Annotated in this window: 74 protein-coding genes and 23 pseudogenes; 37 read left to right on the top strand and 60 right to left on the bottom strand. The window is 25.1% G+C overall.

From position 1 onward, the window contains the following. Positions 1-190 precede the first annotated feature (190 nt). Together BVAVS116_RS06500 and BVAVS116_RS06725 are read left to right on the top strand one after the other, a co-directional pair. The gene (locus BVAVS116_RS06500; RefSeq protein WP_015899213.1) at positions 191-1375 is read left to right on the top strand and encodes a variable large family protein; all 1185 of its coding nucleotides are present in this window, start codon (positions 191-193) and stop codon (positions 1373-1375) included. A 384-nt stretch (positions 1376-1759) separates the two neighbouring features. Next, positions 1760-1840: pseudogene (locus BVAVS116_RS06725) on the top strand (transposase); the annotation flags it as partial. Between the two features lie 1296 nt (positions 1841-3136). On the opposite strand, the gene BVAVS116_RS06730 reads toward BVAVS116_RS06725, so the two are convergent. Together BVAVS116_RS06730 and BVAVS116_RS06925 are read right to left on the bottom strand one after the other, a co-directional pair. Beyond that, positions 3137-3295, bottom strand: a complete 159-nt coding sequence (locus BVAVS116_RS06730) for a CobQ/CobB/MinD/ParA nucleotide binding domain-containing protein (protein WP_015899214.1) — start codon at positions 3293-3295, stop codon at positions 3137-3139. A 324-nt stretch (positions 3296-3619) separates the two neighbouring features. Continuing rightward, positions 3620-3724, bottom strand: a complete 105-nt coding sequence (locus BVAVS116_RS06925; protein ID WP_158309992.1) for a hypothetical protein — start codon at positions 3722-3724, stop codon at positions 3620-3622. 622 nt (positions 3725-4346) lie between these two features. Between BVAVS116_RS06925 and BVAVS116_RS05500 the strand changes: the two genes are divergently transcribed. Next, entirely contained in the window at positions 4347-4610 is a 264-nt protein-coding gene (locus BVAVS116_RS05500; protein ID WP_148271175.1) for a hypothetical protein, read from the top strand. Positions 4611-5021: 411 nt separating this feature from the next. Here the strand turns inward: BVAVS116_RS05500 and BVAVS116_RS06550 are convergent, their stop codons facing one another. Next, positions 5022-5186 carry a hypothetical protein gene (locus BVAVS116_RS06550; protein WP_015899216.1) on the bottom strand — a complete coding sequence of 55 codons (165 nt, stop codon included), beginning with the start codon at positions 5184-5186 and terminating at the stop codon, positions 5022-5024. A 672-nt stretch (positions 5187-5858) separates the two neighbouring features. On the opposite strand from BVAVS116_RS06550, the gene BVAVS116_RS05505 reads away from it, so the two are divergent. Next, a complete protein-coding gene (locus tag BVAVS116_RS05505) occupies positions 5859-6677 on the top strand; it encodes a virulence associated lipoprotein (protein ID WP_015899218.1) in 819 nt (272 codons plus the stop codon). 691 nt (positions 6678-7368) lie between these two features. Here the strand turns inward: BVAVS116_RS05505 and bdr (BVAVS116_RS06930) are convergent. From bdr (BVAVS116_RS06930) to BVAVS116_RS05525, 5 genes are read right to left on the bottom strand one after another with little or no spacing between them, the layout of a single operon-like run. After that, positions 7369-7500 (bottom strand): Bdr family repetitive protein, encoded by a 132-nt coding sequence (gene bdr, locus BVAVS116_RS06930; RefSeq protein WP_407637029.1) that lies wholly within the window; start codon positions 7498-7500, stop codon positions 7369-7371. 38 nt (positions 7501-7538) lie between these two features. Further along, entirely contained in the window at positions 7539-8108 is a 570-nt protein-coding gene (locus BVAVS116_RS05510; RefSeq protein WP_015899219.1) for a chromosome replication/partitioning protein, read from the bottom strand. 58 nt (positions 8109-8166) lie between these two features. Beyond that, a complete protein-coding gene (locus BVAVS116_RS05515) occupies positions 8167-8898 on the bottom strand; it encodes a ParA family protein (protein ID WP_040351405.1) in 732 nt (243 codons plus the stop codon). Next, a complete protein-coding gene (locus tag BVAVS116_RS05520) occupies positions 8861-9448 on the bottom strand; it encodes a DUF226 domain-containing protein (RefSeq protein WP_015899221.1) in 588 nt (195 codons plus the stop codon). The genes BVAVS116_RS05515 and BVAVS116_RS05520 overlap by 38 nt, the downstream gene beginning before the upstream one ends. Before the next feature lie 9 nt (positions 9449-9457). Further along, positions 9458-9730 (bottom strand): hypothetical protein, encoded by a 273-nt coding sequence (locus BVAVS116_RS05525; RefSeq protein ID WP_015899222.1) that lies wholly within the window; start codon positions 9728-9730, stop codon positions 9458-9460. A gap of 2318 nt (positions 9731-12048) precedes the next feature. On the opposite strand from BVAVS116_RS05525, the gene BVAVS116_RS06880 reads away from it, so the two are divergent. Next, positions 12049-12261, top strand: a complete 213-nt coding sequence (locus BVAVS116_RS06880) for a hypothetical protein (RefSeq protein WP_015899225.1) — start codon at positions 12049-12051, stop codon at positions 12259-12261. Positions 12262-12446: 185 nt separating this feature from the next. Then, positions 12447-12689, top strand: a complete 243-nt coding sequence (locus BVAVS116_RS06885) for a virulence associated lipoprotein (RefSeq protein WP_234925303.1) — start codon at positions 12447-12449, stop codon at positions 12687-12689. A 113-nt stretch (positions 12690-12802) separates the two neighbouring features. On the opposite strand, the gene BVAVS116_RS05535 is transcribed toward BVAVS116_RS06885, so the two are convergent. Further along, the gene (locus tag BVAVS116_RS05535; protein ID WP_015899227.1) at positions 12803-13597 is read right to left on the bottom strand and encodes a 5'-methylthioadenosine/adenosylhomocysteine nucleosidase; all 795 of its coding nucleotides are present in this window, start codon (positions 13595-13597) and stop codon (positions 12803-12805) included. Positions 13598-14060: 463 nt separating this feature from the next. On the opposite strand from BVAVS116_RS05535, the pseudogene bdr (BVAVS116_RS05540) reads away from it, so the two are divergent. Then, a pseudogene (gene bdr, locus BVAVS116_RS05540) lies at positions 14061-14488 on the top strand (Bdr family repetitive protein). Positions 14489-15549: 1061 nt separating this feature from the next. Here bdr (BVAVS116_RS05540) and BVAVS116_RS06170 read toward each other — a convergent pair. Further along, positions 15550-15855, bottom strand: coding sequence for a hypothetical protein (locus BVAVS116_RS06170; RefSeq protein ID WP_015899232.1), 306 nt, complete (start codon positions 15853-15855; stop codon positions 15550-15552). 779 nt (positions 15856-16634) lie between these two features. Beyond that, the gene (locus BVAVS116_RS05550) at positions 16635-17090 is read right to left on the bottom strand and encodes a hypothetical protein (RefSeq protein ID WP_015899234.1); all 456 of its coding nucleotides are present in this window, start codon (positions 17088-17090) and stop codon (positions 16635-16637) included. Between the two features lie 402 nt (positions 17091-17492). Here BVAVS116_RS05550 and BVAVS116_RS05555 point away from each other — a divergent pair, with 402 nt between their 5' ends. Beyond that, positions 17493-18671, top strand: a complete 1179-nt coding sequence (locus BVAVS116_RS05555; protein ID WP_040351413.1) for an MFS transporter — start codon at positions 17493-17495, stop codon at positions 18669-18671. A gap of 1298 nt (positions 18672-19969) precedes the next feature. Here BVAVS116_RS05555 and BVAVS116_RS06735 read toward each other — a convergent pair. Then, positions 19970-22565 (bottom strand): annotated as a pseudogene (locus tag BVAVS116_RS06735) (hypothetical protein). A gap of 617 nt (positions 22566-23182) precedes the next feature. Here BVAVS116_RS06735 and BVAVS116_RS05565 point away from each other — a divergent pair. The 4 genes from BVAVS116_RS05565 to BVAVS116_RS05580 all read left to right on the top strand — a co-directional run bounded on the left by BVAVS116_RS05565 (position 23183) and on the right by BVAVS116_RS05580 (position 26100). Continuing rightward, positions 23183-24100, top strand: coding sequence for a plasmid maintenance protein (locus BVAVS116_RS05565; protein ID WP_015899244.1), 918 nt, complete (start codon positions 23183-23185; stop codon positions 24098-24100). Further along, entirely contained in the window at positions 24093-24653 is a 561-nt protein-coding gene (locus BVAVS116_RS05570) for a DUF226 domain-containing protein (RefSeq protein ID WP_015899245.1), read from the top strand. The genes BVAVS116_RS05565 and BVAVS116_RS05570 overlap by 8 nt, the downstream gene beginning before the upstream one ends. Next, on the top strand, positions 24629-25384 hold the full coding sequence (locus tag BVAVS116_RS05575; RefSeq protein ID WP_015899246.1) for a ParA family protein: 756 nt from the start codon (positions 24629-24631) through the stop codon (positions 25382-25384). Before BVAVS116_RS05570 ends, BVAVS116_RS05575 begins: the two co-directional genes overlap by 25 nt. Positions 25385-25470: 86 nt before the next feature. Continuing rightward, complete coding sequence (locus BVAVS116_RS05580) at positions 25471-26100, top strand: chromosome replication/partitioning protein (RefSeq protein ID WP_015899247.1); 630 nt, start codon at positions 25471-25473, stop codon at positions 26098-26100. A gap of 2487 nt (positions 26101-28587) precedes the next feature. Here BVAVS116_RS05580 and BVAVS116_RS05590 read toward each other — a convergent pair. The 6 genes and pseudogenes from BVAVS116_RS05590 to BVAVS116_RS05610 all read right to left on the bottom strand — a co-directional run bounded on the left by BVAVS116_RS05590 (position 28588) and on the right by BVAVS116_RS05610 (position 31311). After that, positions 28588-29106: pseudogene (locus tag BVAVS116_RS05590) on the bottom strand (DUF603 domain-containing protein). A 242-nt stretch (positions 29107-29348) separates the two neighbouring features. Further along, positions 29349-29498 (bottom strand): exported protein A EppA, encoded by a 150-nt coding sequence (gene eppA / locus BVAVS116_RS06935; RefSeq protein ID WP_210365599.1) that lies wholly within the window; start codon positions 29496-29498, stop codon positions 29349-29351. Positions 29499-29587: 89 nt separating this feature from the next. After that, the gene (gene eppA / locus BVAVS116_RS06940; RefSeq protein WP_234929948.1) at positions 29588-29830 is read right to left on the bottom strand and encodes an exported protein A EppA; all 243 of its coding nucleotides are present in this window, start codon (positions 29828-29830) and stop codon (positions 29588-29590) included. A 108-nt stretch (positions 29831-29938) separates the two neighbouring features. Continuing rightward, positions 29939-30505 (bottom strand): hypothetical protein, encoded by a 567-nt coding sequence (locus tag BVAVS116_RS06175; protein ID WP_015899256.1) that lies wholly within the window; start codon positions 30503-30505, stop codon positions 29939-29941. Continuing rightward, positions 30469-30717 (bottom strand): hypothetical protein, encoded by a 249-nt coding sequence (locus BVAVS116_RS06945; protein WP_015899257.1) that lies wholly within the window; start codon positions 30715-30717, stop codon positions 30469-30471. The genes BVAVS116_RS06175 and BVAVS116_RS06945 overlap by 37 nt, the downstream gene beginning before the upstream one ends. Before the next feature lie 27 nt (positions 30718-30744). After that, complete coding sequence (locus BVAVS116_RS05610) at positions 30745-31311, bottom strand: Erp family outer-surface lipoprotein (RefSeq protein WP_015899258.1); 567 nt, start codon at positions 31309-31311, stop codon at positions 30745-30747. Positions 31312-31738: 427 nt separating this feature from the next. Here BVAVS116_RS05610 and BVAVS116_RS05615 point away from each other — a divergent pair. Further along, positions 31739-32517, top strand: a pseudogene (locus BVAVS116_RS05615) (site-specific integrase). A gap of 6 nt (positions 32518-32523) precedes the next feature. On the opposite strand, the gene BVAVS116_RS05620 reads toward BVAVS116_RS05615, so the two are convergent. The 9 genes and pseudogenes from BVAVS116_RS05620 to BVAVS116_RS05650 all read right to left on the bottom strand — a co-directional run bounded on the left by BVAVS116_RS05620 (position 32524) and on the right by BVAVS116_RS05650 (position 38039). Further along, on the bottom strand, positions 32524-32949 hold the full coding sequence (locus BVAVS116_RS05620; RefSeq protein ID WP_015899260.1) for a DUF261 domain-containing protein: 426 nt from the start codon (positions 32947-32949) through the stop codon (positions 32524-32526). A 46-nt stretch (positions 32950-32995) separates the two neighbouring features. Then, positions 32996-34325: pseudogene (locus BVAVS116_RS05625) on the bottom strand (DUF244 domain-containing protein). Between the two features lie 403 nt (positions 34326-34728). Further along, positions 34729-35004, bottom strand: coding sequence for a Bdr family repetitive protein (gene bdr, locus BVAVS116_RS05630; RefSeq protein WP_015899265.1), 276 nt, complete (start codon positions 35002-35004; stop codon positions 34729-34731). Between the two features lie 12 nt (positions 35005-35016). Next, positions 35017-35595 carry a chromosome replication/partitioning protein gene (locus tag BVAVS116_RS05635; RefSeq protein ID WP_015899266.1) on the bottom strand — a complete coding sequence of 193 codons (579 nt, stop codon included), beginning with the start codon at positions 35593-35595 and terminating at the stop codon, positions 35017-35019. A gap of 48 nt (positions 35596-35643) precedes the next feature. Continuing rightward, positions 35644-36390, bottom strand: a pseudogene (locus BVAVS116_RS05640) (ParA family protein). Further along, positions 36383-36496, bottom strand: coding sequence for a hypothetical protein (locus BVAVS116_RS06950; protein WP_407637030.1), 114 nt, complete (start codon positions 36494-36496; stop codon positions 36383-36385). Before BVAVS116_RS06950 ends, BVAVS116_RS05640 begins: the two are co-directional and overlap by 8 nt. 128 nt (positions 36497-36624) lie before the next feature. Next, entirely contained in the window at positions 36625-36756 is a 132-nt protein-coding gene (locus tag BVAVS116_RS06955; RefSeq protein ID WP_015899271.1) for a DUF226 domain-containing protein, read from the bottom strand. Beyond that, positions 36757-36918 (bottom strand): hypothetical protein, encoded by a 162-nt coding sequence (locus BVAVS116_RS06960; RefSeq protein ID WP_015899272.1) that lies wholly within the window; start codon positions 36916-36918, stop codon positions 36757-36759. A gap of 9 nt (positions 36919-36927) precedes the next feature. Then, positions 36928-38039 (bottom strand): annotated as a pseudogene (locus BVAVS116_RS05650) (plasmid maintenance protein). 534 nt (positions 38040-38573) lie between these two features. Between BVAVS116_RS05650 and BVAVS116_RS06965 the strand changes: the two are divergent. The 4 genes from BVAVS116_RS06965 (at position 38574) to BVAVS116_RS06980 (ending at position 39432) form a co-directional block, all read left to right on the top strand. After that, positions 38574-38633 carry a hypothetical protein gene (locus BVAVS116_RS06965; RefSeq protein ID WP_407637031.1) on the top strand — a complete coding sequence of 20 codons (60 nt, stop codon included), beginning with the start codon at positions 38574-38576 and terminating at the stop codon, positions 38631-38633. Between the two features lie 25 nt (positions 38634-38658). Further along, on the top strand, positions 38659-38802 hold the full coding sequence (locus BVAVS116_RS06970; RefSeq protein WP_015899278.1) for a hypothetical protein: 144 nt from the start codon (positions 38659-38661) through the stop codon (positions 38800-38802). A 15-nt stretch (positions 38803-38817) separates the two neighbouring features. Next, complete coding sequence (locus tag BVAVS116_RS06975) at positions 38818-38973, top strand: ERF family protein (RefSeq protein ID WP_210753536.1); 156 nt, start codon at positions 38818-38820, stop codon at positions 38971-38973. Positions 38974-39285: 312 nt separating this feature from the next. Further along, positions 39286-39432, top strand: coding sequence for a hypothetical protein (locus BVAVS116_RS06980; RefSeq protein WP_015899279.1), 147 nt, complete (start codon positions 39286-39288; stop codon positions 39430-39432). A gap of 283 nt (positions 39433-39715) precedes the next feature. Here the strand turns inward: BVAVS116_RS06980 and BVAVS116_RS06890 are convergent, their stop codons facing one another. The 24 genes and pseudogenes from BVAVS116_RS06890 to BVAVS116_RS05760 all read right to left on the bottom strand — a co-directional run bounded on the left by BVAVS116_RS06890 (position 39716) and on the right by BVAVS116_RS05760 (position 54765). Beyond that, positions 39716-39910, bottom strand: a complete 195-nt coding sequence (locus BVAVS116_RS06890) for an Mlp family lipoprotein (RefSeq protein WP_015899282.1) — start codon at positions 39908-39910, stop codon at positions 39716-39718. Positions 39911-40328: 418 nt separating this feature from the next. After that, positions 40329-40801 (bottom strand): annotated as a pseudogene (gene bdr, locus BVAVS116_RS06740) (Bdr family repetitive protein). 112 nt (positions 40802-40913) lie between these two features. Continuing rightward, positions 40914-41255: pseudogene (locus BVAVS116_RS06325) on the bottom strand (BBA14 family lipoprotein). Then, positions 41248-41583, bottom strand: coding sequence for a BlyB family putative holin accessory protein (locus BVAVS116_RS05670; protein ID WP_040351406.1), 336 nt, complete (start codon positions 41581-41583; stop codon positions 41248-41250). The pseudogene BVAVS116_RS06325 and the gene BVAVS116_RS05670 overlap by 8 nt, the downstream one beginning before the upstream one ends. Continuing rightward, positions 41573-41919 (bottom strand): annotated as a pseudogene (locus BVAVS116_RS05675) (BlyB family putative holin accessory protein). Before BVAVS116_RS05675 ends, BVAVS116_RS05670 begins: the two are co-directional and overlap by 11 nt. Before the next feature lie 3 nt (positions 41920-41922). Continuing rightward, a complete protein-coding gene (locus BVAVS116_RS05680) occupies positions 41923-42123 on the bottom strand; it encodes a BlyA family holin (RefSeq protein ID WP_040351407.1) in 201 nt (66 codons plus the stop codon). A gap of 72 nt (positions 42124-42195) precedes the next feature. Continuing rightward, a pseudogene (locus tag BVAVS116_RS05685) lies at positions 42196-43019 on the bottom strand (DUF685 domain-containing protein). Between the two features lie 9 nt (positions 43020-43028). After that, positions 43029-43631 carry a DUF735 family protein gene (locus BVAVS116_RS05690; RefSeq protein ID WP_015899291.1) on the bottom strand — a complete coding sequence of 201 codons (603 nt, stop codon included), beginning with the start codon at positions 43629-43631 and terminating at the stop codon, positions 43029-43031. A 2-nt stretch (positions 43632-43633) separates the two neighbouring features. After that, a pseudogene (locus tag BVAVS116_RS06895) lies at positions 43634-44566 on the bottom strand (DUF276 domain-containing protein). A 3-nt stretch (positions 44567-44569) separates the two neighbouring features. Beyond that, positions 44570-45186: pseudogene (locus BVAVS116_RS05705) on the bottom strand (DUF792 family protein). Positions 45187-45238: 52 nt separating this feature from the next. After that, a pseudogene (locus tag BVAVS116_RS05710) lies at positions 45239-46489 on the bottom strand (DUF759 family protein). 40 nt (positions 46490-46529) lie between these two features. After that, positions 46530-46733, bottom strand: a complete 204-nt coding sequence (locus BVAVS116_RS05715) for a DUF1322 family protein (protein ID WP_015899299.1) — start codon at positions 46731-46733, stop codon at positions 46530-46532. After that, positions 46730-47176, bottom strand: coding sequence for a DUF1473 family protein (locus tag BVAVS116_RS05720; RefSeq protein WP_015899300.1), 447 nt, complete (start codon positions 47174-47176; stop codon positions 46730-46732). The genes BVAVS116_RS05715 and BVAVS116_RS05720 overlap by 4 nt, the downstream gene beginning before the upstream one ends. 15 nt (positions 47177-47191) lie before the next feature. Next, a pseudogene (locus BVAVS116_RS05725) lies at positions 47192-47624 on the bottom strand (DUF1463 family protein). Between the two features lie 12 nt (positions 47625-47636). After that, complete coding sequence (locus BVAVS116_RS05730) at positions 47637-48749, bottom strand: DUF787 family protein (protein WP_015899303.1); 1113 nt, start codon at positions 48747-48749, stop codon at positions 47637-47639. Next, positions 48730-49304, bottom strand: a pseudogene (locus BVAVS116_RS05735) (DUF764 family protein). Before BVAVS116_RS05735 ends, BVAVS116_RS05730 begins: the two are co-directional and overlap by 20 nt. Further along, positions 49301-49618: pseudogene (locus tag BVAVS116_RS05740) on the bottom strand (hypothetical protein). The pseudogenes BVAVS116_RS05735 and BVAVS116_RS05740 overlap by 4 nt, the downstream one beginning before the upstream one ends. 60 nt (positions 49619-49678) lie before the next feature. Continuing rightward, on the bottom strand, positions 49679-49777 hold the full coding sequence (locus BVAVS116_RS06985; RefSeq protein WP_081581236.1) for a DUF1506 family protein: 99 nt from the start codon (positions 49775-49777) through the stop codon (positions 49679-49681). Between the two features lie 529 nt (positions 49778-50306). Beyond that, positions 50307-50863: pseudogene (locus tag BVAVS116_RS05745) on the bottom strand (chromosome replication/partitioning protein). 85 nt (positions 50864-50948) lie between these two features. After that, positions 50949-51656 (bottom strand): annotated as a pseudogene (locus BVAVS116_RS05750) (ParA family protein). A gap of 36 nt (positions 51657-51692) precedes the next feature. Beyond that, on the bottom strand, positions 51693-51881 hold the full coding sequence (locus BVAVS116_RS06830; protein WP_322786709.1) for a DUF226 domain-containing protein: 189 nt from the start codon (positions 51879-51881) through the stop codon (positions 51693-51695). Positions 51882-51960: 79 nt separating this feature from the next. Next, entirely contained in the window at positions 51961-52089 is a 129-nt protein-coding gene (locus BVAVS116_RS06835) for a DUF226 domain-containing protein (protein WP_322786710.1), read from the bottom strand. A 201-nt stretch (positions 52090-52290) separates the two neighbouring features. After that, entirely contained in the window at positions 52291-52494 is a 204-nt protein-coding gene (locus BVAVS116_RS05755; RefSeq protein WP_015899309.1) for a hypothetical protein, read from the bottom strand. Positions 52495-53610: 1116 nt separating this feature from the next. After that, entirely contained in the window at positions 53611-54765 is a 1155-nt protein-coding gene (locus BVAVS116_RS05760) for a type I restriction endonuclease (RefSeq protein WP_015899312.1), read from the bottom strand. Between the two features lie 390 nt (positions 54766-55155). On the opposite strand from BVAVS116_RS05760, the gene BVAVS116_RS05765 reads away from it, so the two are divergent. From BVAVS116_RS05765 to BVAVS116_RS05795, 7 genes are all read left to right on the top strand, one after another. Then, positions 55156-55968: a hypothetical protein gene (locus BVAVS116_RS05765; RefSeq protein WP_015899313.1), complete on the top strand. Its 813-nt coding sequence runs from the start codon at positions 55156-55158 to the stop codon at positions 55966-55968. Between the two features lie 51 nt (positions 55969-56019). Then, on the top strand, positions 56020-56796 hold the full coding sequence (locus tag BVAVS116_RS05770) for a hypothetical protein (RefSeq protein ID WP_015899314.1): 777 nt from the start codon (positions 56020-56022) through the stop codon (positions 56794-56796). Positions 56797-56838: 42 nt separating this feature from the next. After that, a complete protein-coding gene (locus tag BVAVS116_RS05775) occupies positions 56839-57879 on the top strand; it encodes a hypothetical protein (protein ID WP_015899315.1) in 1041 nt (346 codons plus the stop codon). Between the two features lie 57 nt (positions 57880-57936). After that, positions 57937-58632, top strand: a complete 696-nt coding sequence (locus tag BVAVS116_RS05780) for an ABC transporter ATP-binding protein (RefSeq protein WP_040351408.1) — start codon at positions 57937-57939, stop codon at positions 58630-58632. Then, a complete protein-coding gene (locus BVAVS116_RS05785; protein WP_040351409.1) occupies positions 58625-59854 on the top strand; it encodes an ABC transporter permease in 1230 nt (409 codons plus the stop codon). The genes BVAVS116_RS05780 and BVAVS116_RS05785 overlap by 8 nt, the downstream gene beginning before the upstream one ends. Further along, positions 59847-60572 (top strand): hypothetical protein, encoded by a 726-nt coding sequence (locus BVAVS116_RS05790; RefSeq protein ID WP_015899318.1) that lies wholly within the window; start codon positions 59847-59849, stop codon positions 60570-60572. The genes BVAVS116_RS05785 and BVAVS116_RS05790 overlap by 8 nt, the downstream gene beginning before the upstream one ends. 95 nt (positions 60573-60667) lie before the next feature. Then, positions 60668-61633 (top strand): hypothetical protein, encoded by a 966-nt coding sequence (locus tag BVAVS116_RS05795; RefSeq protein WP_095456348.1) that lies wholly within the window; start codon positions 60668-60670, stop codon positions 61631-61633. A gap of 332 nt (positions 61634-61965) precedes the next feature. On the opposite strand, the gene BVAVS116_RS05800 is transcribed toward BVAVS116_RS05795, so the two are convergent. Beyond that, positions 61966-62532: a P52 family lipoprotein gene (locus BVAVS116_RS05800; protein ID WP_015899321.1), complete on the bottom strand. Its 567-nt coding sequence runs from the start codon at positions 62530-62532 to the stop codon at positions 61966-61968. 730 nt (positions 62533-63262) lie between these two features. Between BVAVS116_RS05800 and BVAVS116_RS06840 the strand changes: the two are divergent. From BVAVS116_RS06840 to BVAVS116_RS07005, 8 genes and pseudogenes are all read left to right on the top strand, one after another. After that, positions 63263-63439 (top strand): annotated as a pseudogene (locus tag BVAVS116_RS06840) (hypothetical protein). Positions 63440-63494: 55 nt separating this feature from the next. Further along, a complete protein-coding gene (locus BVAVS116_RS06845; protein ID WP_280109772.1) occupies positions 63495-63569 on the top strand; it encodes a hypothetical protein in 75 nt (24 codons plus the stop codon). A gap of 645 nt (positions 63570-64214) precedes the next feature. Next, on the top strand, positions 64215-64364 hold the full coding sequence (locus BVAVS116_RS06565) for a hypothetical protein (RefSeq protein ID WP_015899323.1): 150 nt from the start codon (positions 64215-64217) through the stop codon (positions 64362-64364). 100 nt (positions 64365-64464) lie between these two features. Next, positions 64465-64650: a hypothetical protein gene (locus BVAVS116_RS05805; RefSeq protein ID WP_015899324.1), complete on the top strand. Its 186-nt coding sequence runs from the start codon at positions 64465-64467 to the stop codon at positions 64648-64650. A 249-nt stretch (positions 64651-64899) separates the two neighbouring features. Beyond that, complete coding sequence (locus tag BVAVS116_RS06990) at positions 64900-65070, top strand: hypothetical protein (protein WP_015899325.1); 171 nt, start codon at positions 64900-64902, stop codon at positions 65068-65070. A 289-nt stretch (positions 65071-65359) separates the two neighbouring features. Then, positions 65360-65701, top strand: a complete 342-nt coding sequence (locus BVAVS116_RS06995; protein ID WP_015899326.1) for a hypothetical protein — start codon at positions 65360-65362, stop codon at positions 65699-65701. Continuing rightward, complete coding sequence (locus BVAVS116_RS07000) at positions 65679-65855, top strand: hypothetical protein (RefSeq protein WP_407637028.1); 177 nt, start codon at positions 65679-65681, stop codon at positions 65853-65855. Before BVAVS116_RS06995 ends, BVAVS116_RS07000 begins: the two co-directional genes overlap by 23 nt. A 1350-nt stretch (positions 65856-67205) precedes the next feature. Further along, a pseudogene (locus tag BVAVS116_RS07005) lies at positions 67206-68678 on the top strand (Eco57I restriction-modification methylase domain-containing protein); the annotation flags it as partial. A 1074-nt stretch (positions 68679-69752) separates the two neighbouring features. On the opposite strand, the gene BVAVS116_RS05825 reads toward BVAVS116_RS07005, so the two are convergent. After that, positions 69753-70580: a complement regulator-acquiring protein gene (locus BVAVS116_RS05825; RefSeq protein ID WP_015899333.1), complete on the bottom strand. Its 828-nt coding sequence runs from the start codon at positions 70578-70580 to the stop codon at positions 69753-69755. A 720-nt stretch (positions 70581-71300) separates the two neighbouring features. Here BVAVS116_RS05825 and bdr (BVAVS116_RS05830) point away from each other — a divergent pair. After that, complete coding sequence (bdr, locus tag BVAVS116_RS05830; protein ID WP_268827879.1) at positions 71301-71837, top strand: Bdr family repetitive protein; 537 nt, start codon at positions 71301-71303, stop codon at positions 71835-71837. A 224-nt stretch (positions 71838-72061) separates the two neighbouring features. On the opposite strand, the gene BVAVS116_RS06765 is transcribed toward bdr (BVAVS116_RS05830), so the two are convergent. Then, entirely contained in the window at positions 72062-72484 is a 423-nt protein-coding gene (locus tag BVAVS116_RS06765) for a hypothetical protein (protein WP_015899338.1), read from the bottom strand. A gap of 1940 nt (positions 72485-74424) precedes the next feature. Between BVAVS116_RS06765 and BVAVS116_RS05840 the strand changes: the two genes are divergently transcribed. Continuing rightward, positions 74425-75504 carry a hypothetical protein gene (locus BVAVS116_RS05840; RefSeq protein WP_015899341.1) on the top strand — a complete coding sequence of 360 codons (1080 nt, stop codon included), beginning with the start codon at positions 74425-74427 and terminating at the stop codon, positions 75502-75504. Positions 75505-75886: 382 nt separating this feature from the next. Beyond that, entirely contained in the window at positions 75887-76081 is a 195-nt protein-coding gene (locus BVAVS116_RS05845) for a hypothetical protein (protein WP_015899342.1), read from the top strand. A gap of 734 nt (positions 76082-76815) precedes the next feature. Here BVAVS116_RS05845 and BVAVS116_RS07010 read toward each other — a convergent pair. From BVAVS116_RS07010 to BVAVS116_RS06770, 4 genes and pseudogenes are all read right to left on the bottom strand, one after another. Next, positions 76816-77022 carry a hypothetical protein gene (locus BVAVS116_RS07010; protein ID WP_015899345.1) on the bottom strand — a complete coding sequence of 69 codons (207 nt, stop codon included), beginning with the start codon at positions 77020-77022 and terminating at the stop codon, positions 76816-76818. A gap of 29 nt (positions 77023-77051) precedes the next feature. After that, complete coding sequence (locus BVAVS116_RS05865) at positions 77052-77360, bottom strand: hypothetical protein (RefSeq protein WP_040351412.1); 309 nt, start codon at positions 77358-77360, stop codon at positions 77052-77054. A gap of 50 nt (positions 77361-77410) precedes the next feature. Next, positions 77411-78202 carry a YcaO-like family protein gene (locus tag BVAVS116_RS05870; protein WP_158309993.1) on the bottom strand — a complete coding sequence of 264 codons (792 nt, stop codon included), beginning with the start codon at positions 78200-78202 and terminating at the stop codon, positions 77411-77413. 283 nt (positions 78203-78485) lie between these two features. After that, a pseudogene (locus tag BVAVS116_RS06770) lies at positions 78486-78816 on the bottom strand (zinc ribbon domain-containing protein); the annotation flags it as partial. A 763-nt stretch (positions 78817-79579) separates the two neighbouring features. Between BVAVS116_RS06770 and BVAVS116_RS05875 the strand changes: the two are divergent. Beyond that, the gene (locus BVAVS116_RS05875; protein WP_015899350.1) at positions 79580-80365 is read left to right on the top strand and encodes a complement regulator-acquiring protein; all 786 of its coding nucleotides are present in this window, start codon (positions 79580-79582) and stop codon (positions 80363-80365) included. 491 nt (positions 80366-80856) lie between these two features. On the opposite strand, the gene BVAVS116_RS06775 is transcribed toward BVAVS116_RS05875, so the two are convergent. Both BVAVS116_RS06775 and BVAVS116_RS06780 read right to left on the bottom strand, forming a co-directional pair. Next, entirely contained in the window at positions 80857-81015 is a 159-nt protein-coding gene (locus BVAVS116_RS06775) for a hypothetical protein (RefSeq protein ID WP_015899351.1), read from the bottom strand. Between the two features lie 82 nt (positions 81016-81097). Beyond that, the gene (locus BVAVS116_RS06780) at positions 81098-81334 is read right to left on the bottom strand and encodes a hypothetical protein (RefSeq protein ID WP_015899352.1); all 237 of its coding nucleotides are present in this window, start codon (positions 81332-81334) and stop codon (positions 81098-81100) included. 196 nt (positions 81335-81530) lie between these two features. Here BVAVS116_RS06780 and BVAVS116_RS06785 point away from each other — a divergent pair, with 196 nt between their 5' ends. Next, positions 81531-81695 carry a hypothetical protein gene (locus BVAVS116_RS06785; protein ID WP_015899354.1) on the top strand — a complete coding sequence of 55 codons (165 nt, stop codon included), beginning with the start codon at positions 81531-81533 and terminating at the stop codon, positions 81693-81695. The last annotated feature ends 300 nt before the right edge of the window (positions 81696-81995 follow it).

Here is an 81995-nt window from a genome sequence, read left to right on the forward strand (position 1 = left end):
CTAAAAAGGAGAAATAAAAAAATATACTTTTCTAAAGTAAGCGTTTACATGTGTAACTTGTTTATTTATATTCTTTTCTCTTAAAGAGTTCTTAAATTATTATGTATGTCTTTTATATAGCCAATAAACTTGCTAAATCACCAATTTTAAGTTAAGATGATATTCTCATACTTTTTATTAAGGAGACTATATGAAAAAAATATCAAGTGCAATTTTTACAATAGTTTTTCTTGTTTTTATCAATTGTAAAAGCGATACTAGAAAAGCTATTAATTCAATCCAAACCCCAAAATTTACCTCCTTTGATGGGTTGATTGATGGCTTTCCAAGCCTTAACCCAAACCCAAAAAAATCTGAGGTAAAAAATTATTTTAATAGCATGGCTAAAACATTAAATAAAGCCAAAGATAAATTTGCTAAATTAATTAGTGAAGAAAGTGTTAAGACAACAGAAGGAAAGAATACTAATACAGCCAAAGAAGATAATAGCACAGTAAACCCTGTTGATGATGAAATAAGTAAAATTAACGATATGATAGGGAAAATGATAAATGCTGCTAATACTATTGTGGAGACTGTAGCCGAAACTGCAACTGAAGCTATGGGAGAAGTTGTCGAGGTTAAGAGTAGTGGTAATGTAGCAACCAAAGCCGATGTAAAAAGTGTTGTCGAGATTGCTAAAGGAATAAAGAAAATTGTTGAGGCGGCCGGTATTGCTGATGAATTAAAAGCTGAAGGCGATAAAGCTACAAAGTCAAGCATCGACAGTAACAATAAGGAAGCGGGTAAGATGTTCTCTGGAAAACAGGGTGATCCGGGTGGTAAAGTTTTTGATGACAATGTTCCACCTGGTGAGATTGGAGGTGGAGCTAATCCAGAGGATATTAAGAAGGCTGCTGAGGCTGTTAAAAATGCTAGTGGGGAGCAGATATTAGGAGCCATTATTGCTGCTGCTAAGGCTATTGAAAGTGGTGGTGAGGCGCCAGAGGGAAAGAATGCTGATAACGCTACAAATCCGATTGAAGCTGCCATTGGGGGAGATGACAATTCAGATGCTACTGCATTCACGGGCAATATGGAAAAAGATACTCAGATTGCTGCTGCTATTGTTTTAAGGGGAATGGCTAAAGACGGAAAGTTTGCTGTGAAAATGGGTCGAAAACCAAGTGGTGATGGTGATACTATCAGAGCTCTTGTTAAAAATGCTGCCAATAAAACTGTTGATGCTTTATCTCAGTTGGTACTAAAAGCTATTAATGAAAGCTTAACAAAAATAGCTAAGACTATTAAGGCTAAAGGAGAAGCAGTAAACTCGGCAGTCAATTTTAATTCTCCTAGTGTTAAATTTGCAGAAAAGCATCTTGAGAACAAGTAAACTTTTGGTTTTGTAAGTAAATTGAAATTTAGGTTTATTATTGGATCAAGATTTAGGCAGTTTATTATTACTAACTTTTGTGTATAGTTTAGGACTATCAACTATGCTTTTCATAATTAATTATTATATATATAGTGCTATATAAAATAGCACTATATCTCCTTCTTTTAAATTAGCAACGCTTTATTAGATCTTTTCGATTAACAGTTAAATACCTTATTAACATTTACTATATTTCTAGTCTAGAAGGTAAGGTGACACTATAAATAAAAGTCTAACATTAAATAATTATAAATTAATAATATTTATCAAAAAATATTCCACCTATAATTTCTATTAAATTTGGGTGAGGATGAATTTATAAAATAAATTAAAATATAATACAATAGGGCTAAATTTAGATTAATAGTTGCTAAGCTACATAAAAAAATCTCAAATCAAAGAAAATACTTTTTGCATAAATTAGATGTGGCTAAACTTTTATATATTTAAATAACAACTAGTAAAACATTTTATTAATTGTTATTTTTTGCAAATTATTATGAATACAAAAACGTTAACTGCTAGAATTTGTTATTGAAAAAGTAAAATAATTCTCCACTCACAATTTAATTATAATCGCTTCTAAATTTAGATAGAAATGATTTTACACGACAATAATGTTAATAAATTAAAACACCTTCGGCCACTTTCTACATTAGTAGATCATTTATCTTAATCTTATAATTAATTAGTACTACATATATCAAAAATATCAAATGGCAATACTCACAACAATTGCATGTTCCTTGTATTTATGCTTGCAAATAATGTTTGAAAAAGACTTGCTATAATAAAAATAAACATTTTTATTATAGTCTGCAACATCACTATTTATATAATTAAAATCACTATTCTTAATCTCTAAAAGCTTTACAATCACACCACTATTAACAAATTATCTATCAATTATTAAGCTCTACTAAAGTTTATGACTTTACCCATTTTTTTAAAAAAACTATATTTGTCAACATCATTGGCATTATTGATTTTTATGTAAAACAGCAATATTATCACCTAATTCTTTAATAAACTCTCTAAATCATAAACTTCTTAAATCTTTGATCTTAAGTATATATAAAATTCCTTTAAAGGACATGCTCACTTTAAAATATTAAGCGCTCGTCTAGCTATTAACTCTTCAAACACATTAAACCAATCAAAATATTGTCCACCTTGCTGCACCATATTTATTAAGCTTGTTGATTTACAAACTAAAATCTATTACAATCAAACTTAAAAACATTTTATATTACTTATTTTTGACAATCTCTTTTCTATTTTATTAAATTTACTTTTTTCTTTGATAATATTGAATCACATCCAATAAAATTTTATTACTTGATAAACAACATTTTAGGATCCCTATTTAATTTTTTATTTTTATCTATATTTTCAATTTGATATTATTTTTTAATTGCGTAATTAATTGTTCAAATTCTGTTTTGATTTGATTCTTATTACTTTGATCAAGAATATAATTTAAATTATTTTCTGAAATTCTTTTGCTAATTTTTAAAATTAATGCTTTTTTGACCCATATCCTCCCCTATTTCCAATAAGTCCGGTGTGCCGAACTTATTAAAGTTGTCAATTCTTACAATTTTCCTAAAAAAGTTTCAAATGGTTTTTAATTTTTTTTAAAAAGATTGTATTAAAAAAAATTAAATTTTTCGTCGCTCCTTATTCTTTTATTTAAATCTTTCCTTTCGCTTATAAATCCTAAAACTCATTTTTAATACTTATTATTTCCATTAATTTTACTTGTGGATAGTATTTTTTAAACCTTGTTATAAAAATAAACACTGGTATTCCAGCTACTTCTTTTATAAATCTTTTTAATGTTTCAAATCCTTCAACAACCCATTTTTCTGCCGTCATTAAAAATATTACATAATGACTACTAATTACTAAGTATCAATTCTATATTATTGTCAACACTGATAATGCTTTTATTAAAATCTATACTATCTTTTATAACATTTCCTATATTTATGAGAAATATTAAAATTTTGTGTTTCTAATTCATTATAATAATAACTTTTAGTAGCGACCTAATCATCTGTATAGATTAAAAGTAACTTGCGCTTTTATGACAAATAAATTTAGAAGTATTATTGGTTATACTTTGACCAACGCCACCTTTAAGAATTGCAATTGTTATTATTTGGGATTTTTATATTCATCTTATAAGCATTCTTTATGCTAGATGTTTTTATCATAAAATTCGAATACATGTTTTTCTAATTTTGTAATTATATCAATATATGTTATTTTATAAGAAACACTTGTTTTCCCCTTTTTAAACAAACTAAATAGCCCCTTAAAGTATGAGAAAGTCTCTCTTTCTTTTAAAATCTAAATTCAATGTAATATACTTATAATAATCTATATGATTTTGTAGCTCAATTCATTTTTTCATAAAGTATAAAAAAATGAATTGATTTTAATTCTAAGTTAAGCTATACTACAATTAGTGTAGGAAAATATTTTCATATTGACTACCTATTTATTTTTGATCATCTTATGAGAGGCAAGCAGGGCTTATATAAGTTCTTTAATAAAAAAATTTATATAAGCCCTGAGCTTTTTATAAAAAAAATAAATTAAGGAATAAAAATATGAAAAATGTGTTTATTAAAACAAATATCAATTTGTATCTAAAAACCATCCAACAAAGCAAATTTGAAATTTTAAAATCTTTTATGAGTTTATAAAAAAAATAAAGGGTATTGGAAAAAATTCTAAAGGATATGGATATAAGTATTATAATTTTAATGGAATGGCAATTGAAGTTAAAAATGTTTATTGATAAGTAAAATTCAGATATTAAATTTACTTAATCTATAACTTTTACTATTATTCAGGGTTAAACAATTTACGTTATTATAACCCAATCTTTATAAACGGTGTTTATTGTACGGCAGTTGTTGTGTTAATGCTTACAAAAAACAACAAAAATAATTCTAAAAATGTAGATTTATTAGATCAATTATTTAGTTATAGGGCTACTTACATAAAAAGGGAAGCTTTAATTGTATACCTTAACATAAAAAGTAAAGTGAATATGATGAATCACTTATTTATAATGAATTATGCAAAGTTAGATCCTTTATTTAGTCGCGCAATACCTGTTAATAAAGATCTAAAAAAAGACTATAATAAAAATCAAAAAAAGATAGGATTTTTATTATAGTGCTTAAAGAGACCATTTAATATAAATTAAATAAACGACCTTAGTAACTAAAGGCAGTATAAATTTAATTATTTAAGCAATAGAGTCTACAATGGAATAGATTTAAGGAAACATTTTTATTCTCTATAAAAATATATTTTTTTAGCTAAGCTAATTTGTTAAACCTATTATTTAAAATTTTTATAATTTATTATTCTGTAAAGAATAGGATGTTATTAATAAGAAAGCTCTTATTTAAAGAATAATATCATAAAAAAACAATACTTGATACTTTTATACTTCTGCTTTGAATTTTCTATTTTCTTTTAACGTTTTTTCAAAACTATTATTTAATTTATTACTTTTACTTATTCATCGAATATAATTTTTTTCTCCACCAAAAACAACATTACTCCTACAAATAAAATCAACTTACAAAACTAAAGAATGATGGGTTTTAAAAAATATGTATTTTATTTCTTTCTTCATTTCGGCATATTGTTGATCAATATTGGTTCCAAACATATCAGCATTATTCTCAATTCTTCTTTCCCTTAGAATACCTAAATATTTGGAGAATATAATTCCACGATACATTAATACAACCAATAAACTTTACCTTTAATTGATTATTCTGCCTATTTGTTATCTTATTAAAGAACTTAAAGTTTAATAAGTTTTATTTAAAAAATCGTTCTAGAACAAATAAACATAATACACAAATGTATAGATCCTTTATCCTTTCTTTAAGAAGTGTATAATAATAAATTATTATATTAATTTATGAAAATTAAATCTTCAAAGAAATTATTTATAAAACTAATTTATAAATAATTTCATCTGCTATTCTTAATTTTTTTGCAATATTACAATTAAAAGAAAAATAACAAAAAGAAGTATAGATAATAAAAATCACTGTGTGATCAATCTTTTTTACTTCATAAAAACCTACTATAAATACTTTAAATACTTTAAAAAAATCCTTTACAACTTTAAAGTTTTTAAATCTTCAAAACAACACATATTAATAATCTATTCATAAATGAAACATACTATTTTTGAAATAAGCAAATTTGGCAAAAATCAATCAAGAATATATAAAATAGATTTTTAAAAGAGCTCAACATGCTATAAAACTTTTGTCAATAAAAATATTATTATGATATTTTCAATAATTAATATTTAATTTTATTAATTAAATATTAATTATTGAAAATAATTGAATATTTAATTATACTAAAGATTAAATGACATTCAAGGAGAATATTTATGAAATATCTTGTAATTATAAATGTATTCTTTTTGCTATTTTTAGCTTGCAACCCAGATTTTGACATTAATAAAAAAAATATCAAGCCTCCATCTAGTAAAAAGACATTAAAACCTAAAACAGAAATGAACTCTAAAAAAGAAGAGGACCTCCCAATTAAAGACACATTAAAGCCTAGCAAAGAAGTAGACCCTAAACAAGAAGAAGACCCAGATAAAAAAATAAAAAATACGCTACTTAATAGTTTAAGAAGCTTGATAGAAGTAGCGAATGCACATAAAGAAAAGTATAAAAAAGTAATGGAAGAAGAGCCTGATGATCAATATGGAATGGATTTCAAATCAATGAGGTGGAGCTCTGGCGATCCAGAACCGATATCCGGCAATTCTAAAAAAGCTAAAATGTATAGAAGACATACTTATACTCTTTTAAGTGCTATTGATACGAAGGACTTAAAAGAATTTTCAGATATTATAACGCTGGCGGGCTTCAAGGTAAATACGTTCAACATCTTTGGCTCTATTGGATATGTTCTTGACATAGTTACTGATCATTTATACCCCAAAAAAGATACTCTAGATAAACTAGATACTTCAGATTTAGAAAAGCTTAAACAATCACTGGAAAAAGTATTATCTATCATAAAAATAGTCTCAGAAGAATCAAAACAACTTTTATTAGATTATCAAAGTGATAAGAATTCTATAAAAACAGATGAGTCTAAGCTTAAATCTTATTTAAATACACTTAACAGTCAAACTAGAAAAAAAGTTACAGAAGCAGAAAATCTACAAAATGTCATATTATCAATACGCTGATCATCAGTCTACATGAATTCATAATAATATTTAAAATTTACATTCACCTAAATTTAAAAGTTTTTGCAATTAAATTATAAATAAAGTATTATTTTATTTATTCGATAAAAATTATTTTTTTAATTAAACTAACATGTTTTTATCTTTTTGACATAATGATTAATAAAGAAAAAAACAAATCTAAAATTTTGTCTTGTGTTTTATAATTAACACATTGAAATACTTAGCCGCCAATTGTTTGTTTTTTTAGTTTGATCTCTATTAGTCCTCAATAGTTATTGTGACTTTTTTTCCTTAAACTCCTTTAACCTCTCTTAAATCTTTTCTAATTTCTTTTTTCTTTTATCTAATATGTCAAATAACTAAAAACCCGATATCCAATGTCTAACTGATTTGTATATCCTCTTTTTATAAGTGAATGCAGAAGCTCTTAGCTGCAAAAAGTTAAAATGTAAAACACAATCTCTGTGGTAATAGACTTTCAAATAGTAAATTTTATGTTATTTTAATATTTTATTCTACACAAAAGCTACTTATCAAATAGCATATAAATGCTTTAAGAATTTTTGATTCTATTATCATAGAGTATATTATTTTATTTTCTATACTAAGTTTTTTTTAAATTATCTCATTTAACATTAAAAACCCCCATATCCTTTTTAAAAATCTTTTCTACATTAATTATTTTTTTTCAATTCTTCATTTTCTTTTTCTTTTTTAAAACTTTAAAGTTGGAATTGCCATTATGAAGTAGAATAAGATCTATTTGCTGCTCACTAAATTCTTTATCTATGAACTCAAATTTTATATTTTCTATTTTGATAAAAAATCAAAGATCAAATTGTTTATAAAACCTTCTTATTATTCTTTTAATTCTTTATATCTTTTTAAAAGTTTATTAAGAAAATCTTTTTGATTTTTAAAAATCTCATCCATCATAAAACTTGTGAACCTAGTATTACTTTTATAAAAGTCATAACTTTCTTGACTTTTAAGCTGAAATCTTAATGGTTTTATTGGATTTTGTTTTGATTTTTTTATTGCTCCGTTTGTTTTACTCTTAATATATCTTATAGAGGCTCTTATTCCATTATTGGTGATAAAGTTTTCTTCTAATAATCCTGTCTCAATCGCATTAGCTAACTTTATATATTCATAAGATTGGGTTTTTGCTAATTTAAAATCTGACAAAAAATTTTTAAAAGATTTATATCCTCCCTCTAAATAGAGTTTTTTGTCGCTTATTTTCTTAAGGATCTTCATAGTATCAATAATATTATATATTTCTGATTTGATATTATTTTTTAATTGCGTAATTAATTGTTCAAATTCTTCTTTTCTTTGATTTTCATTTCTGTGGTCAAGAATATAATTTAAATTATTTTCCGAAATTCTTTTATTAATTTTTAAAGTAATATTTTTTTTATCCATATTTTCTCCTTTATTTTTAATAAGTTCGGCATGCCGAACTTATTAGGTTCATTGATTCTTACGATTTCTCTAAAAAAGTTTCTAATATTTTTTTATATTCAACAATATAATCTTTTGTAAGATCAAATTTTTCATTACAGCCTATTCTTTTATTTAAATCTTCCCTTTCGCTTATATATCCTAAAAATCCATTTTTCATACTTACTATTTCCATTAATTGTTTATGTGTAACATTTTTTTTAAACCTTGTTATAACAATAAACACTGGTATTCCAGCTACTTCTTTTATAAATTTTCTTAATGTTTCAAATCCTTCAACAGCCCATTTTTCTGCCGTCATTGGAGATATTACATAATGACTACTAATTAGGGAACTTTTTAATGTAAAATTTCTTTTAGGATTGGTATCAATTATTACATAATCATATTTTTCTATTATAGAATTTAATTTTGTCTTTAATGAAAATTCAATAGATAGGTGTTTATTTTCATAATAATAATCTCCATTTAATTCATCAACTGTTATATAACTGGGTATCAAGTCTATATTATTATCAACGCTAATAATGCTTTTATTGATATCCATACTATCTTTTATAACATTCCCTATATTGATTTTAGAAACATCAAAATTTTGTGTTTCTAATTCATTATAATAATAACTTGTAGTAGCAGCCTGATCATCCGTATCGATTAAAAGTACTTTATACTTTTGTGATAATAAATTTGTAAGTATTATTGATGTTGTACTTTTACCAACACCGCCTTTTAGACTTGCAATTGTTATTATTTTTGGTTTTTTTTATCCATTTTACAAGTATTCCTTTTTCCGGGTATTTTTTACCATAAAATTCGTATACATGCTTTTCTAATTTTGTGAACATATTAATACATGCTATATTATAACTTGTGTTTGATTTTTCTTTTTTCAATAAACGAAATAATCCCTTAAAGTAGCAAAAAACACTTCCTTTTTTAAATCTAAATTCTATATAGTGTGCTTTTGACAATCCATATGATTTTGTAATTCCGTTTATTTCATATTTTACAAAAATGTTTTTTATTGGCTTTCTATATCCATAGTAAATACCTAAGAATTTATCCCCTTCTTTTATAGAATAAAGTCTAACTTCTTCGACTTTCATTTGATTGAATAAAGTTCTTAATGATATACGACATTCATTTCTTTTTTTATCAATTCCAAGTTTGTAAATATCCATCATTATTTTTGTATGATACATTGTTTTATCATTGTCTTTTTCAATCTTAATAAAACGATTTTTGTTTTTGCATTTAATTCTTGCTTTTTCTATTTGTATAGAGTTAAGAACACTTTTCATGTTTAATCCTTATATAACATCTTTGTTTAATGCTTTTTCGTTTAGAAGATTTTTTTCTTTTTTTATTGTTTCTAATAATTCATAGTAATAAGTACTAAATACATTATTGTATTTTAAGTTTTTTAAATCCCCTCTAATTAATGAAGCATAAGCAAAAAAGCCTTTATTTTCATCTTTAAAATTATAATTATCTAACCTTTTTCTAAATAAGATTTTATTTAGAAAAAGATTTTTAGATTTTGTATAACTTTCTTTTATCCTTGCTTCTGTATATTTATCCACGTACGAGTTTAAACTAAAACCCAATACAAAATAAAAAATAACAATAAACTTATTTTTTTCACATCACACTCCTTAGCTTTATTATTTGCCACTCAATCTTCACTGCTTGCATAATTTTTGCAAAAACTTATAAGTGCAAAACATCACAAATAATAAACATTTTTTTATTGATGATTATTCTCTCCTAGACTTCAAACATAAATCAAAGTCCTATATTTATAATTTCAAATAAGGAGAGAACCCGGTTTCACAAATTTAAGAAAATAAGGATGTTAAAGCAAGATGCCGACATTATATTTTTACAACAAGAGAGTGAGGAATATAAAGAAAATAATAATACTTAAGTGATGGTGCGGCCAAATTAAATGCGATAGTTACTAAAAATAAAAATGGGGCTACTGGTACTACAACTATAGATTTTATCCCTAAATTTACTAAATTAATATATATATATCTGGATTTAAGTTAATAAACTTTTATAAGACATTAATAGAAAGTGTATCTGATTTACTTTAAAAAATATAAATTTTAAAATATGCTTAAATTGGTTTGTGCTTTGCTATGTAATTAAAATGCAGCAAAACTATTTTTTATACTTCTAGCAACTTGTTATAAAACTATTATTAGAATTTCAAGTGTTCAAGAGCAAGTATACTATAGTACGACTCAAAAATGCAACTTACTAAAAATAAAAGGAATCTTATTCCGCAACATAGTAATCAAGCAAATATAGTCAACAAAAATAATCTCAGCATTGCCATTTTTTTTCATTCTCCTAGCTTGAGCTTTTAATTAACATATATCTGTGCTGAATGTCTTGCGTGTGTTTCGTAAATAGACAAATTATTAAGCTTAGAAAGTGATTCAATGTAAGTAACAAGCTAATTTTCATCTATCAAGCAGGGAAGCTATTAAGCCATGATATTTAAACATCGACATTAAGTAATATAAGTCTCTTTGTAATAGACTTGCTTAAAATTTTAAGTGTAAAAGATACAACACTTCGATATTTTGTTTTAAGGCATAGGTTATTTGCTATAGAGAGCGAAAGAATTTTTACTAACACTGGGCCACGTTCCGATTATATTACATATATTACAAAAAAATCTAATTTATTAAACTCTTGTATAATCCTATCAAGCCCCCTTAACCTACTTTTTATACAATCATTTTTTTTATAAAATTTTCATTTTAAATCTAATGATCAATATCTTTTAAAATATCACCTAAATGTACTAAATTTTTATTGTTACAATTTAATTCATATGATTCAACGTGGTGCAAATCTTAGTAAAAATACTTCTTTATAAATAGATAAAAATGATCCTGAAAATTTTTCTAATTCGCTTTGTTTAAATATTTCTAGCTTAGCAAAGCAAAAAGCTAATAAAAGCTAAAACTAGATGTAGAAGATGAATTTTTAAAAGAAAAAAATAAAAATAATCTTATTTTAGCTAGTCTTTATTCATTACCTAAAGAGATTGTGATATTTTACTTATTAACTTTAAGGCATTAAAAAACAAAAAGAAAAAAATTCTATTTCCAATTTAGTAAAAGAATATGAAAATTATTTAAGAGCAAATTTGAATTAATAATTTAAGTTTAATTTATTAAGTTAACAACTAAGTCAATAAATTAATTATTTTCAATCTATTTTCCAAATAATCTTATCCTTATTTAAAACCTTAAAAATAATAAAATGCGGCTTTAACTATTGCTCATTTAATGTTGCCATACCTTTTAAGGCCAAAACTCACTTCTTTTTCAACAAATCTATATCTAAACAACGACTACAAAAAAGTATTCTTAGCCAATCAAAGTATTTAACAAATAAATCAAAAGACAACTACCGGGTTCATGTAATATTAATTTATTTATAGAATGATTTTTATTTAGCTATTACTTAACAGAACAATTCTATAGTGCCTTAAAATGCTCTATAAATCATCTACAACTTCAAAGTTTTTAAATCTTTAAGACAATAATCATTAAAAATCCATTCATAAATAACATATACTGTTATTTATATAAATTTGATAAAAAATACATAAAAATAAATTTTAAAAAAAGCTTAAAATACTACAAAACTTATCACAATAAAAATATTATGATTATTCCAATAATTCAACATTGAACATAATATAATATAATGTAATGTAATGTAATGTAATGTAATGTAATGTAATGTAATGTAATGTAATGTAATATAATATAATATAATATAATATAATATAATATAATATAATATAATTGCAAGCATATTCGTTTTTCTATTTTTAACTGCTTGCAATCTAGATTTTAAAACCAATCAAAAAGATGTGAAGTCTTACTATAGTAAAAAGGGAGTAAAATCCAATAAAAAGAGATTAAAACCTAAAACAGAAGCAAACCAAAATCAAGAAGAAGACCAAACTCAAAAAATAAAAAACACGCTGCTTGATGATTTAAGAAATTTAATAGAAACAGCTAGCGCGAATAGAGAAAATCTATACAAAAAGCGAAAGAAGAACCTGCAGACCAATATGGAATAGCAGCTTTTAAAGAATTGTTTTGAGAACCAGACTCATCAAAAGAAACGGTATCAGATAATACCGAAAGATCTAAAAACTATAGAAAATCAACTTATTATACCTTAAATGATATTAATATTAGCAAATTAAAGACATTATAATGCTGTTTAGACAAACACAAGGCCTATTCAACACTCTTAGAGGATTTGGAGGGAGGAACCCTCTCTCTAGCGAGGATGTGGGCGTCCACTTATATCCTAAAAAAAGATACTTTAGACAAACTAGAGATTTCAAATTTAGAGAAGCTTAAAAATTCGTTTAAAGAATTACTATCTACAAAGGCAACCATCTCAGAAACGTTAAACAAACTTTTATTAGATTATCAAAATGATGAAAATTCTATAAAAACAGATAGCACTAAGCTTGAATCTCATGTAACCACACTTTAAAATCAAATTCTATAAAAAAACAAGAGAACAAAAAAGCTGAAAAGTGACATATTTTAAATACATAACCTTTAAGTTATGTATTTAAATTGTCATAATACAAAAAATTTTATTTATTAAAGAATTCTTAAAATTTCTTGTACAATTTTGGCTGAATTAATAGCGGCTAATTCATAAAATTTGTTATATTCAACTTCATTTTTTTCTTTATTTACAATGTCACATATAGACCTAATAACTATAAAGGGTACATTAAACATATGAGCAATATGCGCTACTGCTGCACCTTCCATTTCAACAGCTATAACATCGTTAAAGTTTCTTATAATTTTGTTTATATAAGTTGAGTCAATAAACTGATCTCCTGTTAATATCAGTCCTGAATATGCATTAAAACCTTCAAGCTTCAATTTAATGACTTTTGCAGCTTTATCAACCAAATTTTTGTTGGCACTAAATTTTTGGGGAAAGTCCATAATTTGCCCAACCTTGTGTCCAAATTTAGTCAAATCAACATCATGATATGCAATCTCCGAAGATATTACTATATCTCCTATTTTAATATCTTTATATTTATCACTAACAACACCCCCAGCAACTCCAGAATTAATTATATGGCTTATTTTGTATTTTGACAAAATATAGCTAGTCCATGAACCCGCATTAACTTTGCCAACCCCACAATTAATAGCTATAACATTTTGATTAGACAACTTTCCTTTTATAATCTTTTTATTAAGGCCATATTCTTTAAACACTATTTCTCGCTTATTAGAAATAAGCTTATTTATCTGTTCGAGCTCGTAGTCCATAGCAGTTACTATCAAAACATTATTGTTTTTAGAAAAAGCAATATGGCTATTTGAAAAAAACAATAAAAAAATAAAAAATTTTGTTAAAAATTTGTTCACAAAATCACACTCCTTATAGTAAAAAAATATTTACAATAAAATTATACAAGATTGACCATTAAATCTAAGCTACTTTAAGCAGAATTTACTAAAAAACAATACTTGAATTAACATTATTGGCATATTTTCTAAATTTGGATCCGAATTGATCCTATCCAGATTTATCAATATTAGAATAGTAACATCCTATAAATTCAATAAAACATAATACTAAACTACTTTTAGTTTATATCAAAAAAATATAAAACCCATAGCAAAAATATATATAATCGGCATTTGAAGTTAAAAATGTAAATTATAATAAGGTTTTACTTGTAAAAACTTATCCTTTATATGTAAAAATATTTAAAATCAACTAAAATAGTATTATAGGTTATAAAGGGAACTTATTATGAAACCATAGCTATCAAATATCTCAAATATAAGTGAAAAATAAATATATGACGAGTTCATTATATTAGGAATGGATCAAATAATCGCAAATGATTTATCCAAAAGATATTATCACAATGAATTTACATATAAAGATTTAGAAAATTTTAAAAAGCAATTTGGTATAAAGTTTGATAATCTTAGATTAAGATTGACGGTGTAGAGAAAAATTTACAAAAGTATATATTCAATTTAAATACTAAGATAGATAATGTAGAGAAAAATTTAAATACTAATACAGATACTGAAGAAAAGAATTTTAAAAAAGATATGTTTAATTTGGCACAAGATATAAAACAAAATCTTAATGAAAAACTAGAAATTCATGGAAAATTTTTATTAGAAAAGCTCAATATGGGCAATAAAATAATAACTATTGTGACAACAGTAGTAGCCCCCATTGCTATATCTAGCATAACAACCATTGTTCTATCACTAATTACTGAGTTCTTAAAATAGAGATCATAAAGAATCCTCGAAATATAATTTATCATTTGCCAATAACACCCTTAAAAACAAAAATTCACTAATAATTATTTATCCAATATTTAGTAGTATTAATTAGTTAATTAAACATTAATAATAAAAAAAGAGAGAAAAATGAGGATTATCAATATATTATTTTGTCTGTTTTTACTCATACTAAGCACCTTAAATTTTTAGGATAATAATACTTTTAAAAACAAAAATATTCAACACGCAAAAAGCAGAAAAGCGGTGTTTTTTAAGCTTATCAATTAATTATTTTAACAGAAATATAAATTAACGAATATAGTCCCCATACTATATCCTACACCACAATTCAATAGATTTTGTTACAAACAATAATATCTCATAATCTTACCAAACTGTTAATCGACAATGGACCTAAAAAATATTTTACACAAAAACACCAAAATCCTCTAATTTAGAAACTAATACTCTCTTTATATTTTAAAATTGTTGATAAACAGTAGACACAAAATCATCAAAATAATTGCACTTCCCACCACAAAAATAAAAAAGACCAAATAAAAATTAGAAAGTGTATCTTTTCTAAAAAAAATTATTACCACTCATTTTATATACCCCCCAAACGTCTTTTAAAAAACTAGCCATTGACATCAATTTACAAACTCAAACACAATAAAGCTAACTCTTTTCATTAAAGCAAAAAAGTTACAAATATATAATGTATAGGTTATTATTTGCACGCAAAACTAAATGTGGCTTGAGCTACTCATAGTAGCTCAAGCTTAACACAAAAGAAAACCCCATTGGATCGGCCGCCGGCTTAAAAAATTTTTTCATCACAACAATACTAAAAATACCGCACCACCAATAAAAAAACAAAAGTTAATAAAACTTTCCATTCATCTCAATAAAACAAACCAATTAAACTGAATTTGAAATTCAACCTAAAATTCAAAAAATTTCGCTAAACTTAACGCCTTGATAAAGCATTAAAAAATTAATAAAAAGTTAATATATTAAAATTGTAAATTCAGCTAGAGCTACTTATAGTAGGTACATTTTTTATATTACAAGCTGCTCGACTTAATGTGTCTAATATATTGATATTCAACTTCACTATTACTAATAATACTATTATTTTTAATAAGCTCACCACGCAAACCATTAAAATATGTCTCTACATTATTCATAAAAGTTTTAATACATTTTTCAACTTCAATTTTATTGATTAAATTCTTTAATGATACTTTTATTGAAGAGTTTTCACTATTAAATTTATCTACTGTCAATTTAAGATTATTAAAATTGGCCTGATTATTGTCATTACCATCATCTACTGATATATTTAACGACTCATCCAATAAATTTATCATTTGTAATCCATTTTCTAAATTAATCTTACCTTTATTATTCGCAAGCTCTTCAATACTTTTTATTTTTTCAAAATGTAAATTAAATAATTTAGATAAAATATTTATAACTTCGGTTAATTTATTTTTTATTAAGCTTAGTATTTTGTTTATTTAGCTCTTTTATGGCAATCAAAGATTCTCTTAATTTAGTCTATTTGTCTTTAATCAATATAAACTCAATGTACTTTGTAAGAGCATACTTTAGTATTATGTTTTCCAATCTGATCACTTTTAAATGTTTAATCTAAATTTTGTTCAATTTTCTTAACTTCAATATAACCCACTATATTTACATTATTTTTAACTAAATAGTCAGGGAATCTAAACCCTTCTTTACTTAGCTTGGATTCGTGCCGAATGCTGATACTTGAATTTTAATTAATTTTATTTAAAGCCATTAAGTAAATTTCTAAATTAGGTCTATCGGCACGCTCAGTTTTTACATCTTTTAAGGATTTTTTAAGATTATCTATATATTCTTTAAATATAGGATCTTTATTATTTTATTTATTTTTATAAGATAAAAGATATATGGCTTAACATTAAGTAAACTATACTTTAATTTTTAAGTACATTTCGTATAAAATAAATCATTTTGGGTTTTACTATTGAAATTTTAATACTTAATCTCACCAATCTGTGTTTAAAATTTCTAGCATTGCTTTTTTAAAAAAATATTCTTTACTACTAATATCATCACTGTAAAAATAAAATTCAACGTATAATTGACTCTTTATATGTTATAGTACTCGTTCTTGTTTTTGATTTAAATTAGAGAGATCTTTAAAATTTAATGATGAAAAGCTTACAAGTGTACCGTAATTAATAGCTTTGAGCATGATATGTAATTGTTGAAGGAATTTTTTCATTTTGTCATTTCCAAGTTGAGCAAATGACTCTTCTACTATACTGTCATCATAATCACAGCTAAGTCCTTGATTAAGCTTATTTTGCAGGTTAAGATCTTTGTTATTTTTCTTTAAATCTTCTAAAAAACTTTTACTTGCTTGCTCTAAATCTTTTGAATATTGCTTATTTTGAACCAAGTCCTTAAAGAATGCGAGAGCTTGTTTTTGATTACTGTCAAGATTACTAATAATATTGTTTTTCTGATCTGAATTTTTGTTTTTATTGAATAAATTGCAGATTACAAGGTTCAATAATAAAAAAATTAGATATTTTTTAATATAACACAATTTTATCTCCTTTTAAATTTCAATAAAAACCGAAATTTATTTCTCTTTATAATAAATACTAAATCAAGTATTTATATAACACATACTTTTAAAGTATTTTGCGTGTTGAGACATTATATAAAAAAGTAAAAATTAAATTAACTGCTTTGTATAAGCTGTATAAGCTGGTTATGCTTTAATAACCTAGAATTTTGTAACTAAATTTACCAAATTTATAAAATAATAATTCCATAGAAGCAATTTTTACTTATTAATTAACTTAAAATATGGGGTTTGTTTTAGAAATAAAAATTTCTATATTTAGAAGACAGAAATGAAAAAATAACGAATTGATATTAGTAATCATAATTATTCATTTTATTGATATTTAAAAAAACAAATTCTTTAAATATAATAAGACTTGTGATAGAAAGGAAACATCAAAGATATTATTTTTATTCGTTATTTTTGTCAGAACTTGCAAGAACATTGCCCCATGCGGTACTAACTATTATTTTAATAAACAAAGGCTTATCACTAAAAAATATTGCTATAGTACAAATTTGCTATATGGCAGCAATTATTATTTTTGAATTTCCATCAGGTATAATATCAGATATTTTTGATAGAAAAACTGTTTACTTAGTATCAATTTTTCTACTAATGATTTCTTATTTTATTATTTTTAAAACTTCTTCATTCGTGCTTCTTTGTATTTCATGGTTTATATATGGGATGTCAGCTGCCATTAACACCGGTACAATCGATATAAGTTTTACTAAACTATACCAAAATAATTCAAAAAAGCTAAAAGCTTTTATATCATTTGTAAAAATACTACTAAGCATTAGCGCTATTTTAGGTGGGTACATTGGAAGTGTACTATATTCGTATATCAATATCAGATTGTATCTTATTTCATTATTAATATATTTAATATCTTCTTTAATTACAATTTTTTTTATACCAAATGATAAAAATATTGATCACAAGCTCAATAAAGAAGATTTAATCTTATATCTTATAAAGTTTAAGAAAAAAATAATAAAATTATTAAAATCTAAAGAACTTTTAGAGTTATTTATTTTAAATAGCGCTATTCAATTTTTTTATCAACCTTTTTATTTATACTGGCAAGCAATTTTTATTGATAAAAATATATCTATTAGTATATTTGGATTCGTATATGTACTATTTCGCTTATCAGATATTGTAGGGGTATGGACATTTAAAAAAATTAAACATTCAAAATATGATATTTATGTTATTTTAACTATAATATTTTTATTATCAAGTTCTATAAAAATAGTTTCACATATTTACATATTTATTACTATCATGATATTTTTAGTAATTTTAATTTCTATTTATTCTAATAATTTGGAATTCTTTTTAAGAAAAAATATAGATTCAAAGGTTTTAGGAACTATAACTTCTATTAATAGTACAATATCTCGTATATTTTCATTTTTAGCGTTAGCTATATGTTCAGTTTTAACTAATTTTACAAGTGCTATAAATACATTTGTTTTATTAATACTTATTTTTTGTACATTATCTATTGCTGTGACATATAAATTTAAAAATAATAGAAAAAGCTGATATATATAATCTAAAAAACCTCAAAAGATGTAAAAACTGAACATATCGATAGGCCTAATTTAGAAATTTACTTAATGGCTTTAAATAAAATTAATTAAAATTCAAGTATCAGCATTCGGCACGAATCCAAGCTAAGTAAAGAAGGGTTTAGATTCCCTGACTATTTAGTTAAAACTAATGGAAGTATAGTAGGTTATATTGAAGTTAAGAAAATTGAAAAAACTTAGTTAAATCTGATCTTGAAAAACTAAAATTTACTGTTAATGATACTAAAATAAATAATGCTATGGATGTTTTTATAAATTTTTTAGTGTTATGCCTCAGCAAATTAAAAACATAAAAGAGATTGCTGGTTTTCCTTTATATAGAACAAGGGTAATAAAAGAATTGATAAAAAGAAATTAGAGCTAAGTGCATCTTATTAAAAAAGATGTACTTTGACTGCAACTTATAACGTACTCTAAAAAAATAAGTACAATAATAACTTTTACATCAATGAGTATTCTAACTTAATTGCTCAAACTATTACTTATGGGACTATTCATTGTTAGCTTTAATAATAAAAGTGAGAGGGGGAATAAAAGTCACGGGTTTTATTACTTCCTTTTACCTTCTAAATAGAAACACTTTAAGAAGAAAAATAAAGATGGGAATGTAAAAATAAAATACTGTAGAAGTTAGTGATATTAGGAATGATTTAGAAAAGAAAGATTAAAAAGTTATTTAAAAGAAATTAAAAAATATCTTAAAAATCTTGAAAAGAAAGAGATAATTTTTAAAGCTATAAAACATGGGTTATTGGGTGTAAATTATCCTAAATAATACTTAATTAATTTTTCAATATAAAAAAATCAAGGGGATATTATTAAAACATGCTATAAAAACAACTGCTGCTTTTTAAAAAATACATTTCTGGGTAATTAACATAAAAAAACTATAAAAACTCTTTTTATAAATGCCAATAATTTTTATCAAATCATCTTTTTTACTATATATGTAGTATAAAAGAATTACAAAATGTTACTAATATATACTCTCTATGTTTTTACATTAAAAATAAAAGCTCTTTATTTTTAATGTCTTTATCTTTAAAAAAACACCTACCATGATACATTTTTAAATCTATATATATTATTCTATTCAATTTCTAAAAGTTTTTAGGTTCTCTCTTGCTTTCTTTGAAAATCGCTTCATTAACAATTTGAGTTTGGGCTCTTATTTTAAAGAGATTTGTATTCATTTAATAAAATATATGTTTTTACCAAAAACATTGCTATAAAATGATACAAAAGTTATTGTTAGGTTTGGTTAAGTTTATTTGCCCTTAAATAATTCTCATATCCTTTTATTAAGGACAAAATATAATCTTCTCCTTTTTTATTTTTAATGCCTCAAAATCACTAAGCAAAGTGATATAATCTTCTTTGGTTAATGAATAAAGACTCGCTACAATAAAGTTATTTTCATTTTCTTTTTCTTTTAAAGAATTCATCTTCCGCATCTAAATTTAGTCTTTTATTAACTTATTCTTTATCAAACTCAAAACATTCTAAGTAAAGTAAATGTTTAAAGTTCTCGGGCTCATTTTTAGCTATCAGCAAAGAAGTATTTTTTGAAATATTTAATATTGAATTCACACAATAACAATTTTTAGGAGACAAAGTACTAGTCATAGTTCTCTCATTAATATTGCTTGCAATATCTCTATAGAATATTCTTTCAGTCTGATATTGATTGTCCTTGGTTAATACTTTTTTCAAGTCTTCTTTATCTATCCATAAAAATTTAGAGCTTTCTTTTGCATCTTTATTTTCAAAAAATCTTAAATTAAATTAATAGATATTTGATCCTTAGTAAAGGAATATAAAGTTTTCACTACTATGCTCTTCGAATAATGCCTTATATTTTGCTAACTGTAATCCTTCTTTAAAATAAATATATGCTTCATGTTTAATTCAATTTATTTGTAAACATTGTCTTTATTGTCTTTTAAATCTTTAGTTATTTTTTTACAATATTATCACTACTCTGGATCATAAATTTTGCTTTAAAGCTGGATGTATGGGTTTTTGGTCTTACTAAGTTGGAATATTGCAAATTTAAAACTTGAGTGTACATCTTTAAATCTTTTTTTTGTTTTCAAATTGGTAATGTAATTAAGTTTACAATTACTAAATATATGTTTTCTTAACACCCTAAAACTAAATTCAATCCAAAGACTATACGGAGTTAGATAAGTCAAGTTACCCTCTCATTTTATTAGTTTGAAATTAAACGTAACAAAATATCTGAAAAGATTTGGGTCACCACCACTAAAAAAATCTTTAAAATCATTTTTATAAATGTTGTTAATAGGAATTATACTATTTTTTTCTTCATTGTATTCAATATTTAAAGGATGATTATATTTGCCAAGTATTTCTTGTTTTATTTTATTTTGCTCTTTTATACTTAGTTTTCTGTAACTAGGAATATGTTTTGAAAAAAATTCCGCTTCATTAAACTTGGTTTTCTCCCATGGAGAATTTCCAATTATAATATCAAATCTTCTTGAATATCTGGAAACTCAATTCCATAGTGAAAAAATTTATAGTAGCTACTTAATCTTCTAATTTTCTCTATTTTTTTCTTTATTTTCACTAGAAGTTTTATTGCCCAAAATATTTTCAATTAAACTAATTACAGCTGTAATATCATTACATTATATATTTAAAGATTTGTCAAAAGATAATGAATAAAGTTTAATTAAAGAGAATATTATTCTTAAATTATCTGTATCTTCACTTTTTTCATATTCTTTGTATATGTTTTTAGATTTTTCTATATCTTCTTTATTAACATCCTTTTAAGTACCAATTCTTTACTTATACTATCCTGAACATCATATTCTTCACTTTCTTTAAGAATAGCTCTATATTCTTTATCAAGTTCTTTTTTTACCTCTTTGAATTTATCTAGCTCGTACTATACTTTTTCTGTTAAGTAATCTAGACAAGAAATTAAAAAATGCCCTGACCCACAAGAATTATCAATTATTTTTATATTTAAAGATAAATAGTAGTATCTGCAATTCTTAGATCATATTCAAGTAGAGTTTCGTACAATTTTCCAAAACTTTTAGGGTCTGGCTTTGAATACTCTACAAATTTTTCATCTTTAACATTTTTTTCTTCTAAGAAAAGTATTTTAATTAGTATTTCTTCAAGTTCACTGATACTTAATAAAATTTCATCATTTAAATATTTAACCTTAGCTTCTGTAAAGAATCCTCCATTGAATATGGGAAGCTTTATTGCATCACTTCCTTTGTCAAGTAAACTGAAAATTGTTATTATTTTTTTATATCCTAATTTCTTTTTTGCATTTTCATCATAAAAAAATATATAAAAGATATTGAAAATCTGTATAGCCTGTTTTCTTCTAATATTTTCTTAAATATGTCATTATCTTCAATATATGCAATAAAAAATATTCTCGAAATAAAAAAAATCGATTCTTCAAGTATGATAGCTAAAATATGCTTATTAATTTCTCTCCCCGATACTTTAAATTTTTTGTCATACGATCTCCATACTTTTCCATTTGGAAGTATGCCGTAATGTTTTTGATATTGATTTAGATATCTATATAGCTGATCTTCTGCTGCTTTTGCTTTGTCTTTAGTAAGTATCAAAACTAAATGATGGACACTCAACTTCTACTACAAGTAAGATATCTTCGGACGGAAGCAGTATATTACTTCTGTTGAATTATTATATATTGAAGAAAGTTTATTTTTTACAAGAATAAAAAAGTCTTTTAGCTTATTAATATTTTCTTTTTTTATAAAATCTTTTGATAAGACTTTATAAAGAGATATTTGGATCATTTTTTTATAATGTCATTAATTTTCATTATTTATGCTTACAAAAATCATTTATATTGTTTACAAATCTTTTTTTAGCCCTTCTTAATAATCAGAATGCATTAGCAATATATTTTTCATAATCATGCAAGCAGTAAAGATGTAAAAAATTTTTGTAAAAACTTATAATAGATACAAAAACAACACAAACAATAAACATTTTTTTGTTCATAATTATCATTTCCCAAAATTAAAAAATAAATTAAAGTTCTTCATTTACAATTTTTAGTAGGTGGTAAAGGCAAAAAAACCAATAATCCTAAATATTTGCTAAAACATAAAAATAAACTAAAAAACTATCAAAAAAACAAAAAGATTATATTAATATAATTAATTTAAGAGATATAATAAAACTCTAAATCCTAAGGCTTATTTTTATAAAGAAATAAAAACTAATATAGGAACTATCTAAAGCAAGACCCATAGATTCTGCTCTAATAAATGCCCATTTTTGTAAAACCTAAAAAGCCATCATGAAAAAAAGTAAAAACTATTTCTACAATCATCTTTAATTTAGAAATCATAGTTCATGGGTTGAAATTAATTAAATATTTTGATTATAATAAAGTTATTATTAATAAAAATACACTGAAAATGGAGATTAAAAATGAAATCGGTTATATCTAACAAGAGATACCAAACCTATAAAAACAAACCACTTAGCAAAATCTGCAGACTGAAAAAAATTATTTCAGTTATTATCTACTTAAATAAAGAGTTTGAAAAAAAATGCAGTACTTCAATTAATAAAGAACGCTTTACTTTCGAAAAAGTAAAAGAACTTCAGGTTCATTTTCAAGGAGATATACTTCGCGTACTAAACTCAAATATACATAAAGAAAATAAAAAAGAAACTACAATTAATACTCTAAGACCGGATTTAAGATTTTTAGTTGGACTAAAAGCATTAGAAAGAAGAATATTAACATTTTCAAATAACTTTGGAGGATTTAAAGGAAAGCTTTGTATATACAAAGTGTCACCTATTGCACATAAATTGATTGATGCATATTTTAATAGCACCAAAGCAAACTTAATTAAGAAAGTAAAGGAAGAAAAAGATGCTTTAAAGGAAAAAAAAGGATATTTAAAACCTCAAAATACTACTGAAAATATCACTGTATATAATAAACAATATATAAATATTTATAATAAGAATTCTATAGAAAATTCTTTCAAAGAAAAAATTAAATCAATAATTTACAACACTAAAAAACCAATTAAAACACTAAAAAATACTATATTAAACTATAAGGATTTTAAAAATTATCTAAAATACGATTATGAGGTAAAAGATATTAAAGAATTTTTCTTATCTAAGCTAAAATTTTATAAACATAAAATCCACTTTATGAGAAAAACCGCACCTTATAAAACTGATTTTTACACTCTTGCAGGAGAATTTAAAGATATTTATAATACTAAATGGAAAGCAAATAAAATAAATAGCTTTTCAGGACATGCTGGCATAATAGCCAATAATATTTTAGCCAACATTTTGACAAAAGGATTAAAATTTGAGTAGATTACTTGAAAAACTAAAACAAAAAAAAGCTTCAATAAAGATTGACAATATTTCAATTAAAAAAGACACTTTTAATAAAATAGAAAAACTAGACAGCAAGAAAGTATACTACACAAGAATATTTAAACATTTGGTTAATTTTAAAGTTACTAACAAGAAACAAAGATTTAGGCTTGTCTTTCAAGAATATAATAATAATAAAGATTATTACTTTTTTAATCTTTTTGCATTAGAAGAAAATGATAAATTTTTAGGAATAAAATATGGATGGGATCGCCTTGAAAAACCTTTTTTTCTTAAAAAAGAAGATAATAAAATTTATGTAATAAAAAAACTATATCACATAGAGTTTAGGTTTAAAAAAGGATCTATTAAATCTTACATATTATCTTTGAGGACTTTATTGAGAAAAAAAGAAAAAGAAACAACCGAGTACTATCGATTCACATTAAATCATTTAGAAAAAATGGAGAGCAAAGTATACAAATTTTACAATAAAAAATTACCAGATGGAGGAATTTTAAAAAAATGGATATTAAAAAATCAGATATAATAACAATGGCTTCAATTAAGGGAGGAGTCGGGAAAAGTGCACTTTCTATACTTTTTTCTTATGTATTAAAAGAATTAGGTAAAAAAGTATTATTAATTGACTTAGATCCACAAAATTCTTTAACCTCTTATTTTAATAGGTATATTTCAAATATTGAAAAATATAACTCTTACAGTCTGTTAAAAGGAGATTTCCATTTTAATGAATGTATTTACAAAATTAATGATCATATATCTATAATTCCCTCTCATCCAATTTTAGGAAAATTTAATTCAGAGGCCATTGATTATAAAGAAATTATTTTAGAACACCATTTAAATGAGAATATTCAAAATTATGATTTTGATTATGTTTTATTAGATACTCCCCCTAGTTTAGATTTTCTTTTAAAGAATGCCCTAAATGTTACGGATTATATTGTAATTCCAGTTCAATTAGAAATATGGTCAATAGAAAGTTTTACTATTTTGATTAATGCAGTTAATGATGTTACAAAATTTAGGAAGAAAATATACAATATTTCCATTGTAGAAAACCAGTTTATAAAAAATAGAAAAACGATAAAAGAAGTAGAGGATTTGCTTTATACAGAATATAAAGAATACATTAAAGGCAAGGTTCATTTTTCAAATAGCATAAAGGTTCTTATAAACGAACGAGCAGAACCTTCTGCAAAAGCAATGTATCATAAAGAAATAAAAGATACTTTAAAAAATATTTTTTACTTATAGCTAACAAAAATGTTAGCTATAATATTACTTGTCTGGAGTTGTCCGATATCGGACAGGTAGTTTTTGGTTAAAGATAGGAGAGAAGAATGGAAAAAAAAGAAAATAAAAATCAAGTAACGTTATATAAAAGGATTGAAATCCCTACAGGCAAAGAATTAGATTTAGATAATAATCAAGATGAAGAATTGAAAAATTATAATAAACTAAAAGAACAGTTGAAATTAAATTTGAAGTCCGATATTAATAATAAAATTCAAAGAATGAAAATTCTATATGAAATTAAGCAAAAAGAACTTTATAAATATGATGGTTTCAAAAGTTTTAAACAGTTTATAAAGTCTTATATAATTGCTAGAAGCCAAGCATATATGTATTTGAAAATTTATGAGAAAGTTTTAGAAGGGGCTATTTCTATTGAAAAAGTTAAAGAAATAGGTTTTGTAGCTACATATAAAAACATACTAAAGAACAACTCGTTATATGTATATAAAGAAAAAATGATTGAAGAAAATGTAGGAAAATATGATGATAGTCAAAATATATCTATTAGAATTTTAATAAAAGATAAAGAAGTTTATGATTTTTGTAAAAAAGATACCAAAAGAATATATTTTATTCTAGAGAGGCTAATTAAAGATAAAAAAAATATCTTATCAAGTCTTATTATTGATTATGAAAATCATAGAAAAAATAAAAAGAAAAAAGTGAGCTCTTGATTATTATTATATAATATATTATTATCAAGTTAGGTTAGAGAACTTTTCTCTCTCCGTTTTCAGTAGTAAAATATTTGCCCGTAGGGGCTTTTTTTGTGTCTACTAAATTCAAATGGAACGTTATTTCTAAATTTTCTTTCTAAATAGGAGTATAATAAAAACATTTTAGAAACAAAAGTGAATTAAAATGATATCATAATAAAATGATAATAAAAGATTTAGAGATTGTTAAACTAGAGCCCTAAGGTTTTGCAAGAGATTAAATTAGTATTGTAAAAGACGAAACCAATACTGTAAAAGGAGAAATTAAAAGCTTGAAGACCAAATTCTATAGTAAATTCAAATTTCATAATTGGATGATCGAAATTGTGTTGACCCCTTAAGGTGGAATAGTAAGTATTTTAGTTAATCTATTCTTTTATGTGGTGAATAAATTGGCAAAATAAATAAATAAAGTAAATTACTACTTTTATAATTTTTTTTAAAAAATAGCACCAATATATTTTTATGGATAATTGATATAAATCTTAAGTTATTAATAAATAGTCTTAAGAAGTATTAAATATTTATTTTTCTAGATTTAATTTCTTTTAGAAAATAGCAAATTAATTTTTACTAAAATTTTATGGGAATTGCAGATAGAAAATTTTTAACATAAAAATTGCTGTTTATTATTTTAAATAAGCACAATGAATCGTTTTAATTTTAAGTTTTTGTTTTTACTTATATTATTTGGTTATGGTTTACATCCTTTAGGAGCTGTTGATAAATTTTTAGTGGACATAGAGCATTCGGTTGATTAATTTTGAACATTCTAATAAAAAAAAGATTAGAAATAGAAAAAAAGCAATTAGTAAATGAAGCTAAAGATAGATATTTTACATAAAAATTTGGGGGCAAGTTTAACATTATGCAAAAGAATTCTAGGATAAAATTAAAAGATTACAAAAAATTAGGAAATCCTTAAACCCTATCTCATCAGTATAAGTTTTAGGGTGATTAATATTACTATCTTTTGGTTAACGATAATATTTTGGATCACTTTTTTGATTTATTAATCTTTAAATTATTAAGATGAAATTTATAATTATTCATCTTATACTATTTTGACAATCGTTTTCAACAAAAAATTTTAAATTTATAGTTTCTTTTCCAATAATGTTAAGGATTGATTGAGAAAAATCTAATATCAAAGGACATAAGAATAATATTGAAAGGTATAAAAATGAAATAAAAATATTATATGAAGCCTTAAAGAAAGATTTAACTAATGAAACCGCTATCTCTAAATTTAGGTTTTGAATTCAATAAATTAGAATATAATAATATAATTAAAGAGAATAAAAATTCAGTTGAAATTTGGAAAAAAAGATATTGATGGTTATCATGTAGCATAATGTGTGATGAAATTAAATACAACGAATACAACAAACAAAAATTTAAAGGTTAAATTGATTCATCAGGGGCTCTAAACTTAGTACTTCAAGATATGAAGAATTCAATTTAAGAAAAGAGATTGGAAAATATGTTTATAAAAAAAGAATGAAGAAATAAAGAATTAGTAGAAGAGCTCAAGTTATATAAATATTTTTAAGGAGATATCAAATATTTGTTTTTAAAAAATATTTGATATCTATATTAAATGCATTATAATAATTTTTTTCTAAAAAAGTTGCGCTTTCTAATTTGAAATTGAGTGTGGCTAAACATTGTGTCTTGAGCGACATTAAAAGGGCTTTTATTAATAATTTTAAAAAGTTGGGAAATGGAGTTGATCCGAATTCTTTATTGCCACTATTTTAAAACTATGATGAAAAAGATTTTAAGGGGGGCTTTTTGAGTTTAGGTTCTAATAGATCTAAAGAATTAATTAACTTATTAGGTGAGATTAAAACAAGGCTGGATTATGATTTATTTGAAATTGATTAACAGTTTCAAAAGATAAAGAAATCTCTAGAATTATAATCTAGTTTAAATTTTAGGCAATTCTTTTGTTTTTAGTGTTTCCTTTTGAGGGCAACTTTTTTCTAAATATATATATATAGGTTGCACTATTATTTTATATTAAAAATAATAAAACAATATCAATAATTTTATTATTTCATCGCAATGGTGTTTATTGAATGCTTTTTATATTTTAAGGTTTCAGAGATTTCTTTATCGTATATTTTATATTTTTCGTTAACCTTAAAACTTTATTGATATAGGGTATGCTATATATTATTTATTAATAGTTTTTCTACCTCTTTTAAGATTGATGTTTTGTTAGTATTTATATTCTTTCCATAATATTTTTACAGCCGTTGTAGTTATTATGGATTTATCTAAAGTTAGGTTTGTCTTTATATTTTTTTGTTATAATTGATTTTGATTAGTATATTTTTATATTGTATACTATTTATAGTAATATTTTTTTTGAGGAATAATTTTATTTTTAAAATTGTATTTTTCTTTATTTATAAGTTTGAAAAGTTTTATGTTTGTTTTTTAGCAAGTGAAGATACTTTTATTCTCAACTTCATGAGCAGTAACAAGTCTTTTAATACATTCATAGTAAAGCTTCAGTTCTCTTATTGAACACCCCTTTATTAGATCATTAAGCTCATCCTTTAAAGAACTAATTTTTTCATTAATACCTTTTTCATTTTTTTGTTGCATTGTTTATTTAAAGAGTCAATTTTAAATCTTAAATCGTCTATTTTTGAAAGCATACTAGCAAGCTCAATACTATAATATTGCTTAAGCACGTATAAATTCTAATTCTAAATTGAAGCGCTCTAAATCTAATTCTCCCTTAACTTTTTTTAGCTTTAAATTCAGATTCAAAAGTTTGTGCTACAAGGTGCTCAAAAGTATCTTCACTAATTGTTACTCCAGAATCCTTGTTAACAGACTCTTTACATTTACTCTAGAAACTCCGAGTTTGGCTGCTATTTCTCCATCATTTAAGGATCTTTATCTAAAATATGCAACATAATAATCAAAAGATCGTTTATCTCTTTTCAAAAGAATTCTCCTAAAGTAACGAATTTAACAAATTATTACTCTAAATAGCAAAGCAATTTGATAAATTGTTAACATAAACTGACAACTTCTTTATACATATTAATTAATCACTGATCTGTACTTACAATGTTTAGTAAATGTGAACAAATAAAAAAATAAGACTGGTTATTAGTCTTATTTTTCATAATTTACGCTTATAAAGACTATTAATTTTATTTCGAAATCTTTTTTTAATTAAAACCCTAATCTTTAGGTAAATCAACCAAAATTTGTTTAACTGCACTCACTTTATCTTTAAAATAAGATTCTTTAAACTTATTTCTAGCTTTCTCTCCATATTTCTCAGCACAGTCAATTTTATCGGAATCTAGTTGTATTAAATAATCAAAAATTGAATTTGGAACACCTTATATAAGGTTAGCTATTGGCCATAAACTTATAGTCATAATGTTAGTTATTAATTTAATTTAAATAAGATATACTATAACATCAAGAGCATCCAAAAAAACACTTTTTTCTTTAATTCTAATTTTTTTAACTCCCCTCTAATTTCAATAGCAGCAGCAAAAACATGATTATCTAGTTTTTTATTTATCAAATTAAAATCTTCTTCAGAAAAAGCTCTTTTGGATTTTGCATAATTTTTTTCCATCTCTTTGCTCATAAAAGCATTTAAACTAATACTTAATACAAATAAAACTGTTAATAAACTAATTTTTCTCATATTCCCTACAGATTTATTGTCCAAATTTAAGCAAAATCAACTTAAATAAGAAACTAAGACTAATAACTAGTCTTAGTTTTCATAATTTATGCTTTTAAAAACCATTTTTCATTCTTTTTTAACTTCTCTAGCATCTTCTATGCTATTGTTAAGCTCTTCTTCAATCTTTTTAAGCGAATCATCTATTATTCCTTTAGTCATATCGCTAGTATCAGCACTACCAGAAAAATTTACACTTAAACCTAATTCTTTGGCCTTATTCCAGGCTTGTTGCCCAACTTGTCCCTGACTTTTAACTTGCTGCCCACTAGTTTTTCCAGCTGTAGAATCAACTTTGCCTTTAAGATCTTGAAACTCCTGTTTAGCCTTCTCTAGTTCTTTTTTTCTTTCATCTTTTTTCTTTTTCAAGCTCTCTTTGAGTTCTTTTAATTCTTTTTCAAGTTTTTCTTTCTCTTCTTTTTTATCTTTTAATTTATCCTCTAATTCTTCTCTTATTTTTTTTATTTCCTTTTCATACTCAAGATATGTTTTAATAGGAGTTTTTTTAGAATCCGATTTTTCTACTTTATCCTTTAATTTTTTTATTTTTTTTTCAATCTCTTCTTTTCCTTCTTTTTGACCACCACTTTGTGCCGTTTTTAATATAGGCGTGTTATTGTGGCGACTTGCCGGCAATGTGTTGAGGATGGATCAAATAGCCTGTTATTAGGATCATCACCCTGCATTAATTGCTTTTTAAGCTCCCCAACCAACTCTTCTTTGTTTGTATCTAAAAATCCCTCAACTTGTTCTTTTACGTTTTGTTTTAAATCTTTACCACTTACATAATTCTTGCAAGAAATTATCAGTGCAAAAACAACACAAACAATAAACATTTTTTTATTCATAATTGTTCTCTCCTATACTTTGAACTTCTATTTTAAATTTTTCTTAAGTTCTTCTAATGATATTGCATATATTACATATTCAGTAGTCCTATCTCCTGAGTCTTTAATTCTATCTCCTGAAAATGTAATATATTCAGAACCATTAATTTTTTCTATCTTTGTTATTATCTGTTTATTTTGGATACCCTTTTCAGTACTTTGTTCCCTATATCCATAATACAAATTAGTTTTAAATGTTCCACCTTCAGTCATTGCTTTTACAAAGTTATTAACTTCTGACTCTTCTAATGAAAAGAATTTAGCCGTGTGTCCTCCTCCTTGATCATCATTGTTTAAACCCGTTGCAATGCCATCTTTTTCTTTTTCTATAACCAAAGTTCCTAAATTTATCCAATTACTGCTATTATCTTTATTTTTAATTTTTACAGTAAATTTAGAGAATTTTATTGTATCATCACTTACTTGCTCACTTACCAAACCTTGCTCACTTAGACTACCCTGCTTACTTAACCTACTTGTAAAATTTGCACAAGAGCTTATCAGTACATAAACAACACAAATAATAAACATTTTTTTATTTATATCTTTATTCATAAGTTACTCCATAAATTTCAAAGATAATGCAACATCTAATAATTACAATTTTTTATAACATTTAAATAAATAGTTTTGTTACATTTCAAATTACATAGTAATAAAATTCAAATGTAATTTTAATTAACTCCTAAAAATCTCACCATTACAAATAGCAAACTCATTAAATAAGACTACAAAATGTATACAATTAAATTTCATAGTTTTTGCTATATATCAGCTAAAGTATCATATCTTTCTTAAGTGCCCCCCTTAAAAATCAACACTTCTACTTACTAAGGCCACTCTAAAGCCCATATTTTGCACAATGAGAAAGCCAAAAATTTGACTAAAATTTTTTGTTTTTGGTAAAATACAAAATGTGATTTTTATCTATTTTTATTACTTTTACTTAATTTAAAAGTAACACTTATAAGGAGTTGTTTTTATGGACAATAATAATTATCTTAATTTAAATAAAGGTGTTACAGGTTTATTCTTCAAACTGGTAAAAGATTATCAAAATCTACTAGATGAAAATAAAATTCTTAAAACTACTCTAAAAAATTTATCTAAAAATAAAAAAGAAAATTTAAAAACTAGTCCTAAATTTTACTTAACTCCAAAAACTAGCAAACTAATTGTAAAGTGTATCAAACAACTAAAACAAACTGTGATTCAATATCCGGCTGGTTCGTATATTTACTTTTAATAAGTGGTGGTAGGGGGCACTGAAATTCAAAAAGTAAAAATGCAAGATATTACCCCTTTATCAAGCAAAACTGGTGAAATTTATTACAATATAAAAGTAAATGTAGCAAAAAAAAGAAATGTTACTTGTGTTAGAGAAATTGTCATTAACTCTAAGGAATATAACGCTATTCAAACAGCACATAAAAAATCATTTCGAAGAAAAAATCTTGATACAAAAAGAATTTATCTTTTCCCAAAAACCAAACATAAGTTTAAAGATAATCAAATTGACATTATCAACATTTTTAGAAAATTCAAAAATCTACTTAAAAATCGGGCTTTAGGGCAAATAACTCGCTTCATTTATGTAAAAATTTGTTTATTTTAAATTTAAAATCTAATGGCTATAATTCTTTTCAAATTAAAGAACTTATGAATTATTACTCAACATTTGAAATTGATAATATCTAAGGAATCTCTTCTGTAAACAAAATTCAAGCTTATAAATGTACTAAAAATAGTTTAAAGCTATAGTACAAACTATCTAAACTTAAAGATGCGCTTTAAAGTTACCCTAAATTCTTTTCCACGTGGTTTTAAATCAAGTGAATTATATAGTATCTCTTGTTCTTTTGTAGCAATAAAGTGAAATCCATTAACCCCCTTAATTTTTACTTCACTTATTTCAAACTCATTTGAAGCTCCAAAATAACTAGAAGTTTCATATCTTGCGATACTCCTAATTCTATAGTAATTAAGTATCAGACAAAGATTCTTAATAAAACAATTGCTCCTAATATAATCAAGTCCTAAAAATCTGTAATACGCTGCATTTATATCAAAAGCATTAAAATCGAGCTTCTTAAATAAGCTTGTATAGTAATGCAAACACAAGAAATAGCAGCCCCACTTTTGTATCTCTACAAGTAAACCCTTATTACTTTGTTTTATTTTACTAATAATCATTGATCAACCTCCGATGTTAGTTTTTTTAGCTCTTTAGTATCCCCATTCAAAAGGGGATACTATTTGCATACGTGATATTACTCATATTGCTCGGCAATAACACTTTGCTACTTATTGGTATAAGCCCTTTTAATCTATCTGATATTGTCCTTTTCTCAGGATCATAGTTAAACACAAATTATTTAAATCTGTAATTTACATGAATAATTAGTGTATATTTATTCAAAATTTCATCAATTTTAATTTTGAGCAGTTCTTTTATAGGTTTTTCTCTTTTTTTGTTTTCATTTTGAATTTTATTTAATTCTGCTTTTAGATTGTCAATCTTAATAAGATTTTCCTCAAGATTTATAGTAGACTGCTCGGTTTTAATCTCAAGATCTATAAACTCAACATACTCTACAAATTCTTTTACCCAATGAAACTCAACTCCAGATTGGTAAAAAATTGCTATTTACTATTAAATCTTCAACAAGCTTAATAAACGTATTATTATCAATATTATTTGATATTAGTAAATTAACATCATTTTCTTTGAAAATTTTGTTTCTTAAATTGAAAACTTCTTGTTCACATTTCCTAACAAATTCAAGCACTTTTGATATTAAAGAATCATTTCTTTTTATCTTACAATTGATCGATGCAGCGTTTATTAAAAAGAATAAATTGCAATGCTCAAGCCCAGTACATGCTAGTTGCATTTGTGCCTGCAATAGTATTTGAAAAAATACTTACTGCTTAAAAAATTCCCATTTTTATTGTACTCTTAAATGGCGCTACTCATATAATTAGAGTCATTACTCTTAATCTCTAAGAGCTCTATATCGTTATAAATATTTATAAACCATCCATTAATTGTTGATCTTACTAAAGTTTCCATACTGCCCATTTTTTAAAAATAATTATATTTATCAACACCATTGGCATATTTGTTTTTGTACAAAACAGCAATATTATCACCGTGTGCCTTAGCAGACTCTCTAAATCCTAAATTTTCTAACTCTTTACCTTTTAACATATATAAATTCTCTTCAAAAGACATACTCATTCCAAAATATTTAAGAACTTTATTTACTATTAAGTCTTTAAGACCAGCATCACCAATTAAAACAGTATCTATTTCACTAGGACCGTATTTATAAGCTTATTTCTCTGCTCGCTAAAATCAAGATTTTGTTAAAACTAAAACATTCTTTACTGCTTATTCCTGGTAATTTTTTGCCTATCTTGCTCAATTTTCTTTTTTCTTTAATTGGAAAAGATTTTTCCTCAAATACTTCGCATCCAATAAAACTTTGTTGATTAACATATATCATTTTGGAATCCCCATTTATGCTTTTATTTTCTTGATTATTATCGTTTGAAACATTGTTCATGTTTTTCTCCTTTTATGATTAATAATCATTATTAATTAAAAACTATTTTTGCCAAGTTTTTAACAAAAATTTTTGAAAAAAAGATAGGATTTAACCGAATTCTCTACTTAAAGAATCTAGTTAAGTCCCAGCATAATTGAATTAATTTTGATAAAAAAATTTTTTAGCTATACATAGCTATCTCTAATATTATTTTTGTCAAGTTTTTAAAAAAATTAAATATGGTTCAATTTAGAATTAAAATCAATTTGTATTTTTATAAAACGAAAACTCATTTAAATTCTTTTGTTAAAAAGTTTAAATAAACTCTAATTTAGAATAGAGAAAAAATAAAATGTTACTTTTTACAATATTAATCAGCATCATAATATGCTATTTAAAAAGTAAATTGTGCATTATTTAATTATTTAATGAATTGTAAATATCTCATAAATAAAGCATTTAAAATTGGGCCAAGAATTGCTGCTGTTAATGTCATAAAATGAATTAGTCTGTTCCCCATATTGAGATCTTTACGTAAATTTCTTTCTACATCAATCAATCTCTCTTTTAAAAATTCAAAGTTATAATTATTATTATGAATAAAAACAAAGTCTATTTCCTCTTTATTAAGCCCGATTTTTAAAAATTCATTTTTTATACTTTCTATATTGTATGCCTTATATGCTAAATTGCTCATACAATCTCCTTATTATCCTTTTAATTGTTTATATTCTTTCATAATTTTTTTAATTATTTCTCTTTCATCACTAAATAATTTATCCAATAAAAATCCTGTAAATTTAGCATTACTTTTATAAAAATCATAGCTTTCTTGCTTTTTAAGCTGGAATCTCAGTGGTTTTATCGGGTTTTGTTTAGATTTTTTTAAAGTTGGACTTTCCTTGTTTTTAAATACACTTAATATTAGTCTAAATCCATTATCTAATACATATTGTTCCTCAATAACACCCGATTCTATTGCATTAGCAATTTTTAAATAATTATAAGCTTGAGTTTTTGCAACATCATAATCCTTTATAAAAGCATCAAAACTTTTGTATCCATCAAGTTTATAATATTTATTATCTTTAATTTCTTTTAAGATTTTCATACATTCTATTCTATTAGAAATTCCTTCTCTAAGGTTTACATATAATTTCTTTTTCAAAATATTATAACGATCTATTTCAACACCATCTTTATTGACATTAGAAAAATCTACAAGTAATGCATTTCCTTTAGAATCAATATTTCTTCTATTGATTCTAAACTTTGTATTAGTTTTCATAACAATCCTACTACTTATTTGTTCAATGCGTTGAACAAATAAGTAGGATTATTTTAATTTTGTATAAAAATTCATTAATGAATTTTTATATTCTTTTATATAATCCATTTGAAAATCAATAGAAGAATTGCAAGTAATTCTTCTATTTAAGTCTTCTCTTCCCGATATCATTCCTAAAAAGTTTTCTTTAGCGTTAAACATTTCCAATAATTGTTTATGTGTATTATTTTTCTTGAATCTCGTTATCATAAAATAAGTAGGCAATTCTAAACCTATTTTTTCCATAAAAAATTTTAAAAGATCAAAACTTTCAATTTTCCATTTTTCTGCCAGTAAAGGTACAATAACATAATTATAAAAAATTAAGGCATTGGTTAAAGCAAAATCCAAACTTGTAGGAGTATCAATTATAACAAAATCATACAAACATTTAAGCGTTTAAGCTCATTTTTTAATCTAAATTCATTAAAAGTATGCTTATAGCTAAAAGCATTTATACTATGTAAAGTTAAATAACTGGGAATTAAATCTAAATTATTCGCAACATTAACAATTGATTGATTAATATCTAATTTTTCTATCAAAATTTTATATATTGTTTTTTCTTAAGCCTACACCAGATTTTTGTATATCATCATAATGATAACTAGTAGTAGATGCTTGAGTGTCTATATCTATTAATAATATCTTATATTTTTGAGCCAAAAAAGTTGCAAACATAATTGAACTTGTGCTTTTACCAACATCGCTTTTAATTGATGCGATTGTTATTATTTTAGATTTTTTATTACCCATTTTGTAAGTGGTCCTTGTTCTGGGTATTTTTTCCCATAAAATTCATATACTTGTTTTTTAGATCTGTAAATATACTAAATAACACCTTGTTGTAGTGATTATTCATTCTATCTTTATATAGCAAGCGGTATAATCCCTTAAGGTATCAAAAAACACTGCTCGCTTTAAATCTAAATTACATGTAATATACTCTTGCAAATCCATAAGATTTTTTAATTTCTTTTACTTGGTACTTTACAAAAGTCTTTTTATTGGCTTTCTAAATACGTAAAAAATTCCCAAAAAATTTGTATCCCCCTTTAATAGGGGGTATAAATGTATTTTTTCAGCAACTCTTTCTCTATTATGCAATGCCCTTAATGACACTCAAAATTCATTTTTTATAAACTCCGAATTTATAAACTTCACCATTATTTTTGTATGGTATATTTCTTTATCATTTTCTTTTTCAATTTTAATGAACCTTTCTTTATTTTGACATTCAACTTTAAATTTACCCCTTTTTGTAGGTTCAACTGCATTTTCCATATTCAATCCTTATATAACCTTTTTGCTAAGTTCTTTTAACTTTAAAGAAGTGTTTTCATTCTCTATTATTTCTAATAATTCATAATAATATGCATCAAATACTTTATTATATTATAATTTCTTTTTGACATTTAAATAGTCTTTTATAATTGGTTTTAAAACTTCAATTTCTACTGCATTTTTTAGTCGCTCAATAAGAATATTAAAAATGTTTATCTTTATATGCTCACAATTTTTTTGCGAACTTTCTTTTTTAAATTCAATTAATTTTTCTAATTTACATTTTATGTTTCTTAGATCTTTATATTTTTGACTTTCAATGATAAAATGCGGGTTATTTTTATAGTATGCATATATTTTTTGAACATTTGTTTTCAGTTGTTCGGTATTGTATCCATTTTTTTTCTAATTCTTTTTGGGTATTACTCAAAATTTCTCTTAATTTGTTTTGCTTTTCTTTAAAGAAGAATTGATTTAAATGTATATTTTTGCCTTTCATTAGGGCAATTTCTGTTCTTTTTGCGATTTTAAATATTTTAATCAATGTATCTTTATTAATATCTAAATATAATAAAATTGAGAGGGTTTTTTTAGAGGAAAAGTTACATTTATTGAAATATTTTCTTACTTGAAAATTTTCTATTTGATTTTTTCTTTTTTTCTTCTTATATATTATTATTTCTATTACTTAAACACTCCTTAAAATCTACACTTCCCTTTTTAGTAAATTTGTCTTTAAAGTAGTTTTTAGCTCTATTTTGGAATCTTGAAAGTTTTTTTTCTTTAAAGTATTGGTTTATTTTAAGATAGCATTCTTTTTTGGGATAATTAAGGTGATAGTAAATTTCAGTCCCACAATTTATCCCCATGTGTTTATAGTAGTTAGTTGTGACTTTTATTTCTTTTTCTAATTTGTAAAGATAATTTTGCATTGTTTTTAGTTTAGTGGTGGTTTGACCATTTCTTTTTAGATTTTCATTAAAATAATAGAGTATGTTTTTTTGAGTATATTTCTGGCACTTGTTGTTTATGTACTTTAGTGTTGCGATAAGAACTATTAATTTATGTTGTAATTTGTTGTGATAATTTGTACTTTTTGTGTTATTTGGAAAATCTCCCATTTTTTACTCCTTTTATGATTAATAATAATTTTATTATAATGCAAAATTTTGATTTAAAAGTAAATACTTTTTTAAAAAAATATTAAATTCTAATTATTAATTTCATTAATTTAATACACTTTTTATAATTTTGTAAAAGAAAATTGATTTTAATTCTAAATTGAGATACACTACAAATAGCGTAGGAAAATATCTTTATGTTTTTACCTACCTTTTATGATAATTTGCAAAAACAATGATTTAGTGGGATCTTAACGAAATTCTTTTTAAAGGGGGTTTGGTTAAGGCCCACTTCTTTTTTTGCAAAAATTTTTAACAAAAATTTTTGCAAAAATAGTTTTTGATATTTAATTATTATTAATCATAAAAGGAGTAAAACATGAACAATGTTTCAAACAATAATAATCAAGATATACAAAATAATATGTAAGCAAAAATAGACTTTTTAAACGATATGGATACTCTAATTATGTTATTGGGTATTGATATAAAAATCTTAAAGGACATGGCTATAGGTATCAAAATTTCAATGAAATAGTTAAAGAAATTAAAAACGTTATTAAAAAGCATAATTTAATGCTTAATTTTTTTTAAGATCCAATTTCTGTAGAGGGGAAAAATGGGTCAAGTTATAGATTATATTAGAACTACATTGTACAGTACAATTACTGGGTATGAATGTTCATTTGATATGCAAATTTATACAGATAGATTACAATGGAGCAATGAAAATGGGTCTAAAAATATGAATACAATGTCATAATTTGTTGGTTAAGCTATTAATTATTTCAAAAGGTACGCATTAGTTGTATATCTTAACACAGAAAGTGAATTGGATACTGTTGTAGCATCTATTTATAATACTTATGAAAGCGAAAATCCTATGCTTAGCAAGCAAGTTAGCGTCAATCAAAATCAAAAAAAAAGAGATTAATCAAGAACAAAAAAAGACAATAATTTAGAACAAAAAAACGAGGTTAATCAAAAGCAAAGAAAAGATAGTTTTTTTATTATAATATCTTTAAAGATGCGCTATCTAGCATAAAAAACTGGGTAAATTAATTTTGCAATAAAAGATAATATAAACGCCATTGTTCAAACAATATGTGCCAATAATGAGGCTGATTTACTCAAGTATTTCATGTAAAACCCCAAACTTAAAAGCATAGACTATTGGGCAAGTCTTATAAAAGAATATTTCAAGAAAAACAACAAACTAGATGATCTAAATAATTTTGAAGTGTTTATGTCGCTTAAGCAGCCCGTTTACGGAATTAGTCCATTAAAATTCTTTAGTGCGTTAAAAGAAGAAAAACAATTTGATTATATTTTTGCAGCGTGGCAATATATTAAAACAGCAAGGCACCCAAATAAGGGAGGTTGCTATAGGTAAAAATATTAGGTAATAAATAAGTTTATTTTTGTAATTATAGATCCTATTTTATGGATACTACAATTTAAGTTAGTTTCAGTTGTTTGTGAGACCAGCATAATGGCTATTGGTCTTTGAAAGTTCATCTTTAAAAAGCTTTTAAATCTCATCATTAGAATTTTTACCAAATATATCTCCAGCGATGCCCCTAAAATATTATTCTATTTCGTTATCACCATCACCGCTATATTTATTATTATGATTTTGATCATTACAGTTTTTGTTTTGATTAGCAACTTTACAATCAATAGCCCCCCAGCCCCCCAGCCCCCCCCCCTTTAATATAACTATCAAAATCTTCATTATTTGCTTTTGATTTCCTTTTATTTTCTAAAAAGTCATAAACTTTGGTAAAGTCTCCGGCCAATTCTTTTTGTTTTTCAATCTCTTTAGAGAGCCAATCAAAGAAGTTATTACACTTACTCCTGTTCCCATTCATGCGTCCTTGTATCTGATTGTTTAATTTTTCAGTTGTGTATTTAAGTGCAGTTACTAAGGAATTAAATATTTTTTTTACCGGGTGTTAGAGTAATTTTTTTTCTACTTTTTCTTCTTTTTCTTCTTAAGGTTCCTGTTTATCTAAATCACATTTTTTTCTACCTTTGTATTGCTGTGTATTATTTTTATTTAAAGGGTCATTATTGTTAGAATTATAACTGTTTAATACGAGTAAAAATAGGCAAAATAATATATTATTGATAATTTTCATTTTTATCCCCTTTTTTCTCTTCAGTACAATACATTAAGTAACAAAAAAGTTTATTTTTCTGTAACTATAGATCCTATTTTTAAATATTGATGTTATAAGGGTGTTATTTAAAAATGATAAATTATGCGTCGAAGATTTTTTGTAATTTCTATTTGAAAAATCTAGTAATTAGCGATAGAACACCGGTTGTTATGATAGATATAGCAATGGGGACTACTACTATTGCGGAAATAGTTATTATTCTGTTGCTCACTTTTAGTTTTTCCGATAATAATTTATTATTAGTTTTTATTTTTTTCAATAATAATTGATTATTAGTTTTTCGTCAAGATTTTGTTTAAGATCTTGTGCTAAATTAGACATATCTTATTTTAAATTCTTTTCTACATTAGCTATCTTAGCGGTAAGTTCACTTTTTACATTATCTATCTTAAAAACAAGATTATCAAACTTTATCTCAAATTGTTTTTCTAAATTTTCTAAATCTCTATAGGTAAGTTCATTGTGATAATATTTTTTTGATAAATCTTGTACTATTAATTGTTCCATCCCTAGTCTAATAAATTCGTTATACATTTGTTCTTCACTTACACTTGCAGTATTTGATAGTGCTGGTTTCATAATAATTTCCCTTTACTGCCATATTATACACTATTTTAGTTAGCTTTAAATATTTTTATATATAAATTATAAATTATCGCAAGAAAAACCTTTTTGTAATTTTCATTTGTAATTAGAAATACGTATTATAGACTTTTTTTGCTATGGGTTTTGTTTTTTTAATGTACTCTAGAAGTAGTTTGATATTGTGTTTTATTGAAGTTATTGAATGTTCGTCTTTTAGTGTTGATAAATCCGGATAAGTATATTCCTGGATAATTCGGATCATTAACTTTAGATTTTGTTTTAGATAAAAATGTTACTGGATACATAGCGTAATCTGATAGTTGTTCCTCATATTTAGCTAAAGATTCTAGTGTTTGAATAATTGGGGGTGAAGTTCTCCCGGTAGGCTAGCAATGATAGTACAGCATAGTAGCAAAATAAGTAAAAAGTAGTTTGCTAACTTAAGCATTTTCACCTCCCTTAAGAAGGTTGATATACTCATGCATGATTTTGTTGCGTTTTGCTTTTAATGAAGAAATAATTCTTTTGCTTTTATTAGTAAAAATAGCCTCTATTATTTTAATATTGCATTTTAATATGTCTTGTATTTTTGCAAATATTCTCATTGATTCAGCCGTTTCCATAGATTTTAGTGTTTCAATATATGTTTTGTAGAAAAAATCTATTACTTTATTGAAAATATTAATGTAGTTATCATCTATGTTGGTAGTATTTTTAGCTATGTTAGTTAAATTAGATAGTAAATTAAGCCCTAAACCAACAGTATTATTTTGTATTATTTATCCCTTCCTGGTAGATAGGTTTTCCTTCTTTATTGAATTTGAGCTTATTAGATATTTTTAGATTTTTTTAATCAGAATTAACTAGATCAATACATTTATTGATTTTCTCATTTATTGGAGCGAGTGTTTTATTTATTGTTGGTGTTAATGCATTCTCAAGTTTTTCCATATTTGATTTATAAATTAATTTGTAATGAGTATACAGCTCATAAACTAAAAAAATCCTTTATGTGCAATCTCATCAAATTCACCTTCAAATTTAGAAAATATTTCAATAAGGGTTGATATAGACGTAAGTCCACTATCATGATTATCTTTAGATAATTTCATAAATTAATCCCGTTTTTTAATATGATTGTTGCCATTGTCATTGCCATTTCTAAAAATCTTACCTATTACTATTGACAATATGTCTTTTAGTAAAGGTTTTAGAAAAATTAACACTCCTAGAACTAGTACAGTGACAAAAATCATTACGGCTATAAGTTTAATTTCATTTAAATTTATAAGAAGTTCAGTTATTTTAATATCCATTTTTAATTCTTCATTTTAACTTTTTTATTTATACATATATTATATACCAAAATTGTAATTTTTGCTAAAAATTTACATCTTTAAAAGAACTGGGACAGGATTTCCTGATTCACGGCCTTGCTTTTGGACATACCACCCTTTGTATACAGGAGTTCTGCTAGATAGTGCTTTAGGTGCGTTCGATTGCTCATAAGCCATACTCGTTTCACTTCCATCGGAATACTTTAAATATAGTATTTTATCGCTCACATCTGAATAATGTTTTATGTCAAGCTCAATATCAAGGTAAATAGGGTCATGATCATAACTTTTGGAAAAAAATAAGAATTATACTACGATTTTCATCGTATTTCAAAGAAACAGGTACTGATTTATTTTCGTAGTCAGAAGGATAAAGCGTAGTTCAGGAAGTTGTGCTGTCATAAGTAAAATTAGATGGTACTCCGAGTAATTGTTTGGGAACGCGTATTTTTTTGAATAGTGCTTGAAGAGGGCATTATCAGAAGATCATTACTTCTCGATAGAGTAGCTAATGATATGCTATCTGTAAGGCGAGATTTAATTTTACTGAAAAGGTTAGAAAGCTTATCAGAATCATTGCCAATTAGTTTGTCTAATGTTTTAGCATAAATTTTTTCTACAAAATCTTTATCAGCTGCAAGTTCTTCAGCGATTGTAGACTTTATTATCTCTTTAAAATAGTCTAGTCCTTTCCCTTTTAAATATTTTGTCTTTAGCGAGTTTAAAAAATCTTTAAAAGTAATAGCGTTACAACTTACAACTTCATCATCAAGTAATAAAAAATCATCGTTTTTAACGCTTGTTACCTTATTTAAATCTTTTGTTTGAACAGTTTCTTGTTCATCAATTAATAATTTTTCTTTATCATCAGCCATTAAGTCTCCTTAATTGTTAAAAGTAATAATATTTTCACTATCTTTATTATTAATTTTAAGAACTTTATCTATAGGAATAATCCTTTTTATGAAAGCATAAATTGAATGATCATATCCTTTAGGAATAGAGTTGAATATTAAAGCCTTTTTAGATGCAGCGTATCCAACTTTTTTTCTAGTTATTATCTTTCTAAGCGGTTTTCCTGGTGCAGTGCTAGGAGAAATAAATGTAATAAAATTTGTTTTTATTGTTCCTTTTAGTGAGATATCAATAACACTAGTTTTTGGTGTAGTGACTGTAATATCTATATTTAAAAACGCCTTGAAAATTAGTTTAAACAATTCATTAGTGTCAATATGGCGTAAAGTCAAAATAACACTCTTGATATTAGTTGTAATACTTTGTAAAGCTTGAGTTTTTGTATAGAAAATTGATAAAATTTGAGATAGCCATATGGCAATGTATTTCGATTTTATATTTTCTTTTGCCCTAATATATATGAAGTTAAAATTCATGAATTTAAGCTCATTAAGCAGTGTTTGTGCATACTCCATTTCTGTACGTATAAATTTGTGAGCTTCAGTGTTTTTAAAAAAATTAGATATTTTCATATTTATGAGTTGTCAATACCAATAATTAATCGTTCAGTTGTATTGAAAATTAGCATTGTATCATCATCAATGGCGATATCTTGATTTTTTTGAAAATCGCTATTACTAATTTTTGAGATACTATCAGTATCTTTAACACAAGTGCTTATTTCCATAAACTTAATTCCTTTTACTTCATTAACAGGAGCAAAAAAATCTTGATATTCAAAACTAATTCCCATATCAGAATAGTTATTTGAAATAATCCTAGAGTATATGTTTCTAATTTGAGAGTCTATGTTTAAGTAGGGATAGTTTTTAAGGTCAAGCTTGTATTTTGCTTTCATATAAACATATTTTCTTTTTTTTAAGTGATCTTTTATAAGATTTTAATTGTCCAGTTGGATTGAGTTCATCAATTTCTATATCTCCTTCAAGTAAAGTGTCACTAGGAGTTGTAAGATACAACGTTTCCCAAAGTTTTGCTATAAATTATGGATTATTAATACTTGTTTTACCTGCGTCTAGTAAATCTTTTTTCAAAATTAGATATATATTGGCTTTATCAGCAGAACTTTTAATATATTTGCGTACTCTACACTAAAGTCTCCATCGGTATAATCAGTGCTCATAGGAGTCCCTAAAGTGTTCGCCATTATGAAATCAAATTTTTTTTCATGAGCAAATTTCTTATAATGTATTTTTACTATATCTCCGAATTTGATGTGGTCGGTGAAGTCTAGAGGCAAGTTTCAAAGTACAATTTTTGATTGTTTAGAACTTACAGTACTTAATTCTTATGCAAACCTATTAAATATGGAAATATCAACATGAATTCCATCTTGTGTATTGATTATAATTTTAGGAATCCTTTTCGGAAAAGGAGTTTCATCAATTGATTCTTTTGATTCATATACATCGTAGAACTCAATTTTAAAATCATGAGTTACTAACATATGCTATCCTTTATATTTTTCTAATTTAAATGTTTTCACTACTTTCATTGATAGACTAACACCAACTTCATAGATAAAGGGAGTGTCCTTAAACGAAAGACTTGTAATTATAGCCAATTATTTTAGCCTAAAAGTTGGACTTTAGACAGTAAAAGGAACTTGAGCTTGTAGTCTGTTTACTAGAGTTGTTCTTTTACAAGGTGTGAGTCAAAGTAGAGCAAGCAATTGCCAAAAATAGTTGTTTTGAATATTAAAAACATATGTTTGTACATATAGGTTAATACCCTACCACTTAATGAGATATGTTCTCCCACCATTATGGGGTTGTAGCTTACATATTCTGCTTTTCTATTATAATAGTTGATAACCGGGCGTTTAGAGCAATTAGTATTGTAAGTTCGTGATATTAGCTGGGTTTTTGGTTTTATAAAAAACAATTGTGGTACATATCCAAGACCTTTTAAATCTGGTCGTGGGTATAGCAATAAGAAGTTATCTGTTCTAAAAAGAGCAAATAGTTGGGTTGATATATCTTTTATTAATTGTCTAATTTCTTCACACGACATTTCCCTTTCTTTTTTATTTTCGAAATTGTCGATATTTTTATTTTTTATGTCCATAGAATTACCTTTTTTCCCCTTCATTTTCCTATAATAAAATCTATAAGCCATCTTAATCCCGTGACCCCCCCATAACTTTATTGAATAAGCTCGTGATTGAATCAAATATGGGATTGAGAAAGCTATCAATTATGCGTTTTACAATCCCGGACATGCCTTCTCTTTATAGGTTTTCATTATGTTTTTGACCTATTCAATTACTTCTGAAGCATCCTCAAGCACTGGTTGCATACCCGCAGCAGTTATATCCATAAGAGATTGCTCAAGTCTGGTTAAATTACTATCAATCTTTTCTTTTCTTATCAACATGCTTTGTAAGGCCGAAACTTGCATAGTCACTGCCTATTTCTACAAGTTTCTTAAACCTAAAGTCAAAATTATGATACAGAGCGTCTCTTTCATAGTTATCTTTGGCTTATACTGTATATTTTTCGCCTATTTTTGTGCCCGACATCATTTTATAAAGGTACCTATGTCCTCTAATATGCGTGTTAACAAGTGCTGCAGCCTCTTGCATGCTAGCTTGACCGCTATATACAAGATCAGCCATAATTTCTCCCGCAAATTTTAATCTCTCATAAGCTAACTGTTTCATGCTTGTTAGATTGCCCCCCTTAATAAGAGAAAATTGCTTTAAAAACTCTTCTTTTTTTAAGCTGCGCTCAAATCCTTTCCTAGTATTAAGAATTCCCCCGGTAATATTCCCTTCCTTATCCTTAGTCCCCATAAATAATGCTCGTTATTTTTCTATATAAAATGCGCTATTGAGGTGTTGCACTTTTTTCTATTGAGAAACTGCTTCAATTGATTTTTTAATCCAGCCAAATGCAAAGCCAAAATCCCATCACTTGCTCTACTAACAGCGTTACCAATAACAGTTCCTAGGGTGCTATCTATAGCAATTTTGGCAACAAGGCCTTTTCCTTGGGAGTTTACTTTTTGCTTTTGATTCTTTTGCAAGTTCTTTATACTCAAGGCACCTTTTGTTTCTATCTGACATTAAAGATCTTTGAAAAGCCTCTTTTCTAGCTTTTTCAAAGCCCACGCCTTGTTTCATAAGCTTTTTAGTTTCTGTAAGTCTATATTTCTCAACACGCTCTCTTAAGCTTTCAAATTTAGATTGTTTGCTTAATTCTTTTTTCTTATCTGACAAATTACTTTTTACAATATCTTTAGTACTACCCAAACTAGATTTTTTAGGTTTAAGATATTTTTCCATTTTGGTAATGTTTTGTTCGATGGCCTTTTTTGTTGCTGCATGATCAAGAACACCTTTAAATTTAATGGTGAATTTGTCGCGCATTAAGCCCTCATTTACTCAAAATTAATTCATATAATTCTTTTTATAATTTTAGATCAGCTATACGGTTAACTTCTAAAAGCTCATCATAAGGCAATTTCTTAGCATCATCGTACGAGCAAATATTCATAATTATTGGAAAATAGTATTTATCGTTTTTTATTTTATCAATTAATTTAAAATACTTTTTTCTGCTTTCATTAAGACTTGCAATAGTTTTGCCAATCTCTTTATTTATTTTGCTCATTTAGCAACTAGTTCAGTAGAATTTGATGTAAGTGAAGAAGTTGCTTTTGCATAATCAAAATTATCATTGATGTAGTCAAAAGTAACAAAATCACCAATATTATTTTCGTATTCACTCAAATATACTAAAGCGGGGTTTTTAAGATCATTATCTGCATGAAAAGTATTAAATTGTGCAGTGTAAATAATAGCAATAAGATAGTCCTTATAATAAGAGATAAATTTTCTATTTGCATCTAAAATTACATAGAATTCATCTAAAAATTTCGGACTTATCATTAAACTTGTAATTTCTCTTAAATATTTCACCTCATTAAGCTTATAAATAGCGTCGCTTTGATTAAATCCAAGCACTCTATCCCATTCATAGACCGGTAATACTCTAAGTGGATATTCATAGGTTTTATTTTTGGTTAAAATTTTCATTTTATATCTCATTATCATAGAAAAAATCTCCTTTTAATTTTTGTTTGGGTGTGTTTTTTGGCAATTAATAGCCCTAATTTCAAAAGTCACTTTTTCAGCTTTAGCTGAATAACTTCTTGATGGTTCTTCAGTGAAAATTGCATGGTTGGAAATAATTTTGGTAGCAATTCTATCATTGAACGCTAAATCAAGCATTTTATCATATTTGCTAACATCCATGTTATAAAACTGATCGTCTGCAATTTCAGTTAACGCAATATAATCGTGACTACCTAGATTAACTTCAATGTTAAAAATATAAGTTATCGTTTTAGGGTCTTGTAAGCTTATTACTGGGAAATCCTTTATCTTCAGTACTAACAACTGCTCTTGTTGTAGGCTCACTTGTAAGCTCAAGTTTGCCACTATGCAGCTGTATATACCACCCTATTGAAAAGTAAACTTCTCTTAAATCGTAAAATTGCATAATATTAACTCCTTATACGTTTAAACTATTTTGATAATCAACTATATCTTGAGAAGTAATTACTAAAGTAACAGCATTAATACTAAAGTTGTAAGTAATATTCACACTAAGTTCTAATTTAAGCTGTTTAGTACCCGAAAGGGTAAGATTTAAGTCTTTATATTCTACAATCAGTCTCCTATCAATAAACCGTTTTAGTAGGCATTCAATAGCAGAAGTGTACGCATTATCTCTAGCGCCACTAAGTTGGAGTGCAGATAATTTACTGTTTTGTCTATTGTTTTTATTCCAAATTCGAATAAGCTCAACAATAGCCTCGTTTTTTATATAAAGGTAAGTAAAAAGCTCGTCTATGGATTTTCCAGATAGATCAACTCCTTCTTTAAAAGCAGATATACCATCAAGACCAGTTTCATTAAGAAGTGAGTAAAAGTTAATTTTTGTATCCCTTAACTCTTTAATTACAGCGTCGTCAAGAAGTGGTTTAGCAGCTAGTGGCATACCATAAAGATTAACAGAATGAAAAATACTTGCTTGATGCAAATACGCACTTATAAATTTAAGATGTAAATTGTCCTTGTTATTACTATAAACAACAATATTCCTTTCTTTTTCAATATTGCCTTTATCCTTAAACAGTTCTTTTATTTCTTGTTCTTTAGTTGAGAATACAAAAAAAGTTGAAGACATTTTGAACTTATCATAGTCGTCTTTGTAAATTTTTAGTCCATCATCTGAATTATCACCTTCAGTATTAATAAGCATAACAAAAGAGTGTCTATGTACTTTTAGATAATTTTTTAATTCTTCGGGTTTATCCTTATATATGAAAATAACAGCGGATTTTGTAGATTCTTCAGTCGAATTGAAAAAATCTTTCATTGCGGTTGTTAACAGTGTTTTTTCTTTTCCAAACTGGTCTTCTCCATTGCCATTTTCTTTTTCTAAAGTTTGAATTTCTTTTTCATAATTATTAACAGTTAGATCTAATGTTTTATGGTTAACAGAATTTTTTTTAACCTTGATTTTGGCTGTTTTGTAGACCAAAAGTGGCTTGTAATAATTGGGCGTGTTAGCTTGAATGCTAGCTTTAACCAAGCTTACGCTAATTGTATCTTCCGGCAATTTTGTATTCCTCCTTTAAAATTTCGGTTATTTTTATACTAGCATTGAATGCTACAGATACATTGTATGCATGGTTGCTATATTTTGTACCTAAATTTATCAGTCCAACTGTTTGCATGTTAGATGTTGGATAAATATAAAAGTTAATTTTGCTTATATATTCGTGTTGAGATTGACTTTCTAACGTGTATTTATGGACTCTATTATGTAAAAATTTGCTAAGCATGTCGTAAAGCATTAGCATTCGAGAATTAGCATCAAAATCTTTAGCATTTAACACTACCGCAATAATATATATTTGAAAATCTAAACTAAATTCCAAAGCATTTTCGTAAAATGCACCGGGTTTACAGTCGTGATTAAATAGATGTTGTGTACCATCAAATTTCAATGCTACTATACTATATTAGGACTAGCAGTTGTAATTTTTGAAAGATATGGGTGATTGTAAGTATTCATAATCTCGCATTCAAAATTATTTTCAGTTGCATAGGTCTTAAACCCTTTAAATATTTTGATTAAATGATTTAAAATCACATCTAGAGTTACAATCATTCAAGTACCTTATAAGCAAGTTCTGATAACATTTTGAACGTATCCACAAGCGGAATTGATGCAGTATTACTACCTTTTTTTGATTTACTTTCGATTGTGCCAGCCTTTAAACCCGGTTTAACTTGCCCTGATAGCACATAATTTTGGTAATATCTTATAAAAGCTTATCCAATAGCATTCATTACCAATTTAGGATCAGTACGAAACTTAGAATTCACATAACTATTACTGATATATTCTCTAAATTCAGAACTACCAGCAATTTTAGTTAAGTGTTTTCGTACTGGTAAATTAGAGCTCCCTTTTTCATGCATTCTAGCAACACTAGAACGGCCCCCGAACCAGCCAATTTCTAACTCAATTGTAAATTTCTTCTATGCCCACATAAATTCCTTTAAAACTAAAGTAAAGTAGCCAATTGAAGAGTCAATGCTAATATCAGATATTGCGGGGGCATGGGCATTTGAAAAAATTAAACATTAAAAATATGATATTTATGTTATTTTAACTATAATATTTTTATTATCAATTTTAATAAAAAGGTTTCACATATTTACGTGTTAATTGTTATAATCATATTTTTAGTAATTTTAATTTCTATTTATTCTAATAATTTAGAATATTTTTTTTAAAAAAATGTAGATTCAAAAGTTTTAGGAACTATAACTTCTATTAAGAGCTCAATATCTCTTATATTTTCATTTTTGGCATTAACTATATGTTCAGTTTTAACCAATTTTATAAGCGCTATAAATGATCAAATGATATTTTTAAAAAATTTTCTTGAAGTCATCTCCTCGAGATTAAATTAGAAAAAAACTTAAATCTATTATAAACAACAAATTATCATTACATTAGGTATAGTGATTGGTTATTAGTTACTTTGGATTGAAATTGCATATAACAAAAAGACCTGTATTGGCAGTTCCATTTACAACGAACAAATAGTATGGGAAATTAAATTTTAACTCGAATGAGCGCTCTCATAATATTCATTCTGAATCAATAGGTTAATTTTTTATTTTTTTCATACTCAATTATAAGCTCAGGTAAAACATCTTTTTTTATCTTTATAAATTTTTTCAATAATAAAATACAACCTTTTGGTATCTTGTTTACAAAAATTATATATTTCCTTATCCCTTATTAAAATTCTAATGGGAATACTTTCATTGTTATCTTTAAATTCTCTGTGGGTATCTTTGTTTTAAAAATTTTTGTTTTCTATATATCTTAATGCAGATTTAAAGTTCACTTTTTTATTTTATCAATGGATACTTTGCCTTCTAAAACTTTTTATAAATTTTTAAGTATCTATACGCTTGACTTTTTGCAACTTCAAAAGATTTTATAAAATCATTAAATCGTTTAAAACCATCGTATTTATATAATTCTTTTTCTTTTATTTCATATAATATTTTCATTCTTTGAATTTTGTTGTTAATATCACCTTTTAGGTTATATTTAAGTTGTTCTTTTAGATTGTTATAATTTATTAATTCTTTGTCTTGATCATCATTTAAATTTGTTCCTTCTTTATAATTTCCAAAACGATTGATAAATAGTTTTTATTTTTCTTTCTTGGTTTTTATTTTCATTTCAAGCTCCCCGATTTATATTCCCCGGGGGAAAATACAAAAAATGTTATAAATCTAAGGTATTTTTTAATACATTGTTTGCTTCTTTATAATATTTACTCTTTAAATCTGGTTTCAAACGATTAATTCTAAAAACTTTTATACTGTTATAATAATGAATTTTGCCCTTTATATAATTACTATATTTCCTATACAGGGCATCTTCAACTTCCTTAAGGATATTTCTGTTTTTAATAAATTGATTTACAACAATTGAAATATTATAGCTTTTGTCTATAATATTTTGTATCAATATTTCTAAGCTCCCTATTGACCATGTTTCCGGTTGGACTGGAATAACAATGTGATTTGTAGTATTTAATGCATTTTTTAAAATAAAACCAAAACTGGGTGGTGTGTCAAGTAAAATGTAGTCAAAATTACAGCTTGGAAAATTTTTATCTAAACAAAAATCCAATAAATTTCCCTTAGTATCTATATTTTCATAATTAAATTCATAGAGAAAGGGGTGTAATGGGATTATAGAAATATGATCATTAATTTTGTTTACACATTAATCAAAATAAGCATTTCCCATTAATAAATTATAAATATTATTTTTATCAAAATTAAAAACGTATTTCCCAAAATAGGAGGTTATGGCGTTTTGTGAATCCATATCAATAAGTAACACTTTTTTACCCAAACCTTTTAATATATAAGAAAATAGTATTGATAATGTACTTTTTCCTACACTTCCCTTAAGGTTCGCCATTGTTATAATATTTGACTTTTTCTATCCATTTATATATTATTTCTTTAGCTTTTTACTGTAAAATTCATATGTAGTGTTTTCCATTCTTTTTATATGTTCTATATTAAACCTATAATATTTAGTATTTTCTTTATCTTTTTTCCTTAATAATGTTCTAAGATATTGAATATAACACTTGATAGAACATTTAATAAATTTAAATTCTAAGTAATAAAGTTTCTTTATTACTTAAGATCTATTTTTTTTTCTTTTAAAAAAAAGGGGGGCTTTTCTATTTGTCCCATTCATATTTTATTTTAGAAATTTATTTAACCTCTTTTATGGGAAAGAGGTTAAATAAATAATAATTTTTTTTATTATTAAGTTTTTGAAAAGTTAAACTTAATTTGTTAGCTTTATCAGCAATTCTAAATTTTACTAAATGTTTAAATATTTTTGTATATTTATAGCTATTAACAACCTATAAAAACCTTTATAAGTTGTTAATAGTTTAACAACTTATAAAGGTTTGTTGTGTGTTCAGCATAAAAAAACACTAACAATACTATTCCTACGGTAGTAGTATTTAGGAGGCATAATTATAGGCATTCCTAAGTTGATATATTCTTTAAAGCCAGTTTTGTTAATATTAAAATCATTTTATTTTTTGGTTTTTAATATTTTTAGTTATAAAAACTTTTCCGTATTGAGTTGCATCTTTAAAATTATAAACATTTTTTCTTTCAATTTCTAAAAAGTTTTTAGATTTTTTACTTATTTCGTTAATTGCCTTGCTAAAAATAACTTTTCTATTATCTAGTTTTACTATTTTAAGTATAGTTTTAACAAAAGATGTCACAATAAAAAAATTTTTTAGTTATTCTAATAACGATTTTTGTTTTCATCTTTGAAGACTTGAATTTTATTTTAAGACTTGAATATCTATTTGAGATTTGTATTTTTGGAATTTTTATATTTTATTAATATGTCTCATACAAAAGCTAAAATGTATAAAAATACCCAAAAAGCAATAAAAAGGAAAATAGAGCGCTATGAAAAGTATTAACCAAAGAATAGGTAAAGTTATTGCTTAGTTCATTTAATAAAAGGTATAAAATTCTTATAGAAACAGGTATTTAATTGAATTTGCTTTTAATACTGGCATGCATGAGGATATTTGAACTCGATAACTGGACCGATATAAAAGGTAGTGCTGGTAGAGGTCATATAAAAAAGCAAAATTAGTAAAGATAGAATATTATTTTTAAAATAAAGACTTATTAAAATAGATATAGGTGAAATAAAATTTAAATTTAGTTTAGAAAATAATAGTCAATAGTTATATTTTCTAAACTATAAATAATAATACGGTTAATAAAATTTGACCAACTGAAATGATGGCTAAAAAGCTAAAAAATTAGGATTTTTTTAAAAAAAGTAATCTTTATTTGCCTTAGCACAGCCGCTTAGCATATGTTTGTCAAAAAAAACAAAGATATTCGTTTTTACAACAAGAAATTGCAGAGTATTCAGATATTTTAACTACCATGATTTATGCCCATATATTATCCAATTTGATAAAAAAATTCTGCTTAAAAAGAATAGGATTTTGTATTAATAGAAATACTTAAAATAAGTTTGCTAGATTATAAAATGCCATGTGCCACATGAAAGAGATACTTTATACTAAGATTTATATACAAAAATATAATATTGTATATCATAAAAATAAAAAATATGACCCTGAAAAGAAACAAAGTAAATACCTACTTTCTTGTACTATAAACCAAGAATATAAAAAAAAATACTTTTTAAATTAGAGTAATCAAATTATTTGGGTTTTTAGTAATTTAAAATAAATAAATAGCTAGAAAAAAAATATAAAAAAAATAGATAGCAATGAATGTTGGGTATGGATAAAAATTTAATTAATTAATTTATATACATATATATATGTATATAAATTAATTATTATTCAATGCATTTTTCTATATTTTGAAACAATATTGTTGTAACTTTGTTTAATAAGATCTTTGATTTCTTCAATTTTGGAATTTTCTGTACAAAAAATCTGAATATCCCCATTACCAAGCTTTCCAATATTGCTAACATCTCTAGTAAAATCCTCTTTTAAAGTTACTTGACTTGGAGTAACGGTAATATTTATTTTATTTACTTTAAAACTAAAATCTGCAAAACACCTATTATACACTCTAAATACTGTGTACCACTTTGTTTCAACTTTTTCAATTTCATTGGGACTTAAATCAAAAATAAACCTTTCTAATTTCTGATATATTAATTTCATACCAGAACTTAACCTTTCAAAGCGTTTTAAATTTTCAGTTTTAATATTGTTACTATTTCTACCATCTCTAATAAATTCTTTATTGTTTTTTTTATTGTTTACTAACATATCACTTTTTTCATTAAGCATGTTAAAAATATTTTTAATAATGTTTTTACATATCTCATCTGAATGTGTTTTATTAAAATCAATTTTAGTTTTAATAAAATTAAGAAGATCATCACTTATATTTTTAATTTCTTTTTTTAAATAAGCCAAAAGTTTGTCTGTATATTTTTTTTCTAATGCAAAAGATCTAGCCTCTTCAATATTTAAAGAATTTTTAGTAAACTTTTCAAGATATTCAAAATCTTTAGATGTTAATTTTTCTAAATTAACAATTAAAAAGGGTTCTTTGTCCAGTAAATTATCTTTGTCTAAATCAGTATAGAATCTATATTCTATACCATTTGTTAATATAGCAAATGCAATTTTATATTTAGAACGAAGATTATAAAAATACTTTAATAATTGATCAAAATGATTTTCAAGATTTTCTTTATAACGCTTAGCTTCTAGTAAAATAGTGGGCTTTTTGTCTTTAGCACAAAGAACATAGTCTGCTTTTGTTTCATCTTTTTTAACAAAACCGGTTGCAACCTCAACCCGAACAAATGAAGGGTCAGTGTGGCAATAACCCATTGCATCTAAAAATGGATTAATAAAAAATTGTTTTGTTTCAGCTTCGTTTGTAATGCTATCTTTATGAGTTTGTATTTTTACACTTACATTTTTTAATTTTTTTACAAAATTTATATTTACAGTTTGATCTTTATTTGACATATATAAATTATATTAGCAATAAATTTTAAAATATTGATTTTTTATAAAAAAAGTTAATGTATGTATTAATTAATAACTTTTTTAATTTTTAAAATTTAAAAATATTTACTCATAAATATTCTTCTTAAAGTTTCAATGTTGAATTACTTAGATGGTATGGGTCAATTATTTATTTATGTATAGCTGTTTTTATGTTAGATATATCGGTTTTGTAAAATATATTTTCCCAATAATCAAAGAAATGAATGTTTCATAAAATTACTGTTTATGAGGATGTTTTAACCAATGTTTAAGAGTGAATTTTAGAAATGAATGCGCAGTATTGAATTTATTTTTTTATTATTTCCTTAAAAGTATAATTTATTGAGCTAAAGTTTGAATGGAGTGATTATGAAAGGAATTATTAGTCGTTGTTTTTTATTATTGTCTGTTAGTGTTGGTTATGTATATTCATTTGATGTTTCAAATAGAGAATTTTATAGCATATTAGAGGGCTATTATTCGGGTAAAATTGAAGAATTGTCAAAAAAAAATGATGAAGGTTCCTATATATATATGTTTAATGAATTTAAAGAGAAATTGGGTGAAATGAGTCCCGGTATCAAGCAATATTTTAATAATCTTGTTGATTATCAAATTGCCAGACTTCTTCAGAATAAAGAAGGAAGAAAGAATTCTTCTAAAAGCTATTCTGTTTTAAAAGCCACTAAAAAATCTCTTTTAGAGTTAATTGCATCAATAGATTTTAAAGGTTTAGAAAGAGTGATTCAAAGTGATATTTATAGGGTCTTAGGAGATGTTAATTTAATGCTCTTGAGGTATGCAGGTGGTGCAGCTTTAAGTAAGCTTGCAAATGAGACTAGAAAGTATTTTGAAAAGTCCTTAAAAATTAATAGTAAAAACTCATTTGCTAATACTTCTATTGCAAGTTGGTATTTGTATGCCCCAAGGATTGCAGGAGGAGATCCAAATAAAACTTTATCATTTGCTCAGTTGGGACTTAAACATGGTCAAACAGATGTAGAAAAATATTTCGCATATATATGGATAAGTCAGGCATATTTTCTTCTTAAAAATGAAAAAGAAAGCCTTAAATATATACTTAGGGCCGGAGAAATATTTCCTAACGGAGCTTTCCACAAGATGGTTCTAGAGCAAAACAAGGGTGGAAATTTGTTTATGGATTTTCCTATAAAAAATTAGTTGAATAGGGGGTTAATATAACTTATTTAAGATTTATAAGTTAATTTTTGTATGTTAAGGGTATGTTTAATTTTTTTAGTAAATGTTGGTTTATACTCTTTTGAAAAAGGCATAGAAGAATACATAAATAAAATAGAAAGCATTCATACTAAATATTGTTCTGGCAATTTTGAGTTTGATTTTTTTGCACCCGATAAAATTTTTAGAAATGAGCTTCAAAGTATAGAAAATAATATTTTAATGAAATATAGAAGGGAAAGCATTCAATATAATTATTTGAATTTACTTATGTCCTTAGTTTTGTGTGACGTTTCTTATTTAATTAATGATCCACATAAATACAATGAGTTGATTCAAAAATTAATTTGTAATTATAATTTTGCTTCTAAAATTTCTTTAGAAAAGAATGTTCCAGCGGATTATTTTAGGGCATTGGGAGAGCTTGCTATAAATTTAATACCTCATGACAGAAATAGATTATATTTTTATTTTGTTAATGCCAAGAGGCATTTAGAAGAGGCTTTAAAAATAGATGTCAATAACGTTAAAGTTTTTATTCCTTTGTCTATTTTTTATACAGTTAGAGTGTCAAATAGGGATTTTTATAAAATTTTATTGGCAAAAAGCTATATTGATAAAGCAGAAGGTATTAATCTTGGTAATAGGCAAAAATATTTAAAAGAATTAGTAAAAAGTTCTTTTTTAATTCGTACCAATAGAAGATTGGAAGCAATTGAGTGTTTAAAAAAAGCTAAGGCTATCTTCCCTAATGGGAATATGGTTGTGTTGGCAATTGAAAAATTAAAAGAAGGCAATTCCTTTTACTAGAAATGACTTCAAATTTAATTTTAATAAAGATTTAAGGTATTCATGAAAAAGTTGTTTTTTTTAATATTGATTTCAATTTGTTTCGGCGTGTTTGCAAATGAGTTAGATAATGAACTAAGTGATTTAGTAATAAGTGGAGTGGATTTTGAATTTCATCTTGATTATTTTAGTATTCCAAATAATTTTGAAAATAATTTTGATTTTATTTTGAACATTAAGGAGAATGATTCAAAAATCTCACCTTTTTTTAGATTAGGAACTGATTATTCCAAAATGTTTTTATTTGGTTCTGGACTTGCTTATGATTTTAGGAGATTTTTTTCCAAGGTATTTTATGAGATTAGGATCCCGTTTGTTTTTGATTCTAAGAATATTGAACATATTGGCAATTTTGAGTTTGGCTATAATTTTAATTATTTAAGGCTTGAAAATAGATTTAGATCGGGATTAATGAATCATTTAATCAAAGAAACAGAAGGTAGTGTTGATAGGTTATATCAGAATGCTTTAACCTTGGAAAACACGGTTTCGATTTTATTTCCAATTTATTATTCAGAGTTTCAGAGAGCAGATATTAGAACATCTTTCTTATATAAGTATTTACCAGATAATAATGAGCAGTTTTATAGAGTACATTGGAATTTAAAATATCTTGTTTCTATTCCTTTTGGGGAGTTGGGATTTAAGGTTGATCTTGGAATGGCAGGCGATTTTAAAAAGTCTTCTATTTTTGAAGCCGGATTTGATTATAATGCTTTAAATTTTTATGCTTTGACTATTCCCAAAATGGATCAAGATAGTCTTTATTTTAATGTTGTTTCTAATTTTGGATTGGAGTATAGATTGTTTTTTCTTGAAGCATTAAAAAATCTTGCTTCCGACTTGTTTTTGGTGATGTCTTCAGATATTGGATATGGTGTGAAAGAGGATTTCCTTTTAGATAAAGGAAAGTTTCTTTATATCTTGGGTTTTGGGATAGGTTATAAGTTCTTTAAGGAGGTTCCCTTTGTTTTCAAGGTTGGTATTAATCAGGATAAAAAATTATCATTTGGGTTTTTATTAAGTTCAATAATTTTTGAGTGATATTTTTTTTAGAAAATTTTTTAAATTGTACAGTTGAATTTAAATATAGGAGGTTTTGTGGGGGATATTAGTCTAGATTTAAAATTAGTTAATAAAAAATACAAAATTGGGCAGGAAATTGTTCATGCAAATAAGGATATTTCACTGAGTTTAAAATCAAGGGACATGGTTTGGATTTCAGGGCCTACGGGGAGTGGTAAGACAACTTTTATGAATTTACTTTCTGGAATAGATTCACTTGATACGGGAGAGATATGTTTCAACTCAACCCTTTTAAGTTCGATGAATGAAAAGGATAGAACTTTATTTAGGAGATATAATGTGGGGTTAATCTTTCAACATTTTGAGCTTATTCCAAGCCTTACAGGTTTTGACAATATTTCATTGCCCCTAAGATTTTCAAGAAAAAGTGTTAAGCAATTAAGGTCTAAAACGGAAGAATTAATAGAATTTTTTAAACTTTCAAAGTTTGTTAATAAAAAACCTAGATATATGTCTGGAGGACAAAGGCAAAGGATAGGAATAGCAAGGGCTTTTGTTTATGATCCCAAATTAATAATTGGAGACGAAATAACTAGTCATTTAGACAAAGAAACAGCTATTTTTGTTTATTCTTCAATACAAAAGTATCTTAAAGATAAGAATGCAATTGGAATTTTTGTTTCTCATGATTACAATTTAAAAAATTTGGCTAATAAACTTTATAGAATAGAAGATGGAGTACTGTCTTTAGTGGGAGGTGAATTTGTTTAAATTGGCTTTTTACAATATTTTTAGAGATTTAAGGCGTACAATCTTATTGTCTTTGCTTTTAGCAAGTTCCGTGGTATTTTTATTAGTTTTTGTTGGGTATATGAATTTTAGCAGAGAAGGGATGGAAAAAAGCTTTGTCAGTTCAACTGGTCATATTCAAATTGCGAAAGAAAATTATTTTAATCCCAAATTTAGTAGTCTTAAGAATGAGTTATTGCTTGAAGAAAAGGATATCAATCTTATACGAGATGAAATAGTTGGTTATGATGAATTACAATCCACCAATTTAATAGTTAATTTTGATGGGCTTCTTGGAAATTCTTCAACAAGTAACCCAGTTTTTGCATTTGCCTATGAAGACCCAGACATAATTACAAGCAGTTTGTCTTTACTAGAAGGTGAGCCCATTTTTCATGATTCTAATGGGGGTGAGTTTTTACTTGGGAGTAATTTAGCGGCTTCATTTGGTGTAGAAAAAATAACGGAAACCAATTTTGATCTTACACTAATGACAAATTTACTCGGCAGAGGCTTGAATTTTCAAAATATTAAAGTTGCTGGAATTGTAAAATTTCCATTTTCAACAGCAGATAATATTTTTGCAATTACTACTATTAAGACTTTAAAAGACCTGTTTGCATTTGAGGGTGGAGCACATGTGATCCAAGTATTTTTAAAGGATAGTTCTACTTTAGAGACTTTTAAAAAGAAATTAGATAATCTTAAAAAAGATAAGGGAATTGCATTTGATTATAATGACTGGTTTGAGATTAATCCTTACTTTAAATCTGTTTTAGGGATGACGAGAACAACATTTATGTTCATATTAGTCTTAGTATCTCTTCTTATCTTTATTGCATTTTTCCAAATAATGACAGCATTAAGCATTGAGCGCACTAGAGAACTTGGCACATTAAGAGCAATTGGTTTAACCAAATTGGAACTTTTTTACTCTCTATTTTTAGAAATTGTCATTATTTCTGTCATAAATATCGTTATAGGAGTAATATTGGCTTATTTTGCTAAACTTTTTATTCAGTTTCAAAAAATTAGTTTTACTCCTCCAGGTTATTCAGAAGCATATTACATTAATATATTTTATTATGCTAGTGATATAATGTATGTTTCAATTTTCATGTTAGTTCTTGCTATTTTTTCTTCTATTTTGCCATTTAGCAAAGCAAGTAAGAAATCGGTAGTAGAGGTAATGAACGATGTTTAAGATGTTTGCAATTGTTCTTAATTTTTGTGTTTTAACCTTATTAAATGCTGGGGATGAAAAAGGTTTAATAAAAGAATTTGAAAATCTGTATTATCCCCAATTAAAAAGCGGGATTTATGCTTTCAAGATGAATTTTAAAATTAATGTAAAAAACAATTTAGAAGAAAGTGTAGGGCTAAGAATTATTAATATTGATAATAGGGATACACGTTTAATTTATATGTCAGGATCAAAAACGGATTTTGCCTTTTTATCTATTAGGAATAAAGGGCATTTTATGTTAGGAAGACAAGCCAAAATCCCAATTAAGGTAAGTTCATCCTATAAGGTTAAGGGTGCGTCTGAACTTAAAGATATTTTAGGTTTAAATTTTAGTACAGATTTTGTTTTATTAAAATCCGAAGACAATAGGTTTGAATTTCAATCAAAAGAAAAATCAATCTATCCATTTGTAGATTTGTTAAAAATTAATGAAAATGATTTTAAAACTTTACACAAAGACAAGGATTTGAAAATTTTAAAAGAGGTAATTTACAGAAAGGGAAATATTAAAGGAATTGATGCTTTTGTTTATTTTGAAATTGAAGATAAAGCTTTTAACGATTCTAGTACAAAAATTTATGTAAAAGATATTATTAGTACGAGTCTAAACAATTCTATTTTTAGTTTAAAAGGATTTAATAGAATATTTGATATATATTCAAGTTATGTGAATTAAGAGTATATGTGGGATAGTTAATAGTGGGATTTTTAAAAAAGTTTTTCTTAATTCTTTTTTCGACTTTTCCTAATTTTTTATTTTCTGAATCTTCTTTGATTTTTAAGGAACATTTAGGATTAAAAACAAAATTTTCTTTATTATTTCCCGATGAGGATAAAAAAGATTTTTTTGGCACAGGAGCTTTGCAATTCTCCAATGAAGCGTATTTAGGATTTTTATTAAACTATAAGATGTTGGAATTTGGCTTTGCTCCTTCTTTTATTGTGCAAAATGATGATCAATATTTTAGTTTTAATAAATTATTCTTCAATTTAAGCTTTAATGATTTTATTTTTAAATTAGGTAAGCAAAATTATTATTTGGGAAATGGATTAATTGAAAATATTGTTTTAAAAAGGACTACAATAGAACCAGAGTGGTTTTTTGAGTTTTATTATTTTATTTCTAATTATTCTTTTTCCTTGGGTTCTATGTTCGACAAAGAAAGTCTAGATAAATTTTCGTCTCCTAAATATTTATCCCCCTGGCTTTATTTTCAAGCTTCTTTTGATGAAGTAGATTTACTTGCAATGGTTGAATTCCCATTTAATATTGAAAATAAAACTTTTGATATCACTATTATTTTTGATTTTTTATTTGAAGTTTATAGTGGAGTATTTTTTTACTCTACGTTAAGACAAGACCTACTTTGGTCTAAAAATTATAAATTTGATGATTATGGTAATAGATTTTTGCTGGGTCTTAGATATTATATTAGCTTTGAAAATGATATTTTTAATGATTTATCAATAGTATTTGAGGGTTATTCTAAAAATAATAATTATTTTTTGGGATCTGGGATTAAGTTAACATGGATTCGTGAATTATTGCAAACAACGGTTTCCTTAAAAACTAATTTAAATACAAATTCTTTACAATTCTATTTTGACAATAATTTTTTGATTCTTAAAGGATGTTCTTTAAAAGTGGCAAATATATTAGAATTTAATAAAAAGATAAATCTTAAAGATACCCCTTTTTATAATATGTTTACTATTGAATTAAAAATTGAATTATAAAATTTTTAGTTAGTATACTATATTTGTCTATATCCCATTCAAGATAGGTGTATTATATGGCAAAGTATAGAAAAATATAAGAAAAAATATAGACATTTTTTAAAAACTTATAGGATACAAGGTTAATAAAGAGTATAAATATAACTAATAATTTTTATTAGTAAATAGAAGTGGCGCTAGGGACTCTATACATAATATGTGAGGACAAAACATAGATGACGTTGATGCTAATAATTTATTTTTAAACTTAGAAAATGCTAGAAACAACTTAAAAAGCAAGCAAAATAAAAGATGGTAATGACATTTAATTAAAAATGAAAATTATTTTACAATTATAGCCTAAAATCATCTTTAAATAACTGTTTTATTACTTCCTTCACTTTAAAATATTGTTTATCAATAGTGGGTCTAGGCATAAAATACTCCTTTCCATTATACCAATATTCATGTCCTCCTTCACCAGAATACTTAATATCTGGAGAATATAAATCCCTTATACATGAATAAAGCCAAAAAACTCCGTGTTTAAATTTATTATTCTGCTCATTTTTTAACCCACCAAACAACTTAATCAGTTCTTTAGATCGCTCAGAACCTAAGTCTAAAAAGAATTTATTAAAATACTTCTCATTATAGTCATGCACTGGGGGCACATCGCGATAATTAGGATCCTTTAAACTGATTATAGTTTTTTTTATATCTACTAATAAACGGTGTTCAGCCACATATAATTTTAAATTAGAAAATATACCTTCAGCAACAATCTCATCAGTTCCTTTATCGTAACTTTCCATTTCCAAATTCTCAAAAAAATTTTGAGTAGCTTGTTCCTGCTTATCAGGCAAATAACAACCCAATAAAGTTACTGTTATCATGTAAACGCTAACCAAAATCCTCATCTATGCTCCTCCTCCACCTTACTGCTAAAATAATATATAAATTTACTAAACTCAAAAAGCTCTACTAAAGTAGATTTCTCTAGAAAAACAAGTATATACCAATTTTATTTTTCCTCAAGAATTGTTAAATATTAAATCATTATATTGATTTATGGAAATTAAATATTTTAATAATATAATTGTAAAATTAATTTATAAACACAAGCGTAAAAGTTACATTACAATAATAATTTTATTAAAATCAAGTTTTATTGCATTAAAAATGCAAACAAAAAAATTATAAGTTCAAATATACCTGCTTTTTGTAGAAAATTAATTCAAATTGGAATATTGTACACTTAAATTAACACTTTTGGTTGATTTTTTTAAAACCTGTTTATATCTTTCATTTTTTTAAAAAATCAAAACATTATAAAACTTGTATAGCTGATTTGTTTGTAACAGATATAGCGGCAAAAGTAGGACTACACAGAAAAAATAGATCAAGAACCGGTTAAATCTGTTAAAGCTTAAGAAGAACAAAGAAAAATTGAAAAGAGGAAACAAAAAAAAATAGAAATACAAAAACAAGAAGAAGAAAGACGGGCTAAAGGCACAATTGAAATACTTACAAAAAATAAACGAAATAAATAGAGATATCGATGCTATCAAACATAAAAGTTAGTTTATAGGGGATGTAAAGAGGGTAATAGCAGCGGCAACAGAAGTTATAGATAGAATTACAGGTCCCATATATAACCATTTTACCGATGATAATAACGCTATATATCGCTTGATGTGATTTAAATACAGACTTAAAAAAGTTATTGAAAAAATTGTGAGTAATACTAGAAGCGATTTAAGAGCTAAATTAAATAAAAACAATCGAAGATATACTGATGCAGGAAATGAACCCTGGTTAAAATAAAATGCAATGGTTGCAGAAATTGAATCAGACTTAAATAAAATCAGAATTAAAAGAGATTAAAAAATACCTTAAAAATGAATCTAATTTTGAGAAAATTAAAGAGAATATAGCTAACAGATACTATGAATAGCTTTAGTTGTGGTTAAGCTTTATATACGCAAAATAATAATTAGTAAGACATTTGACTATTTATTTGGGGTTAATGTACTTCTATTATTATCTAATAATATAGTTTGGGGTTACTTTTGATAAGTACAAGATAGAATGATTCTTTTGTATTAGGAAGAGTCCTTACTGAAAGATTTAAAAACAAACATAAAAATTGATCAATAAAAACAAATAATAATTTGTTAGTAAAAAGGTATAAAATAAAGTATAGAATATTTTAAGGCAATTAGAAACTTCTTCTAAGATAGCTGAAACAACGAGAAGCAAGAAAGAAATAGAAAAACTTATTCAATAAAAAATTTTTAAAGATTATTTTCTTTAAAGGTATACTAATAAATCCTTGATAAAAAATACCATAACATAACCATTTATAGTCCAATATATAGATTTGTTTTACAAAAAATTTTTATTCTCTCTAGTAAGTAAATCTTTTTTATTAGTTAAGAGTTTAAAGCTTGAATTTTATAATTCATTTGTATATAAAGATAAAAAAAAATAATTTTTAAAAAAAGATATTAATAATTTAAAATAAACAGTAAATAAAGATACGGCTGAAGTTGGATATGAAAATCAATATAAAATGAAAAATGGGATATTTAAAGAACTAATGAATGTTAGTGATAAGAAGCCATTATATGATGATGTTAATAAGGAAGGATCAGATACTGCAAATAGGGGTGCATGTTTTGTCGATATAATGAATTCCCGCAGCACAATGGTTCAATTGGATTGTGAAGAAGTTATGAATGGGTTATAAGAGAATAAAGACAATCTTGATTAATCAAATATTAATGGTTAAAAGAAGTGAAAACAAAATTTGAAGAGATTTAATTGCAAAGATTAATTTTTAGAAAAACATGCAAATAATTTTATTGTATCTTAATGAAACTAAGACAAATGATATTGATTCTTCTGACAGAAAATATTTAATAGAGCACGTTAATAAAGAATATAAAGATCTAATTACAATTAAGCTTCAAAGAATAAAATCGGAATATTATAATATTGTATCTAAATTTAAACTTTTTTCAATTTTTATTTAGAATTTATTTTTTAAGATTTGTTTATAAAATTCAATAAAAATTGCTTTGTCAACTCTTTTAACAGTGCTTGTTTAAAATTTTTAATAAGCAAGATTAATTCAATCAATTAACATACAATAGTAAATTGTAACTTAGTATATATAAATTAAAATGCAATAGTTTTGCCTCTTTTAATAGAAAGGTTTGTTAATTTTTGGAATCCAACTTAAAATGATTTAGAATTGGTATTTACTTTAAAGGCGAGAAAGCATGAAATTTAAAAGTAAATATTTGGCTTTGGGATTACTTTTTGGTTTTATCAGTTGTGATTTATTCAATAGAGATGAAATGAAAGAGGAATCCCTCGGTTTTCTTGATGAGAAAGGCTCTATCTTAGGTGCTAGTGAAAAATCTGTTAAAATACGTCTACTCATCATGTAAGGAGTAAATCTGCTAATAGTAGCAATTTATTACAAAAAATTGTAATGTTGGGGGAATAAAGTTTAAAACCTAAATTATTAAAAGAACAATCTGAACCTAGAAAGGAAAAAATACAAAAACAACAAGATGCGTATATAGGGATAACTCAAGGAAGTTTAAATTTCCTTAACGGTGAAAGTGTGAATTAAATGAGACTATTGAAAGCAATGAAATTGATTTCAATATAGATTCTGATTTAAAACTAAAGAGTGGCTTACAAACCATTTCAGGCTCAAATCCTATTTCATCAATGTATGAAATAGAGGAGGAAGATTATTATGAGGAAATAAGATTAAGCAATCGATATGAATCTTATCTGAAAAGCGTTGAATATAATGTAGATTTAGCAATTAAAACAATTGACAAGATATATAATAATTATTTTTTGTTTTCAACAAAACAAATCCAAATGTATTCTACGTTCCTTGACAGCACTACTAAAATCAAAGCTAAAGAAAAGACTAAAAGGTTTAAAAAAGAAGAACTTCAGCACGATCTTAAAAACTTATTGAATTATATTCAAGTAAGCGTAAAAACCGCGACGAATTTTATATACATAAGCGAAATACATGCAAAAAAAAAGATTAGATAACATCGAAGCAGAGGTAAAAAATTTAATTTCAAAGATCAAAGAACAATCTAATCCATACGAAGCATATAAAGCAATAGCAACTTCAATCTTGTTAATGAAGGATTCTCTTAAAGTAGTACAAAGTGTCATTGATAAGAGTGGCGTTTGGTACTAATATTTAATATTATTTTATTTTTAAAAAAACAGGCTACAACAATATGTAGCTTGTTTTAAATTAAATAAATAAGTTCTGGTTATAAAAAGTGTTGATTATGGACGGGAAAATAGAATTTACCCAATTTACAAAAGCCATATTAATTAATTTAGGAAAAAGTAAAAAATATTGTTACAAGCTATGTCAGAATATTATGATTACAACGTTTTAAAAGAAGTATCTAAAATCGCTTTTTCCCTTAAGCTTATTACAGAATAATGTTGTAAGATTGTTTTAAAAATCTGCCTGATTTTATCAATTTAAGATTGGAACTGTTGCAACTAAAAATTTAAAGAATCATATTTTAAGAGATTGTGGACTATCTTATGAAAAGATAATGATAATTTCTGATGCTTTGGATATCATTACCACTATTATTCAATAAAATATTATTATAAAGAAACAAAAACTAAGATTATGCGCTTTCTGAAATAAGGCAGTGCATCATGCTATGACAGATGGCTGTTCTTATAGAACCTAAAAAGCTATTATGGGAAGATGTAGGAAGATATTTTTTTAATCTTTGATTTAGAAATATTAGTTCACAACAATTAAATTATTTAGATTTTGATAAAATTGACTATATTAAAGGATATGAAGAAAAAGCTCTGAATAATCTTTAGAATTCATTGTGATTATTAAGAAGGGCTAAAAAAGATTTGCAAATAACATAAATGATTTTTGTAAGCATAAATAATGAAAATTAATGATATTGTAAAAACAAATGATCCAATCTCTTTATAAAGACTTATTAAAAGATTTATAAGAAAAGAAAATATTAATAATCTAAAAGACTTTTTTATTCTTGTAAAAAATAAACTTTTTTCAATAGATAACAATTCAACAGAAGCAAATATAGAGTCTTTACTAAAATATCTATATTTGAAGAACTAAATTATTTATTAGAACAAACAAAAAGGTGGGCAAATAGAAGGGGTGACGTCTAGAGTAGATATGCTATTTTTTTGAATGTAGTAAAGATAAAATAAATTTTAATAAAAAATTAAAAGAAGCTAAAAATAATAATGAGCCTATTCCAGCTGAAGATATTTTACTTATAGCAGAAATTAAAAGTCCTTCTTTTAATTTTGACGCTAAAGATAAAGTTAAAGAAGCAGAAGATCAGCTATATAGATATCTAAATCAATATCAAAAACATTATGGAATACTTTCAAATGGAAAGATATGGAGACTTTATGATAAATCAAAAGTAGTTTATGGAGAAAAAAGATATATTTAATTTGATTTTTCTAAAATTGAAGAAAAAGAAGAATACAAAAAGCAAGAATGGTTTGTATTATTTAGCTACCTTATATTCCTAGTTACAAAAAACTAAGCATAAAAGAGCAAAATAAAATAAAACAAGAAATACTCAGCAAAGATAAGCATCTTTTAAATATTTAATACAATGAAGAGAAAAATAGTATAATTCCCATTAACAATATTTATAAAAATAATTTTAAAGATTTTTCTAGTGGTGGTGACCCAAATCTTTTTAGATACTTTGTTACATTTAATTTAAAATTAATAAAAGAAAAAGGTAATTTAACCTATCTAACCCCTTTTAGTCTTTGGAGTGAATCTAGCTTCAGATCACTAAGAAAACACATATTTGCTAACTATAAACTTAATTATATTTATCAATTTGAAAATAAAAAAAGATTTGAGGATGTAGATTCACTTTTTAAATTTGCAATATTTCAACTTAATAATACTAAAACCCATACATCTAGCTTTAAAGCAAAATTTATGATCCAGAGTAGTGATAATATTGTAAAGGAAATAACTAAAGATTTAAAAGACAACAAAGACAATGTTTACCAAGGAATTGAATTAAACATAAACCAAATTAAAAAACTGTCTGCTATCCAAAAATCAATAATAGAATTTAAAAGTAATGAAGAATTTAATTTAATTAGAAAAATGTTTAATTCATTTAGTGTTCTTAATGAAGCATATATTGATTTTAAAGAAGGATTACATTTAATAAAATATAAGGCATTATTCAAAGAGTATAGTAGTGAAAACTTTATATTTCTTTACCAAGGATCAAATATCTGTCAATTTAATTCAAGATTTTTTCAAAATAAAGATGCAAAAGAAAGTTCTAAATTACTATGGATAGCAAAAGAATATTTGAAAAAACTATTAAATGAAAATGATCAGCATCAAACAGAAAGAATACTTTATAGAAAAATTGCAAGCAATACCAATGAAAGAACCATGATTAGTACTTTTTCTCCTAAAAATTGTTATTGCGTAAATTCAATATATATAAACTGCGAGAAAGTACCAATATCTATTTTTAAAAAACTATTTATTATATCTGTTTTTAATTCATTAGCATTTGACTTTATAATTAGAAGATTTGTTGATTCAAATGCTACAAAATCATGTCTTTATTAATGTCCAATGCCTCAACCCGAAGAAAAAGACATTTTAGCCAATCCCCTATATTTAACTTTAATAAAAAATACTTCTTTATTAATAGCTAAAAATGATCCCAAGAATTTTTCTAATTTACTTTACTTGAAACATTTTGAGTTTAGCAAAGAAAAAATTAACAAAATTCTAAAATTATATACTAAAGATAAATTTTTCAAAGAAAAAGAAAAAGAAAATGACTTTATCATAGCTAGCCTTTACTCATTAACCAAATAAGATTATATCATTTTACTTAATGACTTTAGAGTATTAAAAAATAAAAAAGGAGAAGATTATGTTTTGTCTTTAATAAAAAGATATGAAAATTATTTAAGAATAAATAAACCTTGCAAAGCTTAATAATTCAATCACAGCTTATTGTTATAAAGAGATTTATATTTAATAAAATATATGTTTTTATTAAATATTTTGCTGTAAAACGATGTAAAAGTTATTCCTAGTGAAGTGATTTTTAAAGAAAACAAGAGAGAACCTAAAAATTTTTAAAAATTGAATAAAATAATATTTATGGATTTAAAAATGCATCAATGTATCATGATAGTTGTTTTTATATAGATAAAGACATTAGAAATAAAGAGCTTATAGTCTGCATAGAAAGCCATAGGGAATATATTAGTAACCTTATGTAATTCCTTTTGTACTACATATATAGTAAAAGAAGCCTATTTAGTAAAAATTATTGGCAATTTATAAAAAAAGTTTTTATAGTTTTTTATATTAATTACTTATAAATTTTTTTAAAAAACATCTGTTCTTATAACATATTTTAATCTTTCTAAATCATTCCTAATATCACAAGTTTCTACAATATTTTTTTATCATTACTATCTTTTATCTTGCTTCTTAAAGTTCTTTTAAGCTTAAAAGATTAAATCTATTTATTTAAAATGTCACTGAATTATTTATTATTCATCAATAGGGATCTTTATTATGGGTTTTATCTTCATTAGCTTGTTTATCTTTATAGTGAAATGTGTGAGTATATAGCTACATTAACTCTTCTTATATAGAAGTTTAAAAGAATTTGTCAAGTTGTCATTAATCCCCTCAAAAAATTATAAATTAATGTATCCAAGTTCTTTTGAAGCCTCTTTTAAACAATTGCAAAAAACCCAATTCTATTATTGCCCAAAATCAATATTTGATACTTCAAAATTAACTTTGGGCTTTTAGCTTCATATTTTTCTTCAAGCTCTTTGGTTGGTTCAAATGCTATTATTTGAGTTATTAGTACTTCACTTTCCTAATATTTTATGGTTATTAGCATTAATAGAATAATAACTAAACCATAACAATGACAAAGTTTTAAATCGAATGGGTGAAAAAATATAAGAACGATTAAACTCTTAAGTTCTTTAATTAAAACATTAAGCCTATCTTTAATTAAAGATAGGCTTTTACATTATTATAATTTTAATAGATATCTTCAAGGTTTTTTATTAATAAGAATAATATTTCACTTCTTAGTTCTCTTGCTTCTTTAATTTTTTCTAGAATTTGATTTAGAAGTGTGGTTACATGAGATTTAAGCTTAGTGGTGTCTGTTTTTATAAGATTTTCATTATTTTGATAATCTAATAAAATTTGGTTTATATCTTCTGAGAAGATTGTTTTTATAGATAATAATTTTTCAAACGAATTTTTAAGCTTCTCTAAATCTGAAATCTCTAGTTTGTCTAAAGTATCTTTTTTAGGATATAAGCAAAAAATCATTTCGTCGAGAATAGATCCAAAGTCTCTAATGGCGTTAAGCAGGCCCCCATGTTGTTTTGACAGTATTATAATTTCTGAAATTTCCTTTAGTTTATTAATATCAATATCATTTAAGGCACAATAAGTCAATTTTCTATAGTTTTTAGATCTTGCAGTATTATCTGCTGCTGATTCCTTTGGTGAGTCTATCCAAAACAATGTTTTGAAAACCCCCATTCCATATTGGTTTGAAGGTTCTTCTACCGATTTTTTTTCATATTTTTTTCTATCCGTGTTAGCTTTTTCTATTAAATTTCTTAAATCATCAAGCAGTTTGTTTTTTGCTCTTTGATTAGGATTTACTTCTTGATTTGGTGTTACTTCTTGATTTTGGGTTATTTCTGTTTTAGGAGTTAATCCCTTTTTATTGGATTTTAGTCTTTTTTTATTAGAGTGATGATTTGCATCTTTTTGATTGGTGTTAAAATCTGGATTGCAGGCAGTTAAAAATAGAAAAACAAATATTCCTACAATTATATTATATTTCATAAATATTCTCCTTAATTAAAATCTAATATTTAATATAATTCAATATGAATATAATTCAATATTTAATATAATATTAAAACAAGTGTAATAATATTTTCATTTCAAGAAGTTTTATAATATTTTAAGATTTTTACAAAATTTATTTTGATATATTTTAGATTAATTTTTATTTATTTAAATCATAATATAGGCATAATATTATGTCGCGGAATAATGTTTCTAGTTTTTAGCAAGTTGCATTTTGAGTCGCAATATACTTGCTTGCTTGAGCTTGAAATTCTAATAATAGTTCTATCTTAAGTTGCCAGAAGCGCTTGAGGGCAGGGAGTCTAGTTTAACAACTTTAAGAGAATCGAATGCATTAGAGTAGCATGCTGACATTGTAATTTTTTTGAATTAAGAGAACAAGAATATAAAAGGTAATAATAATGCTTTAATCGGGGAGGATGTTTCTAAAGTAAAATGGTAGTTGCTAAAAACAAAAATAGATAGGCCTATTGGCATTGCAACCATGGACTTTATTACCCTGAGTTCGGGAGATTTAGGCGTAAAACGTAGTGCAAAAAAGCATTTGAACAGTATTTGCTTTTTTGTAAAATTTCTAAAAATTTTGAGTTTCTTAAATTCGTCAATTTTGGAAATGTTCTGTTATTTGGATGGTATTTGTGTTACACTGTATTTAGTGAATGATTTCTAAGTGGGAATATTATAGGGTCGGCGTTGAAAACGAATATTACTGAAGAACAAATATATAAAGAGTTCCTTCGATTAGGAATGAAGCAACTAATAGCTCAAGATTTGTCAAAAAGATATTATCACAATGAACTTACATATAGAGATTTGGAAAATTTAGAAAAACAATTCGGTTTAAAGTTTGATAATCTTATTTCTGAGATCTCTTTTGTAGAGAAAAATTTAGATACTAAGATTGATGGTATAAAAAATGAATTTAATGCCAAAATAAACGGTTTAAATATTAAAATAGATAATTTAGATGCTAAAATTGATATCGTTAAAAGCGAGCTTAATACTAAGATTGATAATGTAGAAAAAAATTTACAAAAAAATATATTTGATTTAGCACAAGATCTTAAACAAGATCTTGACGAAAAATTAAAAGTTCATGAAAAGGTTTTTTTGGAAAAGCTTAAGGTTAGCAACAGAGTAATAAGCATTGTGGTAGTAGTAGTAGTGCCTGCTGCTATATCTATTCTAGTTCCTTATGTTATGTCGCTGATTGGTAGCTATTTCAAATAGATTGCAAAGAATTTTTCACCCCGATTAATTAATGAAAAAAATTTTAGATATAATTTGCTTTTGAAAATTTACTAGTATTTTTGTAAATTGCTATATGTCTTAGGCTTGTATTAATGTATAATTTAGATTATGCAAATTTTTGTAAGATTCATTTTTAGTGAATAAATTCGCAATTAAAATTTGTAATGGTGGAGTAAGCTCATTAGAGCTGTTTAGATAATAATTTAGATTGCTTTGATTGAGCTTAGAGATGAAAATGACCCAATGTAGTTGGGTTTTTGGTATGTATTTAATATACAAGGTGTTTTAACTAAAAAAAAGTTTTGTGAATTAGAATTATATTTAATTTCATATAGAGTTTCTTTTGACTTTGTAATCGGAAAGTAAACAATTTTTAGCTGTTTAGTAGTAATATTAAAATCAAATATAATTTTTGATACATAGTTAATTTTGTCTGCACCTATAGATAGTAATATATTTTTGTTTATATTTTCAATACATTTGGAAATATCATTAGAGCAAATTAGAGAGTATGTTTGAATTTGTAAGCTGTTGTCCAACATATAAGAAAGTATATCAGATTTGAAATTGTAAGGGGTTTTGATATTCAGATTTTTTAAATTAGCTAATAGAATTCTAGAAGCCATAATAATTCCCAAGTAATTGGTGAATAGTGCTAGTAGAATTGATAAGATGTTCACTAATTAAGATGAATTCATCCAGATTGTTTTTACTCAAATTTTTTTCTAAATCTAAGCCTACCAAGAAAAAATTTGAGTAAAAACATATTAACATCATATTTTTTTATGTAAAAAAAGTCATAATTTTTTTGACTTTTAGCTTTTTAGGTTAAAGTTTACTATTTTTGAACTAGGGTTTGAGTTATTTGGGTTAATCTTTAGAGATAAAATATTTATACTATAAAAAAATTAATTAATTTATTATTATTTAGTACGACTTTAAATAAATAAAGCTAATTGAAAGTTTAAACCATTTAAAAGGTTTAAAAGGTTTCTTAGTCGCAAGTAAAACCCAAATAAATCTAGATATTAATTAATCTATACCCCCTCCCCAAATGGGAGGGGTATAGATTAATTAATAATAATACTAATGATGCTGTAAAGCATATAGTCTTAATATTGTTTACTTTAATAAAATAAAATATTAATTTAAAAAAATTTTTATTTTTTTTAAAAATCTTTACCTATACGTGAAGTAACACATTATTATAGATAATTATTCATAATAATATCACAATAAAAATATCAGTACTATAACAATAATCAATTGATCTTATTATCTATGATGACCCCCTCTTAACTCAGAATCAAAAAACTATTTACATTACTAACATTCTTTTTTTTTAAAATTTTTCAATCCACTATTCTTTTATTGCATTTTCTATTTATTTTTGTAAACCAGATTTCATAATAGTAAATATAAAAGCAATCAAAAAAAGAATTTAAAATATATTAAAGGCCTCAAAAATCTTTAATTTTAATACAGAAATAAAAATTCTAAAATAGACCCTAAAAGGTTCGAATAGTGGTTTTCCCTATTTTAAAATTAATATTATATTTATTAAAACTTTATTTGCTAGCCTTCTCTAGTAAGACTTATATCAGGGAATTTTTCAATTTTAGAATATTTATTATACAAACTCTATGCACTATTATTATCCCCTTTTCCAGCTAAGCTACATCTATATAATCTAGAATTCATATTCTAAATGCTTCAATATAAATTTTCATATATGCTATTTAAATACAGTGTTTTCATCTGAATCTACCTCTGCACCTCATCAATTTTAAAAGAGTTGGAAGCATTAATACTAGCTTTATAAAAAATAACAATAAAAACGATCAAAAGAAAAATCAAAGATGCATTCTTAATTAAGAATGCATCTTAAAAATTAAAAGAAATTAAACCATACACACTATAAATCACACAAAAACTCAAATCACAAAAAGATTACTTCACTATTTTCACACTCCACAAAAATATAAAGAAAACTAGACTTAAATGGGTTAATTAAATACCCCCCCCTCCAAAATCAAGTCAATCAAGAATAAATAAATTTCTTAACCAAAACTTTAAATTTAATCTCGCAATTTCTTAACTAAACTAATCAATAAATACAATTAGGGTTTCAAATCCTATATAACGTTTATATAGATTTTAGAAATGATTTTACAACACAAGTATCATGTCAATAATACAGAAATAATTTTAGATACTAATCCAGATCATTTCTGAACTATTGCTTAGTATATTTATTGTGATTATTGTTTATAAAAACCTTATGTAATTATAAAGAATTGCTATGGTTGATTCCCTAGTTATTTATTATTAATTAATTTTTGAAAATCTTTTTTTATCAATTACCAAAAAACGTAAAATTATAAATGAATGAATTTAAAGATACGCAAATATTTGTACTACTTAAACCTCTCCTTATAGCTAAGCATCAAAGATTAAATTAAAATTAATTAAAAATCAAAGTGAGACATATTTAAAATAAAATTAGAATTTTAAATATATTTGCATTATAATAATATACATCTAAAGCTAAAAGAGAGAGATATATATGGACAATAAAATTTTCTATATTTCAGTAGTTTTTTCAATTTTGATAATTAGTTGTGATTGGGGAACTACTAAAAATAAAAGCACAAAAATTGCTGAGTTATTAAATAAAAGAGAAGAGGAGTCTGAAAATCAAGAAGGGGAAAACTTGGGTAAAAACTCTATGTCTAAAAATGGTATACCCACTATTGATGTAGACACTGTTAACTTAGAGAGTTTAAATGTAAATTTAAATAATCTTCCACAGCAAGTTGATAATCCTATAATCCCACATTGGGAAGCTATAGCTCCTGAAGTAAGAACAGAAGTAGAGCCAATGGATAATATTAATGTTGCTGCAATAACTCTAAAACCAGATTTAGAGGATTCTTCAAGTAGTGCTACTATCGGTGGTGTGGAGGAGATTTTACCTATTAAACCCCAAAAAGAACCAAATAAAACTACTTTACCTAGTAAGTTAGAAGATTTAAAAAGCTTTCTGAAAACAACGCATGAGAAGGAAGCCTTTAAGGAGGCCGAAAATACGCAAGCTAAACTTAGCAATTCTAATATAGGTGAAGGAATTGTTAAGTTTCATAAAGAATATGAAAACCTTTCTAGTTTATTTTGGAATATACAAAATAAACTTCATACTCAAAAGGATTTACTTAGAAAAGATATTGACTTTAAGAAAGATAGAGAAAAATATAAAGTTATGTCTAGATCCTTTTCATATATAGAAAAAAAAATTAAGGATTTGCATTTAACGTTGGATGAAATTCAACGTAATTTTCAAATTGCAGATAGTAATTGGGGTAATGCTAGCTCTCTTTTAAAAGAATCTACAGAAAAATTAATTCTAGCGATTGAAAAAAGATACGATAATGAGAGTAGAAATCAGGGTCAAATTGGTGGATCCGCTAATTGGCAAGATATAAATCTGGCTAATAATTTTGCTAAAGATGCAAAGCACAATGCAGAAGATTCCATGAATAACTTGGAAAATGCGGCTCACTATTTTCAGTACAGTTGCTCAGGGAAAAAAGAAGCTCAAAGGATATTAGAAGAAATTCAAAAAAAATTCTCACAAATGGGTATTTAATAAGTAATATTTTAAATATTATACATAATATTGGTTGATTGCTAATATTGTGTATAATATTCTTATTTAAGATCTGGTAGTATTTTACAGCTTCTTTTTATTAATAGTCTTTAGCTACTCACCTTTCCTTATTGATCTTAGTAAAATAGAAAATATACGGTAGGAATATATAGTAATCTCAAACCTTTTATTTTACTTTTTAATTAATCAAATCTGTATAATAACTATCTTATATAAAAAAATGGTTATTACTTTTTTGTTGTGGCCAAAGTATTGGATAAATTCACAAAAGTGAAGCTTTAAAAAAAGCAATAGATTATGCCATTGAGAAAATTTTGGAAAAAAATTTAGTATTGTTTATGATCATAAAGGGAATTTTAAAATGGTAAAAAGTAAAAAAATAATATTAAATGATAGGATCATAAAAAACAATTATACTATTTCTACTATTAGGAGTACTAAAGAACGAAATAAAAAAGTATTGGGTTTAAAAATTGAACTTAAAAATAGAATCGAAGATGGGATAAATAACTTTAACAAAAAAGTTAAATCCATATCTAAAAATTTACAAAAATAAATTATCTTTTAAATTTTTTTCCTTAATTAAATTAATGCAATAAGGAATGAATTTATTATATCTTATTGGTTCTTCTCTTATAAATAACATTCCAACAAGATATAAATATAAAAGATATTAAAGATGGGAATATATTATCTATATAAATAAAATATAAAGCCAAATAAAAAAATACAAGCATATATAATACACCATTTAAAATAAAACTCGAAAAACAAAATTTTAAAATAAAAACTCTACTATTTAAACATAACAAAGAATATATTAATGCCCCTATGAAAATAACTATATAATTACTATAATTAAACAGCTTTAAAAAGGGTAAAAAAATTCCCAAGCTAAAAATAATTTCAAACAAAGAAAAAACTACGCACATGATATCACTGCACACTGAATTACTAAATTCAACTATACCATTTCTCAACACTTTAAAATATAGTAAAAAATAATATCCAAGTATATTTATAGTTGACAAATACAATAAAAAAAACTTAAACCCACATCTAATAAATCAAAATTTAAAATCCAACTATTTTTAGTTTCATCAAAGTTCATAATAAAACATATGAAATATATAAAAGTATTTATTATATTTTGCAATAAATAAAAATAAAAATTTTCTCCTATTTTTTTTCTATTTTGAGGATTAACAAAATTAAATAAATAAGTCCTAACTAAACCAAAACTTAAAAACAAACTTACAGAAAAAATTAAAATTAAAATTAAAATTAAAATTAAAAACATAATTTACCCTTAATTTGTAAAAAACTTAAACCAAAAACAATTATGTTGCTAAGTACATGAATTAAAACAACACAATAAAAATTTTTAAAAATAAAAAATACTAAAAAATAAATTATTCCTATCAAAAATTTTGATACAAAAATAGCAAGTCCAAAATGTATATGATTAAATCCATACGCAAATGCACTTAATAGCATAACAACTAGCAACTCACATTGTAATTTTTCTAAAAAAAATCAAAAATTAAAAGTCTAAAAATATATTCCTCAGCAATTGCCATAAAAATAACAGCAATAAAATATGACATATTATAATTATCAGCACCTATAAAAAACACAGGGGCTTTTTTATTTAAAAAAATACTCAAAAATATTTCTAAAGATATTGTAATAATAGGTATAAAAATTATTAAAAATACATGCTGCATCCTTAAAAAAGGTATATCTATAGCAAAAAGATTAAAATAAACAATTATAAAAAATGATGCAAAATAACAAAAACGCTTCATAAATAAAACTGCATTTCTTGTATTCAAAAAAAATACAAACTCCCGAAGGGAAAAGCAAATATGGAACAAACAAAAAACTAAGGTATTGGATGTGGGTAATATTCATCTAAAATTTCTCCTTTCTTTTTAAAATATGGATGCTCATCAAAGGGGTAAAATGGAAAACACATTTTAAGCAACTCTGGAACAAGAATCCTTATAGATCTAAAAGATGTACTTTCTAATTCAGGAGGAGTTATATCGCAATAAACAGCATATTTACTTACAGATCGTAAAATATTTAAACTCATATCCAATTCATTTTTAACTAAGTTTTTTTCAGAAGATATTTCTAATTTAGTTTCATTATCCATAATAGAATTCAACAAAGAATCTTTTAAAGAAATTTCATTCAAGTTGGCATAATATAAAAAATTATCATCCAAATTAAAACTGTGCCTCAGACTATTTAATGTTAAATTACTTATCTCTTTGGCTTTAAAAAAATAAATTAAAGGTAAAGACTGAGCAACTACAGCAGCTTCTTCTACAGCTCTTAACAAAACATACTCTTTATTAAAGCCTCCTTGAATTCCACAAACCAAATACGGAATCGATTTTTTCTTATTTCTTAAGAATGCTGCATAAACTGGCATTCCCAAATCCCTATCAGAATAATCCAAAACAACTAAATCAAAATAAGATTCAAGTTCTAAATCACCAATTGATTTTCTCAAAAATTTATTACTTTTCCAGTCAATCACAGGCCTTTTAGATTTCATGTACCAATTAGAAATATAGCAATGTAATTGTATTACCTCTATTATTGCATTGCTAAGTGCAATCTCTACTGACCTATGAACTGCTGTTCCTGTACTAAAAGTTGGCATTTTAAAATTCTGATGGTGGATACCCATAAAATCATATCGCAAGGGACCCATATTTTTTCATTAGAATGAATTAAAGATGGCAATAAAATCCAATAAATCTCATCACTCTCACAAACTGTTGTATAAGGAAGGTTAAAATTTCTATCTAAATCTGAAAAAACGTTTCTATACTCCAAAGGCATAACTTTATACTTTGAAGTAACAATAAGCATGATCAACTAATCTTGTTTTTTTGGGATATTGGGCTGACATTCCTAATACTCCCTCTAGGTGACATAACAAATTATAAAAAAGAATGCTTCGGGCGACAGTCTGCCTTAGTTTTTATTTCCTTGGAATAATAAGCTTTAAGATTTAGAGCTACATTTATATCTCTATTATGCAAAATATTACAACTACCGCAAGTGTCCACCTAGTATTACTTAATTTTAGAGTTGTATTTTTAATACCAAAATTGTTGCATAGCTTGCTTAATGAAAAACATCTATCTAATTTTATGCAAAGAGGATCCATGCCATTCTGATTTATAATAATTATCTTACAAACTAATACCATACTAAATCATTAATAATACTTTTTCCAAACATTCCTTTTTGCATGCATTTAAATAACAATTACATAATTGTGCTAATTAACTTTTTACTAAAACTATTTCTTCTACAATGATATCAAAATATCAGCATATGTTTGTTAATAATTTTGTTATTTCTTTTAGAAAAATCATAATAAATTCAATAAAAGTTCCAATTTAAGTTATAAAATCCAACATAAATATCTTATTTGGCTTTTCTTACAAATTTATAGTATTTTTAAAAAAAATCAAATTAATCAGTGTGGATCTTTGTACAGCCAAGTTGGTACTACTTATAGGAGGGCTAAGAACTAACTTTAAATTTTGATATTAACTAATTTCATTAAAATAAAATTTTTTGTCATTTCTGCAATAAGCATATAAAATTTAAAAATTTCCTAAATTAATAAATACTTGCAAGTTTTAATATTACTAAAAACCTCACTTAACAAAGTGCTATTATATAATCAATATAGACATTTCTAGTATATCTTTACTAAAAGATAAAACTTAATATGAAAAAATCTGCAACCATATACTACGAAACTCTTTATCTATTAAATCAAACCGATTAATCTAAACAAAAAATTAATATTCTGCGCTTAATATTTTTTAAAAAAGAAGTTAATTCTTCTCTTTTTTTATTCATATAAGCTAACCAAGCCCAAACCAAAAACACGAAGTAGAAATTAAATTTTCAATATCAAATAATTTAATATTATTACTTGAAAATAATATTAAATTATTATATTATTTTTTTATATTAAAATTAATAAGTACTAAATTTAATATAAAAAGAGAACATTTTGAAAAAAAATAAATTAAATATCATTAGGCTTAACATTATTACAGCAATATTAACATCAATTTGTATATCATGTGCACCTCTTGACAACGTTAATCCAAACAAGCTAAAGAGCCATATCAATCCTAGAAAACTAAAAAAAACAAAAAGCCGTACCAATTCAAAAAATCTAGCAGAAAATAATCAAAATCTTAAAAATGAATCTCAAAATCCAAAATATTCAAATCAAAACCTTCAAGAAAAAATCTTGCTCTCAAAATTAGAAAAAATTGATAAAGATCTGAAAGATCAAAAAAAACAAGAAGATATACAAATAGTTAATATTGATGCACAATATGATTTCCTAGAAACTTTTAAACTTCAAAACGATGGGGTTTTCATGCACATTACAAAAATGATATTAAAAAGAATAATTTACTCATCCTTAAATTACAAAAAAGAAAAAATATTGCTATTAAAAGAAATTCTTAAAAAACTTGACAATGATGATAAAAACCGAAAAATAGCTCGTATATTTCTTGAAACATCTAGAGATATTCAGCTTCAAATAGAAAAAATACATTCAATAAAAATACAAAATATAAGCAAAAAAGAAGCCGAAGAGCTACTACAAGATAGGGAACATAGTTTAAAGACAAAACAAAATTTTGCAAAAACATTAAACGCAACCATTGACGCTTATAGTAAAGATTTCAACAACCTGAAAACCAATCTAAAAAATCTAGCAACTCACATAGAAGATAAATACCACCATATTTCTCTTTATCGACCAAATAAAGTCTATTAATTCTTGAAAAGAAATTACACTTTTAATTAAATCTATTTTTTTATAAAAACACCATACACTAGCATAATAAAATATGTTGGTGTAATACGTTTCTGAATAGCCCCCAAAGGAGTGAAATTAATTTTCTGAAACTGAATAAAAAGTTTAGCAAAATAAGCCAATATTATTCCTATAAAGATATTTATGACAGAGATAATGATAATCTCTAAAAATAATTAGTAAAAAAGTTTTAATTTGGTTAAACCAATTGCTATTAACGTACTCAGTACTCTAGTACGTTCAATACTTAATACTGTCATTATCTGGAAAAATGCAATGAATATAAGAAGAGATACTAAAAACAATATAAACACAAATGTTGTTCTGGTCATTCCTAAAACAGAGATTTAAAGTAGGAATTAATTTTAAACCAATCATTATAATCAAATAAAATCCCCTTATTTTTTAAGATTATCTAATTTCTTTTCTTTTTCAAAGTCTCTAAAGTAGAACTATCCTTCAAAACCACTTTGGATCACGTGTGCCTCCCCACCCTCAAATGCAAATAAGTATTTTAAAGTCTTAATAGTAGTAATTGCAAAAATATTATCTGCTGCTGTCGAAAATGGGAATTTTATAATTCCAGCAACTTTAATATTTTGAAAATTCAAACCTTTCCCGAACAAATTTGTCATTAGTATAAAATTAGAATTGGTTTCAATTATTTTTTCTATACCAAATGAAGCAGCTAAATTACTCCCCCAAGTAAAAACTCACCCCCATTAGAATCATGAAAAATAGCTCCCCCTCAGCAAAGACAGACTGCTTGTAATTATATCTGGGTTCTTCATAGACAAATTTAAAAACTGGATTACTTGTTGAAGAATTTCCAAGAAGCCCATCAAAATTAAATATTAAATTCGTAGATTGTAATTTATCATAACTAACTATTTCATCTCGTATAAAATTAATATCTTTTTCTTCAAGCAACAACTCTCCCCCTTAAGACTACTAAATTTAGGATTAAAATGGTTTTCTTTAGCAATTTGAATATGTCCAGTCGAACTGACAAAACTCTTTTCCATCCCCTCTCTGCTAAAATTCATATATCCAACAAAAACCCAATAAAATACTACAGAACTTGTTAGAAGTAAAGAAAATATGATTCAGTACTAAAAGCAATCTTTTGAAAGATAAAGTTACAAAAAATCTTATTAGTAATTCTAATACAGGTAAAGAAATTATTAAATTCAAAGAAGAATATTATAAACTTTATAATTTGTTTGGAAATATGCAAGAAAAATTTCATAGTCAAAGTAATTTATTTATAAGGGATACTAATTTTGAATAAAATAGAAAAAACACACGGTTATATTTAGATCCTTTTCATCTATAGAGAAAGAAATTGGGGATTTGAATCATAAGTTAACTGAAATCCAAAGCAATTTTCAAACCTCAGATGATAACTGAAATAATTAAGGCCTTCTATTGGTATTAAAAATAATAATAGATATCCTTACAACATTATATTTTGGGGGAGATATAAGACATCATTTACTCACCACATTTGACAAAAACATATATACTTAATTTACATGGTAATTCTATCAGAAAAAAAAAGAACTGGTTAGTAAAAGTTAACTACAGCAGC

The organism is Borreliella valaisiana VS116 (assembly GCF_000170955.2).
Classification (GTDB): Bacteria; Spirochaetota; Spirochaetia; order Borreliales; family Borreliaceae; genus Borreliella; species Borreliella valaisiana.

Excerpts from the sequence above, each read along its gene's own strand:
- BVAVS116_RS06950 (WP_407637030.1), bottom strand. The coding sequence starts at position 36,496 with ATGAATAATCACTACAACAAGGTGTTATTTAGTATATTTACAGATCTA.
- BVAVS116_RS05720 (WP_015899300.1), bottom strand. The coding sequence starts at position 47,176 with ATGATAATGAGATATAAAATGAAAATTTTAACCAAAAATAAAACCTAT.
- BVAVS116_RS05770 (WP_015899314.1), top strand. The coding sequence starts at position 56,020 with ATGTTAAGGGTATGTTTAATTTTTTTAGTAAATGTTGGTTTATACTCT.
- BVAVS116_RS05620 (WP_015899260.1), bottom strand. The coding sequence starts at position 32,949 with ATGATTATTAGTAAAATAAAACAAAGTAATAAGGGTTTACTTGTAGAG.
- BVAVS116_RS05825 (WP_015899333.1), bottom strand. The coding sequence starts at position 70,580 with ATGAAATATAATATAATTGTAGGAATATTTGTTTTTCTATTTTTAACT.
- BVAVS116_RS05610 (WP_015899258.1), bottom strand. The coding sequence starts at position 31,311 with ATGAATAAAGATATAAATAAAAAAATGTTTATTATTTGTGTTGTTTAT.
- BVAVS116_RS05805 (WP_015899324.1), top strand. The coding sequence starts at position 64,465 with ATGCAAATAATTTTATTGTATCTTAATGAAACTAAGACAAATGATATT.
- BVAVS116_RS06960 (WP_015899272.1), bottom strand. The coding sequence starts at position 36,918 with ATGGAAAATGCAGTTGAACCTACAAAAAGGGGTAAATTTAAAGTTGAA.
- BVAVS116_RS05840 (WP_015899341.1), top strand. The coding sequence starts at position 74,425 with ATGGACAATAAAATTTTCTATATTTCAGTAGTTTTTTCAATTTTGATA.
- BVAVS116_RS06995 (WP_015899326.1), top strand. The coding sequence starts at position 65,360 with ATGTATGAAATAGAGGAGGAAGATTATTATGAGGAAATAAGATTAAGC.
- BVAVS116_RS05580 (WP_015899247.1), top strand. The coding sequence starts at position 25,471 with ATGGAAAAAAAAGAAAATAAAAATCAAGTAACGTTATATAAAAGGATT.
- BVAVS116_RS06730 (WP_015899214.1), bottom strand. The coding sequence starts at position 3,295 with ATGACGGCAGAAAAATGGGTTGTTGAAGGATTTGAAACATTAAAAAGA.
- BVAVS116_RS06980 (WP_015899279.1), top strand. The coding sequence starts at position 39,286 with ATGTCGCTTAAGCAGCCCGTTTACGGAATTAGTCCATTAAAATTCTTT.
- BVAVS116_RS05575 (WP_015899246.1), top strand. The coding sequence starts at position 24,629 with ATGGATATTAAAAAATCAGATATAATAACAATGGCTTCAATTAAGGGA.
- BVAVS116_RS06550 (WP_015899216.1), bottom strand. The coding sequence starts at position 5,186 with ATGTATCGTGGAATTATATTCTCCAAATATTTAGGTATTCTAAGGGAA.
- eppA (WP_234929948.1), bottom strand. The coding sequence starts at position 29,830 with ATGAGAAAAATTAGTTTATTAACAGTTTTATTTGTATTAAGTATTAGT.
- BVAVS116_RS05505 (WP_015899218.1), top strand. The coding sequence starts at position 5,859 with ATGAAATATCTTGTAATTATAAATGTATTCTTTTTGCTATTTTTAGCT.
- BVAVS116_RS05845 (WP_015899342.1), top strand. The coding sequence starts at position 75,887 with ATGGTAAAAAGTAAAAAAATAATATTAAATGATAGGATCATAAAAAAC.
- BVAVS116_RS05870 (WP_158309993.1), bottom strand. The coding sequence starts at position 78,202 with ATGCCAACTTTTAGTACAGGAACAGCAGTTCATAGGTCAGTAGAGATT.
- BVAVS116_RS05775 (WP_015899315.1), top strand. The coding sequence starts at position 56,839 with ATGAAAAAGTTGTTTTTTTTAATATTGATTTCAATTTGTTTCGGCGTG.
- BVAVS116_RS05715 (WP_015899299.1), bottom strand. The coding sequence starts at position 46,733 with ATGAGCAAAATAAATAAAGAGATTGGCAAAACTATTGCAAGTCTTAAT.
- BVAVS116_RS05690 (WP_015899291.1), bottom strand. The coding sequence starts at position 43,631 with ATGAAAATATCTAATTTTTTTAAAAACACTGAAGCTCACAAATTTATA.
- BVAVS116_RS06970 (WP_015899278.1), top strand. The coding sequence starts at position 38,659 with ATGGGTCAAGTTATAGATTATATTAGAACTACATTGTACAGTACAATT.
- BVAVS116_RS06500 (WP_015899213.1), top strand. The coding sequence starts at position 191 with ATGAAAAAAATATCAAGTGCAATTTTTACAATAGTTTTTCTTGTTTTT.
- BVAVS116_RS06890 (WP_015899282.1), bottom strand. The coding sequence starts at position 39,910 with ATGAATGGGAACAGGAGTAAGTGTAATAACTTCTTTGATTGGCTCTCT.
- BVAVS116_RS06765 (WP_015899338.1), bottom strand. The coding sequence starts at position 72,484 with ATGGCTTCTAGAATTCTATTAGCTAATTTAAAAAATCTGAATATCAAA.
- BVAVS116_RS05565 (WP_015899244.1), top strand. The coding sequence starts at position 23,183 with ATGAAATCGGTTATATCTAACAAGAGATACCAAACCTATAAAAACAAA.
- BVAVS116_RS06945 (WP_015899257.1), bottom strand. The coding sequence starts at position 30,717 with ATGAATAAAAAAATGTTTATTGTTTGTGTTGTTTTTGCACTGATAATT.
- BVAVS116_RS05635 (WP_015899266.1), bottom strand. The coding sequence starts at position 35,595 with ATGAAAACTAATACAAAGTTTAGAATCAATAGAAGAAATATTGATTCT.
- BVAVS116_RS05800 (WP_015899321.1), bottom strand. The coding sequence starts at position 62,532 with ATGAGGATTTTGGTTAGCGTTTACATGATAACAGTAACTTTATTGGGT.
- BVAVS116_RS05520 (WP_015899221.1), bottom strand. The coding sequence starts at position 9,448 with ATGAAAAGTGTTCTTAACTCTATACAAATAGAAAAAGCAAGAATTAAA.
- BVAVS116_RS05760 (WP_015899312.1), bottom strand. The coding sequence starts at position 54,765 with ATGTCAAATAAAGATCAAACTGTAAATATAAATTTTGTAAAAAAATTA.
- BVAVS116_RS05765 (WP_015899313.1), top strand. The coding sequence starts at position 55,156 with ATGAAAGGAATTATTAGTCGTTGTTTTTTATTATTGTCTGTTAGTGTT.
- BVAVS116_RS07010 (WP_015899345.1), bottom strand. The coding sequence starts at position 77,022 with ATGCTATTAAGTGCATTTGCGTATGGATTTAATCATATACATTTTGGA.
- BVAVS116_RS05790 (WP_015899318.1), top strand. The coding sequence starts at position 59,847 with ATGTTTAAGATGTTTGCAATTGTTCTTAATTTTTGTGTTTTAACCTTA.
- BVAVS116_RS06990 (WP_015899325.1), top strand. The coding sequence starts at position 64,900 with ATGAAATTTAAAAGTAAATATTTGGCTTTGGGATTACTTTTTGGTTTT.
- bdr (WP_015899265.1), bottom strand. The coding sequence starts at position 35,004 with ATGAGCAATTTAGCATATAAGGCATACAATATAGAAAGTATAAAAAAT.
- BVAVS116_RS07000 (WP_407637028.1), top strand. The coding sequence starts at position 65,679 with ATGCAAAAAAAAAGATTAGATAACATCGAAGCAGAGGTAAAAAATTTA.
- BVAVS116_RS05680 (WP_040351407.1), bottom strand. The coding sequence starts at position 42,123 with ATGGATATTAAAATAACTGAACTTCTTATAAATTTAAATGAAATTAAA.
- BVAVS116_RS06565 (WP_015899323.1), top strand. The coding sequence starts at position 64,215 with ATGAATGTTAGTGATAAGAAGCCATTATATGATGATGTTAATAAGGAA.
- BVAVS116_RS06170 (WP_015899232.1), bottom strand. The coding sequence starts at position 15,855 with ATGATAAATTTATTGGATGAGTCGTTAAATATATCAGTAGATGATGGT.
- BVAVS116_RS05510 (WP_015899219.1), bottom strand. The coding sequence starts at position 8,108 with ATGGATAAAAAAAATATTACTTTAAAAATTAATAAAAGAATTTCGGAA.